This window comes from Trinickia acidisoli (genome assembly GCF_017315725.1).
Taxonomy (GTDB): domain Bacteria; phylum Pseudomonadota; class Gammaproteobacteria; order Burkholderiales; family Burkholderiaceae; genus Trinickia; species Trinickia acidisoli.
The window spans coordinates 1,774,383-1,889,725 of the sequence record NZ_JAFLRG010000001.1 but is presented as its reverse complement, the minus strand read 5'-3'; the positions used below and the strand labels follow the sequence as shown (position 1 = coordinate 1,889,725).

The window sequence follows — 115,343 nt, the reverse complement described above, 5'->3', positions numbered from 1 at the left end:
TCCAATCGATCGAGAGAAAACGTGAAGGCGAAAGATCTCTGCCCACGATCACCGCGCCACTTGGCAACGCATCCGAGGCGCTTTCGCCAAACAGACAGGCCAGAACCCGATCCCGTAGATCTTTCAGATCCGAAGCGCGAGCACGAAAATAGTCGTTCTGCGAGGTCTCATACGTTTCGATCTCATCGTCCATGGCCCCGCGCCATGCTTCGTCGGCGCAGACACCTTGCCGGATCGCCGCGAAGATCGGTTCGCAAAGTTCCTCGTCCTCCGCCAAGGCAATCTGAAATCCAATAATCTCGGCACCATGGGTATCGACACGTTCGATCAACGCTTGCAGTTGACCGGTGGCAGACTTGATCGCCGCACGCAAATCCGCCAGTTCGATAGCGGTATCAGCGCGAGGAGCGCGGCGTCCGGATACGTCATCCACCGCCAGTCTCGTCTGCGGACCAGCGGCAAACCCCACCGACGCAGGGCGCCCCTTCAGGACCAGCCTAGCCATGATCTCGGTCTCCGTCAGTCCGGCAAATATCGTTCTCGTCGAAGTTTCGCTCGACGAGCGCCACCATCGCTGCGACAGCATCCCCAGCGCCATCCCCTGTCGCCCGAAAATAGAGCGACATGCCCATTTCGGCTTGAAACGCCATCACCTTCACCGGACTTTTTGCGTTGATCCAGGGGCCATCTGGAGAAGTCGCCAACTCGAGCTGCCCAGCAAAGGATTTCGCTAGCTGCGTGAGCTTCACGCTTGGTCGGGCATGCAGCCCTGTCTCATTGATCAAGCGGGCACTTCCGATAGCAACCGCATGCGACATTGATGTTTCTCCTCTTTCACTGCCGGTGAATTTCTTCGGCCATGCTCTTGACCTGCTCGATAGACGCGCCACCCGATGCCTCTGCCGCGGCAATGACCGCGCCCTCAACCAGTGGCGCATCACAAAGGACGACCTTGTGCTGCCTGTTGGCCTCGAGCATCTCGATCGCCATTTCACTATTGGTTTCGGCTCCCCCGAGATCGACGAGAACGACAACCCCTGCGTCGGACCATGCGCGGTCAATCGCCTGAATGATCGCGCCGACGTCGGTGCCGAGTCCGCCATCCGCGTTGCCGCCCGTATAGGCAACCGGCACGCTGTTGCCGACCATCTGATGCACCATATCCGCAGTTCCCTCGGCAATCTTCGCCGAGTGCGACACGATGACAATTCCTACGTTAGGCACGATATCCATCTCCAAGAAAGTCGCATAAAGCAGTGATAACCAGTGCGGACGAACGCGCACCCGGGTCCATATGACCAATCGATCGATCGCCGAGGAACGACGCCCGCCCCCGCACCGCGAGCATCGGGATGGTCGCATCGGCCGCCGCCGCCGCCCTGCGCTTGACACGATCGAGAACGTGCGCGGTGCCGACGTGGAGCTCTTCGTGTACAGGCACGAGCACATCAAGCAAGGTCTTTTGTCCCGCGGACGATTTGCCGCGCCGCTCCACCGCGGCAATCGCCGCATCGACCGCGTTGCGCACGTCGTCGATGTTGGGCTCTGCGGGTAGCTCCTTTCCAAGTGTCATGAAGAAAGTGCCATAGAGCGGCCCCGATGCACCGCCGACCGTCATGACCAGCGTCTTGCCGACTTCCATCAGCGCCTGCGGGAGCGGCTGCTGCGAAATGTCGCCCGCTAGTTCCGCCACGCGCTCAAAGCCACGCTTCATGTTGAGTCCGTGATCACCGTCGCCGATGGCCTGATCGAGTGCGGTCAGCTCCTCGACGTGCGCAATCACCGTCCGCGCCACAGCCTGAAGCAACGCCTTTAGTGTCTCTTGCTCCACTGCCTGTCTCCGTTGTTTTTGCAGGACCATGGATGCGTTCATCCCTAGCCTGCCGCACGACCATGCGGGTATCGTCTGGACGATACTTGTGTTTAGCTACAAAACAAAATCACTAAACTTTGATCGGAGTCTAGCAGGACAATCAGGCACTGTTAGTAGGGAAAACCCGCCAATTTATAGAGGTCCACAGAGGATGCATCGATGAGCCAACTTTAATTTACTGAACAAAAGTTGAGTTCTCGGTTGAGCGCTGTCTCTGCTGCGGCAACGCCCTGAGACGTGGTTAGGTGGGTTCGCCGGCGTCGGGCCCTCCAAACATCCGGCACCCTAGGGGGATTGAACGATCGTTCCTTGGTGGTAGACGATCTTCCAACCCGCAGGCGAGCGTCGCCAAAGCGTTGCGCGACGGGTGACGCTGGATTCCTGGAACAGCGTATAGGTCAACAGATAGGTATCAGGCGCAATTTCCTGGCAGAAGAAGTCTCCCGTCTTCCAGACTTCGTCCATTGGGTTGGCATACCGATCCTCAAGAATGTCGAGGACGTATGCTCTGCTGTAGCGATGTCCAGACGCGCCGACCTCCCAGAACTCGGTGGCCGTCATCGACTCGAGGGCGGCGCGGCTCGCACCGAACTCAGGCCGATGAAAGATCGGCTCTCGAGCCGACAATTCGTCTTGGATAGCGATGAGCCGATCTTCTGTTATTCGAGTGGGTTCCATACGCGGTCGCGATCGTCCTATGAAATCTGTTGATCGCGCCAATCGTCGCCGAGCAACAGGGGCCGTGAACGGGTTCTGCCAAGAATATAGCGTGTCCGATCGCCTGTTCGAACGTGCCGCTTTGAAGATGATCCTTCGCAACGGACGGCTACCGTCCCGTGCAATCGACCAAAGGCTATGCGCTAGGTCGGCCCGTTCAGCGCCCATTGCTGAACTCCATTCAGCACACTAAGAAAGATTGCCTGCTTTATCACTTTCTATGCTGTATCCCAGAATAGAAACCGACTTCCTCAACCCGAATTTAATCGGATACAAAGGCTTGGACGTTGTCCCGGTCATCACGTATTCCAAGCCTCACTTTTAGACAGAGAATCGGACATGAAAAGAAGAGCATTCGTCTCCATCTTGGGCCGGCTCGGCCTTCTCTCTCCGCTGACATGGCTTCCGAACGTCGCTAGCGCCGATGTCGATAACGATACGGCGCTGCGTGCCAGGTTGGACCTGGTGATGGATCAAGCGATAGCTGAACAGCAAATCGTCGGTGCGGTGGCATTCGTTGCGCGCGGCGGCAGGCTGATATACCAACGGGCAGTGGGTTTTGCCGATCGCGAGGCCGGTATTCCTGTGCGGGAGGATACGCAGTTCCGGCTCGCATCGATGACCAAGCTCATCGTATCCGTCGCTGCGTTGGCGCTCGTGGAGGCCGGCCGTTTGTCGCTGGACGATCCGGTCACTCGCTGGCTACCGTATTTTCGGCCCAAATTGGCGGACGGCGTTTCGCCGGCCATCACCGTGCGTGAATTGATGACACACACCTCGGGGCTCAACTATGGCTTTTTGGAATCCGCCAATGGCCCCTACCACCGACTGCATATCTCAGACGGGCTCGACAGTTCAGGCATATCGCTCGACGCCAACCTACGCCGCCTCGCTCAAGCCCCCTTGCTGTCTGCACCCGGCACACATTGGCAGTACTCGCTGTCCATGGACGTGCTCGGCGCGATCATAGCCAAGGCGGGAGGTGCAAACCTGCCCGAGGTTGTCGATCGCACGGTTACGGGGCCATTGAAAATGCGCGACACCGCGTTCGTAGTCGATGACGCTTCCCGTGTCGCTACCCCGTATGCCGACGGCAATCCGCCTATCCGGATGACCAAACGCTATGCATTGCCATTCGGTAACAGCGCTATCGTGTACTCACCCGAACGTGCATTCGACAAGCACGCATTCCCATCCGGCGGCGCCGGCATGACAGGCACTGCAAGCGACTACCTGGTCCTGCTCGAAGCGATTCGCAACGGCGGCGACCCGGTGTTGCGACGGGAGACGGCACGTGCACTGACGAGCAACGCGATCGGCGACCTTGCCGTACCGCTGGCCGGTCCGGGAGTTGGCTGGGGCCTGGGCGTCGCAGTGCTGCGGGATCCCAACGCAGCGCACTCGCCGTCCAATGCGGGTACATGGCAATGGGGAGGCGTGTACGGCACCCACTTCTGGGTCGATCCGCTAGCGAAACTGTCGGTTGTCGTACTGACGAATACCGCCGTGGCAGGAACTGTCGGAGACTTCCCAGATAGCGTGCGAAAGGCTGTCTACGGTGTGCAATAGCCTCTGGGGCACGGCGGTAGGACAACCTTTCCAAGGGTTTCGCGCGCCCCGATCGCACGGTGCGCCGCCGAAACCTCGCCGAGAGAATACCGCCCACCGATCAGCGCATTACCAGTTGAACGAGAAAAGAACCGACGCCCCCCGCGGCGGCAAGCACCAGCGCAGTCTTACCCGCCGGATCGGTCCGCCTCACGGCGTGAAGAGCCGTCAACCCCTGTACCATCAACGCCACCGCATTATCGAATATCCCCACGCGTCGACTATTCCGCCACTGCGCTCGGTGTGAGTCTGGAGCCCATCATGTTGGCACTGTGCGACTGGGGCACTCGGCATGCTCGCGCGTTGGACGAACTCGATGAGATCGCTGATTGTATCGTTCGGCCCGTCAATGTCGCGGGCGAAACGGAGCATCGTAAAAGCTAAGCTTCGCTGACGGAGGGGGCGCAACGCGGCCATTCACCCAGATATGCAGCCTGCGCCTTCGGATCGTCGAGACTGCCGATCCCACGCAGCACCTGAAAGTCTGCTGAATGAGAATGTCCATATCACTTGCCTCCCCGATACCAGAACTCGAGGTCGCGCAACCCGATACAGAAATCTAGTGGCGAGCCCTCCTCATGCTTTGCCACGCGCTCGAGATGAAGCGCGGCTCCGCTATCTTCGCCCAGCAACGTTGCGACATCTCCCGGCGAAACGTCCGGATGGCCTGTCAGATCAATGACGGTATATTCCAAGCTGACCGAGATAATGCGTGCGAAGCGGCCAGCAACGAGAACGTGGGCGACTTCGTCCCGGATTGGGCGCCGGATGCCATTGGCTCGCCCAATCTGAAGGACGCCGGTTCGCCCGACGCCCTGATAATTGCCCCCATACGGATTGCCATCGCGCCGTGTTTCGTCACTTGCCGTCGACCGCACTTGGATAAGGCGAGCTCTTATCGCGCGCAGGACGGATTCCGCGGGGAAATCGATCGTCTCGTGGGACGAGAAAGGCCGCAAGCCGTATAGGAAGTGGCCCGCGCACACCGCGGTCAGACTGTCGCCGATGTTCGCCACCACGTGAGAGCTCGCTCGTGCCTGCGTGACATGCAATTTCAGGCCACGTCGCAGGAGCCTTTGAACCAGCGCTTCAAACGCACGGACGCGAGATTCCGCCCAGACCGCGTGGCCCATGTCGGAAAAAGGCACGTGCGTGTAGAGACCCTCGATTGTCACGTTGGGCAGCGCACTCATTTTCATGATGATGTCTTCGGCTAGATCGAGCGGCAAACCTAGCCGCCCTAGCCCCGCGTCGACCTTCACATGTATTGCAGTCGATCGCAGCGCCGCCCTCGATACGATCTGTGCACCGAGCAGATCCACCACCGTGGGTGTGATGTCGTTCCGCAGGAGGGTGCGCACGTCGGCTGCGAGGTTTCCCGGATAGGCGACGATTCTCACGGGATTTCCCGATTCGCGGATTGCCAGCGCCTCGGTCAGCGACGCCGTCTCAACGGCATAGGCGCCGCGTCCTGCCAAACATTGCGCGACAGCGGTCGCACCGTGACCGTATCCGTTCGCCTTGACCGGCACGATGATTTGTCGGTCGGCTCCGACCAACCCTTTCAAGCGGTCGTAGTTGCGGGCTAGCGCATCGAGGTCGATCTCCGCCCATGCCGGGCAAGTGCGCTCCGGTGCAGCCGTGGAGTGCGAGTATTCAATCGATATTTCAGCGGCGCGTGGTGCGGCGGCCATGCGGATCTCCTCGCAGTTTCGCTTCAGGGGCGGGTTAGGTCGGGACGTTGCGACTCAGGTACCGTGCATCCACACGCCCCAAGCAACGCGATTGCCTTAAAGCTTGACGACATCCAATAGGGTTTTCTTGCTGTGTTCGAAATCGAAGATGGAGATGGTCGGTTCTTTGATATCCCCCTTCGCATCGAACACGACGTGCCCCGTCACACCGACATAGTCCGTGTTGTGAATGGCGGCGAGTATCTTCGCCGGGTCCAGCGAATTCGCGTGCTTCATGGCCTCCACGATGATATGCACGGCGTCGTACGTGAATGGCGCATAGAGGACCACGGGCTGACCGAAGCGCGCTTGATACTTCGCGTTGAAGGCTGCGCCCTGACTCATTTTTGAGAGCGGCATACCGGCTTCCGAGCACGTTACGTTCCGCGCAGCTTCTCCCGCGAGTTCGGCTAACTGTTCGGTACAGATCCCGTCGGGTCCGAGAATTTTGGCGGTAAGGCCCAATTCCGAGGCCTGCTTCGCAAACGGACCGGCGCCCTGGTCCATGCCGCCGAAGTAAATGGCGTCAGGCCGCGAAGCCTTGATCTTGGTGAGAATGGCTTTGAAATCGGTGGACGTGGCAGCCGTGGCCTCCCGTGCCACGATGGCTACGCCATCGGCCCTTGCCGTCTTCTCGAATTCGTCTGCCTGCCCCTTGCCGGCCTGCGTAGCATCGTCCACGACAGCCACGCGTTTGATGCCCATACGCTTGACCGCATAGGCGGCAAGCGCGGGACTCTGCGCGGCATCGGTTGCCACGAGGCGGAAGGTTGTTTTGAATCCCTGCAACGTATAGTCGGGATTGGTCGACGACGGCGAAATCTGAGCAACGCCGGCTTCACTGTAGATTCGCGAGGCAGGAATGGAGACGCCGGAATTGAAGTGTCCCACCACGGCGACTACACCGTCATCGACGAGCCGCTGGGCCACCTCGGTGCCGGTTTTCGGATCACCCGCATCGTCCTGGGAATCCAACACTAGCGTGATGCGCTGACCGCCTATGGTCAATCCAGTCTTGTTGATCTCCTCGATGGCCAGAAGCGCGCCGTTTTCGTCGTCCTTGCCAAAATGCGCCAGTCCGCCCGTCAACGGTCCGGCGTTACCTATCGTCACCGTTCTTGCTCCCCTCACAGCGGGGCTCGCCGGCGGTGTTTGCGCATGACTTCCGACGATGACGCTGCACAACAGCGCGCCTATGAGTCCCGCGAAAAGAGGGTGTTTGCGAGTGGCATATTTCACTTGTCGTCTCCTTGATTAGATTGCCGGGCATAGCCCGGTTGAATCGTTCTGATTCACTCAACGTTCATGCTGCACACCTCGCGATCCATGTCGTACGACACGGTGCCTTGCGGGTCTCCGTGGGCTCCGGGCAGCGGCGAAATGTGTGATCTCACCTATGAACTATAAGATCACATCAACAAAAAAGTAGATATCTGACCGTGTCGAACTCATCATTCGACGATGGTGATAGTTCGCATGCATTGGCCAAATTTCCTTGTAATTTCGCAGAGCATCTCAAAATTCTGTAAGATCTTATAACTCAATATATAAGATATTACTAGAGTATACCATGATCGACCTTAGCGTTTTTTGGAACCTATACTTTTTGCTGTGAGGGAGAGCCTGCTTCCAAGCGAAATCAATCAAGGAGAACGAAATGAAGGGTAAGAACGTTGCACAAATCGGAGTCGGAGCAATCGGCTCGATCTATGCCCAGCACCTAGCTGCCGCGGGTGTGGTGCTGACCGTATTCGATCGGGACCCCGCCCGCCTCGCTTTTGTCGCGCAGTTGGGTGCCCGCCCGGCTCACTCGATCGACGAAGCGGTGCGCAACGCCGACTACATCCTCGTCTCGTTGCCCGAGCCGACTGCGGCTCGGGAAGCGCACCTGGGCGCAGGCGGCATCGTGGCCAGTGCCCGGGAAGGTTCGGTCATTCTCGATCTGAGTACGATCGATCCCGAGACCGCACAGGAAATCGAGCGCAGCACCCAGGCAAAGGGCTTGCTGTACCTGGAGGCGCCCGTGAGTGGCGGGGAACCGCTAAGCGCAGGCACGGACGGCGCACGTAACGGCAACGTGACGTTCATGGCGGGCGGCGAGCAAGAGGCGTTCGAGGCTGCGCTTCCCTTGATGCGACTGCTGGGCCAGCATCCCCTGCATCTGGGGCCGGCAGGTACGGGCGCTATCGTGAAGCTGATCAGCAATTACATCTCCGGGCTTCACAATCTGGTGGCAGCCGAGGCGTTCGCGCTCGGTACGGCAGCCGGAATCAGCACCGAGACGTTGCTCGAGACGTTCCGCCATACCGACGCGAACAGCTACTGGCTGTTCAACTACTTCGCCCCGCGCATCCAGCGCGGCGACTTCGAGCCGGGATTCTCCGTCGATCTGCAATACAAGGACCTCCGGCTCTGCGAAGACCTCGCGCGCAAACACAAGGTCTCGATGCCCCTGAACGGCCTCGCGTTGCAGATCTATCAGATGCTGCGCGGTATGGGTCGAGGCGGACGGGATTTGGCGGATGCCGCCAATCTCTCGCTCGAGTTCGCCGGTTTGCGGTCACATGAAGTCAACGCGTAAGAGGCAGTGAGATGCGATTCGAAGGACGTCATGTGATCGTGGTGGGCGGCACGTCGGGGGTCGGACAGGCCTCGGCACAGGCATTCGCGCGCGAAGGCGCGCGTGTGAGTGTGCTGGGTCGGTCCGCCGCATTGGGCGAGCAAGTTGCCCAAACCATCAACGACGACGGCGGCGAGGCGCGCTTCTTTGCCGTGAACGCAACCGATGGCGCCGACACGGTGCGCGCCATCGAATCCGCCGCGCACTGGGGCGGTGAGCCCGACGTACTCTATAACAACGCCGGGAAGGTGGTGGTGAAGCCCTTTGTCTCGACGGGCGACGAGGATTGGCAGGAATTGTGGTTCGTCAACGTGATGACGATGGTCCATACGATGCGCGCGGTCATCCCCCGCATGGTCGCGCGCGGCAAGGGCTCCATCGTCAACATGGCGTCCGTCTCCAGTCTGACGGCATCTCCGCTTGAATCCGCGTACTGCACGACCAAGGGCGCGTGCGTTCAACTCACGCGCGCTATCGCAGTTGAATATCGCAGTCACGGCTTACGGTGCAATGCCGTGTGCCCCGGATTCATCCGGACGGCCCACGGACTCACGGAGATCGAGGCGTTCGGGCGCCTGGGCTTCCCCTTCACGATCGACGATGTCTATGCGTCGCAAGGCAGGCTGGCTGAACCGGACGAGGTGGCAGCGGCCGTCCTGTTCCTGGCAAGCGATGAGGCGTCTTTCATAAACGGCGAGACCCTCACGCTCGATAACGGATCGCTCGCGCTCACCTAGGTCACCTAAAGGCGATCACCGTGCCTTTAGACCGACAGATTGACAGACGCGACAATGGGGCTGCGCATGAATGCGTTCATGACGAACCGACGCCCGTCGTCAATCTGCTCGCGCATGATTTTTTCCGCCGCAACGCCGTCGCCGCACCGGATGGCTTCGATCAGGTCGTGGTGCTGATGCTGCCATACCGTCGTTTGGTCGCTGAGCCGAAGGCACACGTGAAACATACGCAGCGCTTCGTCGTGCAGGTCGCGCATGATGCGCGACAGCCGCTTGTTTGCCGCGGCATCCACGAGCGCGAGGTGCAGGTCGCGATTCGCACGCAGAAAGCGCTTTTCGCTCTTGTGGTTGCCCGGTGCGTATGCCTGGCGACACAGCCGCTCCATGGCCTCGAGCTGCTTGGTGTCGATGCGGCCGGCGACCCACCGCACGCAGGCCGGCTCCAGCTCCAAGCGCAGCCGAAACACTTCATCGACGTCCTGCAACGTGATTGGGGCAATGATCCAGCCTTTCTTCGGTAGCACGCTCACCCATTCCTCTTGGGCCAGCCGGGTCAACCCATACCGCACCGCGGCCGCGCGCAGGTCGAATCGCTCCATCAGATCGGGCTGAGAAACGGATTCGCCAGGTTTCAGATCGCAGTCGAGAATCGCCTCGCGCAATTTTTCATAGGCAGACTGCCCCTGCAAACCTTCCGGTTTCGGGCTCTCCGATTTAACGACACGCGTACTTCGACCGGAAACCTTCGTTGCCTTCGTCACGGTATGATCTCACCCAACTACGTCAATGATCTCTCAGAGTACACCAACTGCGTGGGGTTGGGGTCATCGGCCGCAGCCACAGCCTCAGCCACAATGCGGCGCAATGATCCTCGCGCTCGTCAATCGGACGACTGCGGCGGCAGTTGATCTGGAAGATCATGGGCGAAATATTTGACGCCGTTGGGCCATGCGCCAGGATGGAAGCTAAACCCACGCTTGACCGTAGTCTCCAAATAATTGTGGCCGCCCGCCTGCGTGATTTCCGGCCCGCTTTCCCGAATCTGCTTCAGCGTGCGCTTGTCGTCGGGACGCACCACTGCAATGTGTCCGGGGCGGTGCGGGTCGGGAGACGGATAAGCAACGACTACGAGCCTGCCGGAATTGGCAAGCGCCTGAGCCTGTTCGGGGCCATCGACCGGCCACCAGCCGACATTGCGTCCCGCACCGCTGGCGAACCACTCAGTTTGCGCCGTCGCCAGAAACGAGGCCTTGTGGCGCGGCGGGCGCAGCATGTACACGCCGAGCCGCTTCCCCATCGCGGCAGCGAACGCAGCGCAATGCGTGTCACGGCGATCTATCCTGGCGAATACTGCCTCGTCGCTCGGCGACATATCCGGCTCGCCGGTATCCCAAGCAACGTGCGTACTTTTCTGCCACAGCCGCTCCACGTTCGAGCTATCCAGCACATCCAGAACGTGCTGGGCTTCAGGCGTAATCGGCCCGCAGCATGGTCCGTCCTCGGCGATGGAAAGCGGAGCGGAAATGTTCGCTTGCGGACGCGGTACGGCGGAGGGGGCCACGCAGGCACTCACTCCGAAAAGCACGGCAATGCTCGTGAAAGCGGCGGCGATCTGTCTGATACCGTTCATGACTCGCTTGAGAGGCTCCGGCGTACCTCGTTCGTCGTCGCCGTTGTTGCAATCGTTGTCCACTTCCTTGTTTCCATCAGCGGCAATCTGCTGCGACCGCTTTGTGCTCCAGGCTCAAGGGTCGCTGACAGATATTAAACCGGTGCGAACCAATCCTTACGCAGCGTAGTTCTGATCAATGTCCGGCCAGCGCCATCAATCGCGGAACAAAGCCGTGAGTCTCTCCCGCGCCATGAACCGAGCGCGGCAGTCGCACAGTCGTTGCGCGTATGCCACGACCGGCCAGGGTCAGGGCTATCCGCTCCGATTCGCGCGGAATTTCCCGGACGGAATACAGGCCGCGCTCTGATGATGAGCTACCTCGCGCCCATCATTCTCTTGCAGACGTTACACGTTACGCATCTATCTTACGTCGACAAAGAACGATGGGAATTGGCTCGTTGCCTTGTCCTATCCGCAGCTATCGAAAGCGATGGAGGCCATGCACGTCGATTACGGCAAGAGCTGGTCCCTCGATGCGTTGGCCAAGATCGCAGGAATGTCTCGAGCCGGCACTTAACTTTAAGAAGTGGGAGGCGGTCACCGGCTAGGGCTCGCGAGCACCCGTCCGCCCGCTTCGCTAAGCCGATAAACGCGGCGAGCGGTTTCGGCGAAAAGCGCCGCCTTTTCGTCACACGACCCGGAGGCTGCCAAACGCTTGAAAGCGTTCCACAACACCTTGTAGCTGAACATCCCTTTATCAACGGGAAAGTTGCTTTCGAACATGCAACGCCTCGCTCCAAAGAGTTCGAGGCAGGTATCGAAATAGGGACGCCACGCGTCAGCCAGTTCGTGCGAGCTAGGAGGCACAGCTTCGTCCGCGAAGCGAAAGCCGAAAACGGGCATACCTGCGCCGCCGAGCTTGACATACGTGTTCGGCAACTCGGCAAGACGCGTCATTGCCTGACACCAGTCCCGATGCACGCCAAGCCGGCGTCCCGCATACGGACCCACACCGACCGGACCGCCGAAATGGTCGATCACGATCGCGACGTCAGGAGCGGAAATCGCAAGGTCAACGAGTTCATCGAGTTGAGGTTGGGCCGCAGGGGTTTCGACCCGCGGCAAACACGGGGAAGTCTCCCGCGGCGAGTTCGTGAGAGTCTCTGACGGCCCCATCGATCACCCACCCCGCTACACCGATCGCCTTTGCTTGCGTCGACATAATCTCTGCGACCAGCGCGCAGGTCAGGTCTCCTTTGCCGTCGACGACGATGACATCGCCGGGCTGCGCAATCGCCAGCGCGGCATGAATAGCGAGATTGTCGCCCGGCCGAACTTCGACCGTAATGGCAGGCCCGGCTACCTTCATGGCCAACGACAATCCTGCAATGCGGCCGCTCAAGGTACCGCGGCGACCCGCGACATCCGCGAGGATGGCAGCCTGAAAGGTCGAAGCCTTTCGCACCAACTCAGCAGAGACCCTTTCGATGTTGCGCTTGATCAAGCCGGATGCGGTTGACGTATTACTCATCCCAAACTCCTGTACGTTTTCAAAGCGTCGTCGCGCGAACCTATGCACGAGACTCGTGAGCGCAAAGGCCCAAGGATTCGTCGGCGCAAGCAGATACAGGTGCTAGGCCGACCTGATGTCCGATATGAACGGTGACAGGGCCCGAAACGCGCACCCAACCTCATTGCGGTAGGATAATGGCCTTTCGTGCCTCACCCGGCGATCGCCCAAGGGTGCCACGCCCGTCAGCTCGTACCGATGTCTCTCGACTACACCACCCTCGACGCGCTGCGCGCGCGTCACCCCGCTTGGCGCCTATTGCGTTCCGACCACGCACCGCTCGCCGTCAGCTTCCTACATCGCGTGTTCGTCGCGCCAAATGTCCGCGTGATGGCAGCTCCGCTTCTTGCCGAAGCGCTCGAGGACGAGCTTTACGCGTTGCGCGAGCAGCTCGGCGATGGCGTGTTCCCGAAGCGCGCGCTCGAATATCTGAACGATTGGGCCAGCCCGGAAAAGGGATGGCTACGCAAGTTCTATAGCCAAGGTTCCGACGAACCGCAGTTCGACCTGACGCCCGCTGCCGAGAAAGCCATTGCGTGGCTCGGTACGCTCATGGAGCGCAGCTTCGTAGGCACCGAGTCGCGGCTGCTGACGCTTTTCGAACTGCTGCGGCAGATGAGCGAAGGCAGCGAGGCGGACCCGGAAAAGCGCCTTGCCGAGTTACGCACGCGGCGCACGCAACTCGACGAAGAGATCGCCCGCGTCGAGGCGGGCGACGTTCGGCTACTCGATGACGCTGGGCTCAAGGACCGCTTTCAGCAATTCATGCAGATGGCGCGCGATCTCCTAACGGACTTCCGTGAAGTGGAGCAGAATTTCAGACTGCTGGACCGGCGCGTGCGCGAGCGAATTGCACTCTGGGAGGGTTCGAAGGGCGCGCTCATCGAAGAAATCATGGGCGAGCGCGATGCAATCGCCGATTCCGATCAAGGCAGCAGCTTCCGGGCGTTCTGGGACTTTCTGATGTCGAGTCGGCGTCAAGAAGAACTTTCGGAGCGGCTCGCGCGCGTGCTCGCCCTCCCCGCCGTTGCGACTATGACTCCGGACGCACGCACGCAACGCATCCACTACGATTGGCTCGAGGCCGGCGAACACACGCAGCGCACGGTCGCGCAGCTCTCGCAACAGTTGCGGCGGTTCCTCGACGATCAAGCCTGGCTCGAAAATCGCCGGATCATGGATATTCTGCGCGGGATAGAGGCCAAGGCGCTCGCGCTGCGAGACATGCGTCCGGCCGGGACGATAACGGAGATCGAAACCGCGTCGGCCGATATCGAGTTGCCGATGGAGCGTCCGCTCCATGTCCCGGTGCTGCGCCCCGTCATCGCCAACGTCGCCCTCGAAGCCGGCGATGCGGATCTCGACCCCTCGGCGCTCTACGTGCAGATCGTCGTCGATCGCGCGCGCCTAGCGGGGCACATTCGTCGCTGCCTGCAGGATCGGCAGCAAGTGACGCTCGCCGAGCTGGCGGCGTTGCAGCCGCTCGAGCACGGGCTGGCCGAACTGGTTGCCTATCTACAGCTAAGCGCCGAGGCAGAGTCGTTTCGCGCAGCTATCGACGAAACCGTATCGGATACGATCGAATGGCAGATGAGCGATGCGGACGGGACAGCAACGACCAAGCGCGCGCGGATGCCGCGCGTGATTTTTACGAGGTAAGGATGGCAGAAGAAGAACAAGCGCCGTCGCTCGATCGACCGGACTTGTCGACATTGGCGATCACGCTGCTCAAGGGCGTCGTGTATCGCGAGGGAAACGAGCACCTATGGGGCTCGCTGCTCGAACTGCAGGCCCATGTGCGCGACTATGTCGCCGTGCTCGGCCTGGAGCTAGTGCTCGACGAAGCGGAAGGCTATGCTTTCCTCAAAAGCCGCCCCGAGCGCAACGGCGACGACGAAGACGATACGCCCAAGCGGCCGCGTCTCGTCGTTCGGCGCCAACTCTCGTTCGCAGTGAGCCTGCTGCTTGCTCTGCTGCGAAAAAAGCTCGCCGAATCGGACGCCGGCGGCGGTGACACTCGGCTAGTCCTCACCTGCGAAGAAATCGTCGAACTCGTCCGCGTGTTCCTTCCTGAAAGCAGCAACGAAGCGCGACTCGTCGACCAGATCGAGGCGCAGATCAACAAAATCGTCGAGCTTGGCTTCCTGCGACGGATGAAGACGACGAGCGGCCCACCCACGTTCGAAGTGCGGCGCATCCTCAAGGCTTTCGTCGACGCGCAATGGCTCCTGGACTTCGACGCGCGGCTTGCCGATTACCGGGCGCAGATCGATGGCGCAGCGGCTTCGGGGCAACAGGGACATCGCGATGAATGAACCACGTACACTCGGCCTCGACTTCACTGCCGACGACACCCTGACGGGTTTTCGCCTCGAGCGGCTCGAAGTGTTCAACTGGGGCACTTTCGACGAACGCGTCTGGACGCTGCGTACAGACGGGCACAACGGTCTACTGACAGGAGACATCGGCTCCGGCAAGTCGACGCTCGTCGATGCGATCACGACGCTCATCGTGCCCACGCAACGCATCGCCTACAACAAGGCGGCCGGTGCCGATAGCAAGGAGCGCACGCTGCGTTCGTACGTACTCGGCCACTACAAGTCAGAACGTAACGAAGTGACGGGAACCGCCAAACCTGTCAGCTTGCGCGACCACAACAGCTATTCAGTGATCCTCGGCGTCTTTCGCAACGCCGGATACGACGCGACCGTTACGCTCGCGCAAGTGTTCTGGATGAAAGACACACAGAGCCAGCCCGCGCGCTTTTTCGTATGCGCAGAACGCGACCTGTCGATCGCCGCTGATTTTTCACGTTTCGGCACGGACATCGCCCAACTGCGCAAGAAGCTGCGCGCGCTCGGCGCTGAGATCGAAGATAGTTTTCCAAAGTACAGCGCCTGGTTTCGACGGCGCTTCGGGATCGATAACGAACAAGCGCTCGAACTATTTCATCAGACAGTGTCAATGAAATCGGTCGGCAATCTGACCGACTTCGTACGCAGCCACATGCTCGAACCATTCGATGTGGCACCGCGGATCGGCGCACTGATCACCCATTTCGATGATCTGAGCCGCGCGCATGAAGCGGTGCTCAAGGCCAAGCGCCAAGTGGAGCTGCTGACGCCGCTTGTGGCCGACTGCGACCGTCATGTCGAGCAAGGGCAAGTGCTCGAAGGCTGGCGTGCCTGCCGCGAAGCGTTGAAACCGTACTTCGCCGGGCTCAAGCTCGGCCTCATCGACCGGCGCTTTCAACTGCTGAGCGAAGAGCACGCGCGCGCCATGGCGCGTAAGGCTCGGCACGAAGAGGCGCGCGACCACGCTCGCCAGCAAGTCGACAACCTACGGCGTGCGATAGCGGAGCAAGGCGGTGACCGGATCGAGCGGCTCGAGGCCGAGATCCGCGAGCTCGAACGCGAACGTACACGCCGCCGCGAGCGCGCCGATCGGTATTCTGCGCTTGTCTCGAGGGTCGACGAGACGCCAGCCACCGACGAAGCAGCATTCGCTTCGCAGCGTCAGCGACTCGCCGAGCGACGCAGCTTGCTCGCCGATGAGGAGGCGTGCAAGCAAAATGCGATCACCGAATGGAGCGTGGCGTTTCGCGATAGCAAAGCCCAACGTGACGCGCTCGAGGATGAAATCGCGAGCCTGAAACTTCGGCGCAACAACATCCCGAAGGAACAGGTGATGATGCGCGCAAGCCTATGCGCTGCGCTCGGCCTCGAGGAAGACGCACTGCCGTTCGCGGGCGAGCTCATTCAGGTGCGCGAGGACGCGCGTGATTGGGAGGGCGCCGCCGAACGCGTGCTGCGAAATTTTGGCCTGTCGCTGCTCGTGCGCGACGAGCACTATGCAGAGGTCGCCGCGTGGGTCGATCGCACACATTTGCGAGGGCGACTCGTCTACTTCCGCGTACGCTCTCAGCGGCTGCCGGGGGCGACCGAAGCGCTCGAGATGCACCGCGAGTCACTGACGCACAAGCTCGCGGTCAAGCCTGACTCGCCGTTCTATGCATGGCTTGAGCGTGAAATCAGCCGACGCTTCGACTACGCCTGCTGCGCGACGCAAGAACAATTCCGCCGCGAAACGCGTGCGATCACGCAGGCGGGGCAAACCAAGGCCCCCGGCGAGCGACACGAAAAGGACGACCGCCATGCACTCGACGACCGTAGCCGCTATGTGCTCGGCTGGAGCAACACAGCCAAGATCGTGGCGCTCGAGGCGCAACAGCGAGCGCTCGAAGTTCGTCTCGGCGAGATCGGGCAGAAGCTCGGAGTGGCCCAGCGTGAGCACGCTCAGTTACGCGAGCAACTCGAAGCGCTCGCGCGCCTTGGCGAGTTCGTCGACTTCCGCGATATCGACTGGCCAACCTGCGCCAGGGCCGTCGCGCGTCTGGCAGACGAAAAGGCCCGTCTCGAAGCGGCCAGCGACGCTCTAGCGGAGCTGACAGCGCAATTGGAAGCCGCTCAAGCAGCGTTGAAAGCGAACGAAGCGGCGATCTCGGAAACCGACTCCGAGCTCGGCGGCATATGCGCCAAGCGCGAGGCGGCGGAGACGTTGCACGATGAAACGTGCGCAGTGGCCGTGCAAGTAGACGTCGAGCTTGCCGTGCGCATCGAAGCGTTACGTGATGAAATCCTCGGCGAGCACCAGCTTTCCGTGGAATCGTGCGATAACCGAGAGCGCGACGTACGCGAGGCGCTGACCACGCGCATCGACAATGAAACGAAGACGCACGGCCGCCTTGCCGAGAAAATCGTCAAGGCCATGGCGGCCTTCAAGGACGCCTACAAACTCGAGACCGCCGATTTCGACGCGAGTCTCGAAGCCGCGTCCGAATATCGCGAGATACTCGCTCGGCTCCAAGCCGACGACTTGCCGCGCTTCGAAGCACGCTTCAAGGAGTTGCTCAACGTCAACACCATCAACGAAATCGCGAATTTTCACGCCCAACTCGCGCGCGAGCGCGAAACGATCAAGGAGCGAATCGCCCGCATCAACGAATCGCTGAGGCAGATCGATTACAGCGCGGGCCGCTACATCGTCCTCGAGACTCAGCCGAGCCTCGACACCGAGATCCGCGATTTCCAGGGCGATTTGCGAGCCTGCACCGAAGGGGAACTGACGGGCTCGGACGATAGCCAATACTCAGAGGCAAAGTTTCTGCAAGTGAAGCGCATCATCGACCGCTTCCGAGGGCGCGAAGGATTGACGGAGCAAGACCGACGCTGGAGCGCGAAGGTGTCCGACGTGCGCAACTGGTTCCTTTTCGCAGCGAGCGAGCGCTGGCGCGAGGATGACAGCGAATTCGAGCACTACTCCGACTCGGGAGGCAAATCGGGCGGGCAAAAGGAGAAGCTCGCCTACACGATCCTCGCGGCGAGCCTGGCCTATCAGTTCGGCCTCGAATGGGGCGCCGTGCGTTCGCGATCGTTCCGGTTCGTCGTCATCGACGAAGCCTTTGGCCGCGGCTCGGACGAGTCGGCGCAGTACGGGCTGAGATTGTTTCAGAAGCTCAACCTACAACTGCTGATCGTCACGCCGCTTCAGAAGATTCATATCATCGAGCCATTCGTTTCAAATGTCGGATTCGTTCATAACGAAGGCGGACGCGCCTCGAAGTTGCGCAATCTGTCGATCGAGGAGTACCGCACGCGCAAGGCGGAGTTGGAACGATGAGTTGGACGACGCCGGCCGATCTGCGTAACCGCCTTCAGATCCTTTGGGAGCGCGGTGAGTGGCTGCGCGGTCTCGCCTGCGGTCATGACGATACCTTTCCGCTGCGGCTCACGTTGAAGGGACCGAGTTCGGCGGAACTGGCTGAGCATTTCGAAGCTACGCGCGGCTGGATCGCAGCGCTCACCACCGCACCGCGCGTGCGCATTGAATGGCGTGAGATCAATCATCGCATTCTCGGAATACAGCGCGTGCCACAGGCCGCTTGGGTAGACAGCCTGGACGACGCGCTCGCGCTTACGGGCAAACGCCGCGAGACCGCTCGCTTCGAGCAGTTGCTGGAGGTCACTCGCGCGCGTCAGCCGCGGCTCGTCGCATGGCTCGCGCAACGCCCGTTGCAAGCGCTCGAACTCGCTGACGACTGGGAACGGTTGCTTGCCGTCGTCGATTGGATGCAGGTGCACCCGCGGCCTGGGCTCTATCTGCGACAGGCGGAAATCCCGTTGGTGGACACGAAGTTCATCGAAGCGCGGCGTGGCGTGCTCGCGCAGTGGCTCGATCTCGTGCTACCGCCGGAAGCGATCGACGGCAACCGGACCGGCACCGCACAATTCGCCGCCCGCTACGGCTTTCGAGAAAAGCCGTCCCGTATCCGATTTCGCATTCTCGACGAGCAGCTCGTTGTACTGCCTGGTGTGGTGCGCCCGGACATTGCGCTCGACGCGGACAGCTTCGCGCGCCTCGCCCTGCCATGCCGGCATGTCTTCATTACCGAAAACGAGACAAATTTCCTGGCATTCCCGGATGTCCCGCAATCAATAGTGCTCTTCGGGGCGGGCTACGGTTGGGAATCACTGCAGGCGGCGCAATGGCTCACGGATTGCGCGCTTCATTACTGGGGCGACATCGACACACATGGCTTCGCCATTCTCGACCAATTGCGCGGGCGCTTCCCGCACGTCGGGTCGTTCCTGATGGATTGTGCGACGCTGATAGCGCACGAAGCGTTCTGGGGAGAAGAAGGCAATCAGGTCACGCGCGATTTGCCGCGGCTCACGGCAAAAGAGCGAGGCCTCTTCGACGACCTGCGCGACAACCGAATCCGCCACGGGCTGCGACTCGAGCAGGAGCGTGTGGGATTCGGTTGGGTCAGAGCGGCACTCGAGGAGCACTCTTGCGCCTTGCCTGCCGCGAAGCCGTTCTGAAAAACCCACTCAATTTCACCCATCGACATGCTGAACGACGCGCTCGAACGCCTCACCATCAACCAGTTGAAATCGCTGATGCACTGGCTGCCCGACACCTCTCTCACCGGCAAAAAAGACGTCCTGATCGGACAGATTTTGAAAAGGCTCGACGATGACGGGCTGCGCACGCTGTGGGATCGTCTGGATGATATCCAACGTATGGCTGTAGCGGAGACCGCATATGCCTCGGACAGCCTCTTTGATGGAAAGCGGTTTCGAGCAAAATACGGGCGATTGCCCGATTTCACCGTTAGCGAGGGCGGCCGACGGCATTCCTACTCTGGGCGGCCGACGGCATTAGGCCTATTTTTGTATTACGAGGCCGGACGTTACCGCTTGCCGTTCGATCTGCGCGAGCGACTCCGAGGCTTCGTGCGAGAGCCGCTACCCGTCAGGTTGAGTCCCCTCGCAACGCTTCCAGAGAAGGCCGGCGAACGACGGCTGACGGTGAGGTGTAACGAGCACGATGCGATGATCGATCTGCCCGTTCTGCTGCGTTTGATAGAACAGGGCAAGATTCAAGTGAGCGATAAGACATCGCTGCCTAACACCGCTACACTGCGCTTGCTGACTGATCATCTCACCGATGGCGATTTCGATGTTCCACCAAGCGAACAAGGTCAGCGCGCGTCGGAGATCGGCCCGATCAAGGCGTTCTCGTGGCCGCTGCTGCTCAAGGCAGCCGGCTTGGTACAACAAAACGGCAACAAGCTCGCTTTGAGCGATGCGGGCCGAAAAGCGCTGGCATCCGTCCCAGCCAATGTATTGAGGGCAATCTGGAGCAAGTGGCTGAGGTTCACTCTCTTCGATGAGTTCAGCCGCATCGACGCCATCAAAGGGCAGAAATCTAAGGGGCGCGTAATGACGGCGGTCGCGCCGCGTCGCTCCGTAGTCAATGAAATGCTGCGGATCTGCCCAATCGGATCGTGGATAAACGTCGACGACCTTTCCCGATTCATGGAGGCGGCCGGCCATACGTTCGAGGTTACACACGATCCGTGGAGCCTCTATATCTGTGAGGCGAACTACGGCAATTTGGGCCATAGCGGCTATCACGATTGGTCGATTCTGCAGTTTCGATATCTGCTCTGTCTTCTCTTCGAGTACGCGGCCGTTCTCGGCATCATCGACGTCGCGTACATCGAACCGTCCGGGGCGCGTCACGACTACCGCCAAATGTGGGGAACTGATGAACTGGAATTTCTGAGCCGCTACGATGGCTTGACTTACTTCCGCGTCACCCCGCTGGGTGCATATTGCCTCGGATTGAATGACGAGTATGTGCCTGCCCGAGTCCCGCCGAGCGTCAAGCTTTCGGTTTTGCCCAGCCTACAGGTGAAAATCGTAGACGGAAGATTGTCGATAGACGAATCGCTGACACTGGCGACGTGGGCTGAGGAACTGACAGACAAAAGTTGGCGACTGGATCGTCAAAAGGCCGTGGAAGCCATTGAGAAAGGCCGCGACATCGCCGAACTCCGAGTGTATCTTCAAACACGATTAGATCAGCCGTTGCCAGAAACAGTGGAATCCTTTATCAGGACCACCGAGAAGCGAGGTAAAGCGCTGAAAGTCTTGGGAACCGCGCTACTGATTGATTGCGAGAATGAGGAAATCGCGTCGATGATTGTTGAGGAGAAGGCAACCGCCGGTCTCTGTCTGCGGGCTGGCAAGCGACAACTTGTCGTCAAGCTCGAGCATGAAGAAAAATTCCGGAATGTTGTTCGCAAGCTGGGGCTCGGCGTGACAGTTTGAGGCCTTGTCGGCACGGCGCTGGCCGTCAACCGTTTTCGGAGAGCGCCATTGATACCACCGGCCTCTTTCGAACGCCATCTGGCAAATCCGATCGGTGCCGCGCTTGCGACGTCAGATAGCGCGCGGCGCCACAACGTTCATCCAAGCCGTGATTTCGATCGGCGGACTGTCGGCGATCCTGATGTCGTAGAGTACATCTTGGCCGGCACTCACGTAACATGGCGTGAACGCCCGACCTGGGTCACGGCTGTTGTCGATCAGCACGACTGCGTCTGCTACGGATAGCGCGTGCCGAATCGCATGCTGAGTGCGCGGAAACCGCGCTTGAAGTTTCCGGTAGGCGACATCATGGCCACCTTGCGCTTTACGCGTGAGGACCCGCCCAACAGAAAGAGCCGAATTGGTCAGCCCTACAAAGAGCAGCAAAACAAAGTAACCCTCGCCTTGCAGGTTTTGGATTAGATCGATCTTGCTGGCAAAGGTCCCGTCGTCACGAGGCTCCCAGTACGAAAATACCGTTTCCATTGCAAATGGGACTTTCTTGGCCATTGCCTGTGCGACAAAGCTCTGGACGCCCTTTTGCGCGACGGCCATCCACATCTCGTCAGTATCCCGGAGCTTCTGAGCCCACGGCCGTAGACGGTCATCGCTCCCGGGCTCGGGAAGGATAGAGAGCATCATCCGGTCAGCATTAACGAGGGGAATTCTGATGTCATCAACCAGATGGTCATACCACATGGTCGACTTCCCTGAGCCGTTGTGCCCGGCGACGATGATCGCCAGAGGTTTTCCTGATTTTCTTGCGCGAGCGGTGATGTCAGCGACGGACTGATTGATCGTTCTTGTTTTTGCCATCTGTCGCTTATGCGGCTACTGCATCTGCCCTGAACTCGCCGCGCACGAAGTGTCCCACTTCCGACTTGCCATTCAGTCGCCGGATCACTCGATTGGGATTCTGCGGATCAGCTGTAAACACGGGAATGTTCTTAGCCTGCTTGATCTCAACGCCCGGCGTCAGCAAACGCTTGCCGAGATCCCTGATGACCTTCACGCTAGCTTTGACGCCCTTCTGGACCGCCTCTTCTGTAGGTTGCGTAACCAACACCGATACTTCGCCAAACGTCACCGTCAGCTTCGCTTCCGCCTTCGCCGGACGCCGCGCCACCGATTGTTTGCCCTTTGCCGGTACGGCCTTGATAGCAAAACTATTGGCTGCCGGCTTCTTGCCGCCCCGTCTCACGACAGAAGTTCTCGTTTGGCTGGACTTTGGCACAGCGATCTCCGACGCACGTTCCCGAACGCCTTATTGTACAGCGTCACCACGGAAACCGGGCCCCTCCGAACACGCCCCCGCAGCCCACGATCTAAACCCAGGGACGCATCGCAGGCCGAAAAGTGAGCATTCGACTGCATCGCAATGTGAGCCATCCAACAAATGAGCCAGCCCCGCTCGCCGCCCGCGGCTTTTAAACGACCCCGAGCCCTACTGCGCAAATCGGCGCTTTTTGCGAGCACTTCCTATACTTCTTCTGGCCGCCGCGCATAAAGTCCCCATCCACGAGTCCGCAGGCGGCTTTGAAATCGCTCCCAAAAAAGAAACGAGACCGTGCGCCCGGCGGCCGGTGCAGTCAGCCGTATCGCCGCAGCGCACCAAAATCAGGAGACAGACATGGGTCATTCCGCATCCGCCGCGCCCGAAACCGATCGGATCGGCATGCCCGACCCGCAACGGCCTGACCTCCGGGCACTCGCGCTCGCTGCGCTCGGCGTCGTGTACGGCGACATCGGCACAAGCCCGCTCTACACGCTATCGACCGTATTCAGCACGGACAACGGACTGCCGCTGAACGCATTCAATATCGTCGGCATCGTGTCGCTGATCTTCTGGTCGTTGATGGTGGTCGTCTCGCTCAAATACGTGGGACTGATCCTGCGCGCGAACAACCATGGCGAAGGAGGCATCATGGCGCTGCTCGCGCTCGCGGCTTCGTCAGTGGCGACACGGCCGCGCTTGCGCCGTACGCTGCTCATCGCCGGCGTGATGGGTGCCGCACTCTTTTTCGGCGATAGCGTGATCACGCCGGCGATCTCGGTGCTGAGCGCCGTCGAAGGCCTCGAGGTCGCGGCGCCGGTGCTGAAGACGTTCGTGATCCCGGTAACGCTGGTGGCGCTCGTCACCCTGTTTGTCATGCAGAAGCACGGCACGAGCGGTATCGGCGCGGTGTTCGGACCGGTGATGGTGTTGTGGTTCGTCGTGATCGGCCTCGCAGGGCTCGCCAAAATTGCCGCGACGCCCGCCATCCTGTTTGCGCTCGATCCGCTGCAAGGGCTCGAGTTTTGTCTGCACCACCGGTGGATTGCGTTCGTCGCGCTCGGCGCCGTCGTGCTGTCACTGACAGGGGCCGAGGCGCTGTATGCGGACATGGGCCATTTCGGCAAACGGCCGATTCGCGTCACATGGTTCGGCATGGTGTTCCCCGCACTCGCGCTCAACTACCTTGGCCAGGGCGCGCTCTTGCTCTCGCATCCCGGTGCCTTGCAGAACCCCTTCTATTTGCTGTTTCCGCAATGGGCCATCTTCCCGATGATCGGGCTTGCAACGATCGCAACCGTCATCGCATCGCAGGCCGTGATCTCCGGCACCTATTCGATGACGAAGCAGGCGATGCAACTTGCCTTCCTGCCGCGTATCAACGTCGTCCATACATCCGAGCATGAAATCGGCCAGATCTACGTGCCGGGCATCAACTGGACATTGCTCGCTGCCGTGGTCGCGGCAGTACTGGGCTTCGGCTCGTCGACCGCGCTCGGCTCGGCGTACGGCATCGCGGTCACCGGCACGATGCTCATCACGACCTTCCTGACGTTCTTCGTGGTCCGGTACGCATGGCATTACAACTGGCTGCTGTGCGTACTCTCGACCGCATTCTTCTTCGTGATCGACGCGATGTTCTTCTCCGCGAACTTGCTGAAGATCGTCGAGGGCGGCTGGTTCCCGCTCGTGATCGGCGCCGTCATGTTCACGATCATGGCGACCTGGGGCCGCGGCTGGGAAATGATGTTGGCCGAAGCACGCGCGCGCGCCGGCACGATGCCGCTCCAACCGTATCTGACCTCGCTGCTCGAGCGTGCGCCGGTGCGTGTGGGCGGCACGGCGATTTTCCTGACGCCGAACCCTGATGCCGTGCCGCATGCGCTCATCAACAACCTGCGCCACAACCGCGTGCTGCATCAACGCGTGGTATTCCTCACGGTGGTCACAAAGGAAGTGCCACGGGTACCCGAGAGCGACCGTGTCATGGTGCAGCCGTTATGTCCCGGCTGTTTTCGAGCGACGATCACCTACGGGTTCACGGACGAAGTCGATCTGCCTCGGACGCTCGAAGCATGCAAAGTGGAGGGATTCAGGTTCGAGCCGTCGGAGACCTCATGGTTCCTGAGCCGAGCGGCGGTCGTACCGAAATCGGGTCATGGGATGGCGCTCTGGCGCGAGCGCCTATTCGCCGTGATGCTGCACAACGTCGGTAACATCGCCGCGTTCTTCAAGCTGCCGGCCAACCGTGTGATCGAAGTCGGCACTCAGGTCGAGATCTAGATCCGGACGCCCGGGACATGCGCCGCCCGCGCGATGCCCCGCCTGAACTCGTCACGATTGACGCAACTGCTCCTCGATCGTCCTTGTCAGCGGCGACTCGACGTCGCCGGTGTGCTTGGTCTGCACGGGCTCGATCAGCACGATCCAGCATTCGTCGTCGGCGACCGGGTTGTGCAGCGTGCCGCTCGGCACCACATGCATCGAACCCGCGGGCAGATCGACGATGCGCCCGCCTTCGTATTCGATCTTGAGGTGCCCACGCACGACGAAGAACAGTTCGTCCTCGTGCGCATGGTCGTGCCAGACGAGTTGGCCGCGTACTTTCGCGACCTTCACGTATTGATCGTTCACCTGCGCAACGACTTTTGGCGACCAGTATTGCGACACATCGCTGAACGCGGCTTCGAGATCGAACGAGTCGGCAAACGGATGGACAGGCATGGTTATCTCCATGTGGGGATGACGGATAAGACGAGCAGCGCGCCCATCGCAAGATTGAGAATGCGCCAGTGATGCGGCGTTCGAAACAGCCGTGCAAGCAGTGTACCGAGCGCGCACCACAGCGCTAGCGACCCGCACGCGGCCAAGCCGAACGCCGCGCCGAGCAGTATCGCGAGCCGGTTGGGACTGTTCGCAAGCAGCGCGAAGGAAGCCGCCGCACCGACCGTTATCGCCCAGCTTTTCGGATTGAGCCATAACAACAGGATGCCGTCGACCAGCCTAATCGGCCGCTCGGGGCCATTGCCCGCGCTCGGCGGTTCGCTCCGCGCGATACGCCACGCGAGCCACAGTAGATACGCGGAACCGATCGCCTTCACGACGGTTTGCAGCGCAGGCATCGCCAGCAACAGACTGCCAAGCCCGAGCGCGGCAACGGCAGCGAGCAACGCGAGACCCGTCGCGATACCGAGCATCAGCGGAATCGAGCGCGCAAAGCCGAAACGGGCGCCCGACGCGGTGGCGAGCGTGGTTGCGCCACCGGGCGTCACGGTCGCCACCGCGACGAACAGAAAAAGCGGAAGGGTGGAGGAAGTCATCGACGCGCATCCGGGTGATCGAGCCTTGCACTGTACTGACAGCCGACGCATCATCAAAGCCAATATTATTGATGCCATTCATTACGTAGCATAATGTGTCGATGACCCGAAATCTCGATCTCGATCTGATTCGTACCTTCGTCGCCGTCGCCGATAGCGGCAGCATGACGGTCGCCGCGAATCTGCTGCATATGACGCAAGGTGCCGTCAGCCAGCAGGTGAAACGCCTCGAAGCGTTGCTGGGCTGCCCGCTGTTCGTGCGTAAAACGCGCAAGCTCGAACTGTCGCGCCGGGGCGAGCAGTTTCTCGTCAAGGCGCGCCAACTGTTGGGACTGAACGACGAAATCTGGGCCGACATGACCACCCACTCCCTGGGCGGCAGCCTGCGTGTCGGCGTGCCCTACGATCTCGTGACACCGCTCGCGCCCGCGATGAAGGCTTTCGCCGAAGCGCACCCACACGTGGAAATCTCGCTGGTGTGCGCAGCGTCGCCTGATCTGAGCGAAGCGGTGAATAACGGCCGCGCGGACGTGTCGGTGGTCGAATGCGTCGCGAGCGCAGCCGAAGGCGAAGTAGTTCGTATCGAGCCGCTGGTATGGGTAAAGGGCCGCGGTAGCGACGCGTGGCAGAAGCGACCATTGCCGCTGTCGATGGTGGACGAACACTGCGCGTTTCGTCCGGTGGTGCTGGGCGCGCTCGCGAAGGAGGATATTCCGTGGCGCACCGTGTTCGAGAGCGGCAACATCGAGGCTACTGCGGCAACCGTTCGCGCGGGCCTCGCGATCACCGCCTGGCTCGTCTCGACAGTGCCCGCAGATATGGAAACGCTCGCCCCCCATGCGAGCGGCTTGCCCGCGTTGCCGCCATTTGCCATCTGCTTGCGACTGCCCGCTGCGGTGCAACCGGCGGCGCTGGAATTCGCGCACTACGTGCGCGAATCGATGTCGAACGCCGCCGCTCCCCTTGGGCAGTTCGCGAAGCCAGGTCTCGTCGTATTTACCAACTGAACCGGTAGCCCGCCTGTCCGAATACGGTACGTCGGTAGTCGCCGCCGATGTCATGGGCGTACTTCACGTTCGCGTACAGCTCCGAGCTTTTGCCGAAGCTACCCGTGAGGCCAATACCGAGTTCGTACCAGGTCTTGCCCAGTTCGCTCTCTAGAGGTGTGCCAGTTCAATACCGTCGCCGACAGTTAATGCGCCTGTACCCGACTGGTTGATTTTGATGGCCGTAGTGCCGCTGGCGTTACCGCCCACGACAAGCTGGTCAGACTGCGACGCGGCCCCGCTCGCGTTGAGCAGCGTATTGAGCACGAGTTGTCCGTTCGAGCCGGTGTAGTTGCCCCCGACGTTCAACACATTGCCGATCTGGCCTGACGCTGCAGCCAGATTGACAATGCCGGCGTTGTTCAGATTGCCGGCGATGCGCAGCGTTCCGGTACTGCCCGACGCGAACGACGCCAGCGCATTCGCTGCCGTCACCGTGCCGCTGTTGTTGACGGAACTCAGCACCGACCCATAGCCGCCAAGCGAGGCGCCTGCCGCGACGGTCGTCAGTCCCGAACCGATCGTCGCGCTCGTATCCGCCGCATCGCCGACCGCGAGCGTGCCCGCCATCACGTTCGTACCGCCCGTATAGGTATTCGCGGCGATAAGGACCGTGGTGCGACATCGCAAGTATCGGCGACTAAAGTGCAATCTTTATCGGATTAAAAACATATCTATTGTCAAGTTTGCCTTGGTGAATATTTCGGGATATTTCAGGATCGGGCACGTGGCCGCTGTGGCTTTGTCGTGACGCGCCGCTATTTGAACTTGACGAGGTCCTTGAAGATCAGTTCAGCCCAGGTATTCCCCTTGGCCTGGACAAGCGAGCCGCCATCCTTGAGCGCGCCTAGCGCAATCGGTGCGAAACCGAGTTGTTCGGCCAGAACCGCGACCGGCGCCACCGCATCGTTGTCATCGCTCGACAAGAACACGACGCGGCTGCCGCCATTCACGCTCGGATCAGCGGCCAGGACGGCAGCGGGCAGATGGTTGAAGCCCTTTACGAACCTGGCGCCGGAAAATGCTTTGGCGACAACTGCGGACGACGGCTGACCTTCCAGATCTTCAACGGGAACACCGAAAGCATTCGTCGTGTCGATGATCGTCTTGCCCTGCCAGGTTGTGATCTGCTTCGCGACTTCGCGATGTTCCCAAAATGGAACCGCCAGGAAGATCGTGTCGGACGCGATTGCATCCTGCAGCGTCCTGGGGACAATGGTGGGGCCGATCGCTTGTGCCTGCTGCATCAACGTCTCGGGAGGGCGCCTGCTGGCGACGGTCACATCGATTTTCTTTCTTGCAAACGCTCGGGCGAGTGCCTGGCCTACTGCACCGAAGCCAATAATCGAATAGCTCATACGAACTCTCCAGCGTGATTTCAGATGGCCGAGGTGCCACCGTCGACATACAACTCCGCCCCATTCACGAAGCTCGAATCGTCTGAAGCCAGAAACAGCGCGACCGTCGCAATTTCCTCAGGACGCCCCATCTTTCCCCTCGGGACCAGGGATTCGAACTGCCGCTTCGTCTCCTCGTCGAAAAGTTGCTCCTGAATCGGTGTGGCGATCTGCCCCGGGCTCAGCACATTCACCCGGATATTCCTGCCCTTCAGTTCGTTGAGCCACCCGCGTGCGAATGCGTGCAACGCCGCCTTGCTCGCCGCATACACGCTGAAACCAGGAAAACCTTTCACCGAAGCAATGGACCCGGTCATGAAGATCGATCCGCCATCGTTGAACAGCGGCAATGCCTTCTGAACCGTAAACAGCGTGCCGCGCGCATTCAGGCCGAACGCCGTATCGAAGTGCTGCTCGGTAATCTCGCCCAGTGGGACGGCTTCGCCCGTGCCAGCGCTCGCGAACAGGATGTCGATCTTGCCCTTTTCCCGCTTGACCGTATCGAACAGGCGGTCGAGGTCGTCGAGATTGGCCGCGTCGCCGCGCACACCGGTCACGTTGCGCCCAATCAGCTTGACGGCCTCGTCGAGCGCCTCCTGCCTCCGGCCCGTGATGAACACATAGGCGCCCTCTTCAACGAACCGCTTGGCGCTCGCCAGCGCCATGCCGCTCGATCCGCCCGTGATGACTGCAACCTTACCCTCAAGCTTTCCCATGACATCTCCTTTCGTGGTGTCGGACAGCGTCTCTGTTCCCATTTGCACCAATGTGCGGTATCTTGTGGATCACCGATCCAGATACAGGTTCATTATATACGGATCACCGATCCGATTGTCAAGGCAACTTATGCGAGCCGACGCCAGAAAGAATTACAACCATCTCCTTGCGGTCGCGCGCGACGTCGTCACCGAGCATGGTGCCGAAGCGTCCATGCGAGATATCGCCCGCCGGGCCGAGGTTGGGCTGGCCACACTGTTTCGTCATTTCCCGACGCGAGAAGCCTTGTTCGAAGCGTTGCTGCGGACGAATCTGGACGCACTGACGCAGAAGGCAAACGAGCTCGAATCGTCGAATCCTCCTGACGAAGCGCTCGTGTCCTGGTTTCGCGAAGGGGTGGCATTCGTTCATAGCTATAGCGGCGTTGTCGCCTTAATGGCGAGCGCCCACGCGGACCCGGAGTCCGCGCTTTACGCTTCATGCTCAGCGGTGCATTCAGCGGGCGCGCGGCTACTGCTCCGTGCTCAGGCCGAGGGAACGGCGCGCGCCGATATGGATGGGGTCGACCTGTTTGCTCTGATGTCGGCGCTCGGTTGGCTCGTTGACCAACCCTCGTTCGCGCCACGCGCCGATCATCTCTTTCACGTTATCGCGAGCGCCATCCTGACAAATCGGCCTAGCAACGATGTCGAGAAGGCAACGTAACAGCGTGCATCGAATTGTCGTCTGCGTTGCGTCGGATGGCGTCCGCTATGATCGGCGCCGATGAGCGCTATGCACCAAAGTCTTGGCAAAGGTGACGAATGCAGCCAATCGTGTCGAGAGTTTTGAGGCAACTCTTCCTCACTGCGTGTGAAGCATGCGCCGCGCGTCAACACCGATTCGGCATGCGAGCACGAAGCCACTGGAAGCCGGCGCGGCCATACATTTGGCGTTTTAGAAACTTGAGCCAACGCACGTGGCCCGACACGAACTGCAAAAAAGGCCATGCAGTAGCATGGCCTTGGGCGATTATTGCCGCAGGTACTGAAAAATCTTTATTAGGTGTCTTAGGCAAAAACGGCATTCAGCGCTGCAATGATTGCGGTCTGACTGCCCCCTGCCAGCGGAACCGTCACCGTAGATCCACTAAAGCCAACCACGCTTTGTCCGGCTGGAGCTGGCTGCACAAAACGATTCTGAGTGGCTGAGCCGGCCATACTGCCGAAAGGGCCGTAAGTGGCCCCGCTTTTCCCGGTCAATGTGAGTTGCAAAACACATTGCCAGCCATACCACACACCCGTGTAGCCTGAAATGGACACGATCGGATCATTCAGCGGAATATTGACGATTTGCGCGCCTCCGCTGTTTCCACCATGTTGCAACAAGGTAAATATTCCAGTTTCGGTTCCCTGGGTACCGGTGTTATATGGACCTGTCCCGGTGTTGATGGCCTGAATCGCGTTGAGTACGTCGCCTGATCGGATCGTCATTTGGGTAAGATTGGGATTTCCCGCCGCGCTGATAATCGACGTGTCGTCGAAAGTATTGCTTGTGGGTGGATTGCCGAGCTGATCAAGAATCATGACCTGCGCTTGCTCGAACTGGAAGTTCCCCGAGTTGAAGCGCCAAACAAAAATATCTTGATAATTATACTGCGCGCCCTGAGAGGAAAAACCTTCCGAAACCATGCTCCACACCTGTTGCGCACTTGCATTGGGAGCTGCATTTCCTGGCTCAAACTGAGCCCCATAGCCAATCTTCGATGGTGATATTCCGGCATCGAGGAATGTCGATAGCGACGTTCCGTCATAGAATTGAGGAGAGACAAAATCGAATTTACTATTGACCGTAGAATAATCGATCGTATCGGTGGGCCATGCGGGCGTGAACGATAGATAGTATTTCACGGGCTGTTGATCAAACGCAGCGCGAATCGCAGAAAATAAGATCTGAAACTGTGCCCGCGTCATTTGATTGGATACATCACCTTCCCAATCGACATCCAGGCCATTCATCCCATTATCTTTAAGATATGTCACCAAATTATTCGCAAAGCGGCTTGCCTGTGTTTGAGGATCACCCCCTCCCGAAAAAATTGCCGCCAAAGTATTGGCGCCAGAGTACACCATTGTTGCTAGAAATTTAATGCCATGATTGACCTGGCGTGCATCACGAAGTACAAAATTCAAATAATCCTGGTTAGTCAAGCCGCCCGAATGAGATGCATTGCCGATTTTGATCGTGGAACCCTGCTCAGCGGGGATTACTTCAAAAAATGCAATACCAAGAAAGGTTGCACTGTCGTAAACTTTGCAATCGATGAGCGATTGATAGCAACTGTCGGGGCTGTTGTAGTTGGTTTGTGGTGGTTCGTCTTCGTTCAAAAAAATCCACGCATTGATACCGTTTTGTAGGTCTGTCATTTTTTCTTTCCTGTGAGGTTGCGTTTTCGGGCGGTGGCGTGCGACGCTGCAACTATAGTTGAAGGCCACCAAATACCACAGCCAATTGACCGTGGTGCATCAGCAATGCAGTCACGCCCAGAGACGACACGGCTATGCAATGAACTATGGCGTTCCACGTTGCCGAAGATCATTATAGGAAACGGCGGAAGAAGAAGCCTTCCGAAATCCTTCTGGACCGCGCGCACGATTCTATGGAGAAACATCAGTGAGCATCGTTTCTCGTACTCGTGGCTGGTACAACTTTTACCGTCACCGGCCACGAACCCTCGATGCGCCCGCAAACCCGCACCACGCCTAGCTTTTTGGAAAGAATTTTACCGTCACAACCGAATCACGCAGTCGGTAGATTATCGCCTCGCAATCGTGCACTCGGCGCATACCGTCCGCTATACCGTCATTTGCGACGCACAATGGGGTGGCCGCCTTCGGAATCGTCAAAAAGCATGCGCTAACCGCTGGAGGGAATAGCCCGTCCAGCCGAACGGCGAATGAGTCTTTGTCGACCCGAAGCCGACCTTGACTGTTCTGCACCCAATGTCCGCTTCCGATCCAACCGCTGCCCATGTTGCCTGCCTGGAGCGAGAAGAAGGCTAATTTCCTTAGGCATCCTGAGTATTGCCTATGCCGTCGAGGAAGAGGTCGACGAGGTGGGCGACGCGCGATTTCGTTGCACCGCCTTGCTCGACGGCGAGAGCGATCGCCGTGACCACACACACCAGATCGTCGATAGAAACGTCCCTGCGAACCACCCCTGCTGCTTGCGCGCGCTGGAGTAGCCGGCGTCCTTCTTCACGTCCGGCATGGCAGCCGGGCGTCCCTTCCTGCAGTACCGTCCCCAGCAACGCAGCCAGCCCGCGATAGTGGCTCGCATGGTTCACGAGTTCCTTGACGAAGGCGCGTATCGAAGCACCCGGCTCCAGCTTTTCATCGCGTGCGCGGCTTGCTTCGGCAAGCGCCAGGAGGCGCGCGTCACTTGTCGCGGCAAGCAGCGCGTCGCGCGTCGGGAAGCGACGATAGAGCGTGCCGACACCGACGTTGGCACGCTTCGCGATATCGTCGAGCGCGGCGTCGGCACCGCGTTCGATAAATAGCGCCTCCGCCGCTTCGAGAATGCGTTCCCGGTTGCGAGCCGCGTCGGCACGGAGCGGCGCTTCGTCGATCGTCGAATTCTTGCTCTTCATCCTTGCTTTGATTTCACTTGATAAGTGGATGATGCCTCCATATACTAAGTGGAGCAATACTCCACTTATGCAGGGACGCATATGGCAAAGCGATTCGAGAACAAGGTTGTGGCAATCACCGGCGGCAGCGAGGGCATTGGCCTTGCCACCGCCAAGCTTTTCGCAGGCGAAGGCGCGCGGGTCTATATCACGGGCCGTAGGCAAAATCGACTGGACGAGGCGATAGAAGAAATCGGGAACGGTGCCGTCGGCGTTCAGGGGGACGCGAGCAATCTCGCCGACCTTGATCGACTCTATGAGCGTATCCAACGCGACTACGGTAGGCTTGACGTGGTGTTCGCGAATGCGGGCGTTGCCGAAGTGGAGCCGCGCCCGCTGGGCACCATCGACGAGGCGGGTTTCGACCGACTGTTCGGCCTCAATGTGCGTGGCCTGCTCTTTACTGTGCAAAAAGCTTTGCCGCTACTTTCGTCGGGTAGCGCTGTCGTTTTGAATGGCTCGGTGGCTGGCAGTAAAGGCTTTCCTGGCCAATCGCTCTACAACGCAAGCAAGGCGGCTGTGCGGTCGTTCGCGCGAAGCTGGACGACCGACCTGAAAGAGCGCGGCATTCGCGTGAACGTGGTCTCGCCGAGCGGGACCGAGACACGCCCGATGCGCAGCTACCTCGATGCGCGGCCGGGAGTCGAAGATATGCTCAATCAACTCGTGCCGCTGGGGCGTCTAGGCCGACCGGATGAGATTGCGCGTGCCGTGCTCTTCCTGGCATCGAGCGAGAGCAGCTATATCGCAGGCGTCGAGCTCTATGTTGACGGTGGCTCACTCGCCGTTTGAGCCCTCGGTTTCATTGTTGCGTCGCTCTCGTCGGCCGAACTCCGATTTTCGTGGCGACTCTTCGATGGTGTAGCAATCCTGTCCGGTCGCTGTTGCGTCGGGGCTTGTGTATTTTCAAGAGACTTCCTGAGCGACCGATTGCCATGTCCGGGTCACGTTGGCCACCTCCCGAATCGTGGCCCGAGCCTGTTTCAGCGACAATCCAAAGAACTCCGCGGCATCTGTCGGCCAGCCAGGTCTCGTCATATTCGAACGTGACCGTTTCTTCCCGACGCGACGCATGGCGCCTGAGCAGCCCTACCAGGCCGGGCGTGCCGTCGAGATCGATATATACCTCGACATCAACCATGGTCACCCTTCCCTCCGCCGCCACGGGGCATCCGGACACGCTGAGGCAATGCGGCGGTCGCCAGCGACTGCCCCACTGTATCCCGGGCGGCGTCGGCAACCTCCAGCAATCCATCCAGAAGCCCAAGCGCCTGTAGCACGGCCGCGTAGATGCCGATGCTCACGCCCGGATCGCCCGCCTCGACCCGCTGCAAAGTCGCTCTCGATGTGAAAGCACGCTCGGCAATCACCGCCATGGTCAGCCGGCGGCGCCTCCGCGCGTCGTGGATATCGACGCCCAGTTTACGCAGTGCCCGCCGGACGCCGGCTGAAGGAGCGTGGGGAGTTGGCATTTGGCATCTTTGTAAGTCACTATAAGGTTTAATGTATCACGAAGATAGCATTCTGACCAACTCACATAAGCTGACTGAACAACTTGACGTGGCGTGGACATGGATAGTGATCACCACGAGCGAGTTTTTGATGAGCACTATCTGCGTGCAACGGGACGCCGGGCCAAGTGACAGATCTGACGCGAACCCGCTGGCGAGGTGACCGACATCAAGCCGCCTAGTCGAGGACGAGCCTGGATGACTCATATAGGCGCTACGACAATGGCAATATGCTTATACGATCGGCATAGCTCGACCTCAAGCGGCCCCTCGAACAGCTCCCTTTCGTTTATTGCGTTTTTCGATTATTTCGAATAAACTCCACCTAGGAGATCGCTTCACAACCTAGGAATTCGCCATGACCACCGCCGCACAAACCAAGATGACGCTGCCCGCCGAACGGGAAGTTCAGGCAGCCGTGCAGGGTCAACGCGCGTTGGCAGCCTACCTGGCAACGCGCCTCGAAACGCAACGCATCCAGATCTTCGATGACCGGAACCAAGCCCACCAAGTGGAGTTGCCCACCTCTGCGCTGCGTCTGCTCGTCGATATCCTGGCCGAGTTGGCCGACGGCAATGCCGTGAAAGTCGTACCTGTGCATGCAGAACTGACAACCCAAGAGGCCGCGGACATGCTCAACGTCTCCCGCCCTCACCTGGTCAAGCTATTGGAGGATGGTGTACTGCCGTTTCATCGAACGGGAAAGCATCGTCGGGTGAGGTTCGCAGATCTGATGCAGTACAAGGATGCACGCGACCATGCTAGCGAAGAGGCCATGGCCGAACTCGCCCGTCAGGCTCAGGAATCAGATATGGGCTACGAATGAGGCATTCCCCGTTCACTGCCATCTTTGATGCCTGCGTTCTCTATCCTGCACCGTTGCGCGACTTTCTGATGTGGCTAGGACTGTCGGGACGGTTTCGTGCCCGCTGGAGTCGCGATATTCATGAGGAGTGGAAACGCAATCTACTGCTCAACAGGCCAGATCTGACACGCGCGCAGGTGGATCGCACTTCAGACCTGATGGATCGCGCAATCCCCGATGGTTTGGTGGATGGGTATGAAGATCTCACCGCGGGACTGACTTTGCCCGACCCCGACGACCGCCACGTTCTGGCTGCGGCCATCCGCTGCGGTGCCAGCGTGATCGTAACCTTCAATCAGCGGGATTTTCCAGCAGACATCCTCGCTTTCTACGGAGTGGAGTCTCAACATCCCGACGAGTTTGTGGAGAATCTCTTCGACCTTGATGCAGCAGCGGTCGTAGCCGCAGCGCAGCGCCAGCGGGCACAACTCAAGAACCCACCCATTGACGTCGATCGCTATCTGGAAATCTTATTTCGGCAAGGTCTGGTTCAAACGATCAAAGCCTTAGGGACCTATCGTTCCATTCTCTAACATCGCAACCCAACACCGGCCGATTAAATTTCTCGATACCCTGTTGGGATTGTGCGCCCAAACATGGCATCGGCGTTTTTCCCATGGCACGCCCTCCGCGTGCCATAAGAAATACCATCGATGATGTGGAATTATAGTTATTGGGTATGATTTTTTATCATAAAATCAACAACTTATAAATCACCCTCACTCCCACTCGATTGTCGCCGGTGGCTTCCCCGAAATGTCATAAACGACGCGATTAATCCCCCGCACTTCATTAATGATCCGATTCGACACCCGGCCGAGTAGTTCATGCGGGAGATGGGCCCAATGCGCGGTCATGAAATCGAGCGTCTGCACGGCGCGCAGTGCAACGACGTACTCATACGTGCGTCCGTCGCCCATCACTCCAACGCTCTTCACCGGCAGGAACACCGCGAATGCCTGGCTCGTCAGGTCGTACCACGACTTGCCCGTTTCCTTGTCGACCGTGTCGCGCAGCGTCTCGATGAAAATCGCGTCCGCACGGCGCAGCAAATCAGCGAAATCGCGACGCACTTCGCCGAGAATACGCACACCAAGCCCCGGACCGGGGAACGGATGGCGATAAACCATCTCGTGCGGCAAGCCAAGCTTCACGCCAAGCTCGCGCACTTCATCCTTGAACAGTTCGCGCAGCGGCTCGAGCAGCTTCAGATTCAACGTCTCGGGCAATCCACCGACATTGTGGTGGCTCTTGATCGTGTGCGTGCCCTTCTTACCCTTGCCGGCCGATTCGATGACGTCGGGATAGATCGTGCCCTGCGCCAGCCACTTCGCGTCGCTCAGCTTGCCGGCCTCCGCTTGGAACACTTCGACGAACTCGGCACCAATGATCTTGCGCTTCTGCTCAGGGTCCGTCACGCCGGCGAGCTTCGAGAGGAACGCTTCGCTTGCGTCGACGTGAATCACGCGCACGCCGAGGTGATCGGCGAACGTCGCCATCACCTGCTCAGCTTCGTTGAGCCGCAGCAAGCCGTGATCGACGAAAACACACGTCAATTGATCGCCGATCGCGCGGTGCAAAAGCGCTGCCGCCACCGACGAATCAACCCCGCCCGACAAGCCCAGGATGACGTGCTCGCCACCGACTTGCTCGCGAATCTTCTCGACGGCCTCGTCGATGTAGTGCCCCATCTCCCAATCGGCCTTCGCGCCGCAGATCTGCAGCACGAAGCGCTCGAGCATCGCGCGGCCTTTGACCGTATGCGTCACCTCGGGATGCCATTGCAGGCCGTAGAAATGGCGAGCTTCGTCCGCCATCGCGGCGATCGGACACGATTCCGTCGATGCCATCAGCGCGAAGCCTTCCGGCATCTGCGTGACTTTGTCGCCGTGGCTCATCCATACCTTCAGCATGCCGTGGCCTTCCGCCGTGCGGAAATCCTCGATGCCTTCGAGCAGGCTCGTATGGTTGCGGGCGCGCACCTCGGCATAGCCGAACTCGCGGACATGGCCAAGTTCGACCTTGCCGCCCAGTTGCTCGGCCATCGTCTGCATGCCGTAGCAAATGCCGAGAACCGGCACGCCGAGTTCGAACACCGCCTGCGGCGCGCGCGGCGCATCCGCCTCCGTGACCGAGCTCGGCCCGCCGGAAAGGATGATGCCCTTCGGGGCGAATTCGCGGATGAACGCGTCGTCGACGTCGTACGGATGAATTTCCGAATAGACGTGTGCTTCGCGAATACGGCGCGCAATCAATTGGGTGACTTGCGAACCCATGTCGAGGATTAGGATCTTGTCATGCATGGCTGGCACGGATCGATAGTGGACGAATACGAACGCAGCGCTCGCCGCGCTGCGAATAAATGATCAAACACGGAGCGCCGCGCAATCGCCGCGCGCACGCAAGATAAGGTCAGGGCAACAGCACGGACGTGGGCGCGGGCGCGCTCAACCATGGAACGGGGGCCTCGGCACCGACGTCTGCTGCGCCGCATGTACGTCGCCGCTGCCGCTCGCCGCGCCGGCACGCGCCGATGATGCTGCGGTGCCATCGGCAGCGCGAACACCGAGCTCTGACGACAATGCCGAGGGCCGCTCGGTACGTGCGCCATCCGGCGGCATGCCGGCTGCCGCTGCACTCGACTGCGCCGGCCGTAACACGGGCTCTGCGGGCGCGTTCGAGGCCGATGCGGGTGCAGCAGTGGCGCCGCGGCCCTTCGCGTTCGCCCCCGTGCCGGCCGCCTGACGTGCTTTGTCGATCTCGCGCCGACGCACCGCTTGAGCGAAGCGCGCCCCGCCCAGCCCGACAACGACGAGCAACCCGCCAATCAGCAGATTGGGCACGATGCCGAGCGCAGGCAACCACAACTTATGCGGCCCGATCGTCCATGCCAGCACGAGTGCGCCGGCGAGCCACGTCACATGCCCGACGATCTTGGCGACACCGATCGTCATGGCGCCGTCGACGGCACCGCGCAGCGACAGCCACGCCAGCCCGAGCAGCGCGAGCCCGAGCATCTGCCCGACCATGGCGGGCTCGATCGGGGTCAACTGCAACACGCGCTGCAGCCCGGACAGCGGCGTGAGCAGCAACGCGGCGCCGGAGCTCAGATAGAGCCCGGCATCGACGATCAGCACGGCGCGCAGCAACGGTTTCATCGGCGTTTAATGACGTTCGAGGTGTTCAATCGACGTGGTAGTTCGGAGCTTCCTTCGTGATCTGAACGTCGTGCACGTGCGATTCGCGCATGCCGGCCGACGTGATCTCGACGAATTGCGCCTTCTCGTGCAGCTCGTCGATCGTGCGGCAACCGCAGTAGCCCATGCTCGCCCGCACGCCGCCGATCAACTGGAAGATGATCGCGCCGACCGAGCCCTTGTAAGCCACTCGCCCTTCGATCCCTTCGGGCACGAGCTTGTCGATGTTCGCCGAATTGTCCTGGAAGTAGCGATCGGCCGCCCCATCCTTCATCGCACCGACCGAACCCATGCCGCGGTAAGACTTGTACTGGCGGCCTTGGTACAGGAAGACATCGCCCGGCGATTCTTCGGTGCCCGCGAACATGCTGCCCATCATGACCGCATTCGCGCCGGCCGCCAGCGCCTTGCTGACGTCGCCCGAGAAACGCACGCCGCCGTCGGCGATGACGGGCACGCCCGTGCCCTTCAGCGCTTGCGCAACGTTGGCGATTGCCGTGATCTGCGGCACGCCCACACCCGCGACGATCCGCGTCGTGCAGATGGAGCCGGGGCCGATCCCGACCTTGACGCCGTCGGCACCGTACTCGACGAGCGCCCGCGCGGCATCGGCCGTGGCAATGTTGCCGCCGATGACCTCGACCCGCGGGAAATTCTTCTTGACCCAGCGCACGCGCTCGAGCACGCCCTGGCTGTGGCCATGCGCCGTATCAACGACGATCACGTCGACGCCGGCCGCGGCCAGCGCCTCGACGCGCTCTTCGTTGTCCTCGCCCACGCCGACCGCCGCGCCGACGCGCAGCTTGCCCTGCTCGTCCTTGCAGGCATCGGGGTGCTCGGTTTGCTTCGTGATGTCTTTGACCGTCATCAGGCCGCGCAACTCGAACGCATCGTTGATGACGAGCACGCGCTCGAGGCGATGGCTATGCATGAGCGCTTTGGCTTCGGCAAGCGCCGTGCCTTCCTTGACCGTCACGAGCTTCTCGCGCGGCGTCATGATCGAGCGCACCGGTTCGTCGAGCCGCGTTTCGAAACGAAGATCGCGGTTCGTGACGATGCCCATGAGTTGAGCGCCTTCGACGACGGGGAAACCCGAAATGCCGTGCTGCTGCGACAGTGCGATCACGTCGCGCACTTTCATCTGCGGCGGAACGGTGATCGGATCGCGCACGACGCCCGATTCGAAGCGCTTGACCTTTGCAACCTCGCGCGCCTGCTCGGCCGCCGTCAAGTTCTTGTGGATGATGCCAACGCCGCCTTGCTGCGCCATCGCGATCGCGAGCCGGCCTTCGGTGACCGTGTCCATCGCGGCCGAAACGAGCGGCATGTTCACGGAAATGTTGCGGGTCAGCCGAGTTTTGAGGCTGGTGTCGCGCGGCAGAACGTCGGAGAACGCCGGGACGAGGAGCACGTCATCGAACGTGAGTGCTTTTTGGATCAGACGCATGGCAAATCCTATAGGCGCAAAAGCGAATTATACGCGATACCTCCCTGCTTTTTCACTGTGCGAACAGCAAGTTAGCGTTTTTTCTGTCCCGCTTGGGCCATGCGTTTCGATTTTCGGTTCGACCCGCGTTCGCGCCAGTTTCGTTTGCTCGCGACGCGCGTTCGCACGCCCGGCCCCGAATGCTCAGCGGAAAAAAGCCGACATCGTTGGTCGTCGCAAGCCGAGCATCGAACGATTGCAGAATCGAACAAGACGGCATGCGCGGGCGCGCTTAAGCTGCGCTCTCACTGATTCATTGCGACCGAGGACGAGCATGCGGCGTGGGGTGACGTACGGGGTGATGGCAGGCGCGATTTGGGGTACGGTCTTTCTCGTGCCGCGCCTGCTGCCCGATTTCGCGCCGATGTTGCTCGGCGCCGCGCGCTGCATGATGTACGGCCTGGTCTCCCTCGTCGCCGCGCTGCCGATGGCGCGCCGCCTCGCGGGTAAGCTCACGCGTGCCGATCTCGTGGCAGTGGGTAAGCTCGCGCTCGTCGGCAACCTCGTCTACTACGTCTTTCTGACCGCCGGCGTCCACCGCGTCGGCATCGGCCCGACCTCGCTGATCGTCGGCGTGCTGCCCGTCACCGTGACGCTCGCCGGCAGGCGCGATGCCGGCGCTGTTCCGATCGAACGCCTACTCTGGCCGCTTCTGCTCGTTGTGGCCGGCATCGTCTGCATCAACATCGATGTTTTCGCGGCCGGCCCGACTCAGAGTGGCGCAGGCTCTGTGTCGGACAAGTTGCTTGGCGTGCTCTGCGCCGTGGGCGCGCTCCTGAGCTGGACTTGGTTCGCCGTCGCAAACGCCCGCTATCTGCGCCGGAACCCCCATTTCGACGGCAATGAGTGGTCCGTCTTGCTGGGGCTCGCGACGGGCATTCTCGGCGCCGCGCTGTGGTTCATCTGCCCGCTCGTGCCTGGCTCCGCTTTGCCGGCACCGCACGCAGAGGCTCGTTGGCACGCGTTTTGGCTGCTCAATCTCGGGCTTGCGGTGGGCGCGTCGTGGCTCGGCACGGGCCTCTGGAACGCCGCCTCGAAACGCGTCCCGCTGACGCTTTCGGGGCAGTTGATCGTTTTCGAGACGTTGTTCGCGCTGCTCTATGGGTTCGTCTACGACGCACGGCTGCCCCGCCCGCTCGAAACCGCGGCGATCATGCTGCTGTTGGCGGGTGTGACGTGGTCGGTACGGCGTCATGACGACGGCATCGGGCGCCCGGCACCGATCGATGCCCGTATCGAAACGCGGGCGCCTTGATCAGCGCGAATCCTTGTGCAGCCACTTGCGCCCTTCGATCGACCCGGCCCGGCGTGTTTTTTCGACGCGCCGCTGGCGCGCCAGCTTAGGATCGACGATGAGCGGCCGGTAGATCTCGACGCGATCGTGGTCGGCGAGCGGTGCATCCAGAGCGGCAAGCTTGCCGAAGATGCCGAATTTCGCACTCGCCGGATCGATTTCGGGATGACTCCGTACGATCTCGCTGGCGGCGATTGCGTCGCGCACGGTCGAGCCGGCCGGCAGCGTCAACGCGATCAGCGTCTGCGCCTCGGGGCGGGCGTAGCACACCTCGATGGAAAGCGAGGCGCTCATGGTCGGCCGTAGCGCTCGTCGGCGCGTTTGACGAACGATTCGACGAACGTGTTCGCGATGTGGCTGAATACAGGACCGATGAGCTTTTCGAGGATCACGCTCGAGAACTCATAATGCAGCGCGAACTCGATTTTGCACGCGTCGGTTCGTAGCGGCGTGAAGCGCCAATAGCCCGTGAACTTGCGAAAGGGTCCGTCGGCGAACTCCATGTCGATGCGCGTGGGCCGCTCCTGCGTGTTGTGCGTGGCGAAGTGCTGCTTGATGCCCTTGAAGTTGATGTCGATGCGGGCCTCCATCTCATGCTCCTCCTGTCGACGTATCTCGACGCCTCCGCACCAAGGCAGGAAGCTGGGGTAGTCGGCCACGTCGGTGACGAGATCGAACATTCGCTCCGCCGAGTGGCGGATCAACACGGTTTTCTGAACATCTGCCATAAGGAACACTGCGCGCGGCGGAAGTGGAGCGAGCGTGGCGGGCTCGGTGGGCGCCGCTTTGCTAAAATCGTGATTTTAAACGAGTTGGGCACCGTCCATATTCATGAGCATCATAGACAACAGAAAGGCCTTCTTCGATTACTTCATCGAGGAACGCTACGAAGCGGGGCTCGTGCTCGAAGGATGGGAGGTGAAGGCGCTGCGCGCCGGACGCGGCCAGATCAAGGAAGGCTACGTCGTCATCCGCAACGGCGAGCTGTTTTTGATCGGCGCGCATATCAGCCCATTGCCCGAAGCCTCCACGCACATCACGCCCGATCCCGTGCGCACGCGCAAGCTGCTTTTGCACGGCGACGAAATCAAGAAGCTGATCGGCAAGGTCGAGCAGCGCGGCTACACGCTCGTGCCGCTGAACTTTCACTACAAGGGCGGCCGCGTCAAATGCGAGGTCGGCCTTGCCAAGGGGAAGAAACAGCACGACAAGCGCGAAACCGAAAAGAAACGCGATTGGGAAAGAGAGAAAGCGCGCATCATGCGCACCGCCAACTAACCCCGCGTCGATTTGCCGCGCTCGTCCGCTCGTCCTGTCAGCGTGCGTCGGGCGCCGTCACACTCTTGCCGCGATTGACGATCGCAAGCGCCGAAGCGACCATCGAACCCAATTCGGAGAGATTGCCGGGCACGATCAGCGTATTGCCGGCCTTTGCCAGGTTCCCGAACGCGCTCACGTACTGCTCGGCCACCTTCAAGTTGACGGCGTCCATCCCGCCCGTCGACTGAATCGCCTGCGCGATCTTCTGAATCGCCTGCGCGTTGGCTTCGGCAACGGCCAGAATCGCGGCGGCCTGCCCCTGCGCTTGATTGATGGCGGCCTGCCGTTCGCCTTCGGATTTTTGGATCGCCGCTTCACGCCCGCCCGAAGCGATGTTGATCTGCTCTTGCTTGCGCCCTTCCGAGGCGGCGATCAGCGCGCGCTTCTCCCGCTCGGCCGTGATCTGTGCCTGCATTGCGTGCAGGATCTCCTTGGGCGGCGTCAGGTCCTTGATCTCGTAGCGCAGAACCTTCACCCCCCAGTTCGAAGCCGCTTGATCGAGTGACGAAACGACGCTGTGGTTGATGAGATCGCGCTCCTCGAACGTCTTGTCGAGCTCGAGTTTGCCGATGACGGAGCGCAGCGTTGTTTGCGATAGCTGCGTGATCGCCTGCACGTAGTTGCTCGAGCCGTACGACGCCTTCATCGCGTCGGTCACTTGAAAATACAGCACACCGTCGACCTGCAATTGCGTGTTGTCGCGCGTAATGCAAATTTGCGCAGGCACGTCGAGCGGAATCTCCTTCAGCACGTGCCGATAGGCGACACGGTCGGCGAACGGCAAGACGATGTTCAAACCCGGCGCCAGCGTGGCGTGATAGCGGCCGAAGCGCTCCACGACCCACGCATGCTGCTGCGGCACGATCTTGACCGTCTGTGCGGCAATCACGATCACGATGATGAACAGCACCCCTGCGACGATAGTCATATCCATACTTGTTCACTCCTTCGTTGTTGACACCGGATGATGCGAATGCGTCGAGGCATGTCCTTTCTCGACCACGATGAGCCGATTGGCGCGTACAGCCGCAATCTCATAAAAGCGTGCGTCCTCACGCTCGCCGGGCGCGAGCTCGACGTCCCATTCGGCGCCACGATACGGCACGCGCGCGCGGCCGTCGCGCCAAGCTGCCACTTCAACCGGCGCGCCGATGTCCAAGACGACGTCGGGGTTCGTCGATGCATCGCGCCGCTGACGACGGCGACCGAAGTTCGAGCGGCGCAGCAGGATCACGGCCGTCAAAGCGACGAGCGCCGCGCAGAGGTACTGCGCGGCGAGACTCGCTCCCGCCATCTTCATCAGCGCCCCCGCGATGAACCCCAGCGCGATCATCAGCAAATAGAACGTGCCTGTCAGCAGTTCGGCCACGATCAGCGCTCCCGCGCCGATCCACCAGAAAAAGTCATGCGGCGTCATCGAATGGTCTCCTTGAAACAAAACGCCCCGGATTCACCGGGGCGTTATAGCACGAAGCGAGGCTCGTTTTCGTGAGCGGGCCGTTAAGCAGACATCTTTACTTAGCGGCCTTGGCCAGCGCTTGCCACGTATCGATGATCGAGTCGGGATTTAACGAAATCGACGCAATCCCCTCGTCGGTCAGCCATTGCGCGAAGTCGGGGTGATCCGACGGCCCTTGACCGCAGATGCCGACGTACTTGTTCAAGCGGCGGCACGTCTCGATCGCGCGCTTGAGCAGGAACTTGACGGCTTCGTCGCGTTCGTCGAAGTCGACCGCAAGCAACTCCATGCCTGAATCGCGATCGAGGCCCAGCGTAAGCTGCGTCAAGTCGTTCGAGCCGATCGAGAAGCCGTCGAAGTGCTGCAGGAACTGCTCCGCGAGAATCGCGTTCGACGGTATTTCGCACATCATGATGAGCCGCAACCCGTTCACGCCACGCTTGAGACCGAACTTCTCGAGCAGGCCTACCACGCGTTCGGCCTGTTTGACCGTGCGCACGAACGGCACCATGATTTCGACGTTCGTGAGGCCCATGTCCTCGCGCACGCGCTTGAGCGCCGTGCATTCCATCTCGAACGCCTGCGCGAAATCGTGCGCGATGTAGCGCGAAGCGCCACGGAAGCCGAGCATCGGATTTTCCTCGTCCGGCTCGTAACGCGAGCCGCCGATGAGCTTCTTGTATTCGTTCGATTTGAAATCGGACAGGCGCACGATCACGGGCCGCGGATAGAACGCCGCCGCGATCGTCGCGATGCCTTCGGTCAGCTTGTCGACGTAGAACGCACGTGGCGATGCATGCCCGCGCGCGACGCTTTCGACGGCCTTTTTCAAGTCCTGATCGACGTTCGGGTACTCGAGGATCGCCTTCGGATGCACACCGATGTTGTTGTTGATGATGAACTCTAGCCGTGCAAGGCCCACGCCGGCGTTCGGCAACTGCGAGAAATCGAACGCAAGTTGCGGATTGCCGACGTTCATCATGATCTTGACGGGGATCGGCGGCAATTCGCCGCGCGTGACTTCCGTCACTTCCGTTTCGAGCAGCCCGTCGTAGATCTTGCCTTCGTCGCCTTCGGCGCAGGAAACCGTCACGAGCGAGCCGTCCTTCAGCACGTCGGTCGCATCGCCGCAACCGACGACGGCCGGCACGCCCAGCTCGCGCGCAATGATGGCCGCGTGGCAGGTACGCCCACCGCGGTTCGTGACGATCGCCGCCGCGCGCTTCATCACGGGCTCCCAATTGGGGTCCGTCATGTCCGCAACGAGCACATCGCCCGGCTGCACCCGTTCCATCTCGGACGGATCGTGAATCACGCGCACGCGGCCCGCGCCGATCTTCTGACCGATCGCACGGCCCGTCGCGAGCACTTGCGACTGGCCGCGCAGCTTGAAGCGCTGCTCAGCCTTGTTGCCGCCTTGGCTCTTCACCGTTTCGGGACGCGCCTGCAGGATGAAGATCTTGCCGTCGCGGCCGTCCTTGCCCCACTCGATGTCCATCGGACGCTGGTAGTGCTTTTCGATGATGACGGCGTATTTCGCGAGCTCGATCACGTCTTCGTCGGTGATCGAGAAGCGGTTGCGCTGCTCGTGCGGCACGTCGATCGTTTTCACGCGGCCCGGCTCGCCCGGCTTCGTGAACTCCATCTTGACCAGCTTCGAGCCGATCGAGCGGCGGATGATCGGGTACTTGCCCTGCTCGAGCATCGTTTTGAAGACGTAGAACTCGTCCGGATTCACCGCGCCTTGCACGACGGTCTCGCCCAAGCCGTAGCTCGACGTGATGAAGACGGCATCTTTGAAACCTGATTCCGTGTCGAGCGTGAACATGACGCCTGCCGCGCCGACATCCGAGCGCACCATGCGTTGAACGCCGGCCGAGAGCGCGACTTCCGCGTGCGTGAAGCCCTTGTGAACGCGATAGGAGATCGCGCGGTCGTTATAGAGCGACGCGAACACGTGCTTCATGCGGTCGAGAACGTCCTCGATGCCGACGACGTTCAGATAGCTTTCCTGCTGCCCCGCAAACGATGCGTCGGGCAAGTCCTCGGCCGTCGCCGACGAGCGCACGGCGAACGAAAGCTCTTCGGGCGAGCTATTTTGAAGAATCTCGAATTGCTCGCGAATCTCGGCAGCGAGGCGCGGCTGCAACGGGGCCTCGACGATCCATTCGCGAATTTCCTTACCCGCGGCCGCAAGCGCCTTGACATCGTCGATGTCGAGCGTCTCGAGCCGAGCGGCAATCCGTTCGGTCAAATCGTTGTGTTGGAGGAAATCGCGAAACGCCAGCGCCGTGGTGGCGAAGCCGGTCGGCACGCGCACGCCTGCCTCGGCCAGTTGGCTGATCATCTCGCCGAGCGACGCGTTCTTGCCGCCCACGATCTCCACATCGGTCATCCGTAGCTGTTCAAACGGAATTACATACGCCTGGTCCTTCGTGACGTTTGCTGCGTTAGTCATACAAGCCCCTAAGTGTGAAGAAAATACTCGGCCGCGCGTGTGGGCTTGGTGCGCGCGGACTATTGGAGCCCAGCGCGCAGCACGCGCAACCTGTTGGAGAAGCAATCGCCGACAGTAGCCAATTGCAATTGCTTATCCAACAGGTTGCCGCTATTCTACCCTGCTTCTATCCCGCCGCTTTCGCTCTTGCGACGGTGCAATGACAATCCATCACAATCGCCGGCGCCCTGCTCGCGAAAACGCGCGAAAATCGCGTTTCCTGCCGCAGCGTCCGCTGCTTTCGAAGCGTTAGCCGATGCCGCCTACCGTATTCATCGTCTCGGACGGGACGGGGATCACCGCCGAAACGTTCGCGCACTCGATCCTGTCCCAATTCGACCAAAAGTTCCGCCTCGTGCGCGTTCCGTTCGTCGACTCGATCGATAAAGCCTACGCCACGATCGAAAAGATCAGCGAATCGGCAGCGCTCGACGGACGCCGCCCGATCGTCTTCACGACGCTCGTCGACAGCGCATCGAACGCGATCGTCAAGAATTCGAATGCGCTCGTGCTCGACATCTTCCAACAGTTCGTCGAGCCGCTGGAGCAAGAGCTCGAAATGAAGTCGACCCACGCGATCGGCCGCGGGCACCAGAACGCCGACACCGACGAGTACAAGACGCGGATCGAGGCCATCAACTTTTCGCTGGCGCACGACGATGGGCAGTCGAACCGCAATCTCGCCGATGCGGACGTCATCCTCGTCGGCGTCTCGCGCAGCGGCAAGACGCCGACGAGCCTCTATCTGGCGATGCAGTACGGCGTGAAAGCGGCCAACTATCCGTTGATTCCCGAGGACTTCGAGCGCGGCAAGCTGCCGACGCCGCTCATTGCCCATCGGGAAAAGCTGTTCGGGCTGTCGATCGATCCGCAACGGCTATCGGAAATCCGCAACGAGCGGCGTCCCGGCAGCAAATACGCCGCGCCGGAAAACTGCCGTTACGAGATCAACGAAGCCGAGGCGCTGATGCGGCGCGAAAGTATCAAATGGCTGTCGTCGACGCATAAGTCGATCGAAGAAATTGCGACCACCGTCCTGCAGGAAATCAAGCTCGACCGGCCGACTTATTGATACGGCGCGGGTGCGCCGACGCGGCCACGCCTACGTTCAGCGCAGCGGGCGCTGTTGTCGGCACTGTTCGAACAAGCAAATCGCGGCGGCGGCGGCCACGTTCAGCGACTCCATCCCACCGGGCTGCGGAATCGTCAATCGATGGACGACAGCGGCACGCCACGCCGCCGATACGCCGGCGCCTTCGTTGCCGAACACCCACGCAACCGGGCCCGACAGGTCGCAATCGTAGAGCGCCTGCGGGCCATGCGAATCGGTAATGGCCGCCGGTATCGCCAAGCGCCCGATCAACTCGGCCGCCTCGACGTCTTCGTGGACGTCGAGCAGAAAATGCGCGCCCATTCCCGAGCGCAGCACTTTCGATGACCACGCGTAGGCCGTGCCCGGCGCGCAAAATACCTGTTTCACGCCGGCCGCCGCAGCGCTGCGCAGGATCGATCCGACATTGCCCGCGTCTTGCACGCCGTCGAGCACGACACAGGTTGTCTCTACCCGCTCGGGCAGCGCCGCGCCGAGCTTGCACACGACCAAGAGCATGCCCACGCCGTGCACAACGTTCGACACCTGGCCGAACAGCGCGTCGGGCAACATGACGACGCGATCCGCGTCGATGCGCGCGACGATCGCCCGCGCCTCGTCATGCCGCAGCGCACCCTCCGTCACGACGCACGTTTCGGGTTGGCCCGCCACGTCGAGATAAGCAGCGGCAAGGTGAAAGCCCTCCAACAGCGCTTGGCCGCCCTTCTTCTGCTGGTGCGTCGAAGCGGCCAACGCCTTCAGGTGCTTGTAGAACGGGTTGTCGCGCGAAGTAATCGCTTTCACGAAAGTGAACCGGAGAGAGGCCCCAGCCGAGCGAATGCCACCCGCACCGGTGCGAACGAGCGCCGGTGATGCTCGCACGGCCCGTGCTGCGTGAGTGCCGCCAAATGCTGCGGCGTGCCATAGCCGAAGTGCGCGTTGAAACCGTACATCGGAAAGCACTCGTGCAGTTCGAGCAGCATGCGATCGCGCGTGACTTTCGCGAGAATCGACGCCGCCGAAATCGCCGGCACGAGCGCGTCGCCGCCGACGATCGCTTCGCTGCGGATGGAAAGCTGGGGGCAGCGGTTGCCGTCGATGCGGGCAAGCGTCGGCGCCAGCGAAAGCCCTTCGACGGCCCGCTTCATGGCCAGCATGGTCGCGTGCAATATGTTGAGGTGATCGATCTCCTCGACGCTCGCCGACGCTACGCAATACGCAAGCGATTTCTCGACGATCTTCTCGTAGAGCGCCTCGCGCTTTTTGGCCGTCAGCGCCTTGGAGTCGTCGAGCCCGCGGATGCGGCGCTTCGGATCAAGAATAACGGCGGCCGCGACGACGGGACCGGCGAGCGGCCCGCGTCCCGCCTCGTCGACACCGCACACGATATCGAGCGGCGAATTGAAATCGAGTGCGCCTTGCGGTGGCGCGCTCTGCTTGGCACCGGTCGACGCGGGGGCCGCCGGTTCGGCAGCGCCGGCCGCAGGTTTCGATCGTGCGGGTCGCGACATCGTCATGAGCGCGGCTTCCTCTCTGCAATGACGCGCGCAACCGCCTCGGCTGCGCGCTCCGCCGTGTTCCGGCGCAGCGTCAAATGCATCTGCGTGAACACCTCGGTCAGCGTGCGCCGATTCGCTACGTCGTGCAACTGCACGAGCGCCGCATCGGCAAGCGCCTGCGGCGTCGCGAAATTCTGTAAGAGCTCGGGGACGACGAAGCGCCCAGCGAGGATATTGGGCAGGCCGACGTACGGCAAATAGCCCTGCCGGCGCATGATCTCACCCGTCAGCCAAGGCACCTTGTACGAGATCACCATCGGTTTCTTGAGCAGGGCCGCCTCGAGCGTGACCGTCCCGCTTTTCACGAGCACGGCGTCGGCGGCCGTCATTGCACGCTGCGCGTCGCCGTCCGTCATCGTGAGCGCAAGCCCAGGGTGCGCGGCGACCAACGGCTCCAGCAGTTCGCGCAACGCGGGCGTGGCTGCCGGCATGATGAATCTCAAATCCGGTTCGCGGCGTTGCATGAGCGCCATCGCCGCAAAAAACGTCGAGCCGATCAAGCCGATCTCCGAGCGCCGGCTGCCTGGCAACACGGCGAGGACGGGCCCTGTCGCGGGCAAGCCCAGCGCCGCGCGGGCACCGGCGACATCGGGTTCGAGCGGAATCTCGTCCGCGAGCGGATGGCCGACGTACGTGGCCGGCACCCCCGCCTTTTCGAGCAGCGCTGTCTCGAACGGGAACACGCAGAGCATGTGATCGACGGCTTTCGCGATCGTCTTGATGCGGCCGCCGCGCCAGGCCCAGATCGACGGGCAGACGAAGTGAATCGTCGGAATGCCCGCGCCCCGTAATGCCTGCTCGAGCCCGAAATTGAAGTCGGGCGCATCGACGCCGATGAACGCATGCGGCGGCTCCGCCAGCAATTGACGCTTCAGTTCGCTGCGAATGCCGAGGATTTCGGGGATGTGGCGCAGCGCCTCGACATAGCCGCGCACGGCGAGCTTGTCCATCGGCCAGTGGGCTTCGAAGCCCTGCGCGGCCATGCGAGGGCCGCCGATGCCGTAATAGCGCGTGCCTCCGGGCAATGCGCGCGCGAGGCCGCCCAGCAGCGAGGCCGCCAGCAAGTCGCCCGACGGTTCGCCGGCAACCATCGCGACGCGCAGCCCATTCGATTGCGGCGTCATCGGCGCAGGCTAGCGAATGATGCCGCGCTGCGACGTTTCGATGAACGCGATGAGCTTGCGCACGGGCTCGTCGCCGTCGCCGCCCGCCAAAGCGAGTTCCGCGAGCTGTGCCTTGGCCTCTTCGAGCGACAGACCGTTCTTGTACAGCAGCCGGTACGCGCTACGCAGCGCGGAGATCGCGTCGGCCGAAAAGCCGCGCCGACGCAGCCCTTCGACGTTGATGCCGTGCGGTTCGGCCTTGTTGCCCGCGGCGATGACGAACGGTGGTATGTCCTGCACGAGCGCCGACGCGCCGCCGAGCATCGAATGCTCGCCGATTTTCACGAACTGATGCACGCCCGACATCCCGCCGATGATCGCCCAGTCGCCGATGATGACGTGCCCGGCCATCTGCGCGTTGCTCGACAAAATGACGTGGCTGCCGACATGGCAATCGTGGCCGATGTGAACGTACGCCATGATCCAGTTGTCGTCGCCCAGCGTCGTCACGCCGCCGTCTTGCACCGTACCCGTATGGATCGTGGTGAACTCGCGGATCGTGTTGCGATCTCCGACGACGAGACGCGTGGGCTCGCCCTGGTACTTCATGTCTTGCGGACGCCCGCCGACAGAGGCGTAGTGGCCGATCCGATTGTCGACGCCGATCGTCGTATAGCCTTCGATCACGCTATGCGAACCGACCTTCGTGCGCTCGCCGATCGTGACGTTCGCGCCGACGATCGCGTACGGTCCGATCTCGACGTCTGCGCCGAGCTGCGCGCCCGGCTCGATGATCGCGGTGGGATGAATGCTGCTCATACGCTTGTGGCCCTTCTCTTTGCTCAATTGCGACGTATCGGCCGACCCGGCTCGCCCTTCCTTGCTGCGAAGGGCCGACGGCGCACTGCGCGTCATGCGCGACAGGTTGCGCGCTCGCGCGAATCGATCACTCGTTCGTCTGCTTGACCGTGCACATCAGCTCGGCTTCGGCGGCGATGGCACCTTCGACCTCCGCACGCGCCTTGAATTTCCAGATGCCGCGCATATAGCGCTCGAACGTCACATTGAGAATCAATTGATCGCCCGGTTCGACCACACGCTTAAAACGCGCCCCGTCGATACCAACGAAGTAGTACAGCGTCGTTTCGGGATCGTGCGCCTCCTCGGCGAACGTCAGAAGTGCCGCTGTTTGCGCGAGCGCTTCGAGGATCAGCACGCCGGGCATCACCGGACGCTGCGGGAAGTGCCCCATGAAGTACGGCTCGTTGATCGACACGTTCTTCAACGCTTTGATGCTCTTGTGCGGCTCGAGCTCGAGCACCCGATCCACGAGCAGGATCGGATAGCGATGCGGCAGCAGCGTAAGAATCTTATGGATGTCGAGATTGATTTTTTCAGTGCTCATGGTGTGTCTGCTCCACGCAATGCTCTCGCGCGGGTAATTAACTGCGGATGCTGATCGCGGCGACGGATGCGCGCCTGTTCCAGTTCGGTTTCGCGGCGCGGTGTCCTCGCGCTAGCTCAAACGTTGCCACCTCGCTCGGCAAGCGCGGCTTCGAGGGCTTTGATGCGCATGCGCATCTTGTCCAGATTGCGCATCAACACTGCGCTCTTGTTCCATTCGGCCTGGCCGACGGCCGAGAGGGTGCTCGAGTACGTGCCCGGCTTGAGCAGCGACTTGGATACGCCCGATTTCGCCGTTACGACGACGTGATCGGCAAGCGTCAGGTGCCCTGCAATGCCGACCGCACCGCCGATCAGGCAGTGGCGGCCGATCGTCGTGCTGCCCGCGATGCCGGTGCAACCGGCGATGACGGTGTAGGCGCCGATCTTGCAGTTGTGACCGATCTGCACGAGGTTGTCGATCTTCACGCACGCTTCGATGATCGTATCGGCCATCGCGCCGCGATCGATCGCCGTGTTGGCGCCGATTTCGACGTCGGCACCGATCACGACCCCGCCGACTTGCGGAATCTTGACCCAGCTACCCGTGCGCGCATCGCCCTCGCCGACGAAGTCGGGCGCGAAGCCGAAGCCGTCCGAGCCGACGACTGCGCCCGCGTGCACGATCGCGCGCGGCCCGATCTGGCAGCCGTGATAGACCGTGACGTTGGGGTAGAGATGCGAGCCCTCGCCGATGCGCGTGCCGCGCCCGATCGTGACGTTCGCGTCGATGCGCACGCCCTCGCCGACGACCGCACCCGCTTCGATCACGACATGCGGCCCGACGACAGCGTCGGGCGCCACCTGCGCGCTCGGGTCGATGACGGCGCTCGGATGCACCCCCGCAGGCGCTTTGGGCGCCGCCAAATCGATGAACAATTGGGCGACCCGCGCAAAGTAAGCGTACGGGTTCGGCGTGACGATGAAATTACACCCCTCGCGCGAGGCAAGCTTGTCGAGATCGGCCGGCGCGATCAAGACAGCACCGGCTTGGGTCGTCTCGACTTGCGACAGGTATTTCGGATTGGCGAGAAACGCCAGTTGATGCGGCTGCGCTTGATCGAGCGGCGCCAAGCCCGCCACCTTCAGGCTCGCGTCGCCGACCACTTCGCCACCGAAGCGCTGCGCGATTTGCTCGAGCGTCAATGCCATTCGCGTGCTGCTCCGTCGGTCAGTTCGTCGCGCTTGGGCTCGAGGCGGCCAGCGCCTTGAGTACCTGATCGGTGATGTCGATGCGCGGGCTCACGTAGACGGCTTCCTGCACGATCAGATCGTAGTGCTGCTGTTCGGCGATCTGCTTGATGACCTTGTTCGCCTTGTCGAGCACCGCCGCGAGTTCTTCGTTGCGGCGCTGGTTCAAGTCTTCGCGAAACTCGCGTTGCTTGCGCTGGAACTCGCTATCGAGATTCGATAATTGGGTCTGCTTCGCCGCGCGGTCGGCCGGCGACAGCGACGCGGCGTTTTTGTCGAGTTGGTCGGACAACGTCTTCAGGTGGCTTGCCATGTCCTGCAGATCCTTGTCGCGCTTCGCGAATTCCGCCTCGAGCTTGAGCTGGGCGGCTTTGGCCGCCGCCGACTCGCGCAGGATGCGGTCCGAGTTGACTGCCGCGATGCGGGCCTCTTGCGCTTGCGCGACACCGGCCACGAGCATCCCCGTCAGCGCCACCGCACACATCACACGCTTGATAAACGTACCGGTTTGCAAAATTGTCCTCTCGATGCTGGACCGGGTATGGCGCGCCCTTAGAACGCCGTCCCGATCTGGAATTGGAATTTCTGGTATTGGTCGCCCGCGTGTTTCGTGACCGGGAAGCCCAAGCTCAGCTTGAGCGGGCCGATCGGCGAAATCCATGCGAGACCCAAGCCATAGCCGTAACGCAAACCGTCCGCGCCGACGCTCGCCCCTTCAGTGCCCCAAACGTTACCGCCGTCGAGGAACGTGAACACGCGCAGCGTGCGGTCGTACCCGGTACCTGGCAGCGGGAACGTCAATTCGATGTTGCCGACGACCATCTTCGAGCCGCCGATCGGGTCGTTCGTCGTGAGGTCGCGCGGGCCGAGCGAGCTCGGTTCATAGCCGCGCACCGAGCCGATACCACCAGCGAAGTAGTTCTTGAAGATCGGGAACGGCCGGCCGCCGAGACCGTTGCCGTAGCCGCCCTGGAAGTTCAGCCCGAGCACGAAGCCGCGCGCGAACGAGTAGTAGTACTGGGCCTGCATGTCGGCCTTGTAATACTGAGTCGCGCCGAGCGGCGTACCGTATTCGGCGCTTGCTTGCGTAAAGTAGCCGCGGCTCGGCACGAGCGCGCTGTCGCGCGCATCGCGCGACCATGAAGCCGTGACCGGTATGTTATTGGACACGCGGCCGAAATCCTGCACGTAGTCCTTATAGACCTGCGGCGTAGCGCTGTCGACGTCGAGGCGGTTCTGCTCGAGACCGGCGCCGAAATAGACCGTATCGACTTCCGAGAATGGAATCCCGAATTTCAAATCGCCGCCGGCCGTGATGATCCGGAAGCTCGAACTCGTCGAGTAATACAGCGGTTGGGTCGTGCGGTAGTAAACGTCGGTAATCCGCTTGATGCCGTCGACGGTGAAGTACGGATCGACCTGCGTCACCGTCAGCGTCCGATAGTACTGGGCCGTGTTGACGTTCACGGAAAGGCTCGTGCCCGAGCCGAAGACGTTGTCCTGTGAAATACCGGCCGACAGCACGACCTTGTCCGTCGACGAAAAGCCTGCGCCGAGCGTGATCGCGCCCGTCGGCTTTTCCTTGACGGCAACGTCGACGTCGACCTGGTCGGGCGTGCCCGGCACGGGCACCGTCGTCACCTCGACGTCGGTGAAGTAGCCGAGGCGGTTGATCCGGTCTTTCGAGAGCGAGAGACGGCTCGAATCGAACCAGGAGCTCTCGAGCTGACGCATTTCGCGGCGGATGACTTCGTCGCGCGTACGCGTATTGCCCGTGATGTTGATATGGCGAACATACACGCGGCGGCTGGGATCGACCTGCAGCGTCAGCGCCACCTTGTGGTGCACTTGATCGATATCGGGCTGCGCATTCACGGTCGCGAACGCATAGCCGTACTCGCCGAGCTTGTCGACGATCGCCTTCGTCGTCGCTTTCAGCTTATCGGCCGAGAAGCGCTGCCCGGCCTTGACCGTGATGAGCTTTTGCAACTCGGGACCGCGATCGAGCAGATTGCCCGCCAGCTTGACGCTGGACACCGTGTACGGCTCGCCCTCGTGCACCGTCAGCGTCAGGTACATGTCCTTCTTGTCGGGCGAAATCGACACCTGGGTCGACTCGATGTTGAACTCGAGATAGCCGCGGTTCAGGTAGAACGTGCGGACGTTCTCGAGGTCGTTCGTCAGCTTGTCCTTCGAATAGAGGTCGTTCTTCGTGTACCACGAGAACCAGTTCGGCGTGGACAATTGCATCTCGTCGCGCAACGTGCTCGTGCTGAACACCTTGTTGCCGATGAAGTTGACTTGGCGAATCTTCGCACTCGGGCCCTCGTTCACCGAGAACAGGATCGACACGCGGCTCGTATCCAGCGGCGTGACCGTCGTCGTGACCTCGGCGTCATAGAAGCCGCGCGTCAGATATTGCCGCTTGAGCTCCTGCTCCGCGCGATCGACGATCGCCTTGTCGTAGTAGCGGCCCGGCGAGAGGCCGACGCCCTTGAGCGCTTTCGTCAACGCGTCTTTGTCGAATTCGTGCAAGCCCGCGAAATCGATCTCCCCGATGGCCGGCCGCTCGACGACGTTCACGATCACGACGCCGCCTTCGGTCGCGATGCGCACGTCGCTGAAGAAACCCGTCGCGTACAGCGCGCGGATCGCACTGGACGCCTTGTCGTCCGTGAACGTATCGCCTCGTTTGATCGGCAGATAGGAGAACACCGTGCCGGGCTCCACCCGTTGCAAGCCCTCGATGCGGATGTCTTGCACCACGAAAGGCGCCGTCGCCGCGTGAGCGATGAGCCCGTGAGCGGCAAGCGCCGCGACCGCAACCGTCTTAGGAACAAAGCGATGAGGTTTGAACAACGTGCTTCCCCAGTGTTTTAGCTGCATCTGTCCATCGAGGCCGCATGAACGCGGACCACCGGACACTTTAAAAATGGATTAAACGAGCCAGATCGTTGAAGAGCGCGATCGCCGACAAAACGACGATGCACACGAGGCCAGCCCTTTGCAAAACGAGTTGCCAGCGTTCCGACACGGCTTTGCCGGTTGCGGCTTCAACCAAATAATATAACAGATGCCCCCCGTCCAATACCGGAATCGGCAATAAGTTCAGCACACCGAGGCTGATACTGACGAGCGATAGGAAGGAAAGAAACGGCGCCCAGCCGAGCTGCGCACTCTTACCGGCGTAATCGGCGATCGTGACGGGGCCCGACAAGTTCTTCAGCGACGCCTGCCCCGTGAGCATGCGCCCGAACATCCGCAGCGAATAAATGGCGATGTCCCACGTGCGCTGCGCGCTGCGCGCGATGCTCTCGCCCAACCCATAGCGCACGCGCACGGTCTCCACCTGGGTCTCGAGCGCCGCGCCGATGCGTCCGGACGTCGCGCCCGTTTGCAGATCCTCATGCGCGTCAGGCACGACCATCAGTAGGCGCCGCTGGGCCGGCGTGCCGCGATCGATGCCGAGCGCGATCGGACGCCCCGCGCGCGCTTTGACGTAGGCGATGAACGCCTCGGCGCCATTGATCGGCGCACCGCCCGCCGTGCGCAGCGTATCGCCCGCTTCGAGGCCGGCCCGCTCGGCGGCGCTGCCAGGCTCCACGGCGGCTACCGTCAGCGTCCCGCCCTCGCCGAAACCGAGCTTACTGAGGAAATCGTCGTCCAGGTCGCGCCCCGGTACGTTGCGCAGGTCGACCTGGAAATCATAGATGCCGTGGCCGTCACGAGCCTTGAGCACGATGCGCCGATGATCGAAAGCGGCATCGAGCAGTTTCCAGCGCAAGTCCGACCAAGAGCGCACCGCCGAGACGTCCGCGCCTCGCTCGTCGCCAATCGCCACGACCGTCTCGCCGCCGTCGAAACCCGCGCGGGCGGCGATGGTTCCCGCCGCCGGCGTCGCGAGCGTCGCCACGGGCTCGGTCACCCCCGTCGCGAAGACGACCGAGAACAGCACCACGGCGAGCACGAAATTGGCGAGCGGCCCGGCCAATACGATCGCGATGCGCTTGGCCACGTGCTGCCGATTGAACGCGTACGGCAGATCAGCCGCCGCGATACCGGGCCCAGGATCGCGCTCGTCCAGCATCTTGACGTAGCCGCCTAGCGGCAGCGCCGAGATCGTCCATTCCGTCCCGGATTTGCGTCCGACCCAACTTGCGAGCGGCCGCCCGAAGCCGATCGAAAACCGCAGCACCTTCACGCCGCAAAGTCGCGCCACACTATAGTGGCCGTACTCGTGCACCACGACGAGCACGCCGATCGCAACGGCGAATGCGGCGACTTCGATCAGCAGGTTCATCGGGTTCTCACCGCACCGCGCGATCGACGGGGCCCGTGCGATTGGCTGCCCGCGCCACGAGCGCACGGCTCGCAATGAACTCGCGCGCCGCGCGCCGTGCATCGGCATCGGCATCGAGCACGTCGTCCAAGCCACTTGGCGCACGGTTGGACAGGCCGTCGAGCACGGCCTCGACCGTCCGCGCGACTTCCATGAAACCGATGCGTCGCTCGAGGAACGCCTCGACGGCCACTTCGTTCGCCGCATTGAGCGCCGCGCTCGCGATACCCCCCGCTGCCAGCGCTTGCATCGCCAGTGCAAGGCACGGGAAGCGCTCGTAGTCGGGTTTCTCGAACTGCAGCGAGGCAATTTGCGCGAGATCGAGCTGCGCCACGCCGGAGTCGACACGCTCGGGAAATGCCAACGCGTGAGCAATCGGCGTGCGCATATCGGGATTGCCGAGTTGCGCCAGGACCGAGCCGTCGGCGTAGGAGACTAGCGAGTGGATGACGCTTTGCGGATGAATGAGGACGTCGATGCGATCGCCCGCCAGGCCGAACAGCCAATGTGCCTCGATGACTTCGAGGCCCTTGTTCATCATCGTGGCAGAATCGACCGAGATCTTGCGGCCCATGACCCAATTCGGATGCTTGCAGGCCTCATCGGGCGTCACATCGACGAGCGTGGCAGGCTCGCGCGTGCGGAACGGCCCGCCCGAAGCGGTCAAGATGATTTTGGTGACGCCGCCGTGTTCGGCGACGTCGCGCGGCAAGCATTGGAAAATCGCGTTGTGCTCGCTGTCCACGGGCAATAGCGTCGCGCCATGATCGCGCACCGCGTCCATGAAGATCGCGCCCGACATGACGAGCGCTTCTTTGTTCGCCAGCAAAATGCGCTTGCCGGCGCGCGCGGCGGCAAGCGTCGGCGCGAGCCCAGCCGCTCCCACGATCGCGGCAACGACGGTATCGCATTGCGCGCTTTGTGTCGCTTGCACGAGCGCATCCTGGCCGTAGGCGACCTGCGTCTTGCAGCCGGCGGCCTTGAGCTGCGCCTCGACGCGCGCTGCCGTCTCGGCATCGCCGACGACGGCGACGTCGGGCGAAAAACGCAAGCATTGGGCGACGAGCTTGTCGCCGTTGCGATGCGCGGTAAGCGCGTGCACCGTGAAGCGCTCGGGGTGGCGGGCAACGACGTCGAGCGTGCTGTCGCCGATCGAGCCCGTGGAGCCGAGCAGTGTCAGACGTTTTTTCATATCTCTATCCCAGGTGCCCTACCCGATGAGTAGCATCGCGAGCGGCAGCACCGGCAGCAGTGCGTCGATGCGGTCGAGCACGCCGCCGTGTCCCGGCAGCAGTGCGCTCGAATCCTTCACGCCCGCTTGACGCTTGAGCATCGATTCGAACAGGTCGCCGACGATGCTGAATGCGACGAGCACCGTCAGCACGAGCAGCGAGCGCACGGGGCCCATACGCTCGCCGAGCGCCGACACGAGCGTCGGCGCGAATGCATGCGACGCCATGACGGCGACGGCCACGACCATGACGGCAAGCCAACCGCCGATCGCGCCTTCCCAGGTCTTGCCTGGGCTGATCGCGGGTGCGAGCTTGTGCTTGCCGAACGCCTTGCCGGCAAAGTATGCGCCGATATCGGCCAGCCAAACCACGAGCAGTACCGACAATACGAACGATACGCCCAGCATGCGTGCCGCGACGAGCGCGTGCCAACAAGCCACCAGGACGACGAGCCCCGCGACGATGAGGAACACTCGCCAGGCGCCGTGCGCGAGCGTCGGCCTGCGCACGAGCACGTACGGCCCGGCGAGAATCCAGAAGACGGCTGCGGCTTCGAGCAGCGGCCGAGCCGCATGGGCGCCTAGACCGAGACGGGTGCTCGCAGCCAGCGCGAGCGCCGCGACGACTGCGTAGGCGATCGGGGCGAGCCCCGGCAGTTTGAGCAAGCGCGCCCACTCCCAGGCGCCCAACACGAGCGCGACGGCAATGAGTGCGCCGAAAGCCGCCACCGGTGCGAACAGCGTGACCGGCAGCAGCACCGCCAGCAATACGATGGCGGTGATGACCCGCGTTTTCAGCATGGAAGGGAATCGGCGTTTTGCGACGGTTCGTCTTGCGATTGCGGCTCGAGCTGCGCGCTCGTGCGCCCAAACCGGCGCTCACGGCGTGCGTACGACGCGATGGCATCGGACAACGTCTTGGCATCGAAATCGGGCCAGTACGTGTCGGTGAAATAAAATTCGCTATAAGCGAGTTGCCAGAGCAGGAAATTGCTTATGCGGGTTTCACCGCCGGTGCGGATAAAGAGATCGGGTTCCGGCGCATAGGCGAGCGCGAGGTGCTGCGCGAATGCCCCTTCGTCGATGGGCACGGCCCGTCCCTCGCTCGCCGATTGCTCCGCAAGCTTGCGGGCCGCCTGCATGATGTCCCATCGGCCGCCGTAGTTTGCCGCGATCGTCAGCGTCAACCGTGTATTGCGAGCCGTTTTGGTTTCCGCCCGGCGGATCAGATCCTGCACACGCGTATCGAAGAGGGACAAATCGCCGACGACGCGCAACCGAATGCCGTTGGCGTGCAGCTTGCCCACTTCGCGCTCGAGCGCGGTCACGAACAGCCGCATCAGAAACGACACTTCGTCGACGGGCCTGCGCCAATTCTCCGAACTGAATGCAAATAGCGTCAGGTATTCGACACCCGCGCGAGCGCACGCTTCGACGGCCATGCGCACGGCTTCGACGCCGCGCGTATGGCCGGCCACGCGCGGCAAGCGACGCTGCGTTGCCCAACGGCCATTGCCGTCCATGATGATCGCGATATGCCGCGGCACGGCCGCAATATCAGGCACGCGAACGGTAGAGCTGGTATAGGTCATGGCCGCCGGGACTCAGACTGCTGAAAAAAGAAGGACGCGTCGAGACGAACGAGCCTCAGACGGTCATGATCTCGGCTTCTTTCGTTTGAACGAGCTTGTCGATCTCGGCGACGGATTTGTCGGTAAGCTTTTGCACTTCATCGCTTGCGCGGCGCTCGTCGTCTTCCGAAATCTCTTTCTCTTTGACGAGCTTCTTCAATTGTTCGTTCGCATCGCGACGCAGATTGCGCACGGCGACCTTCGCCGTCTCGCCTTCACTCTTGACAACCTTGGTCAGTTCGCGGCGGCGCTCTTCCGTCAACGCGGGCATCGGCACGCGAATCAAATCGCCTTGCGTGGCGGGATTCAAACCCAGATCGGATTCGCGAATTGCCTTTTCGACAACCTGAACCATCTTCTTTTCCCAAGGCTGAACGCCAATCGTGCGCGCGTCGATGAGCGTCAGGTTGGCCACTTGAGAGATGGGCACGTTCGAGCCGTAATAATCGACCTGGATATGGTCGAGCAAACCCGTATGCGCGCGCCCCGTGCGGATTTTCGCCAAATCGTTCTTGAACGCTTCGATCGAACGCTGCATTTTTTGATCGGCGCCCTTTTTGACCTCTGCCACACTCATTTAGACCTCCAAAGCTTCATCATTGTGCGGATTAGCCCGTGCGCAGCGCATCTCGCACCGCAAGTGCAGCGGGCCCCGCTCACTTCCGGGAGTTTACACGTGGACGAGGGTACCCTCGCCCTCACCTTGCACGATCCGCTTGAGCGCGCCGGGCTTGACGATCGAGAACACGCGAATCGGCAGCTTCTGGTCGCGGCACAGTGCGAACGCCGTCGCATCCATGACCTGGAGATTGCGGCCGATCGCCTCGTCGAAGCTGATCGTCGCATAGCGGGTCGCAGCCGGATCCTTGTTCGGATCCGCGGAGTATACGCCGTCGACCTTCGTCGCCTTCAATACGACTTCGGCCCCGATTTCCGACCCGCGCAGCGCAGCGGCCGTGTCGGTCGTGAAGAACGGGTTGCCCGTGCCCGCAGCGAAAATCACGACTTTGCCCTCTTCGAGCTGACGGATCGCGCGCGGCCGAATGTAGGGCTCGACGACCTGATCCATCCGCAGGGCCGACTGCACGCGTGCCTCGATGCCAGCGTGGCGCATGGCGTCCTGCAGCGCGAGCGCGTTCATCATCGTCGCGAGCATGCCCATGTAGTCGGCCGTTGCTCGGTCCATGCCCGCCGCACCGCCGGCCACGCCGCGGAAGATGTTACCGCCGCCGATTACGACGGCCAACTGCGTGCCGAGCCGAACGACTTCGGCAATATCGGCCACCATGCGTTCGATCGTCGCGCGATTGATGCCGAACGCATCGTCGCCCATCAAAGCTTCACCGGAGAGTTTGAGAAGAACGCGTTTATAGGCTGTGGGCATAGCGGTATCCGATCGCGCCGAAGAGATCACGACAATGTGGAACTGTAGGGGTGAAACATATGCCGGGGCAAGCTCGGCCGGCGCCAGAAACAAATCGCGGCGGCTGGCCGGGTTAACCCCGACTGGTTCGTGAAGCGAACCCGCCGCGGCGAGCCTGGCGCCCGCCGCGGGTACGGCACACTACTCGGCTTACTGCTGCTTCGCGGCGGCAACTTGCGCAGCCACTTCGGCGGCGAAATCGTCTTGACGCTTTTCGATGCCTTCGCCGACCACGAACAGTGCGAATTTTTGCACCGACGAGCCCGCGGCCTTCAGCATCTGCTCGATCGTCTGCTTGTCGTTCTTCACGAACGGCTGGTTCAGCAGCGACACTTCCTTCAGATACTTCTGCACGCTGCCTTCGACCATCTTTGCAACGATTTCGGCCGGCTTGCCCGATTCGGCCGCCTTTTGCTCGGCGATGCTGCGCTCCTTGGCGATCAACTCGGCCGGCACGTCGTCCGACGACAGCGAAACCGGCTTCATGGCCGCAACGTGCATCGCGACGTCCTTACCGACTTGCTCTTCGGCGCCCGTGTACTCAACGAGCACGCCGATGCGCGTGCCGTGCAGGTACGCAGCAAGCTTGTTCGGCGTATCGAAACGGACGAAGCGGCGGATCGACAGGTTTTCACCGATCTTGCCGACGAGCGCAAGGCGCACGGCGTCGACCGTCGAGCCGTTCAACGGCAACGCCGACAAGGCAGCGACGTCGGCCGGGTTGTGGGAAACGACGAGTTCGGCCACTTGCTTGGTGAACGCGTTGAAATCGTCATTCTTCGCGACGAAGTCGGTTTCGCAGTTCAGCTCGACGAGCGCGCCCGCGTTGCCGGCAATGTGCGAGGCGATCACGCCTTCGGCCGTGACGCGCGATGCCGCTTTGCTGGCCTTGTTGCCGAGCTTCACGCGAAGCAGCTCTTCGGCGCGAGCCATGTCGCCGTCGGCTTCCGTCAGCGCCTTCTTGCATTCCATCATCGGCGCGTCGGTTTTCGCGCGCAGTTCTGCCACCATGCTTGCGGTAATTGCCGCCATCATTCGCTCCTTGAGTCTGTCTTTCATACGCCGCTCGCTTTCGATGCGAACGGCAGGCATTCGTTCGCGACGCATCGATCGCGTCGCACGTTCCGCCGACACTTAAAAAAAGGGGGCCTATCGAAAGCCCCCTTTTTTGCCGGCGACGGGGTTGCTTTACGCTTCTCCGCCCACCTCGACGAACTCGTCGCCGTCGGTGCCGCGCACGGCTTGCACGACTTCGTTGACCGCGTTCGCGCGACCCTCGAGGATCGCATCGGCCACGCCTTGCGCGTACAGAGCGACGGCCTTGCTCGCGTCGTCGTTGCCCGGGATCACGTAATCGATGCCTTCGGGCGAGTGGTTCGTATCGACCACGGCGATGACCGGCACGCCGAGCTTGTTCGCTTCGGTCACGGCGATCTTGTGGTAGCCGACGTCGACGACGAAGATCGCGTCGGGAATGCCGCCCATGTCCTTCACGCCGCCGATCGACTTTTGCAGCTTGGCGATTTCGCGTTCGAACAACAGCGCTTCCTTCTTGCTCATCTTCTCGAGCTCACCGGCCTCGACCGCCGCTTCCATGTCCTTCAGGCGCTTGATCGACACTTTCAGCGTCTTGAAGTTCGTCAACATGCCGCCGAGCCAGCGGGCATTGACGAACGGCATGCCGGCGCGCTGCGCCTCTTCGGCGATCGTATCGCGCGACTGGCGCTTCGTGCCGACGAACAAGATCGTGCCGCGATTGGCCGCCAATTGACGCACGTACTTCAGCGCGTCGTTGTACATCGGCAGCGTCTTTTCGAGGTTGATGATGTGAATCTTGTTGCGATGACCGAAGATGAACGGGGCCATCTTGGGGTTCCAGAAGCGCGTTTGGTGACCGAAGTGGACACCGGCTTCCAGCATTTGACGCATGGTGACTGCCATGAAATTCTCCGCGAGGGTTGGGTCTTAAGCCGGCTGCCGTACCTGGCCGCGCACGCGAACTCGCGCATTTGCGGCCCGGCACCCTGGGTGCGCCGGCTTGCGAATGGATGCGTTGACGTTAGCCCGACCAGGCCCAATCGCCACGCACCCCATATCAGCCGCTTCCCTTCCGGTCCGCCTGCATACCTGCCGCACCTGCAAACACCACCTGCAAACACACCTGCAAGCGCATGTGGAAGATATGAAAGAGATACAAGGCCGATTCGGGAAAACGACTAGCCGAAGAGTATACCACCTGCGGGCACCCCCTTTCAAGCAGCCTCCATATCCGACTCGCGCACCGCGCGAAGGGGTGGCGTTCACGCCCAGCCGCTACCCGGCAGGGGTAGGCGACGGCGCAGCAGTCTCTACCAAGGGACGCATATGATGCGATAATCGCGACATTCACGTACCTATCGTTTCCAGGCTCGCATCCATGGCTATTTCGATCAAAAACGAAGACGACATCGCGAAAATGCGCGTCGCGTGCCGTCTGGCGAGCGAAGTGCTCGATTACATCACCCCGTTCGTCAAGCCGGGCGTGACGACGGCCGAGCTCGACCGGCTCTGCCACAACTACATGCTCGACGTGCAGGGCACGATCCCCGCGCCGCTCAATTATCAGCCCCCCGGCTATCCGCCCTACCCGAAGGCGACTTGCATTTCGGTCAACGACGTCATCTGTCACGGAATCCCGGGCGACAAGGTCGTCAAAAGCGGCGACGCCCTGAATATCGACATCACCGTCATCAAGGAAGGCTATTTCGGCGATACGAGCCGCATGTTCATCGCCGGTGAAGGCTCGATCCTCGCCAAACGCCTCGCGCAAACCACCTACGAATGCATGTGGCTCGGCATCGAGCAGGTGCGCCCCGGTGCGCGGCTCGGCGACATCGGCCACGCGATCCAGCGTCACGCCGAGGCGAGCGGCTACAGCGTCGTGCGCGAGTACTGCGGCCACGGCATCGGCACGGTGTTTCACGAAGATCCGCAGATCTTGCACTACGGTCGTCCCGGCACGGGGCTCGAGTTGCAAAAGGGCATGATTTTCACGATCGAGCCGATGATCAACGCCGGACGCCGCGAAATCCGCACGATGCCCGATCAATGGACGGTCAAGACGAAGGACCGCAGCCTATCGGCGCAATGGGAACATACGGTGCTCGTGACCGACACGGGCTACGATGTGCTGACCGTCTCGGCGGGGACGCCGGCCAAGCCGTCGATCGCCGTCGCGGCTTGAGCGACGGCGCGGCGAGCCCGCATGCGGCTCGCCGCTCCCCGTCGGCCCTGCGCGCGGGGCGCCCTCGCATACGTGGTTGCCTCGCTTGTTATCTTGGTTTCGCGCCAGATGGCCCATCGGGCATGGGCGTCGCAGCGGCACCCGCGCCGGCGCGCCGCCATACAGGGCCGGCCCGAGCTGAATCCCGCGATGCCCGTTCGTCCCCGACGCCGTGTGCTCGCCCACCCGAGTCCTAACCCGCTTCTCGCCGTTCACGCCAGCCTATGAGCGCCCCCGCCGTCATCACCGATCCCGCGTCGGTCAAAGCCGACTACCGCGCCGCGAAAGCAGAGATCCTCGCGCGCTTCAAGACGGCAAGCCGAGTCGACGCGCTCATGCAAACGCTCTCACGCACGACCGACGACGCGCTGCGGCGCGCCTGGCAGGTCTGCGAGCTGCCCGCGTCAAGCGCGCTCGTGGCCGTCGGCGGCTACGGGCGGGGCGAGCTCGCGCCCTACTCCGACATCGACATCCTCGTGCTGCTGCCCGATCAGCCGCCGCCCGAATTCGAGGCGCGCATCGAGCGCTTCATCGGCATGGCTTGGGATCTCGGGCTCGAACTCGGCAGCAGCGTGCGGACGGTTGCGCAATGCGTCGAGGAAGCCGGCAACGACATCACCGTGCGCACGTCGCTGCTCGAGGCACGGCGCATCACGGGCAGCACCGCGCTATTTCAGCGCGTCGTCGTGCGCCTGAACGATGCGCTCGACGCCCGCGCCTTCTTTCAGGCCAAGGTGCTCGAAATGCGCCAGCGGCACGCGAAGTTCCAAGATACGCCCTACAGCCTGGAGCCGAACGTCAAGGAAAGCCCCGGCGGCCTGCGCGATCTGCAGTTGATCCTCTGGATCGCCCGTGCGGCGGGATTCGGGCGCAGTTGGCGAGAGCTCGACGAGCGCGGCCTCATCACGGCCCGCGAGGCGCGCGAGCTGCGTCGCAACGAAGCGTTCCTCAAGATGCTGCGCGCGCGGCTGCACGTGATCGCGGGGCGGCGCCAGGACGTGCTCGTCTTCGATCTGCAGACCGCGACGGCCGAAAGCTTCGGCTACCATGCCACCCAAGCGCGCCGCGCGAGCGAGCAGCTCATGCGCCGCTATTACTGGGCGGCCAAGGCGGTCACGCAACTCGCCACGATTCTCATTCAAAACATCGAGGCGCAGTTGTTCCCGCGCACGAGCGGGGTCACACGTGTGCTGTCCGAGCTTTTCGTCGAAAAGCAAGGCATGATCGAGATTGCAAGCGACGACGTGTTCGAGCGCACGCCAACGGCGATTCTCGAGGCGTTCCTGCTCTACGAAACGACGCCAGGCACGAAAGGGCTCTCGGCCCGCACGCTGCGGGCGCTCTACAACGCCCGCGAAATCATGGACTCGCGCTGGCGGCGCGACCCCGAAAACCGACGGCAATTCATCGAGATCCTGAAGCAGCCACTGGGCATCACGCACGCGCTGCGCCTCATGAATCAAACGAGCGTGCTCGGTCGCTATCTGCTGAACTTCCGGCGCATCGTCGGGCAGATGCAGCACGACCTTTATCACGTCTATACCGTCGATCAGCATATTTTGATGGTGCTGCGCAATCTGCGCCGCTTCGCGCTCGCCGAACATGCGCACGAGTACCCGTTCTGCAGTCAGTTGATGGCCAACTTCGAGCGGCAATGGGTGCTCTATGTCGCGGCGCTGTTCCACGACATCGCCAAAGGCCGCGGCGGCGATCACTCGACGCTCGGCATGGCCGATGCACGCCGCTTTTGTCGAGATCACGGTATCGACGCCGACGATGCCGCACTCGTGGTCTGGCTCGTGCGCCATCACCTGACGATGAGCCAGGTCGCGCAAAAGCAGGATACGAGCGACCCCCAAGTCATCCAGCAGTTCGCCGAACTCGTCGGTAACGAGCGTCAGCTCACGGCGCTCTATTTGCTGACCGTCGCCGACATTCGCGGCACGAGCCCGAAGGTCTGGAATACCTGGAAAGGCAAGCTGCTCGAGGATCTCTATCGGATGACGCTCGCCGTGCTCGGCGGCGCCCGGCCCGACGAGCACTCCGAACTCAAGACGCGCAAGGAAGAAGCGCTCGCACTGCTACGGCTCGAGACGGTGCCCGAAAATGCGCATCGCGCGCTCTGGGATGAGCTCGACGTCGGCTACTTCTTGCGTCACGACACCGCCGATATCGCCTGGCAAACGCGCGTGCTCTACCGGCACGTGCGGACCGAGGCGCCGATCGTACGGGCGCGGCCATCGCCGATCGGCGAGGCGCTGCAGGTGCTTGTCTATGTGCGAGACCGCTCCGATCTGTTCGCCGGCATCTGTGCCTATTTCGACCGCAACGGCCTGTCGGTGCTCGATGCCCGCGTCAACACGACGCGCCACGGCTACGCCCTCGATAACTTCATCGTTGCGCACACCGAGGACGACGTGCAGTATCGCGATATCGCGAATCTCGTCGAGCAGCAGCTCGCCGCCCGGCTCTCGTCCGACGCGCCGCTGCCCGAGCCGTCCAAAGGCCGCCTGTCGCGGCTGTCGCGGACGTTTCCCATTACCCCGCGCGTCGACTTGCGAGCCGACGAGCGGGGGCAGTACTACATCCTGTCCGTGTCGGCCAACGACCGGCCAGGGCTTCTTTATTCGATCGCGCGCGTGCTGGCGGAGCATCGGATCGGCGTCCATGCGGCGCGGATCAATACGCTCGGCGAGCGCGTGGAGGACGTGTTCCTGCTCGACGGGCGCGGCCTTTCCGACAGCCGCTTGCAGATTCAGCTCGAGACAGAGTTGCTCCGCGCGATCGCCGTGTGAGACTTTATGCGCGTCAAACTGACAGCTAAGCATCCGCGTCCGGCATCGCCCGGCCGCGCCCCCGTTCGCACCGGCAGCCCGTCGGCGCGTAAGACTCCGCGAGCAGCCGACGCGCCACGTTCGGCGCCGGCGGCGAAGACGGTCACCGTACGTGCCGCAGATAACCGCGGGCGGCCGCAGGACAAGCCGCGCGGCAGCGTGACTGGCGAGAAAACACCGCGTGCGGCTGGCGGCCGAGGCGAGACGGCTTCCGATCGCACCCGCGACGTCCGTAGCGAACGCCCCGCGCGTGCTGACCGCCCGGGCCGAAGCGCGGACGAGCGCTCGGCGCGGGGCGACCGCCCTGCCCGACGTACGGACGAACGCCCTGCACGCGCCGATCGTCCCGCCCGAAGCACGGACGAGCGCCCTGCGCGAGGGGCTACGCCATCTCCTGCGGGTGCCCGCAAGATCGCTCGACCCGTGAAGCACGGCACCTCGCCGTCGAACACCTCAGGCACCCGTCGCGAAGCACCGCTTGCCCGCTCCGGCACGGGCGCCAAAGCGGGCACTCGCGATCGTCGCACTTACTCCGAAGCGCATGAACACCCCGCAGCGAGCGGTAAACGAGTGAACACGGCAAAAGCGGCACCATCGCGCAAAGCCGCGCCGGTCAAAGCAGCCGCAGCCGCGCCCGCCCAAAGCGCCGACCATGAGCCGGGAACGATGCGCTTGTCCAAGCGCATGTCCGAACTCGGCCTGTGCTCGCGCCGGGAAGCCGACGAATGGATCGAGAACGGCTGGGTGCGCGTTGACGGAAAGCGTATCGATACGCTCGGCACACGCATACGCCCCGAGCAACACATCGAGGTCACCCGCGACGCACACGCCGCGCAGTCGCGCCAAGTGACGATCTTGCTGCATAAACCGATCGGCTATGTCTCGGGCCAGGCCGAGGACGGCTACGAACCCGCGATCACCTTGATCACCGCGGACAACCGCTGGGAAGGCGACCGCGCAACAACGCGCTTCTTGCCGAGCCATCTGCGCGCGCTGGCCCCCGCGGGCCGGCTCGATATCGACTCGACAGGCATGCTCGTGCTGACGCAAGACGGCCGCATCGCCAAACAGTTGATCGGCGAGCATTCGAACATCGAAAAGGAATATCTCGTGCGCGTCGAGTACGGCGACCTCGCCACAGACATCGACCGCCACTTCCCCGCCGAGAAACTCGCCTTGCTGCGCTTCGGGCTCTCGCTCGATGACGCGCCGCTCAAGCCCGCGAAGGTCAGTTGGCAAAACGGCGAGCAGTTGCGCTTCGTCCTGCGCGAAGGCAAGAAGCGACAAATCCGCCGCATGTGCGAGCTCGTGGGCTTGCACGTCGTCGGGCTCAAGCGCGTGCGCATGGGCCGCGTGGTGCTCGGCGCCCTACCGCAAGGTCAATGGCGTTATCTGTTGCCCGACGAAGCGTTCTGACCTGCCGCAGGCGGTCTTACTTGCCGCCGGGCAAGCCTTTCGTTGCTAAGCTGGAGACGACGACGCCCGCTTCTGGCGGGCGTCTCGACGTTGCCTAAACGAGAAGCTTAATCGTCGGCATTGGGATCGAGATCGGGGAACAGGACCTCGGTGAAGCCCAATTTCGAGAAGTCGGTAATGCGCATCGGATAGAGCTTGCCGATCAGATGATCGCACTCATGCTGAACGACGCGCGCATGAAACCCCTGGGCAACGCGGTCGATCGGCTGCCCGTATTGGTCGAAGCCGTGATACCGGATCATCGAGAAGCGGTTGACGACGCCGCGCATGCCCGGCACCGAGAGGCATCCCTCCCAACCTTCGTCCATGTCTTGCGAAACGGGCGTGACCGTCGGATTGATGAGCACCGTTTCCGGCACGGGCGGTGCCTCCGGATAGCGTTCGTTGTGGCCAAAGCCGAAGATGACGACTTGCAAATCGACGCCGATCTGCGGCGCCGCAAGCCCCGCGCCGTTTGCATGGTGCATCGTCTCGAACATGTCGGCGATGAGCGCGTGCAACTCGGGCGTGTCGAAATGCTCGACGCTCTGAGCGATGCGCAGCAAGCGCGGATCGCCCATCTTGAGAATGTCACGGATCATGGATTGTCGCCCTCCAAGAGCTTGCGCATACCGTCTTCGTCGAGAATGGGGATGCCGAGTTCCTCGGCCTTCGCCAGCTTACTGCCGGCGTCAGAACCCGCCACCACATAGTCGGTCTTCTTCGACACCGAGCCGGCCACCTTCGCGCCGGCCGCTTCCAGCATTTCCTTCGCCTGCTCGCGCGCGAGCGTCGGCAATGTTCCGGTGAGCACGATCGTCTTGCCCGCCAGCACGCCCTGCGGCGCGCGCGGCGCAGGCGGCCCTTCGGGCCAGGTGACCTTGCCCGGCGCGCGCAATTGCTCGATGACGTGCCGGTTGTGCTCCTCCGCAAAGAACTGATGAATCGACTCGGCCACGATCGGCCCGACGCCTTCCACTTCCATCAATGCCTCGGCCGACGCTTCCATCACCGGATCGAGCGAGCCGAAGTAGCGTGCAAGATCTTTCGCCGTCGATTCGCCGACATCGGGAATACCGAGCGCGAAAATGAAGCGCGCGAGCGTCGTAAGCTTGGCCTTTTCGAGCGAGTCAATCAGATTTTGCGCCGATTTGTCGGCAAAGCGATCGAGCGCGGCCAACGTCGAAAAACCGAGATTGAACAGGTCGGCCGGCGTACGCACGAGATTTTGCTCGACGAGTTGATCGATGATCTTTTCACCGAGTCCGTCGATATCGAGCGCGCGGCGTTGCGCGAAATGCTCGAGCGCGCGCTTGCGCTGCGCCGGACACACGAGCCCGCCCGTGCAACGCGCCACGGCCTCGCCCGGTAGCCGCTCGATGGCCGAACCGCAAACCGGACACGCGGTCGGCATGACGAACGGCTGAGCACCTGGCGGGCGGCGTTCGAGCACGGGACCGACGACTTCCGGAATGACGTCGCCCGCACGGCGCACGATGACCGTATCGCCCGCATGCAGATCCTTGCGACGGACTTCGTCTTCGTTATGCAGCGTGGCGTTCGTCACCGTGACGCCGCCGACGAAAACGGGCGCTAGCCGCGCCACGGGCGTGATCGCCCCCGTGCGGCCGACGTTCACGCCGATCTCGAGCAGCTCGGTCAGCGCTTCTTCGGGTGGGAACTTGTGGGCGAGCGCGAAGCGCGGCGCGCGCGAGACGAAGCCAAGCACGTCTTGCTCGGCTTTGCGATTGACCTTGTAGACGACGCCATCGATGTCGTACGGCAACTTCTCGCGCTTCTCTCCGATGCGCCGATAGAAATCCAGCAGCCCTTGCGCGCCATGAACGACGTCGCGCTCGCCGCAAACGGGCATGCCAAGTTCGCTGTACCACTCGAGCAGCGCATCGTGCGTGCCGGGCATCTCCATGCCTTCGAGCGCCCCGATGCCGTAAGCGAAAAACGACAGCGGCCGCTGCGCCGTAATGCTCGAATCGAGTTGGCGCAGGCTGCCCGCCGCCGCATTGCGCGGATTCGCGAACTCGCGGTGACCGGCTTCACGCTGGCGGTCGTTGAGGCGGTCGAAATCGCGTCGGAACATCAGCACCTCGCCGCGCACTTCGAGCACGCGCGGGATGCGCTCGCCCTTCAAGCGCAGCGGGATCGAACGCACGGTGCGCACGTTTTGCGTCACGTCTTCGCCGGTCGAGCCGTCGCCGCGCGTGGCCGCTTGCACGAACCGGCCGTCTTCATAGCGCAGCGCGATCGCGAGCCCGTCGAACTTGAGCTCGCACGAGTATTCGACGGGAACGCGGTCGAGCTGATCGCTTACGCGCTTGTCGAAGGCCACGACGTCCTCGTCGGCAAAACCGTTGTTCAGCGACAGCATCGGCAGCGCGTGGACAACGGATGCAAAGCCGCTCGCTACCTGACCACCGACGCGCTGCGTCGGCGACTCTGGCGTGATGAGGTCGGCATGCTCGGACTCGATCGACTGCAATTCCGAGAACAAACGGTCGTACTCGGCGTCCGGGATCTCGGGCCGATCGAGCACGTAATATTGGTAGTTCGCCCGCTCGAGTTCGGTGCGCAGCCAGGCGGCACGTTCGGCCGCTTGGTCGACGGGCGGTGGCGATTCGGCGTGCTTGTTGCTAGCCATGTCGTTGGTTTTGTGGTCGATGCGTGCGACGGCGAACGCGCGTTACTGGCTGAATAGACGCCGCGTCGCCGGCGAGCCGGCCGGAATGCCGGCTTCTTCGAGCCGCGCGTAGAGCGTCATGAGCTGCTTTTCGATCGCGAGTAGCGCCTGCTCGGGCAGCGGCCGCCGCTGATCGTCGACGACCCGCCCACCGATCCGCTCCGCCAACGATTTAGCGTAATCGCACATGAGCCTGAACGGCAGGATGTCTTCGTCAGCGACAGGTACGTCGAGAATCAGCGTGATCATCTGGCCGCCCTTGTAGGTCAGATCGTCACGCAGGAAATTCGTGTCGCCGAACTGCAGCATGAAAACAGGGCTCTGCTTGGCGTCGAGCTTGACGAAGCGCGTGCCGTCGCGCGACAGCAGCAGACCATCTTGCGAGGCCACGGCCTGCACGTAATTGGCCGACCACGGCGCACCGTCGGAGAGCACGTTGATCGAGAGCTGCGCGTCGCACTGCGCCGCGAACGCGTCGAGCTCGCGCCCCATCGACACCGTTTCGAGCATATCGGGAAACTCGGGGGCGCCGTCGATCGCGTCGGCGAATTGCTGCACGCCCGACACGAACTCCGAAAATTCGAGCTCATTGAGCGCGCCGCTGCGATTGGCGAGCTGGACAGCCGCGCGCAGCTCTTCGTAGCGCTGCGCGTTCTGCAGCAGCTCCCACGCGCCGCCGCCTTCCGGCTTGCCCTCGATATAGACGGGCTTGCTGCCCGCACGGCGCAGCCGCTGCGCGAGCGGCAACGCCTTCTCACCGGCGATCGGGCCGGACAAGCGAATCGGCACGACGCAATCGATGCGTCGATCGACGATATGGGGCGGCGCGGCCGAAATCGTCGTTGCGGCCGGCGTCACGCTTTCCGGCTCGCTCGACGCTTTCTGATGCGTCGGCTCCGCGGCTTGCGGCTCCGGCGTGAAGCCGTTCGGCGTCGTTGCTTCGGCCTGAATGTCGGCGGGGATGTCGAGCGGCGACGCCATGCCGAAACTCGGCTCGATGCGGGCGTCGTCCGGGTCGTGCGCACCGGCCGGCACCGCGCTCTCGCGCCGCGCACCCGTGCGCGCCGGCTCGATGAACGGCCGCTCTTCCTCGTGATCGTGGCGCGCGGGCCCCTGCTCGGCATCGGTCGGCATTGGCCGCGGCATTCTACGGCGCACCTTGGCGCCTTGCCACGCGTTGTACACGACCACTCCTCCCACCACCACGGCGCCTGCGCCGATCAATCCGAGTGTCAACTCGTCCATGCACGCTCCATGAAGCATTCCTGTGTCGCGGTTCCGCGCCGGGCGCGCCCGCGCGAATCCGCTCGTTTTAGACCGTATTCTGGGCGAAACCGGCTGCCGTTTCCATGTCCACGGCCACGATGCGCGAGACGCCTTGCTCTTGCATCGTCACGCCGATCAGTTGCTGCGCCATTTCCATCGCGATCTTGTTGTGCGAGATGAACAGGAACTGCGTTTTGTCCGACATCGCGCGCACGAGGTTCGCGAAGCGTTCGGTATTGGCGTCGTCGAGCGGCGCATCGACTTCGTCGAGCAAACAGAACGGCGCGGGATTGAGCTGGAACATCGCGAACACGAGCGCGGTGGCCGTCAGCGCCTTCTCGCCGCCCGAGAGTAGGTGAATCGTCGAATTCTTCTTGCCCGGCGGCTGCGCCATCACCTGCACGCCGGCGTCGAGAATTTCGTCGCCCGTCATGATCAGCTTGGCCTGCCCGCCGCCGAACAGACGCGGGAACAGTTCGCCGAAATGCCGGTTGACCTCGTCGAACGTGCCTTGCAGCAGCGTGCGCGTTTCCTGGTCGATCTTGCGAATCGCGTCCTCCAGCGTCTCGATCGCGCGCGTCAAATCCTCCGACTGGGCGTCGAGGAACGCCTTGCGCTCCTTGGCCGCCGCGAGTTCGTCGAGCGCGGCCATGTTGACGGGCCCAAGCGCCGTGATTGCATTGTTGATGCGGGTAACTTCGCCCTGCAGGTACGACGGCTTCATATCGGGCGTCAGCTTCTCCTGCAACTGCGCCTCGTCGACACCCGCGGCCTGAAGCTGCTCGATGAATTGCTCGCCGGCGATGCGCGCGGCCTGCTCTTTCAACTGCAGTTCGGTGATCCGATCGCGCAGCGGCTGCAGCGAGCGTTCCGCCGTCAGGCGCATTTCGTCGGCTTGACGCAGCTTCGCCGTCAAATCGTCGAGTTCGTGGCGCGCCGCCGACAGCGCCGCCTCCTTCTGCGCCCGCACTTCGAGCGCCTCTTGCAGCCCCGTATGCGTCGTCTGCTCGTTGATCGTTTCGAGTTCGGCGCGCGCATCTTCAAGCGAGCCCGCGACGCGCTCGCTCTGTTCGTGCGCGATCTGGATGCTGCGCTTGAGCTCGTCGATGCGCGTCGCCATGTTGCGGGCGGCAAAGCGCGCATCGCCGGCCGCGCGCTCGAGATCGCGCGCTTGCGTGCGCCCCGCCGACAGCGTCTCGTCCAGCGCTTCGAATGCGAGCTGGTTCTCTTCGAAGCGCGCCTGCAATTGCGCGAGCTCGCCGTCGTGGCGCTCGAAGTTCGCCTCGGACTCGGCGCGCTGCGCGCGCTGCTCCTCGATCTGAGCGATGATTTCTTCGAGTTCTTCGCGAATCTGCGTGCTGCGCTGCGTGTAGCGCTCATGCGCCTGCGTGAGCTTGAGCACGTCGAGTTGCAGCGCATGCACGCGCTGCGTCGCGCGCTCGACTTGCGCACGCGCATCGGCTAGCGCTTGCGACGCCTGCGTGTGCGCCGCCTCGGTGCGGATCGCGGCCGTCTTCGCTTCGTCGGCGAGCAGCGTCTGCGCGCGCAGTTGGCGCGTGAGATTCTCGATTTCCTGCTGACGCGCGAGCATGCCGGCCTGTTCCGAGTCGGCGGCATACAACTGCACGCCGACGCGCGTCACGACATGCCCCGCCTTGACGACGAGCATTGCTCCGTCGGGCAACTGCGCGCGCGTCGCGAGCGCTTGCGTCAGATCGTCGGCCACATAGGCGTGGCCCAACCATTCGTTCAATACGGCGCGCAAGCCGGCGTCGTCGATGCGCACGAGCGAGAGCAGCGGCGAGAGGCCCGTCGACGTTTCGCGCGGCACACCGGCCGACGGCGGTGAGTAGAAGGCGAGTTTGGCCGGCGGCGCATCGGTCGCGAAAGCGCGCACCCAATCGAGATTCGAAATCTCGAGCGCGGCGAGCCGCTCGCGCAGGATCGATTCGAGCGCCGTTTCCCAGCCCGCTTCGACATGCAGCTTCTTCCACAGGCGCGGCAATGTCGCGAGTTCGTGCTTGTCCAGCCAAGGCTGAATCTTGCCCTCGGTTTGCACGCTTTCCTGGAGTTGCTTGAGCGCGACCAGCCGCGCTTCGAGCTGATGAATCTGCGCGCCCTCGCGCTGCACGCGCTCTTGCGCCTCGCGCCGTTCTGCCTCGGCCCGCGGCAGCGCCTCCTGCGCCTGCCCGAGGCGCGCCTGCGCATCGCTTAGGATTTCTTCCTGCTCGGCGAGCTGCATGCGCTGCTCCTCGAGCTGGGCCTCGTCCGGGACGTCGAGCCCGCCGGCCTCCAATTTGAGCCGTTCGTGCCGCTGCTGCAACTGCTGGAGCTGTTGATCGGCATTGCGTTGATGCGCGGCTTCGAGCTTCAGCGCCTGCTCCGTCTGCGCGATGCCCCCGCGCTCGTCGTTCAATTGCGCTTGCGCGTCGCGCCAGCGCGCTTCGAGCGCCGGCAGTTCGTCGTGCTTCGCGGCGGCTTCGTCTTCGGCAAGCGCGGCCTTCTCCTCGGCGACGGCAAGCTGCTCCTCGGCTTCCTCGAGATCGCCGCGCGCCTTCTCGGCTTGCGCTTGCCACTGCTCGCGCTGCGCCGTCAGCGCGGCGATCTGCGCTTGCACGCGGTTGCGCGATTCGATCACGAACTTGATCTCGGCCTCGAGCCGGCTCACTTCGGCGTTGGCCTCGTAGAGCGAGCCCTGTGCGCCTTGCATCGCGTCGCTGGCCGCGTAGTGCGCCACACGCAGCGTTTCGAGATCGGCTTCGACTTCGCGCAGCTTCGCCGTCTGAGCTTCGAGATCGATCTGCGCTTCGGAGATCGCGCGCTGCTGCCGGCCCTGCTCGGCAGCCGCTTCGTTCTTGCGCAGCAGCCACAGCAAACGCTGCTTCTCTTCGCCGTCGGACTGCAACGCCTTGAATTTGGTCGCGACGATGGCCTGCGCCTCGAGTTTTTCGAGGTTCGTGCCGAGTTCGCGCACAATGTCTTCGACGCGCGTCAAATTCTCACGCGTATCGTGCAGGCGATTCTCAGTTTCGCGACGGCGCTCCTTGTACTTCGAGACGCCCGCGGCCTCTTCGAGAAACACGCGCAGCTCTTCCGGCTTCGCTTCGATGATGCGCGCGATCATGCCTTGCCCGATGATCGCGTAGGCGCGCGGCCCGAGCCCCGTGCCGAGGAAGATGTCTTGAATATCGCGCCGGCGCGCGGGCAGATTGTTGATGTAGTAGCTCGACGTGCCGTCGCGCGTGAGCACGCGCTTCACCGCGATCTCGCCGTACTGCCCCCACTGGCCGGCAGCGCGCCCGTCGGCGTTGTCGAACACGAGCTCGACGCTCGCGCGGCTGCCCGGCTTGCGCGCGGTCGAGCCGTTGAAGATGACGTCCTGCATCGATTCGCCGCGCAGCTCTGACGCGCGCGATTCGCCTAGCACCCAGCGCACGGCGTCGATGATGTTGGACTTGCCGCATCCGTTCGGGCCGACCACACCGACGAGCTGACCCGGTACCTGGAAATGCGTGGGATCGACGAATGACTTGAAGCCAGCGAGTTTGATCGAGGTCAGACGCACGGCGATAGGGCTGTTTTGATGGAGGATCGAACAAAAACGCGGCTGGCCTTGCCCGCGCACGACACCGCAACCGACGAGCGCAAGCGCGAGCCGTGGCGGCGCATGCGCGGCCAACCGTCGCCGCGATGCGTTTGGGATCGCGAAAGGCATGTGCCGTCGACAACGAGCGCATGCCCCGCGAGCAAGTGGCAATCATACCATCGCGCGCCCGCCGCGCCGCCGCCGGCGCGGCCTCGCCGCGTGTCGAACCGCACATCGAACGCCCCGCCGGCCGGCGAGCGTCGGGCTATAATGACGCCCTTTTCCCGCACGAGGGCTGCGCACAGCGAAACCCTGGCAACGTGCCTGCCGAATTCGACCGAACCCGCCGACGTGAACCCGCTACTCGACCGCCTCCAGCCCTATCCGTTCGAAAAGCTGCGCGTATTGCTGAAAGACGCGACGCCGCCTGCCGATTTGCCGCATATCAGCTTCGGCCTGGGCGAACCGAAACACGCAACGCCGGCGCTGATCCGCGAGGCCGTCGTCGCGGCGCTCGACACGCTGGCCAACTATCCGGCCACGATCGGCACGAGCGCGCTGCGCGAAGCGATCGCGCGCTGGGCGATGCAGCGCTACGGCCTGCCCGCACTCGATCCGGCCACCGAGATCCTGCCCGTCTCGGGCTCGCGCGAAGCGTTGTTCTCGCTCGCGCAAAGCGTCGTCGACGGCACGCGTCCCGGCGCGGTCGTGCTGTGCCCGAACCCGTTCTATCAGATCTATGAGGGCGCGGCCCTGCTCGCAGGCGCCGAGCCCTATTTCGTCAACAGCGATCCGGCGCGCAACTTCGCATGCGACTACGCCGCGGTGCCCGACGACGTCTGGGCGCGCACGCAGTTGCTCTACGTGTGCTCGCCGGGCAATCCGACGGGCGCCGTCCTGACGCTCGACGACTGGCGCGAGTTGTTCGCGCTGTCGGACAAGCACGGATTCGTCATCGCATCGGACGAATGCTATTCGGAAATCTACTTCGACGAAGCGACGCCACCGCTCGGCGGGCTCGAAGCCGCGCACCGGCTCGGCCGCGGGTTCGAGCGGCTCGTCATGCTCTCGAGCTTGTCCAAGCGCTCGAACGTGCCCGGCATGCGCTCGGGCTTCGTCGCTGGCGATGCGGCGCTCTTGAAGCGCTTCCTGCTTTACCGCACCTATCACGGTGCGGCCTTGTCGCCCGTTTTTCAGGCCGCGAGCGTTGCCGCCTGGAACGACGAGGCGCACGTGCGCGAGAATCGCGCCAAGTACGTGGCCAAGTTTTCGACGGTCACGCCGATGCTCGCCGACGTTCTCGACACCCGCCTGCCCGACGCCGCGTTCTACCTATGGGCGAACGTCGCGCGCACGGGCTTGACCGACACCGAGTTCGCCCGGCGCCTGTACGCCGACTATAATGTCACGGTTCTGCCCGGTTCATATCTGGCACGCACCGCGCGCAGCGCGAACCCAGGTCGCGATTTCGTCCGCCTGGCGCTCGTCGCCGACGTGGACGAATGCGTCGATGGAGCCAAACGCATCGTCGATTTTTGCCGCGGCCTCGCGCGCTGACCCGCGCATCGACGCGCCGCAGGCGGTAGCCCGCGGCGCCATCGTCGGCCCGGGCCATGCCTAGCATCACTCATCGGCCGCACCCGTCATCCTCCGATTTTACTTAGCGAAACTACCGACTATGTCGCAACACATTCAGAGCATCATCGACAACGCCTGGGAAAACCGCGCCGAGCTCTCGCCGAAGGCGGCGCCCGCCGAAGTGCGCGAAGCCGTCGCACATGCGATCGAGCAGCTCGACCAGGGCCTCTTGCGCGTCGCCGAAAAGAAAGACGGCCAGTGGGTCGTCAATCAATGGCTGAAGAAGGCCGTGCTGCTTTCGTTCCGCCTCGAAGACAACGCGCCGATGCCGGCCGGCGGCTACTCGCAGTTCTACGACAAGGTGCCGTCGAAGTTTGCGAACTACACGGCCGAAGACTTCGCGGCCGGCGGTTTCCGCGTCGTGCCGCCCGCCATCGCGCGCCGCGGCTCGTTCATCGCCAAGAACGTCGTGTTGATGCCGTCGTACACGAACATCGGCGCCTATGTCGACGAAGGCACGATGGTCGATACCTGGGCCACGGTCGGCTCCTGCGCGCAGATCGGCAAGAACGTGCACCTATCGGGCGGCGTCGGCATCGGCGGCGTGCTCGAGCCGCTGCAAGCGAACCCCGTCATCATCGAGGACAACTGCTTCATCGGCGCGCGCTCGGAAGTCGTCGAGGGCGTGATCGTCGGCGAGAACTCGGTCATCTCGATGGGCGTCTATCTCGGTCAAAGCACGAAGATCTACGATCGCGAGACCGGCGAGGTCAGCTACGGCTACGTGCCGCCGGGCTCGGTCGTCGTGGCGGGCAATCTGCCTTCGAAGGACGGCTCGCACAGCCTCTACTGCGCCGTCATCGTCAAGAAGGTCGATGCGAAAACGCGCGCGAAGGTCGGCCTGAACGAGTTGCTGCGAGGCGACTGATGGGCTCGGCGCGCACCGTCGTCTACGGCATTCCGAACTGCGACACCGTCAAGAAGGCCCGCACGTGGCTCGAATCGCACGGCGTCGCGTTCGAGTTTCACGACTTCAAGAAGGCCGGGCTCACAGCCGCGCTCGTGGACGCATGGCTTGCCGACGTGCCGCTCGAGACGCTGCTGAACCGCCGCGGCACGACTTGGCGCGGCTTGCCCGACGAGGCGAAAGCCGCCGCGCAGACGTCGCAAGGCGCGATCGCGCTGATGATCGAAAAACCCTCGGTCGTGAAGCGACCCGTCGTCGTGGTAGACGGGCGCGTGAAATCGGTCGGTTTTTCGGCCGACGAATACGCGACGCTATTCGCTTAGCGCCGTGCGGTGCGGTGCGGCGTGATAGTGGTGTGGTCGGTGCGCGGTCAACGTTAGCCGTTCGCTAGACTGGAACTCGCACGCCGCGTCGCGAGACAATACGAGCATCGTCTGCCGGCCCCCGACCGCCGGCATTTTTTTATCAAGCACGAAACGGCCTTTGAACCCATGTCCGGCACCCTTGCCCTTACCGAAGAACTGATCGCCCGCGCCTCGGTCACCCCCGACGACCAGCACTGCCAAAAGCTGCTGATCGAACGGCTGCAAGCGGCCGGCTTCGTTTGCGAGACGATCGAATCGCACGGCGTCACGAATTTGTGGGCCGTCAAGCGCGGCACGGACGGCGCGCGCGGCAAGCTGCTCGCGTTCGCGGGCCATACGGACGTCGTGCCGACCGGCCCGCTCGAGCAATGGACGTCGCCGCCGTTCGTGCCGACCCATCGCGACGGCAAGCTCTACGGCCGCGGCGCCGCCGACATGAAAACGTCGATCGCCGGCTTCATCGTCGCGAGCGAGGAATTCACGGCCGCGCACCCGAACCATCGCGGCTCGCTTGCGCTGCTCATCACGAGCGACGAGGAAGGCCCCGCGACCGACGGCACCGTCAAGGTCGTCGAGGCGCTGCAGGCGCGGGGCGAAACGCTCGACTACTGCATCGTCGGCGAGCCCACGTCGACGGACACGCTCGGCGACGTCGTCAAGAACGGCCGGCGCGGTTCGATGTCGGGCAAGCTCATCGTCAAGGGCGTACAAGGCCATATCGCCTACCCGCACCTCGCGCGCAACCCGATTCACCTGATGGCGCCCGCGCTGGCCGAGCTCGTCGCCGAGCACTGGGACGAAGGCAACGAATATTTTCCGCCTACCACTTGGCAGGTGTCGAATCTGCACAGCGGCACGGGCGCGAGCAACGTGATTCCGGGCCGCGCGGAACTCCTGTTCAACTTCCGGTTCTCCACGGCGAGCACCGTCGAAAGCTTGCAGCAGCGCGTGCACGCGATTCTCAATAGGCACGGGCTCGACTACGATCTCGATTGGACCGTCAGCGGGCTCCCGTTCCTCACGCCGCGCGGCGAGCTCTCGAACGCGCTCGAGCGCGCGATCAAGGACGAAACGGGTGTCACGACGGCACTATCGACCACGGGCGGCACCTCCGACGGCCGCTTCATCGCGCGCATCTGCAAGCAAGTCGTCGAGTTCGGGCCGCCGAACGGCAGCATCCACAAGATCGACGAACACATCGAGCTCGCGTTCGTCGATCCGCTGAAGAACATCTACCGGCGCGTGCTCGAAGCGCTAGTCGCATGATATGCCCCGCACAGTACGAGGAGATGCCGCGATGACCACGCCGTTTTGCACCGTTCGCGACTTACTGCGCTATGCGGTGTCGCGCTTCAATCAAGCGCAACTCGCCTTCGGACACGGGAGCGCGAACGCCTATGACGAAGCCGCCTATCTGATTCTGCATACGCTGCACTTGCCGCTCGACACGCTCGATCCGTTCCTCGATGCGCGTTTGCTCGATCAGGAAGTCGACACCGTGCTCAAAGTCATCGAGCGCCGCGCGACCGACCACGTGCCGGCCGCCTACATCACGCAGGAAGCTTGGATGCATGGCCTGCGCTTTTACGTCGACGAGCGCGTCATCGTGCCGCGTTCGTTCATCGGCGAGTTGCTCGCGGACGGCTTGCAGCCCTACGTCGCCGATCCCGACGAAGTCGGCGCCGTGCTCGAGCTCTGCGCGGGCTCGGGGTGCCTGGCCATTATCGCCGCGCATGCGTTTCCGAACGCCGACGTCGACGCCGTCGATATTTCGACCGATGCGCTCGAAGTCGCTCGCATCAACGTGGCCGACTACGCGCTCGAGGACCGCATCGCGCTGTTCGAGGGCGACCTGTTCGCCCCCCTGCCCGAGCGCCGTTACGAAGTCATCATCGCGAATCCGCCCTATGTCAACAGCGACTCCATGCAAGCGTTGCCGGCCGAATACCGGCACGAGCCGCAACTGGCGCTGGCCGGTGGCGAGGATGGCATGGACATCGTGCGCCGCATCGTCAAGGACGCACGCAATTGGCTGACCGACGACGGCGTGCTCGTCGTCGAAATCGGCAACGAGCGCGCGAACGTCGAGGCGGCGTTCGGCGGACTCGACCTCGTTTGGATGTCGACGAGCGGCGGGGACGACACCGTGTTCCTGATCCAGGCCAGCGATCTACCGGCTGTTTGATCCCGCATCGACTTCGCGAGCCCGTCCTGACCCGATGCCTGCGCCCGAACCAACGCCCACGAGCGGGCACGACGATCACGACGACCGAGACGATGACGCCGGCTCGCTCGAAAGCGCCGCGTCCCAAGCCCGACGGCTGTGTCTGATCGCCGGCGCGGCCGCTTTGGCTTATGGCTTGTCGCTGCGGGACGCGCCCTACCCCGATCAAGCCGCCGCGAAGGTGCTCATGTGCGCGCTGCTGTTCTTGGCCGCCGCGCGCCATGAACCACTGAGCGAGCGGCTGCGGCTCATGGCCGCGCTGGCGGCGTCGGCCGTGGGCGATGCGTTGCTCGCGCTGCCGCAGCTCGCGTTCTCGTTCGTCGGCGGGCTCGGTGCGTTTTTGATCGCGCACTTGGCCTACTGCACGCTGCTCGCCGCGCGCTCCGCTGGCGCGGGGCTTTGGCGCGGCTCCCGGAGCTGGCGCCGCGCCGCCGTACCCCTGCTGTGGGCGGCTGCGGTCGCGATGTACTTCGTGCTCTTTCCACATTTGGGGACACTGGCCGTCCCCGTTGCCGTCTACGTGCTCGCGCTATGCGCCATGGCCAGCTTCGCCCTCGTCGCGCAGCCACACGGCCTCGCGCTACCGCTGGGCGGTCTCGCGTTCGTCGCCTCCGATGCGATGATCGGCATCGACCGGTTCCTCGGCACTTTTACGGGCAGCGACTACGCGATTTGGTTCACCTATGCCGTCGCGCAGGTCTCGATCGCGGCCGGCATCCTACTTGATGGCGGCCGTCGATGACGAAAGCGTCTGTTCGTGCGGATGACCCGCCCGCATTCCCGGATAACCCTGCCCCAAATCCGGCGCTTCGGTAAGATGCTCGTGGATCGCGTGCTCGATGAGCGCGCCGCACATCGGAAAGACGTCTGACACGGCCCATGCATTTCGACTGGCTCTCACTCGGTGGCCTGATCTTCGCCGCACACGTGCTCGGCGTGATCGCGGCTACCCACGCCATCCTCAACACCCGCACGTCGCAAGGCGCGATCGCATGGGCCGTCTCGCTCGTGGCCGTGCCTTATGTCACGCTGATTCCCTATCTCTTTTTGGGACGCAGCAAGTTCTCGGGCTACGTCGACAAGCGTCGCATCGAAAGCGAGTTGCTGCGCACGCGCGCCCATCCGAACGCGTGGGACACGCGCGCTTCGTCGATGGGGCGCCCCGCCGAAGCGCTCGGCCACGCCGTCGTGCGGGCTCTCACGCATCTATCGGGCATGCCGTTTCTAGCCGGCAACAGCGTGCGCACGCTCGTGAACGGCGATGCGACGTTCGCCGCGATTCTCGATGCGATCGAGCACGCACGCCATTACGTGCTGATCCAATTTTTCATCGTGCGCGACGACGCGCTCGGCGAAATGCTCAAGCAGTTGCTGCTCGTCAAGGCTGCCCAGGGCGTGCGCGTGTGTTTTCTGTACGACAGCATCGGCAGCTTCGATTTACCGCAGCGTTACGTGTCGGCATTGGTCGAAGGCGGCGTCGAGATGCACCCGTTCGCGACGAACAAGCGCTTCGTCAACCGCTTTCAGCTCAATTTCCGCAATCACCGCAAGATCGTCGTCGTCGACGGGGAGCGTGCCTTCGTGGGCGGCCACAACGTTGGCGTCGAGTATCTCGGCGCCAACCCGCGCCTTTCGCCGTGGCGCGACACCCATATCGAACTGCGCGGGCCCGTGGTCGCCAGCGTGCAGTTCGTGTTCATCGAGGATTGGCATTGGGCGACGCAGCGCCTGCCGCAACTCGAGCCGTCGCAAGCGGAACAGCCCGAGAACGCCGGCGATGCCGACATGCATTGCCTCGTCATCGCGCCGGGGCCGGCCGACAAACAGGAAACCGGCTCGCTCTTTTTCGTCGAGGCGATCAACGCGGCACAGACACGGATCTGGATCACGACGCCGTACCTCGTGCCCGACGAAGCCGTGTTCTCGGCCTTGCGGCTCGCCGTCATGCGCGGGGTCGACGTGCGCATCCTCATTCCGAGCCGACGCGATCACTACGTCGTGTTCGAAGCGTCGAGGCTATATGCCTACGACCTCATTTGCGCCGGCGTGCGCATCTTCCGCTACCGGCCCGGGTTCTTGCATCAGAAGGTCGTGCTGATCGACGACGTCGCCGCGGCGATCGGCAGCGCCAATCTCGACAACCGTTCGTTCCGGCTCAACTTCGAGATCATGGTGCTGACGATCGATCATGCGTTTGCCGAGGAGGTCGAAGCCATGCTCATTCGGGATTTCGGCGAAGCTTGGGAAGTCGATCGCAGCGAATACCGCCGCGCGTCGGCGCTGCGGCGCGTCGTCATGCACGTGGCGCGATTGTTTTCGCCGATCTTGTAAGCCCGTCAAAGGAGCGCCTCGATATCTCCAACGATCGCCTCCGGCTTCGTTTTCGGCGCATACCGCTTCACGACGCTGCCCTGGCGATCAACGAGGAACTTCGTAAAGTTCCACTTGATGACCTTCGTGCCGAGCAGCCCGCGCGCTTCGCCTGTCAGATAGCGAAACAACGGGTGCGCATCGGGGCCCTTCACGTCGATCTTCTCGAACATCGGGAACGTCACGCCGAAGCGTTGCGCGCAAAAGCTGCCGATCTGCGTCGCATCGCCGGGCTCCTGCTTGCCGAACTGGTTGCACGGGAAACCGAGCACCTCGAATCCGCGTTCGGCGTATCGCTCGTGAAGTTGCTGCAACCCCGTATACTGCGGCGTGAACCCGCATTCGCTCGCCGTATTGACGATGAGCAAAACCTTATCGCGATAACGATCCAGGCCGACGGTCTCGCCGCCGAGCGTGCTCGCGGAAAACGTATAGAGCGTACTCACCGAGTCGCCTCCGAAGGAAAAGCGCAAGTCTATGCGAAAGACAAAAGCCGCGTCCGGCACAGACGATGCGCGCATGCGTCTAAAATAGCGCTTTTCGAGCCGCCGGCCCCGTCGTGATCCGTTTCAGTCAATTCAGCCTCGCCCGCGGTGTCAAGCCGCTTTTCGACGCCACCACTTTCACGCTGAACCCGGGCGAAAAGGCCGGGCTCGTCGGTGCCAACGGCGCCGGCAAATCCACGCTGTTCTCGGTCCTGCGCGGCGAGCTCCATGCCGACGCCGGCGACGTTTTCTTCCCGCCGTCGTGGCGCATCGCCCACGTCGCGCAGGACACGCCCGCCGCCGAGAAAACCGCGCTCGAATATACGCTTGACGGCGATGCGGCCCTGCGCGAGATCGAGGCGAGCATCGGGCAAGCCGAAGCCGACCATGACGGCGAAGCGCTCGCGCACGCGCACGCCGCATTCGCCGATGCGGACGGCTACACGGCCCCGGCACGCGCCGAGGCGCTGCTCCTCGGCCTCGGCTTCACGCTCGCGCAAACGCGCGAGCGCGTCGCGAGCTTCTCGGGCGGCTGGCGCATGCGGCTCAATCTGGCGCAGGCGCTCATGTGCCGCTCCGACCTGCTGCTGCTCGACGAACCCACGAACCACCTCGACCTCGACGCCATCGTTTGGCTCGAAGATTGGCTGGGCCGCTATGCCGGCACGCTCGTCGTCATCTCGCACGATCGCGAATTCCTCGATTCGATCTGCAACGTCACGCTGCATCTCGAAAATCGCCAGATCAAGCGCTACGGCGGCAACTATTCGCAGTTCGAGATCCTGCGCGCGCAGCAACTCGCGCTGCAACAAAACGCTTACGAAAAGCAGCAAAAAACCATCGCGCATCTGCAAAGCTTCATCGACCGCTTCAAGGCGAAGGCCACGAAGGCACGCCAAGCGCAGAGCCGGATGAAAGCGCTCGAAAAAATGGAGCGAATCGCGCCCGCACACGCGGCCTCTTCGTTCACGTTCGAGTTCCGCACGCCCGACGCCGCGCCGAACCCGATGCTCGTAATGGAAGACGTCCGCTGCGGCTATCGCACCGACGGCGGCATCGAGATTCCGATTCTCGACGGCGTCACGCTGTCGGTGCAGAACGGCCAGCGCATCGGCCTGCTCGGCGCCAACGGCCAAGGCAAATCGACGCTCGTCAAGACGCTCGCAGGCACGCTCGAGCCGCTCACCGGCACGATGCGCGCGGGGCGCGGCCTCGCGATCGGCTACTTCGCGCAGCATCAGCTCGAAACGTTGCGTCCCGACGATTCGCCGCTCGCGCACTTGGCCCGCATCGCGCCCGAGGCACGCGAGCAAGAACTGCGCGACTTCCTCGGCGGCTTCAACTTCTCGGGCGACATGGCCAGTTCGCCGATCGGCCCGTTCTCTGGGGGCGAGAAAGCCCGGCTTGCGCTGGCGCTGATCATCTGGCAAAAGCCGAATCTGCTTCTGCTCGACGAACCGACGAACCACCTCGATCTCGAAACACGCTACGCGTTGACGATGGCGCTCGCGCAATTCGAGGGCACGCTGATCCTCGTCTCCCATGATCGCCATTTGCTGCGCGCGAGCACCGATCAGTTCATGCTGGTCGCCAAACACCGGCTGCAACCGTTCGACGGCGATCTCGACGATTACCGCGATTGGCTGCTGCAACACGCCGCCGAGACGCGCGCCGCGGCCAAGGCCGCGAGCCAAGCGGGGGCGTCGGGCGACGCCGACGCCTCGGCGGCCAACCGCAAGGATCAGCGGCGCCAGGAAGCCGAGACGCGTCAGAAGCTCGCGCACCTGAAAAAGCCGCTGCAAACACGCATCAAGAAACTCGAGAAAGAGATGGACACCGTGAACGCGGAAAAAGCGACGCTCGACGCCTTCGTCGCCGACACCGCGAGCTACGAGCCGGCCATGAAAGCCAAGCTTACCGACGCGCTCAAGCGCCAAGCCGAAGTCCAAGCGCGCCTCGAAGCGCTCGAAGCCGAATGGCTCGATGCGCAGGAGGAACTCGAACAAATCGGCTAGCGCGCCCAAGCCGGCGGCGCGCGCGGCCCTTTCGCGCCCGGGCCGAGCCGGGACGGATCGACAGGAGGTGTACGTTGACGACCGATGCTCCGTTGCGAGGCCTGCGTGTGCTCGACCTCACGCGCTTGCTGCCCGGCCCGCTCGCGACGTTGCGGCTCGCGGAGCTCGGCGCCGACGTACTGAAGATCGAAGAGCCCGGAGGCGGCGATCCGGCGCGCGCGATGATGCAAACGCCGGCCGACCGCGCGCTAGGCGTGCCCAGCAGCTTCTATCGCCTCGTCAATCGCGGCAAGCGCGAAACGCGTCTCGATTTGAAGACCGAGACGGGGCGCACGGTCTTGCGCGCGCTCGTGCGCGAATCGCACGTGCTCGTCGAAAGCTTTCGCCCCGGCGTCATGGCGCGGCTTGGGCTCGACTACCCCAACCTCGCCAAGATCAACCCCAAGCTCGTCTACTGCGCGATCACGGGCTACGGCGCGACGGGCGTGTTCTCGCAGCGGCCCGGCCACGACATCAACTACCTCGCCTACGCGGGGGTGCTCGATCAGATCGCAACGCACGACGGCACGCCCGTCGTCCCGAACATCCAGATCGCCGATCTGCTCGGCGGCGCGCTACCGGCCGTCACGCGTATCCTCGCGGCGCTCTGGCAAGTCTCACGCGGCGGCAACGGCGCATTCGTCGACATTTCGATGACGCATTCGATCCATGCCTGCAACGTCGTGGCACGCACGGCACTCGAAAACGTCGAGCAGATCAACGATCGCGACAAGCCTATGGATATCGACGCATTGCGAGCGGGGCAAGGGCTGCTCAACGGCGGCGTGCCCTGCTACAACGTCTACCGGACGGCCGACGGGCGCTGGCTCGCCGTCGGCGCGCTCGAATTGAAGTTTTGGGAACGCTTGTGCCGCGCGCTGGGCCGGCCCGATTGGGCGTCGCGCCATTGGAGCCTGGGCCAGGTCATCGGCGGCCCCGACGCCGTTGCGCTCACGCGCGAACTCGCCGAGCACATCGCGACGCATCGGCTCGATACGTGGATCGAACTGCTCGAGCCGCGCGACTGCTGTATCTCGCCCGTGCTGACGGTCGAGGAAGCGCGCGAGCATGTCCTGTTCCAGCCCGAACCGGAACGCTAAGTCTAAGCGCAAGCCTAAGCGCTCAAGCGGGCCGGGCGAGGACACTAAACGATACGGCCCGCGCGATTACTCCAGTTCCTTGACCCGGTCGATGGCTTGCTCGATGCGCTCGACGGCGAGCACTTGCAACCCGTCGATCGGCTGCTTGGGCGCGTTGGCTTTCGGAATCAACGCCGCCGTGAAGCCGAGCTTGGCCGCCTCTTTCAAGCGCTCTTGTCCGCGCGGCGACGGCCGGATCTCGCCGGCGAGACCCACTTCGCCGAAGACGATCAACCCCTTGGGCAGCGGCTTGTTGCGCATCGACGAATGAATCGCGAGCAGCACCGCCAGGTCGGCCGCCGGCTCGGCGATCTTCACGCCACCAACGGCGTTGAGAAACACGTCCTGATCGAAGCACGCGATGCCCGCATGCCGATGCAACACGGCCAGCAGCATCGCGAGGCGGTTCTGCTCGAGCCCGACCGCCAGCCGGCGCGGGTTCGGCACATTCGCCGTATCGACGAGCGCCTGGATCTCGACGAGCAGCGGACGCGAGCCTTCCTGGGTCACGAGCACGCAGGAGCCCGGCACGATCTGCTCGTGCTGCGACAAAAAGAGCGCCGACGGATTGGCGACGCCGCGCAGCCCCCGCTCGGTCATCGCGAACACGCCGAGCTCGTTGACGGCGCCGAATCGATTCTTGAACGCGCGCACGAGCCGGAAGGACGAATGCGTGTCGCCTTCGAAGTACAGCACGGTATCGACGATATGCTCGAGCACGCGCGGGCCGGCCAAATTCCCCTCTTTCGTCACGTGTCCGACCATGACGATCGTGGTGCCCGACTGCTTCGCGATTCGCGTGAGTTGCGCGGCGCATTCGCGTACCTGCGCGACCGAGCCCGGCGCCGATGTCAGCGCATCGGAATAGATGGTCTGGATCGAATCGATGACGGCCACGTCCGGCCGCTCGGCTTCGATCGCCGCCTGGATTTTTTCGAGCTGGATTTCGGCCAGCAGCATCAAGTCGGCCGCCCGCGAACCCGGCTCGAGCAATGCCAGGCGCTGCGCGCGCAGCCCGATTTGCGCCGCCGACTCCTCGCCGCTGATGTACAACGCACGGCGCTCCTCGGACAGCGAAGCGAGCGACTGCAGCAGCAGCGTCGACTTGCCGATGCCCGGATCCCCGCCGATCAGCACGACGCCGCCCGCGACGAAGCCACCGCCGAGCACTCGGTCGAATTCGCCGATACCCGTCGAAAAGCGCGGTACGTCGGCCGCCTCGATGTCGGACAGCCGCTGCACGGGCGCGCCCTTCGCAAGCGATTGGAAACGATGAGTGCCGGCGCTCGGCGCCACGGTCTCGACGAGGGTGTTCCAGACGCCGCACGAGGGACATTGCCCTTGCCACTTCGGCGATTGACCGCCGCATTCGGTACAGGTGTAAGCCGTCTTCTGTTTCGCCACGCGCGGTCCTTAGCCGTTCATTCTTATCGATCGTAACAACGGGAGGTCAAGCGAGACGCGGGCCGCTTATTCGGCCAACACCGGTACCCGCTGCGCAACCGCGCACATGAGTTCGTAGCCGATCGTGCCGCAGGCGCGCGCAACATCGTCGATAGGCAACTGCGCGCCCCAAAGTTCGACACGCGAGCCGACGTTCGCCGCCGGGCACGGTGTCAGATCGACGTTCAGCATGTCCATCGAGACGCGTCCCACGAGGCGCGTACGCACGCCGTCGACGATGACCGGCGTGCCCTCCGGCGCGCACCGCATGTAGCCGTCCGCGTAGCCGCAGGCGACGACGCCGACGCGCATCGGCGCCGGCGCCGTGAACGTCGAGCCATAGCCAACGGTCTGTCCCTTTGCGAGCGTTTGGACGCCGATGAGCTCCGAGGCGAGCGTCATGGCCGGCTGCAGCCCCACGCCGTCGACCGCGGCCGTCACCCCCGACGGCGACGCGCCGTAAAGGATGATGCCGGGCCGCACCCAGTCGAAATGCGCGCGCGGATGCCAGAGCGTGGCCGCCGAGTTCGACAGGCTGCGAGCGCCGGCAATGCCTTCCGCGCCGCGCTCGAACGCGTCGATCTGGTGCTCGATGCCGCGCTCGCCGTCCGCATCCGAAAAATGGGTCATGAGGACGATTTGGCCGATGCCGGGGCACGCACGGGCGCGCTCCCATGCGGCGCGAAACTTGTCGGGCGCGTAGCCGAGCCGGTTCATGCCGCTGTTCATCTTGAGCTGAATATTGACCGGCTTGGACAAACGCGCCATCTCGAGCATTCGAAGCTGCTCGTCGCTGTGCACCGTCGTGGTCAAGCTGTAGCGGTCGATGACGTCGATGTCCGTCGGCCGGAAAAAACCTTCGAGCAGAAGAATGGGCCCGGCCCAGCCGAGCTCGCGCAGCTTGACGGCCTCTTCGAGGTCGAGCAGACCGAAGCCGTCGGTGGCCCGCAGCCCCGGGAAGGCGCGGGCGAGCCCGTGCCCATACGCATTGGCCTTGACGACGGCCCACACCTTCGAATTGGGTGCGTGGCGGCGGGCACAAGCCAGATTGTTGGCCAAAGCGGCAGTGTGGATGGTAGCGAGAAGCGGGCGCGGCATGACGTTTTCGTAAAAACCAGAAGCGTATCGGGATGGGATGGCGCATGTTCGGACGCGCAACGGGTAGTCGCGCGCGCTTCGGGCGGCGCGCCGGCAGTCCGAAGCCACCTATTTTCGTGATATAAAGCCGTGCGCACAACCCATTTCGAACGGCCTAAGTCCTAACGCGTCACTCGCGCCCGGGGAGGACGCGCCGCAAAGGACCGCACCGCATCAGATGAAAAAAGGTTTTTACTCCATCATGGCCGCGCAGTTTTTTTCGTCGCTGGCCGATAGCGCCCTTCTGATTGCCGCCATTGCACTACTCAAAGACCTCCATGCTCCGAACTGGATGACGCCGCTGCTCAAGCTGTTCTTCGTCCTGTCTTATGTCGTGCTCGCCGCATTCGTCGGCGCTTTCGCCGATTCGCGGCCCAAGGGGCGCGTGATGTTCGCGACCAACACGATCAAGATCGTCGGCTGCGTCGTCATGCTCGTTGGCGCTCACCCGCTCGCCGCGTACGGCATCGTCGGCTTCGGCGCCGCCGCCTATTCGCCGGCCAAGTACGGCATCTTGACCGAGCTCCTGCCTCCCGAGCGCCTCGTGGCGGCCAACGGCTGGATCGAAGGCACCACCGTTGCCTCGATCATCCTCGGCACCGTGCTCGGCGGCGCGCTGATCAGCCCTCACATCGCCGCGCATGTGCTCAAGCACCATATGCCCTTCGTCCGCACCCCGGCCGAAGCCGCGATGGTCGTCATCATGGGCATCTACGTCACCGCAGCCCTCTTCAACCTGAGTATTCCCGATACCGGCGCGCGCTACCCGAAGCAGCAGCACGGGCCGATCAGGCTCATCACCGATTTCGCCGATTGCTTCCTGACGCTGTGGCACGACAAGCTCGGCCAGATCTCGCTGGCCGTCACGACGCTGTTCTGGGGCGCCGGCGCCACGCTGCAGTTCATCGTGTTGAAATGGGCCGAGGTATCGCTCGGCATGTCGCTGTCCGAAGGCGCCATCCTGCAGGCGATCGTCGCCGTGGGCGTGGCCGCCGGAGCGATGTATGCCGCGGCGCGGGTGCCGCTGAAAAAGTCGCTGACGGTCCTGCCGGTCGGCATCATGATGGGCGTCGCCGTGATGTCGATGGCGTTCTACACGCGCCACACCGTGCCGGCCAACTGGGGCTTCTATTTCGGCCGCCTGCACGTGCCGGGCTATCTCGTCATCGCATACCTGTTCTTGATGATCGTCGGCGCCCTCTCCGGCTTTTTCGTCGTCCCGATGAACGCGCTGCTGCAGCATCGCGGACACGTCCTGCTGTCGGCCGGCCATTCGATCGCCGTGCAGAACTTCAACGAGAACCTGTCGGTGCTCATCATGCTGTGCTTGTATGCGGTGCTGATCTGGCTCAACGTGCCAGTATCGGTCGTGATCGTCTTGTTCGGCACCTTCGTCTGCCTCATGATGTGGCTCGTCATGCGCCGCCATCAAGCCAATCAGCGCGCATTCGATTCGGTCGCGCTGATCGGCGAAGCCAAACACTGAAAACTATCCGGCCGCACCGCGGCCGACCGCCATGTCCCGCACCATCCCCAACGTCCTGACGATCGCCGGCTCCGACTCTAGCGGCGGCGCCGGTATTCAGGCCGACTTGAAGACGTTCTCCGCGCTCGGCGTCTACGGCGCCAGCGTCATCACGGCGTTGACGGCGCAAAACACGTATGGCGTGCGGGCCGTCCATGCGCCCGATTGCACGTTCGTCGCCGCCCAGCTCGACGCCGTGTTCGAGGACATCCGCATCGACGCCGTCAAGATCGGCATGCTCGCGAACGCCGACATCGTGCGTACCGTTGCGGCGGCCTTGCGCCGTTATCAGCCGGCGCATGTCGTGCTCGATACCGTCATGCTGTCGAAGAATGGGCATGCGCTGCTCGCCCCCGATGCCGTCGCCGCCCTACGCGAGGAACTGCTGCCGTTGGCGGGACTCGTGACACCCAACCTCGACGAAGCAGCCGCGCTCGTCGGCGCCGACGCGCCCGCGGCCGACGAAGCCGCCATGCGCGAACAAGGCGAAGCACTGCGCGCGCTCGGCGCGCGTGCCGTACTCATGAAGGGTGGGCATCTCGGCGGGGCAGAAAGCCCCGATTGGCTCGTCGACGAAAGAGGCGCTCATCGCCTCGGCGCCGCGCGCATCGCGGTCAAGCAGACGCACGGCACCGGCTGCACGCTGTCGGCGGCGATCGCGGCGCTGATTACCCAGCGGCCCGACTGGCTCGGCGCCGTCACCGATGCCAAGGCATATCTCGTCGATGCGTTGCGCGAAAGCGTCCGCCTTCAGGTAGGCAACGGCATCGGGCCGCTCCATCATTTTCATCGCTGGTGGTAAGGGCTACCACGCCAACACCACCACCGAGCGCGCCGCCGTCGCAGCAGCGAATCGAGCAAGCCTTTCTCCCTGCACTGCGGCCGCCAAGGCACGTTTGCAAGCCTGGAATCAGCGTGAACAGGCCCTTCCATAGTATCTAGCCTGCGCCGGCCATTCGTCGGACACGAGGAACCCTCGCGCCGTTTCGCGCCAATACCCGAGCGCGGACGGATCTCGCTCGAAGCGAGCGAGCATCGTCGGGCCGCTTTGCTGCGCGAGCCGCTCGGCCAGCGCGTCAGGCGCCGTCAACCCCGCTGCGCCCACGTCCCCGCCTTCGCGCTCGCTCGCGATCGCGGGCCGCGGCGCAAGCCATGCCAGGCGCGGCAACACAGCCCAACGGGCGGCGACGCGGCTCGCGCAAAACGACGGCCATTCGCTGCGAGTCACCCAGAAGCCGCGGTGATGCGAGGGATCGACAGCCGGCGCGATCGGCGGCGCTTCGCCCCATTGATAGAACAGCCAACCCTTGACGAACATCTGCGGCTGCCAGGGACCGGCGTGACCCAACGCCGCGAATTCGTCGCGCGCCGACAGCGGCAACTGATGCCCGAGCAAGTGCCCCAACTTCACATCGAAGCGGTCCTGCAGATTGGGACCGACGTAATCGGCCAGCTCGGCACGATTACCGCCGGCGTGCAAATAGCACTTAACGGCCAGCTCCCAGTGCAACCTGCGCCCGCTGGCCGTCTCGACGAGAAAATCGCACTCGCCGATCGTGCGTCCCGCCAGGCGCAACGCAACGTTCGCGGCGACGAGCCGGCAGGCCGGACCCTGTTGCAGAAAGTAGGCGAGCAAGCACTCGGCGTAGCGGCCGAGCCGCACGATTCGCATGGCGGCGAGCGCTTGCCGCAGCGGACCTGGCTCCCGGTCCAGTTCGAGCAGCCAGCGAATCGTGGCGGCGCGCTCTTGCCCAGTCTCGAACACGCTCGCGAGTTCGCCCGCAGGCGGCTGCCCGCGCAGCAAGGGTGCGCTGAAGAGGAGCCAGGCCAAGTCGCGGACGACGGGATCGGACAGCGCGTCCTGCAACGCATCGAGCGCGGCGGCGGGAGCAGCGGCCGGCTCGAGCGCGCTCATTGCCGCGCCTGTTCTTCGGCAATGGCTTGCCGATACGTGTCGTGGGCGAGGCACAGATCGACCCACGCCTTCGCCTTGTCGGGCAAGCTGCGCAGCAAGTACGCGGGATGGTACGTCACGATGACGGGCACCTCCTCGTAGCGATGCACACGGCCTCGCAGCGACGAAATGCTCGCATCGGTCTTCAGCAGGTTTTGCGCGGCAACGCGCCCGAGCGCGATGATGAGTTTGGGCTTGAGAAGCGCGACTTGGCGCTGCAGATACGGCTCGCAGCGCGCGACTTCGTCGGGCTCGGGATTGCGGTTGCCAGGCGGCCTGCACTTGACGACGTTGGCGATATAGACGTTCTCATCGCGCGCGAGCGAGAGCGCGCGCAGCATGCTGTCGAGCAGCTTGCCGGCTTGGCCCACGAACGGCTCGCCCTGCTTGTCTTCGTTTTCGCCGGGCGCCTCGCCGATGAGCATCCAATCGGCAGCGCGATCGCCGACGCCGAACACCGTCTTCGTCCGTTTTTCGCAAAGCCGGCAACGCTCGCATGCCGATACGCGCGCTTCGAGCGCATCCCAGTCGAGCGTCGCGACGCCGCCCGCCTCCCATGTCGAGGCCGGATGAGCGCCATCGGGCATAGCCGAAGGCGCGCGATCGAAATCGCCGACAGCCGGCTCCCGGCCGTGCCGCTCGGCAGGCCCGACACCCGTTGCTCGCACCGGCTCGAACCCCGCCGCACGCGCCGGCACCGCGTCGGCCGGCACGGCCTCGCGGGGAGCCCGCTGCTGGGGTTCGTCCACGGTGGTCGCGCTTTGGTCGACCGACGCACCGCGTCGCACCCACATCGTCCCGAGACCGAGCGTCTCGAGCGCGGCTTCATCGAGCGCCATCGTCGCCCTCCTTCAAAAACGTATAGCGCATGACAAGCGCATCCTCGCGGCCGTGACGCCGTGCCGGGTAGTAATTCTTGCGCCGTCCGATCGTAGTGAACCCGAAACGCTCGTAAAGCCGCACCGCACGCGTGTTGGAGGGCCGCACCTCGAGCAGGACGCCGCTCAACTGCTTGCCGCGTGTCATTCGAACGGCTTCGCGCAGCAGAGCCAGACCGGCGCCGGTGCCCTGAGCGCACGGAGCCACGCATAAATTGAGCAAATGCATCTCGTCGACGACGGGCATCAACACGCAATAGCCGATGAGCGAGCCCGTGACGTGCCGCATGCATAGGCCGAAGTAGCCGTTGCGCAGCGAATCTTCGAAATTGCCGCGCGACCAAGGGAAATCGTATGCCTCGCGCTCGACGGCGGCCACCTCGTCGAGGTCGGCTTCCGTCATCGGAGACAGATAGCGGTCGGCCAACAACACCCCGCTCATCGCGCCTCCTGCCCGCCACTGCGCGCCGCGCGCTCGGCAAGCCGCTCGGCCGTCGTCTGCGCGACTTTGTCGCGCACGTACTCGGGCGCCGCGTGCTCGGCGGCAACCGTGCGCCCGGCTCGGTATGCCCGCAACGCCGCCAACGCCAGCGGCCCTGCGTGCGGCAGCGCATCGTGATCGACGACGGCGGCCCGCTCGGCCGCGGCCAGGCGCGCGCCGAAGGCGCCGGCGGCATTGCCGGCAAGCGCAAACGGCTGCTCGGGCGCGACGAGCGTATCGGGCGCGCCCAGCGACGGCGGCGTCAGCGCGCGCCATTCGCCGGGCTCGGCGTCCCATGCGTAGTCGGCCCAATACACTTCGTCCATGCGAGCATCGAGCGCGACGAGCACGCGCGTAATCGACGGGTCGCGCTGGCGCGCGCTTTCGGCACAGATCAGCAAGGTGCTGATCGGTACGACGGGGACGCCAAGCCCGAACGCGAGCCCTTGCGCGACGCCCGTGGCGGTGCGCAAACCCGTGAACGAGCCGGGGCCCGCGCCGAACGCGACGGCATCGCACGCGTCGAGCGCGAGCCCCGCCTCGTCGAACAATTCACGCACGGCCGGCAGCACGCGCGTGCTGGAGACCGCGCCGGTCAACTCGTGGCGCGTCCAAATACGCGGAGAAACCGATTCGGAGATGGCCGATCGCGCCTCCGAGCGAAGCAGCGCGACCGAGCAATATTCGGTCGAGGTATCGAGAGCAAGCAGCACGGTGGATGTCATGGGCGCTATTGTAATGCGGGCGGTGCCGCGCCCCGCCGTTCGAACGAGGCGCGCCGCGTTTGGAAGCATCGCTCCAGTTTTCGGGCGGGAACGCTTGCTATGATCGGCGGCCTTATCGTTTTTGCACGGGAGAGAGGGTCATGAGCAACGTCGATGCGCAGTTCGAGCAAGCCCAGGTGGATGTCAAAGCCCTGCCCGAAAAGCCAGGCAACATGACGCTGCTGCGTCTTTACGCGTTATTCAAGCAAGCCACCGACGGCGACGTGCACGGCGACAAGCCCGGTTTCGCCGACATCGTAGGCAAGTACAAATACGACGCCTGGGCCTCGCTCAAGGGCACCGGGCAAGACGTGGCGAAACAGCAATACGTAGAACTCGTCGAATCGCTGAAGAACGGCACGGCTAGCTGAACGAGCCGCGGGAGCACTTCAACGAACGAATTCTCAACATGCTGGTGGCGCACCGCAGCAAAAACCCTTACAATGTCGGCTGCGCGTTACTCGCCGGCCAGCTTTACAGCCAACTTCACGGCCAAAGTCTGCGGGTGCAGCGCACTGTAGCGTTTTGCTCCAATCTAGTTTAGAACCTGTCCCCTTCCGCCTAGGCCCCAACGGGCCGTCTCATACCAGGCTGACGGCGATGCCATTGCCGGCGTCCCGTACCCGATACAGCTTCTAACGAAAAGCTCGCATTGATTCGCGAGCTGCCCCCGTTTTTCGATTTGCTCGCGTGCGCTCTTGCATGCTGAATCCGACGACTTGGGTAATGCCGATTGGCGCCGACGCCTTTGTTTGCCGTCTTCTTAGGATTCTCATGACTTCGAGCTTCGATTCCAGTCCGTTGAACGCCATCGCCGATCTCGCGCTCAGCCTCAACGCCGATGCTGCACCGGCTGCCGACGCAACACCGGCAGCCGAGGCGGCCGCCGCCGCGCCGGCGGGCCCCACCTTCGCCTCGCTTGGCCTGTCGCCCGAAATCATCTCGGCGCTGACGGCCGCGGGCTACGTTGCGCCCACGCCCGTGCAGCAACGCGCGATTCCGGCCGCCATCGCTGGCCGCGACCTGCTCGTCTCGAGCCCCACGGGCTCGGGTAAGACGGCGGCCTTCATGCTGCCGGCCATCGAGCGTTTCGCGCAAATGCAAAAGACGCAAGCCGCGCAGCCGCGCGAAGCCGGCGGCGAGCGCCGCCCGCGCCGCGGCCCGCCGGTCGCGCAACCAGGCCTGCTCGTCCTCACGCCAACGCGTGAACTCGCCATGCAAGTGACGACGGCCGCATCGAACTACGGCAAACATCTGCGCCGGCTGCGCACGGTCAGCATTCTCGGTGGCGTCGCTTACGGCCAGCAACTGATGCTGCTCGCGAAGAACCCCGAGATCCTTGTCGCGACGCCGGGCCGTCTGCTCGATCACCTCGAGCGCGGCCGCATCGACCTCTCGCAGTTGCAAATGCTCGTGCTCGACGAAGCCGATCGCATGCTCGACATGGGCTTCATCGATGACATCGAGACGATCGTGGCGGCCACGCCTGCCTCGCGCCAAACGATGCTGTTCTCGGCCACTCTCGACGGCAAGATCAGCTCGCTGACGAACCGTCTGCTGAAAGATCCCGAGCGCATCGAGATCGCTCATCGGGCGGAATCGCGTGCGAACATCGCACAGACGGTCCACTACGTCGACGACCGCGACCATAAGGATCGTTTGCTCGATCATCTGCTGCGCGACACGGCGCTCGATCAGGCCATCGTGTTTACGGCGACCAAGAACGAAGCCGATCAACTGGCCGGCCGCCTTGCCGACGCCGGTTTCTCCTCGGCGGCGCTGCACGGCGACCTGCCGCAAGGCGCGCGCAACCGCACGATCCGCGCACTGCGCGAGCGGCGCGTGCGCGTGCTCGTGGCAACCGACGTCGCCGCGCGCGGCATCGACATTCCTGGCATCACGCACGTTTTCAACTACGATCTGCCGAAGTTCGCCGAAGACTACGTCCACCGTATCGGCCGCACGGGCCGCGCGGGCCGCTCGGGCATCGCCGTGAGCCTCGTGCATCACGCCGAACAAGGTGCGCTCAAGCGGATCGAGCGCTTCGTGCATACCCCTCTGGCCGTCAACGTGATCGAAGGCTTCGAGCCGCGCAAGGCACCGCCGCGTAGCGGCAACGGTAACGGCCGCGGCCGTCCGGGCGGAAACAGCGGCCGGCGTTTCGGTTCGAGTTCGAACGGCGCTTCGCGCGGCAACGGCGAAGCGCGTGGCAGCAACAGCTTCGGCGGGCGCGGTTCGAGCAACTCGAGCGGTTCGAATAGCTCGAACGGTTCGAATGGTTCGAACGGCTCACGCGGCGGCTACGGCTCCCGCGACGGGTACGGCTCCCGCGAAGGCTATCAGGGCCGCCGCACGGACGGCCAACGCGGCGCGCGCCGCAACGGCTAACGCAGCAACTAACGCATAACGACGCACGATTGACTGCGTCGAACGAAAAGACCGGTGCCGAGCGCACCGGTTTTTTTTTCGCCCGACTATCGCGGATTTCACCATTCCGCCCCAATTTCACGATACGAAAAACTCTTTTGTGTCGTAAAAATCTGTGCTGCGTGGCACAACACGTCACGTTGCGACATGAAAAACGTCATTTCATATATTGAAATAAATTTATCAAGCCGTTGTTTATTAACGAATAAATAGAACAAAAAAACGTTCGCATCCGCCTATTCCGTGAGCTCCCGATTGCCTAGACTCTTATATAAGAGTTCGCGACCCAACCGGTCGCTGCCAGCAAGATCACGTTCATCACTCTTTCAAGCAACAAGGAGCCCACCATGTCACGCCAACAGCAAGCACAGCAACTGCAACAGCAATGGGAAACCGATCCGCGCTGGAAAGGGATCAAGCGCGGCTACACGGCCGAAGACGTCGTTCGCCTGCGCGGCTCGCTGCAACCGGAGCACACGCTCGCCAAGCGCGGCGCCGAGAAACTGTGGGACCTCGTCAATAGCGAGCCGTTCGTCAATGCCCTCGGCGCGCTGACGGGCAACCAGGCCATGCAACAAGTGAAGGCCGGCCTCAAGGCGATTTACCTGTCGGGCTGGCAAGTGGCGGGCGACGCGAACGTAGCCGGCGAAATGTACCCGGACCAATCGCTGTACCCGGCCAACTCGGTGCCGCTCGTCGTCAAGCGGATCAACAATACGCTCACGCGCGCCGATCAGATTCAATGGTCCGAAGGCAAGAATCCCGGCGACGAAGGCTACGTCGATTTCTTCGCCCCGATCGTGGCGGATGCCGAAGCCGGCTTCGGCGGCGTGCTCAACGCCTTCGAATTGATGAAGGCGATGATCGAGGCCGGCGCCTCGGGCGTGCACTTCGAAGATCAACTCGCATCGGTCAAGAAGTGCGGCCACATGGGCGGCAAGGTCCTCGTGCCGACGCGCGAAAACGTCGCGAAGCTGACGGCGGCACGTCTCGCGGCCGACGTCTGCGGCACGCCGACCGTCCTGGTGGCGCGCACGGACGCGGAAGCGGCCGATCTCATCACCTCGGACGTCGACGACAACGACCGCCCGTTCCTTACCGGCGAGCGCACGATCGAAGGCTTCTTCCGCACGAAGCCGGGCCTGGAGCAAGCGATCTCGCGCGGACTCGCCTACGCGCCGTATGCCGATTTGATCTGGTGCGAAACGGGCAAGCCCGATCTCGAATACGCGAAGAAGTTCGCCGAAGCCATTCACAAACAGTTCCCCGGCAAGCTGCTCTCGTACAACTGCTCGCCGTCGTTCAACTGGAAGAAGAATCTCGATGATGCGACGATCGCGAAGTTCCAGAAGGAATTGGGCGCGATGGGCTACAAGTTCCAGTTCATTACGTTGGCGGGCTTTCATGCGCTCAACTACTCGATGTTCAACCTCGCGCACGGCTATGCGCGCTCGCAGATGAGCGCGTTCGTGGAACTGCAGCAAGCCGAGTTCGCCGCTGCCGAGAAGGGCTTCACCGCCGTCAAGCATCAGCGCGAAGTAGGTACCGGCTACTTCGATGCGGTCACGCAGACCGTCGAGCGTGAAGCGTCGACGACGGCGCTGCACGGCTCGACCGAAGACGAGCAATTCTTCGATGCGAAAAAGGTAGCGTAAGCGACAGGACTCGTGCAGGAGACCAGGGAGGACGCGAGCCCCGCATGCGATAGGCATGCGGGGCTTGACGTTTCGACATTCGCCCGCTCACAAGCGGGACGGCCAAACGCTGTGCGACCGATCAGCGATAGACGATCACGGGAATCTTCGTATGCGTGAGAACGCGCTGCGTCTCGCTGCCGATCAGCAGACTGCCGAGCCCCTTGCGCCCATGCGAGGCCATGAAGATGACGTCGCATCCCCCGCTCTCCGCCGCTTCGATGATGCCGAGATACGGCGACGGATGCACGCTCGTTTGACTCGTACACGCGACGCCGACGCGGCGAGCGGCCGCTTCCACCTCGTCCAAGTGTTCGCGGGCTTCGCGTTCGCTGCGCTGCTGAAAATCGTCGGGCTGCTCGACGATGACTTCCGAAAACGGCGAGTACGGATACTGCGGCAAACACGCATAAGCGGTGATGCGGGCGCCGACCGAGCGCGCGAGATCGATCGCGCCGTCGATCGCCTTTTGCGACAAATCGGAACCATCGGTCGGGACCAGGATGTGCTTGAACATGACGCCTCCCTCGTCGATTAGCGCACGCCGTGCGCGGCGGGTCGGCGGCATCGCGCACCGCGGCGCGAGCACGCTCAAGTCGATTGTAGTGCGACGCCGGCTACCCGGCGGGCGTGCTTCGGGTGACTCCGTATATCGGAAACCCGCGCGCCGCCAAGGCCCGCGGTCCGCGCCCGGCTTATTGTCGGGCGTTATTGCCAGTAGCCGGGACGCTCATAGGTATGTTTGAGGAAATCGAGAAAAAGCCGCACCCGCAACGGCAAATGTCTGCGTTGCGGGAACACGGCATGGATGCCGATCGGCGGTGCGGCGAACGCATCGAGCACGGTCACGAGCCGGCCCGCGGCGATGTCCTCTTCCGCCTCCCAAGACGAGCGCCATGCGAGGCCATGGCCCGCGAGGCACCATTCGTGCAGGACGGCGCCGTCCGAGCATTCGAGCGTACCCGATACTTTGATGGAGACCGTCTTGCCGTCTTGCTGAAACGTCCAGCCGCGCTGCTGATTGACGCCCGCGGCCAGCGCGAGACAGTTGTGATGCGCGAGATCGGCCAATGTCTGCGGCGTGCCCTGCCGCGTGAGATAGGCCGGCGCGGCCACGCAGACGCGGCGGTTCTCGGCAAGCCGCAGCAAAACGAGCGACGAATCGGGCAATTCCCCAAAACGCACGGCGCAATCGAAGCCTTCGTTGACGAGGTCGACCATGCGGTCGGACAAATCGAGGGCGATCGACACTTCGGGATGGGCCGACGCAAACGCGGGAATCAGCGGCGCAACGTGTTTGCGCCCAAAACCGGCCGGCGCCGAGATGCGCACGTGGCCGCTCGCCTTCACCCCGCCCGCCGACACGCTGGCCTCGGCGTTCTGCATGTCGTTCACGATCCGCTGGCAGTCCTCGAGAAATGCGGAGCCCTCGAACGTCAAAGTGAGCTTGCGCGTCGTGCGCACGAGCAGCTTCACGCCGAGCCGCTCCTCGAGCGCGTCCAGCCTGCGGCCGATCACGGCCGGCGCGATCCCTTCCGCCTGGGCCGCCGCCGACAGGCTGCCCTTGGCCGCGACGGCCACGAACGTCTCGATTTGCTTGAAGCGCGACATGCAACAGCCCTTTGAAAAACGATCGATCGGTAGATTATGTATCAAAAAGTCAAAGATAAAATGACGACTAGGGTCTTTTTTGACCAGCCAAGTCACAAATAGAATGTGTTCCGGACCTTTAGAGCAGGAGTCCTTGGCCATGACCTCGTCACGACGTTTTCCTAAAGCGGTGCTGTTCGATGCATACGGCACGCTGTTCGACGTTCATTCGGTGGTTGCCGCGGCTGAGCAACTGTTCCCTGGGCAAGGCGACGCGCTCTCGCAGCTTTGGCGCCTGAAGCAGATCGAATACTCGCAATTGCGTACACTGGCCGATCCGAACGGCTCGCACTACAAGCCGTTCTGGGACGTCACGCTCGATGCGTTGCGCCACGCGGCGCGTCGTTTGCGCCTACCGCTCGACGCCGCCGGCGAGAAGCGCCTCATGGATCAGTACGCCTGCCTTTCCGCATTTCCCGACACGGCACCGGCACTGCGCGCGCTGCGCGAATACGGCGCGGCGTCCGGCACTCACACGCTGGGCCTCGGCATCCTGTCGAACGGCAATCCGGGCATGCTCGATGTTGCCGTCAAGAGCGCCGGCATCGCCGACCTGTTCGATCACGTGCTGTCCGTGCACACGGTGCACGCCTACAAACCCGCTCCCGCCGCCTATGCACTGGGCACGCGCGCGTTCGACGCGAGCGCGCGCGAAATCGTCTTCGTCTCGTCGAACGGCTGGGACGTAGCGGGGGCAGGCTGGTTCGGCTACACAACGTTTTGGATCAATCGAGCGGGAGCGCCGCTCGAAGAGTTGGAATCGAAACCGCGCGGTATCGGCACCGGCATGGCCGACCTCGTCGAATTCGTCAAAACGCTCGCGCTGACCGAAAAGGATTGAAGCGTTCGGCCTCGCGCGCCACAGCCCGGCGTGCGAGGCCGTCGCAGTATTTTTGCCATTTGACCGACCAAAGGAGATCTTTCCATGGCGAACACGCTGTCGTTGCCCCAAGGTATGCAAATCACCGGCGCCATCGAGCCCGGCTTCGAAACGATTCTGACGCCTGACGCGCTCAAGCTCGTCGCCGATCTGCACCGCGCGTTCGAAGCGCGCCGCCGCGAACTGCTGCAAGCACGCGCCGAGCGTACGCAGCGGCTCGATGCCGGCGAGCGCCCCGATTTCCTCGCACAGACGAAGGCCGTGCGCGAAGGCGATTGGAAGATCGCGCCGCTGCCGAAAGACCTCGAATGCCGTCGCGTCGAGATCACGGGCCCTGTCGAGCGCAAGATGATCATCAACGCGCTGAACTCGGGCGCGGACGCCTACATGACCGACTTCGAGGATTCGAACACGCCCAACTGGCATAACCAGATCACGGGCCAGTTGAACCTGAAGGATGCCGTGCGCCGCACGATCTCGCTCGAGCAGAACGGCAAGACGTACCGGCTCAACGAGAAAATCGCCACGCTCGTGGTGCGACCGCGCGGCTGGCACCTCGACGAAAAACACGTGACGGTGGACGGTCAGCGCGTCTCGGGCGGCATTTTCGATTTCGCGCTGTTCTTGTTCCATAACGCGAAGGAACTTATCGCACGCGGTAGCGGCCCCTACTTCTACCTGCCGAAGATGGAGAGCCATCTCGAAGCGCGCCTGTGGAACGACATCTTCGTGGCCGCCCAAGAGGCCGTCGGCGTGCCGCGCGGGACGATTCGCGCGACGGTGTTGATCGAGACGATTCTCGCCGCGTTCGAGATGGACGAAATCCTGTACGAGCTGCGCGAACACAGCGCGGGCCTCAATGCGGGACGTTGGGACTACATTTTCTCCGCGATCAAGAAGTTCAAGAGCGACGAGGCGTTCTGCCTGGCCGACCGTTCGCAGATCACGATGACGGTGCCGTTCATGCGCGCTTACGCGCTGCAGTTGCTCAAGACCTGCCATAAGCGCAACGCGCCGGCGATCGGCGGCATGAGCGCCCTGATTCCGAGCAAGAGCGATGCGGCCGCCAATGAAAAAGCGATGGCCGGCGTGCGCGCGGACAAGAAGCGCGATGCGACCGACGGCTACGACGGCGGCTGGGTCGCCCATCCGGGCCTCGTGGCGGTCGCGATGGAAGAGTTCGTCGGCGTGCTCGGCGACAAGCGCAATCAAATCGCCAAACAGCGCGACGACGTGCAAGTCACGGCCAAGGACTTGCTCGACTTCCGTCCGGAAGCGCCGATCACCGAAGCGGGCCTGCGCAACAACATCAACGTCGGCGTCCACTACCTCGGCTCATGGCTCGCCGGCAACGGCTGCGTCCCGATTCACAATCTGATGGAAGATGCGGCGACAGCGGAGATTTCGCGCTCTCAAGTTTGGCAATGGATTCGCTCGCCGAAGGGCAAACTCGAGGACGGCCGCAAAGTGACAGCCGATCTCGTGCGCACGCTGATCGCCGAAGAATTGCCGAAGGTGAAGGATGCGGTGGGCGGCGATACGGCATCGTACGAACGCGCTGCCAAGATTTTCGAGAAGATGTCGACGTCGGAAACGTTTACCGACTTCCTGACGCTGCCGCTTTACGAGGAAGTGTAAGCCAGCCGTCTCGAGTGCCGCGGCCGGGCGCGATGCCTCGGCCGCAGCATGCTGCCGCGCCGATCGCGCGCGGCGCGTTCGATTACGCTCCGGCGCGGAATCAGCGGCCGTACTTCAACGTGGAGACCGCGTCGCGCGCAAGGCGATAGCTGACCCAGTCGCCTGCCTCGATACGGGGACGCCCCATGGCCGAGACATCGTCGATCGGATAGAAAAAGCATCGCAACGGACTGTCCCCCACAGCGGCGGTCACTTCGCGCGATTTGAACACGCTGTCGGTCCCTGTGTGCACGCCTTCGATGTCGTCGAGCACGGGCACGAGCGCTTCGTCGATCTCATAGACATCGCCGCGCACGAGTCCCGCCGTCTCGTCCTGCACGAGCCCCGGATAATCGCCCAAGTCGTATAGCCGCCCCGCGACGGCCGCTCTGCCGATCAGCCGCGGCGTGCCGATGCCATGGCGCGCCGCCGCCAGCCCGATGTCATTGATCTCGCCCGCTCTCAGGGTTCCGTAAATGAACACGTGTCGCATTTGCCCTCGTCCTTATTGTGTGGAATTGCACGTCGCCGGTTGTATGGCTCGGTTCAATACTTTGGACTTCGCCGGCGAACGCTCGGCGCCCAGCGCGATCCGGTACTTGACGTAGTACCGGCCATGCTCGGCTAACGCATTATGCATGGCGAATAAAGCAGGGGCGAGCTTAACCCTCCTCGTCGCGGGACACCTCGTTTCCCCCCCTTGCGGGCGTGCGAAGGCCGCAGGCCAGGCACGCCCGACACCGAACGCACGATGTGCCGCGCACATACAATAGCGATCACAGACTGCCTCCGATACGCATCACCTTTCATTTCGCCAACGCACCTTCGCCATGGACACGAACGAACCCGCCGAGCCTATGTCGACCGCGCGCGTGCGCCTCCTCGACATCCCGCCAAGGGTCGCGCCTACCTGCGCTCATCCGATTCGCGTGCGCGCCCGGCCGATGCCGGCTGGGGAGCGCATCGCGCTGCACATGCACGCGTGGGCGCAGCTCGCCTATGCGTCGCGCGGCGTGATGCGCGTCGCGGTCGAAAGCAGTACATGGATGGTGCCGCCGTCGCGGGCGATTTGGGTGCCGCCGCGCGTGCCGCATGAAATCTTCATCATAGAAGATGCGTATCTGCGCACGCTCTACATCGACGAGTCCGTCGTGCCGGGAGGGCTCGACGCATGTCGTGTCGTCGACGTCTCCGGATTGCTGCGTGAAGTCATAGCCGCACTCGACGCCGACGGCCTGGACACCGCGCGTGAGCGGCTCCTCGGCGCACTCGCACTCGACGAGATCACACGCTCCGAGCCGCTGCCGCTGTCGGTGCCCATGCCGAGCGAGAAGCGATTGCGTGCGCTCTGCGAAGCCCTGCTGGCCGATCCCGGCAACACCGACCCGCTCGAGTACTGGGCCGCGAGCGTGGGCGCGAGTACGCGTACGATCGCGCGCCTGTTTCGCCAAGAGCTCGGCATGAGCTTTTCGCAGTGGCGCCAGCAAGCGGTGCTGGCGCGCGCCATTCCATTGCTGAACCGCGGCCGTGCGCTGTCGCAAATCGCACACGAGCTCGGCTATCAGAGCCAAAGCGCATTTTCAGCGATGTTCCGGCGCGCGTTCGGCGAAAGCCCGCGTGCCTTCATGATGCGTGATGGTGGACAGGCGCCCGAACATGCCAGCGCCGACGACGACTTCGACGGCCTCCTCGAGTCCTCCGCGGGCATGTAATCCAAGCGCGGCCTCTTTACTTCGGGGGGACGCCGCATCAAACGCGCCGCGTCATATGGCGAATGGCACCCAATTGAGCGAGCCGAGGGCCGGCCAGCCGATACCCCATCCGCAAGTAGAGCCGTGCCGCGGGATTATCGACGAACACGCGCAACTGAAGCTCGTGCAGCCCCCGCTCGCGCGCCCAGCGGTGCGAAGTTTCGAGCAGGAACGTCCCCGCGCCTTGGCCGCGATGACGCTCGGCGATCTGCACGTCGCGAACGTGCAGCGAATCCCCCTCCTCGGTGAGGCGTAGCAAGCCGATCGGCTCTTGGTCGCTTTCGAGGATGAAGTTTTCCGATTCCTGCCAACTCGCAAGAAAGAGGTCGGCTCGCCAAGCCAATCGATGACGCTCGTAATAGCGGCCCATATTGGTACGCGTGAGCGCCTCACCAAAGGCGAAATCGCTCATCGACGCTTCGCGAAGGTGAAACGGCGATGGCGCACAATGCAACGGCGCGTCGGTCGGATCGAACATCGTAGGCGGAACGAAGGAACTCGCGATTACAGTAAGGCAGCATGGCGCGTCTTGCAATGGCGGATTGTCCGACCTCGCGCGAAAACGCGGCCACGCCGACGAACGAATCCACTCGCGTGGGGCGAGCCATCGGGCGAACATAAGAAAAAAGCCCGCTCGAACCTAGTTCGAACGGGCTTTTATTTGGCGGAGTGGACGGGACTCGAACCCGCGACCCCCGGCGTGACAGGCCGGTATTCTAACCAACTGAACTACCACTCCATAGCTTCCCATCGAACTCGCGAGCGCCGACCTCAACTTGCAAGCTAAAGCGCTTCATTCCGAAGCGCCACGATGTTTGGCGTCCCCTAGGGGATTCGAACCCCTGTACTCACCGTGAAAGGGTGATGTCCTAGGCCTCTAGACGAAGGGGACAAAATCTTTTCACTTCTTGCTTCTCGCTTTTAACTTTCGTCAACAGCGAAGAACGCCATTCTAACTCGCCAATCGGTGGTTGTGAAGTTTTTTCTTTCAAACACTGCGCTTCGAAAGCACTTCGCAATCACCCACCGGCCATGCCGCGCAATATAAAGCTACACGCGTTCGCTCGAACAGCGGAGCCTCGTATTATACGCACGCCTCACGCAGCTTCGCAAGCAATTTTGCTTAGCGACGATTGCGGCCGCGCCGCACCACCGAGCGCTCGAATACCACCGCTAGCCGTCATGTCGCTATCGCTTCTCTCACTTCGAACCGAACGCCACGGCGACGAAAACTGCGCAACGCGCGTATACGTTGGCGAAGCCGGAAAAAGAAAAAGCCCTGGAAAACCAGAGCTTTTCTTTAGGCTGTCTGCGATGTTTGGTGGAGGTAAGCGGGATCGAACCGCTGACCTCTTGCATGCCATGCAAGCGCTCTCCCAGCTGAGCTATACCCCCTTGCAGAACAGAAACGAGATTCTATAGGCCCCTTCACGGCTTGTAAATACCCTTCGTCGATCTTTCTGCATTTTCCGCGAGACGACGAATCGAGTCCGCTCGATTATCGAGCCAACCCGAGCCAACCCGAGCCAACCCGAACCGTCCAACGTCCAACGTCAAGCACTCAACGCCGCGCCGATCCGACTCACGACGCGCTCGCGACCGAACAATACGAGCACGGCGTCGATCGACGGCGTATGGGTTGTACCGGCAACGAGCAAACGCACGGGCATGGCGAGTTGCGGCATCTTGAGCTTATGCGCAGCGAGCGTTGCCTTCAGCGCGGCCGAGATGCCCTCCTTCGTCCACTCACAAGCGCGCAGCGCATCGACGAGTTCCGCGAGCGCGGGCCGCACCGCATCGGTCACATGCTGCTCGAGTGCCTCGGGCTCCGGCGCCGGCGTGCGGTAGAACATCGCCGCGTTCTCGGCAATCTCTTTGATCGTCGTGGCGCGGTCCTTCATCAGCGCGACGACCGACGCCGCATCGGGCCCCTGGGCGAGCGCCGCCTCGTCGATGCCGAGCGCCGCCAAGAACGGCTTGGCCAACTGCGCGAGCCGCGCACCGTCGGCTTCCTTGATGTAGTGGTTGTTCAGCCAGTTCAGCTTGTTGTGATCGTACTGAGCCGGCGACTTGCCCAGATGCTCCAGGTTGAACCACTCGATGAACTGTTCGCGCGAAAAGATCTCGGCATCGCCGTGCGACCAACCGAGGCGCGCGAGATAGTTGAGCACCGCTTCGGGCAAATAGCCGGCATCGCGATAACCCGTCACGCTCATCGCGCCGTGCCGCTTGCTCATCTTCTCGCCCGCTTCGTTGAGCACGGTCGGCAAATGCGCATAGACCGGCGTCTGCCCGCCGAGCGCGCGCAAGATGTTGATCTGGCGCGGCGTGTTGTTCACGTGATCGTCGCCGCGAATCACGTGCGTGATACGCATGTCGAGATCGTCGACGACGACGCAGAAGTTGTAGGTCGGCGTGCCGTCAGGGCGCGCGATGACGAGATCGTCGAGTTCGTCGTTCGAGATTTCGACAGGGCCCTTGACCGCGTCGTCCCAAGCGACCACGCCCGTCAGCGGATTCTTGAAGCGGATCACGGGCTCGATGCCGGCCGGCGGCGTCGGCAAGGTCTTGCCGGGCTCGGGGCGCCAAGTGCCGTCGTAGCGCGGCTTCTCGCCGGCCTCGCGTTGCCGCTCGCGCAACGCATCGAGCTCTTCGACCGACATATAGCAGCGATACGCGAGGCCTTGCTCGAGCATCTGCTCAACGACCTCGCGATAGCGGTCCATGCGCTGCATCTGATAGAACGGGCCTTCGTCGAAGTCGAGGCCGAGCCACGCCATGCCTTCGAGAATCGCGTCGACCGATTCGGACGTCGAGCGCTCCACGTCGGTATCCTCGATCCGCAGGATGAACGTGCCTTTCATCTTGCGCGCGAACGCCCACGGGTAGAGCGCGGAGCGGATGTTGCCGAGGTGGATGAAACCAGTGGGGCTCGGAGCGAAACGGGTACGAACGGTGGTCATAGGTAGCGTCGATGGTTCGAGGGCAGGCAGGCGCGTGGACGGCATGCCGTAGAGCGAACGGAAAATAGACGGCAATTATAACCGGCGCCTCGCGGCCCGCCCGGTGCCGAGCGCACCGCGCCGAGTAAGCCCCGCGCAAGCTGCGCCCAATCGCTTTGCCGTATGATGTGCGCGCGCCGCCTTGCGCGCGGCGTGCCGGGGCGGTGCCGATCCGAGCCCGGCGCATCGATGCGCGCCCCGCTCGGCGCGCGGCCGGAGATACCGTTGAAACCGTCTTCCCCTCGCCTCACTCGCCGCGGATTTTCCGTCGTTTGCGCCTCGGCCCTACTCGCGGCCTGCGCCTCGCCCACGACCCGCCCGGTCGCTTCGGTTGCACCGGCCCAGCCGCCGGCCGTGCCGCCAAGACCGCTTCGCATCGGGCTCGCGCTCGGCGGCGGCGCCGCGCGCGGCTTCGCCCATATCGGCGTCATCAAGGCGCTCGAAGCGCGCGGGCTGCAGATCGACCTCGTCTGCGGCACGAGCGCGGGCTCCGTCGTCGGCGCGCTTTACGCCTCGGGCATGACGGGCCTGCAAATCAATAAGTTGGCACTGACGATGGATCAAGCATCCATCAGCGATTGGGCCATGCCGTTTCGCACGCGCGGTTTCCTGCAAGGCGTCGCCTTGCAGCACTACGTCGATTCGACGCTGCACGATCGGCCGATCGAAAAAATGGTGAAGCCGCTCGGCATCGTCGCCACCGATCTGCGCAGCGGCCAGCCGATTCTCTTTCAGCGCGGCGATACCGGCATCGCGGTGCGGGCGTCGTGCAGCGTTCCGTCCATCTTCGAACCGGTCAAGATCGCCGGGCACGAGTACGTGGACGGCGGACTCGTGAGCCCTGTGCCGGCCTCGTTCGCGCGCAAGATGGGCGCCGACTTCGTCATTGCCGTCGACATCTCGGCCGATCCGGAAACCGCGCTGACGCAGAACTCATTCGACGTACTGCTGCAAACGTTCACGATCATGGGCCAAACGATCAAGACCTATGAGCTCGAGAAATACGCCGATTTCGTGATTCGCCCCAACCTCGCGGCGATGAGCGGTGCCGATTTCAGTCAACGCAACGAAGCGATTCTCGCCGGTGAATCGGCTGTTGCTCGGCTGTACGGCGAGTTGGAACGCAAACTCGCCGAGCGGCGCGCAGGAACGGCCGCCGCAGCTTGAACGGTTTGGCGCCGGCGCCGGCTACGACGAAAACGAAAAGCAGAAAGCCAAAGCCCGCTCGAAGCGGGCTTGATGAGACGATCGGCCTAATCGAAACGACCCGATCGACTTACGCTGATCGGGTCGTTGTTTTCAGCCGCGACCCGCTATGAAACGAGATCAACTGCGGAGATCAACTGCGGAGATCAACTGCGGAGATCAATCACGGGATCAAGCGCAAATCACGTCAATTGCTACCGATGCTGCTCGCTTCGCCGCGGGCGTTGCCGTCGACGCCGAGCGTTGCACTCACGCGCTTGCGCAAATCGTCAGCCTGGCCCGGAAACTGAGTTTCGATCCGGCGTGCGCCCGTAAAGTGCTTTTCCCAGTAGCTGTCGTCGAGATCGTCGACGCGGATCGTGCTGCCCGTGGACGGAGAATGCACGAACTTGTTGCCGCCGATGTAGATGCCAACGTGCGAGAACGTGCGGCGCATCGTATTGAAGAACACGAGATCGCCCGGCTTCAGGTCGGCCAATCTGACCTTCTCTCCGACGCGACTCATTTCCTCGGCGCGGCGCGGCAGCGCCAAACCGAGCGTGTCTTGGAATACGTAGCGCACGAAACCGCTGCAATCGAGCCCTGAGTCCGGCGAGCTGCCACCCCAGCGGTAGCGCACGCCGATCATGTTCAGTGCGCCCACGACGACATCACCGGCCTTACCCGCCATTCCCGACAGGAACGCCTTGGCACGGCCGCTCGGGGTCGTTTCGTTGGTCGACTGCGCAGGCAAAGCGGAAGCGAGGGAAGAGGACGAGACTTCCGACTCGATCTGAGCCGGAGTGGGAGAAGCGATTTGCTGCGAATTGTTCGTTTCGTCTGCAAACGCGCCGTTTGCTGCCGTCATCAACACGCCAATGAACATCCCGGCGACGACGCGCGTACAAGCCTGGGCAAAATATCGGTGCTGCATTGGTCGGTAGGTTTTGCTTAAGAATCAGGGAATTGTGAAAAGTTTGGACGATACTAGCCACGATGTTACCGAATGTCAAAACAAATTAAAAAAACAATCGGGGTACCGTGTTAATTGCCGTGATTTACTCTTGCAGACTCGCGTGCAGGAGTTTTCGCGTATACGGATGCGCCGGTTCGGAGAAGATTTTTTCGACATCGCCCGTTTCAACGATCGCTCCGTTTTGCATGACCACCACCCGGTGCGCCATCGCCCCTATTACCGCCAGGTCATGGCTGATGAATACGAAGCCCAGGTTGTATTTGTGCTGCAGCGTTGTTAATAGGGTTAGAACTTGCTGCTGGATCGAGACGTCGAGCGCGCTCGTCGGCTCGTCGAGCACGAGCAGGCGCGGCTCGAGCACGAGCGCGCGGGCGATCGCGATCCGCTGCCGTTGCCCGCCCGAAAATTCGTGCGGGTAGCGCGCCAGCGCCGTCCGATCGATCCCCACTTCGCGCAGCGCCGCGACCACCTTATCGTGCCGGGCGGCTGCATCGAGCTGCGGGCAGTGCAACGCGAGCCCCTCGCCGACGACGCGCTCGATCGTCTGCCGCGGCGAAAGCGAACTGAAGGGATCTTGAAAGACGACCTGCATATTCGAGCGCAGGAGCGTCTGCTCGCGGCCTCGATAGGCAGACAGCGGCCGGCCTTGGAACTCGATCGCCCCGCCCGCCGTGCGCTGCAGCCCGAGCAGCGCCATTGCCAGCGTCGACTTGCCCGAGCCCGACTCGCCGACGATGCCAAGCGTTTCGCCTTGCCTCACGCTCAACGAAGCGTTCGAGACCGCTTCGAAACGGCCGGGGCGGAACCATCCGCGCATACCGGACGCCTTCGTCGGGAACGCCACCGACACACCTTGCGCGTCGAGCAGCACCGGGGCGATCGGTAGCACCGGTGTCACCTGCCGCTGTGGACGGCTCGCGATCAATCGCTGCGTGTACGGATGCTGCGGCGCTTCGAAGATACGCTCGACCGAACCGCTTTCCACGAGCACGCCCTGCTCCATCACCACCACGCGCTGTGCGAATCTCCGCACCAGATTGAGGTCGTGCGTGATCAACAGCACGGCCATGCCGCGCTTTTGCGCCTCGTCGCGCTGGATGTCGAGCAGCAGGTCGACGATCTGCGCTCGAATCGTGACGTCGAGCGCGGTCGTGGGTTCGTCGGCCAGCAACAGACGCGGACGGCACGCGAGCGCCATCGCGATCATCGCGCGCTGACGCTGCCCCCCCGAAAGCTGATGCGGATAGCTGAGCACCCGCTTTCCAGGCTCGGTCACGCCTGTGCGCGCCAGCAGCTCGACGGCGCGCACACGACCTTGCTGCGCCGGCACGCCCTCATGCGCGACGATCGTCTCGGCAATCTGCTCGCCGATCGTATACAGCGGATTGAGCGCCGTCATCGGCTCTTGAAAGATCATCGCGATCTGCGAGCCGCGCAGGCCCTGCATGGCGCGCTCGCTCTTGCCGAGCAAATCCTCGCCCGCCAAGCGGATCGCGCCGCTCACTTGCGCATCGCGCAAGAGCCGCAAGATCGAGAGTGCCGTGACGGTCTTGCCCGAACCCGACTCGCCGACGAGCGCGACGCGCTCGCCCTGCCCGATCGCAAACGTCAGATCGTCGACGGCAACCGTATCGCCGAACGCAATACGCAGGTGCTCGAGCGCTAGGAGCGGCTCGGTCTGCGCGGCCGCGGCGTCATGCGTGCCTTGCGTGGCAAATGCGGCGCTCATTGATTCCCTCCTGCCCGCATCGCATCGGCAATGCGCGTATCGAGTGCGTTGCGCAGCGCATCGCCCATGAACGTCAACAGCAGCAGCGTGACGACCAGCACGCCGAACGTCGACAGCGAAATCCACCAAGCGTCGAGATTGGCCTTGCCCTCGGCAAGCAATTCACCCAAGCTCGGCGTGGGCGGCGGCACACCGAGGCCGAGGAAGTCGAGGCTCGTCAGCGCCAGAATCGATCCGCTCATGCGAAACGGCAAGAACGTGATGACGGGCGTCATGCTGTTGGGCAGCACGTGGCGCCAGATGATTTGCCAATTCGAAAGCCCGATCGCGCGCGCGGCACGCACGTAGTCCTGCGTCCGATGGCGCAGGCACTCGGCGCGCACGTAATCGGACAAGCCGATCCAGCCGAACAGCGACAGCAAGACGATGAGCAGCACGAAACTCGGCTCGAAGATCGACGCGAAGATGATCAGCAAATACAGCTCGGGCAAGGCGCTCCAGATTTCGATCAAGCGTTGCCCGACGATGTCGATGCGACCACCGAAATACCCCTGCACCGCGCCCGCGGCAATGCCGAGCACGCTGCCGATCAACGTCAGCACCAAAGCGAACTCGACCGACACGCGAAAGCCGTACAAGAGCCGCGCGAATACGTCACGCCCCTGGGCATCGGTGCCGAGCCAGTTTTCGTGCGAAGGCGGCGCGGGATTGGGCTCGCGCGAGAAGTAATTGAGCGTGTCGTAGTAGTAATGATTCGGCGGATAGACGGCGAAATTGCCCGGCAACGCGAAGCGACGCCGCACGAACGGGTCGAGGTAATCGGCCGGCGTGGGAAAGTCGCCGCCGAAGGTGGTCTCGGCGTACGTCTTCACGATCGGAAAATACAGATGGCCGTCGTAGCGCACGACGAGCGGTTTGTCGTTCGACCATAGCGGCCCGGCCAAGCTCAAGGCGAAGGCGATGACGAACAGCACGAGGCTCCAATAACCGAGGCGCTGCGCCTTGAAGCGCTGCCATACGCGCCGCATCGGCGAGGGCGAGGCGAGCACGCTCGGCAGCGCGCTGCGCGCAACGGCATCGGCGCCCGTACGGGGGCGAGCTTGACTCAACGTTAGCGCTCCAGTCGTTCGAATTGAATGCGCGGATCGACCCAGATGTAGCACAGATCCGAGAGCAGCTTCGTCGCGAGCCCGATCAGCGTGAAGAGATACAGCGTGCCGAGCACGACGGGATAGTCCCGGCGCACGACCGATTCATACGAGAGCAGCCCGAGCCCATCGAGCGAAAACAGCGTTTCGATCAGCAAGCTGCCCGTAAAGAACGCGCCGATGAAGGCGGCCGGAAATCCGACCACGAGCGGCAGCATCGCATTGCGCAATACGTGCTTCCAGAGCACGCGCTTTTCGCTCAAACCCTTCGCGCGCGCCGTCAGCACGTACTGCTTTTTGATCTCGTCGAGAAATGCGTTCTTCGTCAGCATCGTGATGACGGCGAAGCTGCCGACGACCGACGCCGTCACGGGCAGCGCGATGTGCCAAAGGTAATCGACGATCTTGCCGAGCAGACTCAACTGCGAGAAGTTGTCCGACACCAAGCCGCGCAGCGGGAAGATTTGCAGAAACGAGCCGCCGCCGAACAGCACGAGCAGCAGCACGCCGAGCACGAAACCTGGAATCGCGTAGCCGACGAGCACGACGAGGCTCGTCGCCACGTCGAACGGCGAGCCGTTGCGTATGGCCTTGGCAATACCGAGCGGCACCGATATCAGATACGAGAGGAAAAACGTCCATAGCCCGATGCTGATCGACACGGGCAGCTTCGACACGACGAGCGACCACACGCTCTGATGGTGGAAGTAGCTTTGCCCGAGGTCGAAGCGCGCGAAGCGCGACAGCATGAGCCAATAGCGCGCGAGCGGCGGCTTGTCGAAGCCATACAGCGCTTTGAGCTGCGCGAGTTGCTGCGCGTCGATGCCCGAGTGCACGCGCAGGCCGAACGGCCGCGCCTGCCCCTCTTGCGCCGTTCCCTTGCGCAGCTCGTAGGCCGCTTGCTCGACGGGGCCTCCCGGCACGAACTGAATGACGGCGAACGTCACCGTCAGCACGCCGAGCAGCGTCGGAATCATCAGCAGCAATCGTTTGAGGATGTAGCTCCACATAATCGGGCACCAGTGGACGAGCGAAGCAAAATCGAAGGAAGGCCGCCGCGCGATGCGGTTCGTTTTCAGCGCGCCACGGCCTGAGTCCCGCCATGCGACGACGGCGCGACCCACCATGTCGACACGATCCAATCGTTCGCCGAATAGTACAGCGGCAGCGTCGCCGGATAACGCAGCGTGCGCTTATAGGCGATGCGATGCGTGGTGCTGTACCACTGCGGCACGACATAGTAGCCGTGCATGAGCACCCGATCGAGCGCGCGCGCCGCATCGACGAGCTGCTCCTTCGTCTGCGCATGCACGAGCGCGCGCAAGATCGCATCGACGGCCGGCGACTTGAGGCCCATCAGATTGTCCGAGCCCTGCTCGTCGGCGGACTCGCTGCCGAAGCGCGAGACCTGCTCGGTTCCCGGCACTTGCACTTCCGGGTAGCGCAGCGACGTCATGTCGAAATCGAACGTGTCGTAGCGCTTTTGGATCAATGCGAAATCGACCGTACGGAAAAT

Annotated in this window: 103 protein-coding genes, 3 tRNA genes and 3 pseudogenes (2 of these 109 cut by a window edge); 39 read left to right on the top strand and 70 right to left on the bottom strand. The window is 62.8% G+C overall.

Features of this window, described 5'->3' with window-relative positions:
- The 5 genes from ptsP to J3485_RS08665 all read right to left on the bottom strand — a co-directional run.
- On the bottom strand, positions 1 to 505 hold the beginning of the coding sequence (gene ptsP, locus J3485_RS08685) for a phosphoenolpyruvate--protein phosphotransferase (protein ID WP_242538716.1). 1,142 nt of this gene lie to the left of the window's left edge; only the first 505 of its 1,647 coding nucleotides appear in the window; its start codon is at positions 503 to 505; the stop codon falls past the left edge of the window.
- Positions 498 to 785, bottom strand: coding sequence for an HPr family phosphocarrier protein (locus J3485_RS08680; RefSeq protein ID WP_206952084.1), 288 nt, complete (start codon positions 783 to 785; stop codon positions 498 to 500). Before J3485_RS08680 ends, ptsP begins: the two co-directional genes overlap by 8 nt.
- Positions 786 to 834: 49 nt before the next feature.
- Positions 835 to 1,233 (bottom strand): dihydroxyacetone kinase phosphoryl donor subunit DhaM, encoded by a 399-nt coding sequence (dhaM, locus tag J3485_RS08675; protein ID WP_206952083.1) that lies wholly within the window; start codon positions 1,231 to 1,233, stop codon positions 835 to 837.
- A complete protein-coding gene (dhaL, locus tag J3485_RS08670) occupies positions 1,217 to 1,873 on the bottom strand; it encodes a dihydroxyacetone kinase subunit DhaL (RefSeq protein ID WP_206952082.1) in 657 nt (218 codons plus the stop codon). Before dhaL ends, dhaM begins: the two co-directional genes overlap by 17 nt.
- Before the next feature lie 285 nt (positions 1,874 to 2,158).
- Positions 2,159 to 2,551, bottom strand: a complete 393-nt coding sequence (locus tag J3485_RS08665; protein WP_206952081.1) for a nuclear transport factor 2 family protein — start codon at positions 2,549 to 2,551, stop codon at positions 2,159 to 2,161.
- Between the two features lie 405 nt (positions 2,552 to 2,956).
- Between J3485_RS08665 and J3485_RS08660 the strand changes: the two genes are divergently transcribed.
- Together J3485_RS08660 and J3485_RS29540 are read left to right on the top strand one after the other, a co-directional pair.
- Positions 2,957 to 4,159: a serine hydrolase domain-containing protein gene (locus tag J3485_RS08660; protein WP_242538525.1), complete on the top strand. Its 1,203-nt coding sequence runs from the start codon at positions 2,957 to 2,959 to the stop codon at positions 4,157 to 4,159.
- 3 nt (positions 4,160 to 4,162) lie between these two features.
- A complete protein-coding gene (locus J3485_RS29540; protein WP_374192438.1) occupies positions 4,163 to 4,582 on the top strand; it encodes a winged helix-turn-helix transcriptional regulator in 420 nt (139 codons plus the stop codon).
- A gap of 122 nt (positions 4,583 to 4,704) precedes the next feature.
- On the opposite strand, the gene alr (J3485_RS08650) is transcribed toward J3485_RS29540, so the two are convergent.
- Positions 4,705 to 5,892, bottom strand: coding sequence for an alanine racemase (gene alr / locus J3485_RS08650; RefSeq protein ID WP_206952078.1), 1,188 nt, complete (start codon positions 5,890 to 5,892; stop codon positions 4,705 to 4,707).
- Between the two features lie 96 nt (positions 5,893 to 5,988).
- Positions 5,989 to 7,128, bottom strand: a complete 1,140-nt coding sequence (locus J3485_RS08645; protein WP_374192437.1) for a branched-chain amino acid ABC transporter substrate-binding protein — start codon at positions 7,126 to 7,128, stop codon at positions 5,989 to 5,991.
- 445 nt (positions 7,129 to 7,573) lie between these two features.
- Between J3485_RS08645 and J3485_RS29410 the strand changes: the two genes are divergently transcribed.
- Positions 7,574 to 8,512 (top strand): NAD(P)-dependent oxidoreductase, encoded by a 939-nt coding sequence (locus tag J3485_RS29410; RefSeq protein ID WP_309477038.1) that lies wholly within the window; start codon positions 7,574 to 7,576, stop codon positions 8,510 to 8,512.
- A gap of 11 nt (positions 8,513 to 8,523) precedes the next feature.
- A complete protein-coding gene (locus J3485_RS08635; protein ID WP_206952075.1) occupies positions 8,524 to 9,288 on the top strand; it encodes an SDR family NAD(P)-dependent oxidoreductase in 765 nt (254 codons plus the stop codon).
- Positions 9,289 to 9,314: 26 nt separating this feature from the next.
- Here the strand turns inward: J3485_RS08635 and J3485_RS08630 are convergent, their stop codons facing one another.
- The 4 genes and pseudogenes from J3485_RS08630 to J3485_RS08615 all read right to left on the bottom strand — a co-directional run.
- A complete protein-coding gene (locus tag J3485_RS08630) occupies positions 9,315 to 10,049 on the bottom strand; it encodes a GntR family transcriptional regulator (RefSeq protein WP_206952074.1) in 735 nt (244 codons plus the stop codon).
- Positions 10,050 to 10,168: 119 nt separating this feature from the next.
- Entirely contained in the window at positions 10,169 to 10,981 is an 813-nt protein-coding gene (locus tag J3485_RS08625) for a hypothetical protein (RefSeq protein WP_309476993.1), read from the bottom strand.
- 516 nt (positions 10,982 to 11,497) lie between these two features.
- A pseudogene (locus J3485_RS08620) lies at positions 11,498 to 11,992 on the bottom strand (amidohydrolase family protein); the annotation flags it as partial.
- Positions 11,988 to 12,431, bottom strand: a pseudogene (locus J3485_RS08615) (RraA family protein); the annotation flags it as partial. The pseudogenes J3485_RS08620 and J3485_RS08615, both read right to left, overlap by 5 nt.
- 237 nt (positions 12,432 to 12,668) lie before the next feature.
- Between J3485_RS08615 and J3485_RS08610 the strand changes: the two are divergent.
- From J3485_RS08610 to J3485_RS08590, 5 genes are read left to right on the top strand one after another with little or no spacing between them, the layout of a single operon-like run.
- Positions 12,669 to 14,129: a DUF3375 domain-containing protein gene (locus tag J3485_RS08610; protein WP_206955719.1), complete on the top strand. Its 1,461-nt coding sequence runs from the start codon at positions 12,669 to 12,671 to the stop codon at positions 14,127 to 14,129.
- A 2-nt stretch (positions 14,130 to 14,131) separates the two neighbouring features.
- Complete coding sequence (locus tag J3485_RS08605) at positions 14,132 to 14,785, top strand: DUF4194 domain-containing protein (RefSeq protein ID WP_206952072.1); 654 nt, start codon at positions 14,132 to 14,134, stop codon at positions 14,783 to 14,785.
- Positions 14,778 to 18,149: an ATP-binding protein gene (locus tag J3485_RS08600; RefSeq protein WP_206952071.1), complete on the top strand. Its 3,372-nt coding sequence runs from the start codon at positions 14,778 to 14,780 to the stop codon at positions 18,147 to 18,149. The genes J3485_RS08605 and J3485_RS08600 overlap by 8 nt, the downstream gene beginning before the upstream one ends.
- Positions 18,146 to 19,351: a Wadjet anti-phage system protein JetD domain-containing protein gene (locus J3485_RS08595; protein WP_206952070.1), complete on the top strand. Its 1,206-nt coding sequence runs from the start codon at positions 18,146 to 18,148 to the stop codon at positions 19,349 to 19,351. Before J3485_RS08600 ends, J3485_RS08595 begins: the two co-directional genes overlap by 4 nt.
- Positions 19,352 to 19,378: 27 nt before the next feature.
- Positions 19,379 to 21,148, top strand: coding sequence for a hypothetical protein (locus tag J3485_RS08590; protein ID WP_206952069.1), 1,770 nt, complete (start codon positions 19,379 to 19,381; stop codon positions 21,146 to 21,148).
- Between the two features lie 111 nt (positions 21,149 to 21,259).
- Here the strand turns inward: J3485_RS08590 and J3485_RS08585 are convergent, their stop codons facing one another.
- On the bottom strand, positions 21,260 to 22,003 hold the full coding sequence (locus J3485_RS08585) for a toxin (protein WP_206952068.1): 744 nt from the start codon (positions 22,001 to 22,003) through the stop codon (positions 21,260 to 21,262).
- A 7-nt stretch (positions 22,004 to 22,010) separates the two neighbouring features.
- On the bottom strand, positions 22,011 to 22,388 hold the full coding sequence (locus tag J3485_RS08580) for a hypothetical protein (protein WP_242538524.1): 378 nt from the start codon (positions 22,386 to 22,388) through the stop codon (positions 22,011 to 22,013).
- Between the two features lie 429 nt (positions 22,389 to 22,817).
- Between J3485_RS08580 and J3485_RS08575 the strand changes: the two genes are divergently transcribed.
- Positions 22,818 to 24,743, top strand: coding sequence for a potassium transporter Kup (locus J3485_RS08575; protein ID WP_206952067.1), 1,926 nt, complete (start codon positions 22,818 to 22,820; stop codon positions 24,741 to 24,743).
- Between the two features lie 51 nt (positions 24,744 to 24,794).
- Here J3485_RS08575 and J3485_RS08570 read toward each other — a convergent pair whose 3' ends face one another.
- Together J3485_RS08570 and J3485_RS08565 are read right to left on the bottom strand one after the other, a co-directional pair.
- The gene (locus J3485_RS08570) at positions 24,795 to 25,184 is read right to left on the bottom strand and encodes a cupin domain-containing protein (protein ID WP_206952066.1); all 390 of its coding nucleotides are present in this window, start codon (positions 25,182 to 25,184) and stop codon (positions 24,795 to 24,797) included.
- Positions 25,185 to 25,186: 2 nt separating this feature from the next.
- The gene (locus J3485_RS08565) at positions 25,187 to 25,780 is read right to left on the bottom strand and encodes a LysE family translocator (RefSeq protein ID WP_206952065.1); all 594 of its coding nucleotides are present in this window, start codon (positions 25,778 to 25,780) and stop codon (positions 25,187 to 25,189) included.
- Positions 25,781 to 25,881: 101 nt separating this feature from the next.
- Here J3485_RS08565 and J3485_RS08560 point away from each other — a divergent pair, with 101 nt between their 5' ends.
- Complete coding sequence (locus J3485_RS08560; protein WP_206952064.1) at positions 25,882 to 26,787, top strand: LysR family transcriptional regulator; 906 nt, start codon at positions 25,882 to 25,884, stop codon at positions 26,785 to 26,787.
- Here the strand turns inward: J3485_RS08560 and J3485_RS08555 are convergent.
- The 4 genes and pseudogenes from J3485_RS08555 to J3485_RS08540 all read right to left on the bottom strand — a co-directional run.
- Positions 26,777 to 26,929 (bottom strand): annotated as a pseudogene (locus J3485_RS08555) (autotransporter outer membrane beta-barrel domain-containing protein); the annotation flags it as partial. The gene J3485_RS08560 and the pseudogene J3485_RS08555 overlap by 11 nt on opposite strands.
- Positions 26,930 to 26,937: 8 nt before the next feature.
- Positions 26,938 to 27,456, bottom strand: a complete 519-nt coding sequence (locus tag J3485_RS08550; RefSeq protein WP_206952063.1) for an autotransporter outer membrane beta-barrel domain-containing protein — start codon at positions 27,454 to 27,456, stop codon at positions 26,938 to 26,940.
- A gap of 128 nt (positions 27,457 to 27,584) precedes the next feature.
- Complete coding sequence (locus J3485_RS08545) at positions 27,585 to 28,184, bottom strand: NADPH-dependent F420 reductase (protein ID WP_206952062.1); 600 nt, start codon at positions 28,182 to 28,184, stop codon at positions 27,585 to 27,587.
- A 20-nt stretch (positions 28,185 to 28,204) separates the two neighbouring features.
- A complete protein-coding gene (locus J3485_RS08540; RefSeq protein WP_206955716.1) occupies positions 28,205 to 28,939 on the bottom strand; it encodes an SDR family NAD(P)-dependent oxidoreductase in 735 nt (244 codons plus the stop codon).
- Between the two features lie 130 nt (positions 28,940 to 29,069).
- Between J3485_RS08540 and J3485_RS08535 the strand changes: the two genes are divergently transcribed.
- Positions 29,070 to 29,645, top strand: coding sequence for a TetR/AcrR family transcriptional regulator (locus tag J3485_RS08535; RefSeq protein ID WP_206955715.1), 576 nt, complete (start codon positions 29,070 to 29,072; stop codon positions 29,643 to 29,645).
- Positions 29,646 to 29,989: 344 nt separating this feature from the next.
- On the opposite strand, the gene J3485_RS08530 is transcribed toward J3485_RS08535, so the two are convergent.
- Both J3485_RS08530 and J3485_RS08525 read right to left on the bottom strand, forming a co-directional pair.
- Entirely contained in the window at positions 29,990 to 31,345 is a 1,356-nt protein-coding gene (locus J3485_RS08530) for a glycosyl hydrolase family 18 protein (protein ID WP_206952061.1), read from the bottom strand.
- Between the two features lie 641 nt (positions 31,346 to 31,986).
- Positions 31,987 to 32,568 carry a TetR/AcrR family transcriptional regulator gene (locus J3485_RS08525; protein WP_206952060.1) on the bottom strand — a complete coding sequence of 194 codons (582 nt, stop codon included), beginning with the start codon at positions 32,566 to 32,568 and terminating at the stop codon, positions 31,987 to 31,989.
- 81 nt (positions 32,569 to 32,649) lie between these two features.
- Between J3485_RS08525 and J3485_RS08520 the strand changes: the two genes are divergently transcribed.
- Positions 32,650 to 33,399 (top strand): SDR family oxidoreductase, encoded by a 750-nt coding sequence (locus J3485_RS08520; protein WP_206952059.1) that lies wholly within the window; start codon positions 32,650 to 32,652, stop codon positions 33,397 to 33,399.
- Between the two features lie 341 nt (positions 33,400 to 33,740).
- Here J3485_RS08520 and J3485_RS08515 read toward each other — a convergent pair whose 3' ends face one another.
- Entirely contained in the window at positions 33,741 to 34,079 is a 339-nt protein-coding gene (locus J3485_RS08515; RefSeq protein WP_206952058.1) for a helix-turn-helix domain-containing protein, read from the bottom strand.
- A gap of 397 nt (positions 34,080 to 34,476) precedes the next feature.
- Here J3485_RS08515 and J3485_RS08510 point away from each other — a divergent pair, with 397 nt between their 5' ends.
- Both J3485_RS08510 and J3485_RS08505 read left to right on the top strand, forming a co-directional pair.
- A complete protein-coding gene (locus J3485_RS08510) occupies positions 34,477 to 34,944 on the top strand; it encodes a helix-turn-helix domain-containing protein (RefSeq protein WP_206952057.1) in 468 nt (155 codons plus the stop codon).
- Complete coding sequence (locus tag J3485_RS08505; RefSeq protein WP_206952056.1) at positions 34,941 to 35,516, top strand: PIN domain-containing protein; 576 nt, start codon at positions 34,941 to 34,943, stop codon at positions 35,514 to 35,516. Before J3485_RS08510 ends, J3485_RS08505 begins: the two co-directional genes overlap by 4 nt.
- Positions 35,517 to 35,702: 186 nt before the next feature.
- Here the strand turns inward: J3485_RS08505 and guaA are convergent, their stop codons facing one another.
- The 3 genes from guaA to guaB all read right to left on the bottom strand — a co-directional run bounded on the left by guaA (position 35,703) and on the right by guaB (position 39,627).
- Positions 35,703 to 37,286: a glutamine-hydrolyzing GMP synthase gene (gene guaA, locus J3485_RS08500; protein WP_206952055.1), complete on the bottom strand. Its 1,584-nt coding sequence runs from the start codon at positions 37,284 to 37,286 to the stop codon at positions 35,703 to 35,705.
- A 144-nt stretch (positions 37,287 to 37,430) separates the two neighbouring features.
- Positions 37,431 to 38,141: a hypothetical protein gene (locus J3485_RS08495; RefSeq protein WP_206952054.1), complete on the bottom strand. Its 711-nt coding sequence runs from the start codon at positions 38,139 to 38,141 to the stop codon at positions 37,431 to 37,433.
- A gap of 25 nt (positions 38,142 to 38,166) precedes the next feature.
- Positions 38,167 to 39,627, bottom strand: coding sequence for an IMP dehydrogenase (guaB, locus tag J3485_RS08490; protein WP_206952053.1), 1,461 nt, complete (start codon positions 39,625 to 39,627; stop codon positions 38,167 to 38,169).
- A 313-nt stretch (positions 39,628 to 39,940) separates the two neighbouring features.
- Here guaB and J3485_RS08485 point away from each other — a divergent pair, with 313 nt between their 5' ends.
- Positions 39,941 to 40,921 (top strand): DMT family transporter, encoded by a 981-nt coding sequence (locus tag J3485_RS08485; RefSeq protein WP_206952052.1) that lies wholly within the window; start codon positions 39,941 to 39,943, stop codon positions 40,919 to 40,921.
- Here J3485_RS08485 and J3485_RS08480 read toward each other — a convergent pair whose 3' ends face one another.
- Together J3485_RS08480 and J3485_RS08475 are read right to left on the bottom strand one after the other, a co-directional pair.
- Positions 40,922 to 41,254, bottom strand: a complete 333-nt coding sequence (locus J3485_RS08480) for an RnfH family protein (protein ID WP_206952051.1) — start codon at positions 41,252 to 41,254, stop codon at positions 40,922 to 40,924.
- Positions 41,251 to 41,688, bottom strand: coding sequence for a type II toxin-antitoxin system RatA family toxin (locus J3485_RS08475; protein WP_206952050.1), 438 nt, complete (start codon positions 41,686 to 41,688; stop codon positions 41,251 to 41,253). Before J3485_RS08475 ends, J3485_RS08480 begins: the two co-directional genes overlap by 4 nt.
- A 103-nt stretch (positions 41,689 to 41,791) precedes the next feature.
- On the opposite strand from J3485_RS08475, the gene smpB reads away from it, so the two are divergent.
- Complete coding sequence (smpB, locus tag J3485_RS08470; RefSeq protein ID WP_206952049.1) at positions 41,792 to 42,238, top strand: SsrA-binding protein SmpB; 447 nt, start codon at positions 41,792 to 41,794, stop codon at positions 42,236 to 42,238.
- 37 nt (positions 42,239 to 42,275) lie between these two features.
- Here smpB and J3485_RS08465 read toward each other — a convergent pair whose 3' ends face one another.
- From J3485_RS08465 to ppsA, 3 genes are all read right to left on the bottom strand, one after another.
- Complete coding sequence (locus J3485_RS08465; protein WP_206952048.1) at positions 42,276 to 43,214, bottom strand: SPFH domain-containing protein; 939 nt, start codon at positions 43,212 to 43,214, stop codon at positions 42,276 to 42,278.
- A gap of 6 nt (positions 43,215 to 43,220) precedes the next feature.
- Entirely contained in the window at positions 43,221 to 43,697 is a 477-nt protein-coding gene (locus J3485_RS08460) for an NfeD family protein (RefSeq protein ID WP_206952047.1), read from the bottom strand.
- Between the two features lie 97 nt (positions 43,698 to 43,794).
- A complete protein-coding gene (ppsA, locus tag J3485_RS08455) occupies positions 43,795 to 46,197 on the bottom strand; it encodes a phosphoenolpyruvate synthase (protein ID WP_206952046.1) in 2,403 nt (800 codons plus the stop codon).
- Between the two features lie 295 nt (positions 46,198 to 46,492).
- On the opposite strand from ppsA, the gene ppsR reads away from it, so the two are divergent.
- Positions 46,493 to 47,308: a posphoenolpyruvate synthetase regulatory kinase/phosphorylase PpsR gene (gene ppsR / locus J3485_RS08450; RefSeq protein WP_206952045.1), complete on the top strand. Its 816-nt coding sequence runs from the start codon at positions 46,493 to 46,495 to the stop codon at positions 47,306 to 47,308.
- 36 nt (positions 47,309 to 47,344) lie between these two features.
- Here ppsR and J3485_RS08445 read toward each other — a convergent pair whose 3' ends face one another.
- The 16 genes from J3485_RS08445 to rpsB all read right to left on the bottom strand — a co-directional run bounded on the left by J3485_RS08445 (position 47,345) and on the right by rpsB (position 63,187).
- Positions 47,345 to 48,130 carry a TrmH family RNA methyltransferase gene (locus J3485_RS08445; RefSeq protein WP_206952044.1) on the bottom strand — a complete coding sequence of 262 codons (786 nt, stop codon included), beginning with the start codon at positions 48,128 to 48,130 and terminating at the stop codon, positions 47,345 to 47,347.
- Positions 48,127 to 48,843, bottom strand: a complete 717-nt coding sequence (rnhB, locus tag J3485_RS08440; RefSeq protein WP_206952043.1) for a ribonuclease HII — start codon at positions 48,841 to 48,843, stop codon at positions 48,127 to 48,129. The genes J3485_RS08445 and rnhB overlap by 4 nt, the downstream gene beginning before the upstream one ends.
- The gene (gene lpxB / locus J3485_RS08435; RefSeq protein WP_206952042.1) at positions 48,840 to 50,009 is read right to left on the bottom strand and encodes a lipid-A-disaccharide synthase; all 1,170 of its coding nucleotides are present in this window, start codon (positions 50,007 to 50,009) and stop codon (positions 48,840 to 48,842) included. The genes rnhB and lpxB overlap by 4 nt, the downstream gene beginning before the upstream one ends.
- A 9-nt stretch (positions 50,010 to 50,018) precedes the next feature.
- Positions 50,019 to 50,807 carry an acyl-ACP--UDP-N-acetylglucosamine O-acyltransferase gene (gene lpxA, locus J3485_RS08430; RefSeq protein ID WP_206955714.1) on the bottom strand — a complete coding sequence of 263 codons (789 nt, stop codon included), beginning with the start codon at positions 50,805 to 50,807 and terminating at the stop codon, positions 50,019 to 50,021.
- A 127-nt stretch (positions 50,808 to 50,934) separates the two neighbouring features.
- Positions 50,935 to 51,393 (bottom strand): 3-hydroxyacyl-ACP dehydratase FabZ, encoded by a 459-nt coding sequence (gene fabZ, locus J3485_RS08425; protein ID WP_206952041.1) that lies wholly within the window; start codon positions 51,391 to 51,393, stop codon positions 50,935 to 50,937.
- Positions 51,394 to 51,509: 116 nt separating this feature from the next.
- Complete coding sequence (gene lpxD / locus J3485_RS08420; RefSeq protein WP_206952040.1) at positions 51,510 to 52,583, bottom strand: UDP-3-O-(3-hydroxymyristoyl)glucosamine N-acyltransferase; 1,074 nt, start codon at positions 52,581 to 52,583, stop codon at positions 51,510 to 51,512.
- A 19-nt stretch (positions 52,584 to 52,602) separates the two neighbouring features.
- Positions 52,603 to 53,136 carry an OmpH/Skp family outer membrane protein gene (locus tag J3485_RS08415; RefSeq protein ID WP_206952039.1) on the bottom strand — a complete coding sequence of 178 codons (534 nt, stop codon included), beginning with the start codon at positions 53,134 to 53,136 and terminating at the stop codon, positions 52,603 to 52,605.
- Between the two features lie 38 nt (positions 53,137 to 53,174).
- On the bottom strand, positions 53,175 to 55,481 hold the full coding sequence (gene bamA, locus J3485_RS08410; protein ID WP_206955713.1) for an outer membrane protein assembly factor BamA: 2,307 nt from the start codon (positions 55,479 to 55,481) through the stop codon (positions 53,175 to 53,177).
- A 67-nt stretch (positions 55,482 to 55,548) separates the two neighbouring features.
- Complete coding sequence (gene rseP / locus J3485_RS08405) at positions 55,549 to 56,922, bottom strand: RIP metalloprotease RseP (protein WP_206952038.1); 1,374 nt, start codon at positions 56,920 to 56,922, stop codon at positions 55,549 to 55,551.
- 7 nt (positions 56,923 to 56,929) lie between these two features.
- Complete coding sequence (locus J3485_RS08400; RefSeq protein WP_206952037.1) at positions 56,930 to 58,153, bottom strand: 1-deoxy-D-xylulose-5-phosphate reductoisomerase; 1,224 nt, start codon at positions 58,151 to 58,153, stop codon at positions 56,930 to 56,932.
- An 18-nt stretch (positions 58,154 to 58,171) separates the two neighbouring features.
- Positions 58,172 to 58,993 carry a phosphatidate cytidylyltransferase gene (locus tag J3485_RS08395; RefSeq protein ID WP_206952036.1) on the bottom strand — a complete coding sequence of 274 codons (822 nt, stop codon included), beginning with the start codon at positions 58,991 to 58,993 and terminating at the stop codon, positions 58,172 to 58,174.
- Entirely contained in the window at positions 58,987 to 59,784 is a 798-nt protein-coding gene (gene uppS, locus J3485_RS08390) for a polyprenyl diphosphate synthase (protein ID WP_206952035.1), read from the bottom strand. Before uppS ends, J3485_RS08395 begins: the two co-directional genes overlap by 7 nt.
- A 55-nt stretch (positions 59,785 to 59,839) precedes the next feature.
- Positions 59,840 to 60,400, bottom strand: coding sequence for a ribosome recycling factor (gene frr / locus J3485_RS08385; RefSeq protein WP_206952034.1), 561 nt, complete (start codon positions 60,398 to 60,400; stop codon positions 59,840 to 59,842).
- A gap of 93 nt (positions 60,401 to 60,493) precedes the next feature.
- Positions 60,494 to 61,207, bottom strand: a complete 714-nt coding sequence (pyrH, locus tag J3485_RS08380; RefSeq protein ID WP_206952033.1) for a UMP kinase — start codon at positions 61,205 to 61,207, stop codon at positions 60,494 to 60,496.
- 189 nt (positions 61,208 to 61,396) lie between these two features.
- The gene (gene tsf / locus J3485_RS08375; protein ID WP_206955712.1) at positions 61,397 to 62,278 is read right to left on the bottom strand and encodes a translation elongation factor Ts; all 882 of its coding nucleotides are present in this window, start codon (positions 62,276 to 62,278) and stop codon (positions 61,397 to 61,399) included.
- Between the two features lie 156 nt (positions 62,279 to 62,434).
- Entirely contained in the window at positions 62,435 to 63,187 is a 753-nt protein-coding gene (gene rpsB, locus J3485_RS08370; RefSeq protein ID WP_206952032.1) for a 30S ribosomal protein S2, read from the bottom strand.
- A gap of 475 nt (positions 63,188 to 63,662) precedes the next feature.
- Between rpsB and map the strand changes: the two genes are divergently transcribed.
- The 3 genes from map to J3485_RS29405 all read left to right on the top strand — a co-directional run bounded on the left by map (position 63,663) and on the right by J3485_RS29405 (position 68,758).
- Positions 63,663 to 64,469, top strand: a complete 807-nt coding sequence (gene map / locus J3485_RS08365; RefSeq protein WP_206952031.1) for a type I methionyl aminopeptidase — start codon at positions 63,663 to 63,665, stop codon at positions 64,467 to 64,469.
- A 263-nt stretch (positions 64,470 to 64,732) separates the two neighbouring features.
- The gene (locus J3485_RS08360; protein WP_206952030.1) at positions 64,733 to 67,303 is read left to right on the top strand and encodes a [protein-PII] uridylyltransferase; all 2,571 of its coding nucleotides are present in this window, start codon (positions 64,733 to 64,735) and stop codon (positions 67,301 to 67,303) included.
- Between the two features lie 609 nt (positions 67,304 to 67,912).
- Positions 67,913 to 68,758, top strand: coding sequence for a pseudouridine synthase (locus J3485_RS29405; RefSeq protein ID WP_309476992.1), 846 nt, complete (start codon positions 67,913 to 67,915; stop codon positions 68,756 to 68,758).
- 107 nt (positions 68,759 to 68,865) lie between these two features.
- Here the strand turns inward: J3485_RS29405 and def are convergent, their stop codons facing one another.
- The 4 genes from def to smc all read right to left on the bottom strand — a co-directional run bounded on the left by def (position 68,866) and on the right by smc (position 76,323).
- The gene (gene def / locus J3485_RS08350; RefSeq protein ID WP_206952028.1) at positions 68,866 to 69,399 is read right to left on the bottom strand and encodes a peptide deformylase; all 534 of its coding nucleotides are present in this window, start codon (positions 69,397 to 69,399) and stop codon (positions 68,866 to 68,868) included.
- Positions 69,396 to 71,453 (bottom strand): NAD-dependent DNA ligase LigA, encoded by a 2,058-nt coding sequence (ligA, locus tag J3485_RS08345; RefSeq protein WP_206952027.1) that lies wholly within the window; start codon positions 71,451 to 71,453, stop codon positions 69,396 to 69,398. Before ligA ends, def begins: the two co-directional genes overlap by 4 nt.
- A 42-nt stretch (positions 71,454 to 71,495) precedes the next feature.
- A complete protein-coding gene (locus J3485_RS08340) occupies positions 71,496 to 72,737 on the bottom strand; it encodes a cell division protein ZipA C-terminal FtsZ-binding domain-containing protein (RefSeq protein ID WP_206952026.1) in 1,242 nt (413 codons plus the stop codon).
- A 67-nt stretch (positions 72,738 to 72,804) separates the two neighbouring features.
- Complete coding sequence (smc, locus tag J3485_RS08335) at positions 72,805 to 76,323, bottom strand: chromosome segregation protein SMC (protein ID WP_206955711.1); 3,519 nt, start codon at positions 76,321 to 76,323, stop codon at positions 72,805 to 72,807.
- A 372-nt stretch (positions 76,324 to 76,695) separates the two neighbouring features.
- Here smc and dapC point away from each other — a divergent pair, with 372 nt between their 5' ends.
- The 7 genes from dapC (at position 76,696) to cls (ending at position 83,809) form a co-directional block, all read left to right on the top strand.
- A complete protein-coding gene (gene dapC, locus J3485_RS08330) occupies positions 76,696 to 77,901 on the top strand; it encodes a succinyldiaminopimelate transaminase (protein WP_309476991.1) in 1,206 nt (401 codons plus the stop codon).
- 121 nt (positions 77,902 to 78,022) lie between these two features.
- Positions 78,023 to 78,850 (top strand): 2,3,4,5-tetrahydropyridine-2,6-dicarboxylate N-succinyltransferase, encoded by an 828-nt coding sequence (gene dapD / locus J3485_RS08325; protein WP_206952024.1) that lies wholly within the window; start codon positions 78,023 to 78,025, stop codon positions 78,848 to 78,850.
- Positions 78,850 to 79,212, top strand: coding sequence for an ArsC family reductase (locus tag J3485_RS08320; protein WP_206952023.1), 363 nt, complete (start codon positions 78,850 to 78,852; stop codon positions 79,210 to 79,212). The genes dapD and J3485_RS08320 overlap by 1 nt, the downstream gene beginning before the upstream one ends.
- 168 nt (positions 79,213 to 79,380) lie before the next feature.
- On the top strand, positions 79,381 to 80,520 hold the full coding sequence (gene dapE, locus J3485_RS08315; RefSeq protein ID WP_206952022.1) for a succinyl-diaminopimelate desuccinylase: 1,140 nt from the start codon (positions 79,381 to 79,383) through the stop codon (positions 80,518 to 80,520).
- Positions 80,521 to 80,551: 31 nt separating this feature from the next.
- Entirely contained in the window at positions 80,552 to 81,439 is an 888-nt protein-coding gene (prmB, locus tag J3485_RS08310) for a 50S ribosomal protein L3 N(5)-glutamine methyltransferase (RefSeq protein WP_206952021.1), read from the top strand.
- Positions 81,440 to 81,473: 34 nt separating this feature from the next.
- Positions 81,474 to 82,220: a lysoplasmalogenase gene (locus tag J3485_RS08305; protein ID WP_206952020.1), complete on the top strand. Its 747-nt coding sequence runs from the start codon at positions 81,474 to 81,476 to the stop codon at positions 82,218 to 82,220.
- 137 nt (positions 82,221 to 82,357) lie between these two features.
- A complete protein-coding gene (gene cls / locus J3485_RS08300; protein WP_206952019.1) occupies positions 82,358 to 83,809 on the top strand; it encodes a cardiolipin synthase in 1,452 nt (483 codons plus the stop codon).
- Between the two features lie 5 nt (positions 83,810 to 83,814).
- Here cls and J3485_RS08295 read toward each other — a convergent pair whose 3' ends face one another.
- Entirely contained in the window at positions 83,815 to 84,294 is a 480-nt protein-coding gene (locus J3485_RS08295; RefSeq protein ID WP_309476990.1) for a glutathione peroxidase, read from the bottom strand.
- A 113-nt stretch (positions 84,295 to 84,407) separates the two neighbouring features.
- Here J3485_RS08295 and J3485_RS08290 point away from each other — a divergent pair, with 113 nt between their 5' ends.
- Together J3485_RS08290 and J3485_RS08285 are read left to right on the top strand one after the other, a co-directional pair.
- Complete coding sequence (locus J3485_RS08290; RefSeq protein WP_206952017.1) at positions 84,408 to 86,348, top strand: ATP-binding cassette domain-containing protein; 1,941 nt, start codon at positions 84,408 to 84,410, stop codon at positions 86,346 to 86,348.
- Between the two features lie 74 nt (positions 86,349 to 86,422).
- The gene (locus tag J3485_RS08285; protein ID WP_242538522.1) at positions 86,423 to 87,487 is read left to right on the top strand and encodes a CaiB/BaiF CoA transferase family protein; all 1,065 of its coding nucleotides are present in this window, start codon (positions 86,423 to 86,425) and stop codon (positions 87,485 to 87,487) included.
- A gap of 66 nt (positions 87,488 to 87,553) precedes the next feature.
- On the opposite strand, the gene radA is transcribed toward J3485_RS08285, so the two are convergent.
- The gene (gene radA / locus J3485_RS08280; protein ID WP_206952015.1) at positions 87,554 to 88,930 is read right to left on the bottom strand and encodes a DNA repair protein RadA; all 1,377 of its coding nucleotides are present in this window, start codon (positions 88,928 to 88,930) and stop codon (positions 87,554 to 87,556) included.
- A gap of 66 nt (positions 88,931 to 88,996) precedes the next feature.
- A complete protein-coding gene (gene alr / locus J3485_RS08275; RefSeq protein WP_206952014.1) occupies positions 88,997 to 90,067 on the bottom strand; it encodes an alanine racemase in 1,071 nt (356 codons plus the stop codon).
- Positions 90,068 to 90,284: 217 nt separating this feature from the next.
- On the opposite strand from alr (J3485_RS08275), the gene lplT reads away from it, so the two are divergent.
- Entirely contained in the window at positions 90,285 to 91,592 is a 1,308-nt protein-coding gene (gene lplT / locus J3485_RS08270; protein ID WP_206952013.1) for a lysophospholipid transporter LplT, read from the top strand.
- Positions 91,593 to 91,623: 31 nt separating this feature from the next.
- The gene (thiD, locus tag J3485_RS08265) at positions 91,624 to 92,433 is read left to right on the top strand and encodes a bifunctional hydroxymethylpyrimidine kinase/phosphomethylpyrimidine kinase (RefSeq protein WP_206952012.1); all 810 of its coding nucleotides are present in this window, start codon (positions 91,624 to 91,626) and stop codon (positions 92,431 to 92,433) included.
- 108 nt (positions 92,434 to 92,541) lie between these two features.
- Here thiD and J3485_RS08260 read toward each other — a convergent pair whose 3' ends face one another.
- Genes J3485_RS08260 through tsaB form a run of 4 tightly spaced genes read right to left on the bottom strand, consistent with a single transcriptional unit; the run spans position 92,542 to position 95,669 of the window.
- On the bottom strand, positions 92,542 to 93,546 hold the full coding sequence (locus tag J3485_RS08260; protein ID WP_206952011.1) for a DUF1853 family protein: 1,005 nt from the start codon (positions 93,544 to 93,546) through the stop codon (positions 92,542 to 92,544).
- Entirely contained in the window at positions 93,543 to 94,424 is an 882-nt protein-coding gene (locus J3485_RS08255) for a uracil-DNA glycosylase (RefSeq protein WP_206952010.1), read from the bottom strand. Before J3485_RS08255 ends, J3485_RS08260 begins: the two co-directional genes overlap by 4 nt.
- On the bottom strand, positions 94,411 to 94,905 hold the full coding sequence (gene rimI, locus J3485_RS08250) for a ribosomal protein S18-alanine N-acetyltransferase (RefSeq protein ID WP_206952009.1): 495 nt from the start codon (positions 94,903 to 94,905) through the stop codon (positions 94,411 to 94,413). The genes J3485_RS08255 and rimI overlap by 14 nt, the downstream gene beginning before the upstream one ends.
- The gene (tsaB, locus tag J3485_RS08245; RefSeq protein ID WP_206952008.1) at positions 94,902 to 95,669 is read right to left on the bottom strand and encodes a tRNA (adenosine(37)-N6)-threonylcarbamoyltransferase complex dimerization subunit type 1 TsaB; all 768 of its coding nucleotides are present in this window, start codon (positions 95,667 to 95,669) and stop codon (positions 94,902 to 94,904) included. Before tsaB ends, rimI begins: the two co-directional genes overlap by 4 nt.
- 140 nt (positions 95,670 to 95,809) lie before the next feature.
- On the opposite strand from tsaB, the gene J3485_RS08240 reads away from it, so the two are divergent.
- The 3 genes from J3485_RS08240 to aceA all read left to right on the top strand — a co-directional run bounded on the left by J3485_RS08240 (position 95,810) and on the right by aceA (position 99,790).
- Complete coding sequence (locus J3485_RS08240; RefSeq protein ID WP_206952007.1) at positions 95,810 to 96,079, top strand: acyl-CoA-binding protein; 270 nt, start codon at positions 95,810 to 95,812, stop codon at positions 96,077 to 96,079.
- Positions 96,080 to 96,482: 403 nt separating this feature from the next.
- Positions 96,483 to 98,096 (top strand): DEAD/DEAH box helicase, encoded by a 1,614-nt coding sequence (locus J3485_RS08235; RefSeq protein WP_206952006.1) that lies wholly within the window; start codon positions 96,483 to 96,485, stop codon positions 98,094 to 98,096.
- Between the two features lie 386 nt (positions 98,097 to 98,482).
- Complete coding sequence (aceA, locus tag J3485_RS08230) at positions 98,483 to 99,790, top strand: isocitrate lyase (protein ID WP_206952005.1); 1,308 nt, start codon at positions 98,483 to 98,485, stop codon at positions 99,788 to 99,790.
- Positions 99,791 to 99,911: 121 nt separating this feature from the next.
- Here the strand turns inward: aceA and J3485_RS08225 are convergent, their stop codons facing one another.
- Positions 99,912 to 100,346 carry a universal stress protein gene (locus J3485_RS08225; RefSeq protein WP_206952004.1) on the bottom strand — a complete coding sequence of 145 codons (435 nt, stop codon included), beginning with the start codon at positions 100,344 to 100,346 and terminating at the stop codon, positions 99,912 to 99,914.
- Between the two features lie 191 nt (positions 100,347 to 100,537).
- A complete protein-coding gene (locus J3485_RS08220; protein WP_206952003.1) occupies positions 100,538 to 101,440 on the bottom strand; it encodes a LysR family transcriptional regulator in 903 nt (300 codons plus the stop codon).
- A 139-nt stretch (positions 101,441 to 101,579) separates the two neighbouring features.
- On the opposite strand from J3485_RS08220, the gene J3485_RS08215 reads away from it, so the two are divergent.
- Positions 101,580 to 102,320, top strand: a complete 741-nt coding sequence (locus tag J3485_RS08215) for a haloacid dehalogenase type II (protein WP_206952002.1) — start codon at positions 101,580 to 101,582, stop codon at positions 102,318 to 102,320.
- Positions 102,321 to 102,404: 84 nt separating this feature from the next.
- On the top strand, positions 102,405 to 103,997 hold the full coding sequence (aceB, locus tag J3485_RS08210; protein ID WP_206952001.1) for a malate synthase A: 1,593 nt from the start codon (positions 102,405 to 102,407) through the stop codon (positions 103,995 to 103,997).
- A gap of 100 nt (positions 103,998 to 104,097) precedes the next feature.
- Here the strand turns inward: aceB and J3485_RS08205 are convergent, their stop codons facing one another.
- Positions 104,098 to 104,529: a gamma-glutamylcyclotransferase family protein gene (locus tag J3485_RS08205; RefSeq protein WP_206952000.1), complete on the bottom strand. Its 432-nt coding sequence runs from the start codon at positions 104,527 to 104,529 to the stop codon at positions 104,098 to 104,100.
- A gap of 337 nt (positions 104,530 to 104,866) precedes the next feature.
- On the opposite strand from J3485_RS08205, the gene J3485_RS08200 reads away from it, so the two are divergent.
- Positions 104,867 to 105,748, top strand: coding sequence for an AraC family transcriptional regulator (locus J3485_RS08200; protein ID WP_374192414.1), 882 nt, complete (start codon positions 104,867 to 104,869; stop codon positions 105,746 to 105,748).
- Positions 105,749 to 105,785: 37 nt separating this feature from the next.
- Here the strand turns inward: J3485_RS08200 and J3485_RS08195 are convergent, their stop codons facing one another.
- From J3485_RS08195 to gltX, 5 genes are all read right to left on the bottom strand, one after another.
- On the bottom strand, positions 105,786 to 106,265 hold the full coding sequence (locus J3485_RS08195; RefSeq protein WP_206951999.1) for a GNAT family N-acetyltransferase: 480 nt from the start codon (positions 106,263 to 106,265) through the stop codon (positions 105,786 to 105,788).
- A 184-nt stretch (positions 106,266 to 106,449) separates the two neighbouring features.
- Positions 106,450 to 106,526: transfer RNA gene (locus J3485_RS08190), tRNA-Asp, on the bottom strand.
- 77 nt (positions 106,527 to 106,603) lie between these two features.
- A tRNA-Glu gene (locus tag J3485_RS08185) sits at positions 106,604 to 106,679 on the bottom strand.
- 427 nt (positions 106,680 to 107,106) lie between these two features.
- A tRNA-Ala gene (locus tag J3485_RS08180) sits at positions 107,107 to 107,182 on the bottom strand.
- A gap of 158 nt (positions 107,183 to 107,340) precedes the next feature.
- Positions 107,341 to 108,750: a glutamate--tRNA ligase gene (gene gltX / locus J3485_RS08175; protein ID WP_206951998.1), complete on the bottom strand. Its 1,410-nt coding sequence runs from the start codon at positions 108,748 to 108,750 to the stop codon at positions 107,341 to 107,343.
- A gap of 162 nt (positions 108,751 to 108,912) precedes the next feature.
- Between gltX and J3485_RS08170 the strand changes: the two genes are divergently transcribed.
- A complete protein-coding gene (locus J3485_RS08170; protein ID WP_374192413.1) occupies positions 108,913 to 109,956 on the top strand; it encodes a patatin-like phospholipase family protein in 1,044 nt (347 codons plus the stop codon).
- A gap of 226 nt (positions 109,957 to 110,182) precedes the next feature.
- On the opposite strand, the gene J3485_RS08165 is transcribed toward J3485_RS08170, so the two are convergent.
- From J3485_RS08165 to J3485_RS08145, 5 genes are all read right to left on the bottom strand, one after another.
- A complete protein-coding gene (locus tag J3485_RS08165) occupies positions 110,183 to 110,908 on the bottom strand; it encodes a C40 family peptidase (RefSeq protein WP_206951997.1) in 726 nt (241 codons plus the stop codon).
- Between the two features lie 124 nt (positions 110,909 to 111,032).
- Entirely contained in the window at positions 111,033 to 112,679 is a 1,647-nt protein-coding gene (locus J3485_RS08160; RefSeq protein ID WP_206951996.1) for an ABC transporter ATP-binding protein, read from the bottom strand.
- A complete protein-coding gene (locus J3485_RS08155; protein ID WP_206955708.1) occupies positions 112,676 to 113,707 on the bottom strand; it encodes an ABC transporter permease in 1,032 nt (343 codons plus the stop codon). The genes J3485_RS08160 and J3485_RS08155 overlap by 4 nt, the downstream gene beginning before the upstream one ends.
- An 83-nt stretch (positions 113,708 to 113,790) precedes the next feature.
- On the bottom strand, positions 113,791 to 114,837 hold the full coding sequence (locus tag J3485_RS08150) for a microcin C ABC transporter permease YejB (protein ID WP_206951995.1): 1,047 nt from the start codon (positions 114,835 to 114,837) through the stop codon (positions 113,791 to 113,793).
- Positions 114,838 to 114,902: 65 nt separating this feature from the next.
- On the bottom strand, positions 114,903 to 115,343 hold the 3' portion of the coding sequence (locus tag J3485_RS08145; RefSeq protein ID WP_206951994.1) for an extracellular solute-binding protein. It continues 1,470 nt past the right edge of the window; 441 of the gene's 1,911 nt are visible here — the last part of the coding sequence; the start codon falls outside the window, past its right edge — the gene reads right to left on this strand; the stop codon is at positions 114,903 to 114,905.

Coding starts and splice junctions, on each gene's coding strand:
- dhaM (WP_206952083.1), bottom strand. CDS start 1,233: ATGGATATCGTGCCTAACGTAGGAATTGTCATCGTGTCGCACTCGGCG.
- dhaL (WP_206952082.1), bottom strand. CDS start 1,873: ATGAACGCATCCATGGTCCTGCAAAAACAACGGAGACAGGCAGTGGAG.
- J3485_RS08665 (WP_206952081.1), bottom strand. CDS start 2,551: ATGGAACCCACTCGAATAACAGAAGATCGGCTCATCGCTATCCAAGAC.
- alr (WP_206952078.1), bottom strand. CDS start 5,892: ATGGCCGCCGCACCACGCGCCGCTGAAATATCGATTGAATACTCGCAC.
- J3485_RS08635 (WP_206952075.1), top strand. CDS start 8,524: ATGCGATTCGAAGGACGTCATGTGATCGTGGTGGGCGGCACGTCGGGG.
- J3485_RS08610 (WP_206955719.1), top strand. CDS start 12,669: ATGTCTCTCGACTACACCACCCTCGACGCGCTGCGCGCGCGTCACCCC.
- J3485_RS08605 (WP_206952072.1), top strand. CDS start 14,132: ATGGCAGAAGAAGAACAAGCGCCGTCGCTCGATCGACCGGACTTGTCG.
- J3485_RS08600 (WP_206952071.1), top strand. CDS start 14,778: ATGAATGAACCACGTACACTCGGCCTCGACTTCACTGCCGACGACACC.
- J3485_RS08595 (WP_206952070.1), top strand. CDS start 18,146: ATGAGTTGGACGACGCCGGCCGATCTGCGTAACCGCCTTCAGATCCTT.
- J3485_RS08590 (WP_206952069.1), top strand. CDS start 19,379: ATGCTGAACGACGCGCTCGAACGCCTCACCATCAACCAGTTGAAATCG.
- J3485_RS08585 (WP_206952068.1), bottom strand. CDS start 22,003: ATGGCAAAAACAAGAACGATCAATCAGTCCGTCGCTGACATCACCGCT.
- J3485_RS08575 (WP_206952067.1), top strand. CDS start 22,818: ATGGGTCATTCCGCATCCGCCGCGCCCGAAACCGATCGGATCGGCATG.
- J3485_RS08570 (WP_206952066.1), bottom strand. CDS start 25,184: ATGCCTGTCCATCCGTTTGCCGACTCGTTCGATCTCGAAGCCGCGTTC.
- J3485_RS08565 (WP_206952065.1), bottom strand. CDS start 25,780: ATGACTTCCTCCACCCTTCCGCTTTTTCTGTTCGTCGCGGTGGCGACC.
- J3485_RS08560 (WP_206952064.1), top strand. CDS start 25,882: ATGACCCGAAATCTCGATCTCGATCTGATTCGTACCTTCGTCGCCGTC.
- J3485_RS08545 (WP_206952062.1), bottom strand. CDS start 28,184: ATGAGCTATTCGATTATTGGCTTCGGTGCAGTAGGCCAGGCACTCGCC.
- J3485_RS08540 (WP_206955716.1), bottom strand. CDS start 28,939: ATGGGAAAGCTTGAGGGTAAGGTTGCAGTCATCACGGGCGGATCGAGC.
- J3485_RS08535 (WP_206955715.1), top strand. CDS start 29,070: ATGCGAGCCGACGCCAGAAAGAATTACAACCATCTCCTTGCGGTCGCG.
- J3485_RS08530 (WP_206952061.1), bottom strand. CDS start 31,345: ATGACAGACCTACAAAACGGTATCAATGCGTGGATTTTTTTGAACGAA.
- J3485_RS08525 (WP_206952060.1), bottom strand. CDS start 32,568: ATGAAGAGCAAGAATTCGACGATCGACGAAGCGCCGCTCCGTGCCGAC.
- J3485_RS08520 (WP_206952059.1), top strand. CDS start 32,650: ATGGCAAAGCGATTCGAGAACAAGGTTGTGGCAATCACCGGCGGCAGC.
- J3485_RS08515 (WP_206952058.1), bottom strand. CDS start 34,079: ATGCCAACTCCCCACGCTCCTTCAGCCGGCGTCCGGCGGGCACTGCGT.
- J3485_RS08510 (WP_206952057.1), top strand. CDS start 34,477: ATGACCACCGCCGCACAAACCAAGATGACGCTGCCCGCCGAACGGGAA.
- J3485_RS08505 (WP_206952056.1), top strand. CDS start 34,941: ATGAGGCATTCCCCGTTCACTGCCATCTTTGATGCCTGCGTTCTCTAT.
- guaA (WP_206952055.1), bottom strand. CDS start 37,286: ATGCATGACAAGATCCTAATCCTCGACATGGGTTCGCAAGTCACCCAA.
- J3485_RS08495 (WP_206952054.1), bottom strand. CDS start 38,141: ATGAAACCGTTGCTGCGCGCCGTGCTGATCGTCGATGCCGGGCTCTAT.
- guaB (WP_206952053.1), bottom strand. CDS start 39,627: ATGCGTCTGATCCAAAAAGCACTCACGTTCGATGACGTGCTCCTCGTC.
- J3485_RS08485 (WP_206952052.1), top strand. CDS start 39,941: ATGCGGCGTGGGGTGACGTACGGGGTGATGGCAGGCGCGATTTGGGGT.
- J3485_RS08480 (WP_206952051.1), bottom strand. CDS start 41,254: ATGAGCGCCTCGCTTTCCATCGAGGTGTGCTACGCCCGCCCCGAGGCG.
- J3485_RS08475 (WP_206952050.1), bottom strand. CDS start 41,688: ATGGCAGATGTTCAGAAAACCGTGTTGATCCGCCACTCGGCGGAGCGA.
- smpB (WP_206952049.1), top strand. CDS start 41,792: ATGAGCATCATAGACAACAGAAAGGCCTTCTTCGATTACTTCATCGAG.
- J3485_RS08465 (WP_206952048.1), bottom strand. CDS start 43,214: ATGGATATGACTATCGTCGCAGGGGTGCTGTTCATCATCGTGATCGTG.
- J3485_RS08460 (WP_206952047.1), bottom strand. CDS start 43,697: ATGACGCCGCATGACTTTTTCTGGTGGATCGGCGCGGGAGCGCTGATC.
- ppsA (WP_206952046.1), bottom strand. CDS start 46,197: ATGACTAACGCAGCAAACGTCACGAAGGACCAGGCGTATGTAATTCCG.
- ppsR (WP_206952045.1), top strand. CDS start 46,493: ATGCCGCCTACCGTATTCATCGTCTCGGACGGGACGGGGATCACCGCC.
- rnhB (WP_206952043.1), bottom strand. CDS start 48,843: ATGACGATGTCGCGACCCGCACGATCGAAACCTGCGGCCGGCGCTGCC.
- lpxB (WP_206952042.1), bottom strand. CDS start 50,009: ATGACGCCGCAATCGAATGGGCTGCGCGTCGCGATGGTTGCCGGCGAA.
- lpxA (WP_206955714.1), bottom strand. CDS start 50,807: ATGAGCAGCATTCATCCCACCGCGATCATCGAGCCGGGCGCGCAGCTC.
- fabZ (WP_206952041.1), bottom strand. CDS start 51,393: ATGAGCACTGAAAAAATCAATCTCGACATCCATAAGATTCTTACGCTG.
- lpxD (WP_206952040.1), bottom strand. CDS start 52,583: ATGGCATTGACGCTCGAGCAAATCGCGCAGCGCTTCGGTGGCGAAGTG.
- rseP (WP_206952038.1), bottom strand. CDS start 56,922: ATGAACCTGCTGATCGAAGTCGCCGCATTCGCCGTTGCGATCGGCGTG.
- J3485_RS08400 (WP_206952037.1), bottom strand. CDS start 58,153: ATGAAAAAACGTCTGACACTGCTCGGCTCCACGGGCTCGATCGGCGAC.
- J3485_RS08395 (WP_206952036.1), bottom strand. CDS start 58,993: ATGCTGAAAACGCGGGTCATCACCGCCATCGTATTGCTGGCGGTGCTG.
- uppS (WP_206952035.1), bottom strand. CDS start 59,784: ATGACCTATACCAGCTCTACCGTTCGCGTGCCTGATATTGCGGCCGTG.
- frr (WP_206952034.1), bottom strand. CDS start 60,400: ATGAGTGTGGCAGAGGTCAAAAAGGGCGCCGATCAAAAAATGCAGCGT.
- pyrH (WP_206952033.1), bottom strand. CDS start 61,207: ATGCCCACAGCCTATAAACGCGTTCTTCTCAAACTCTCCGGTGAAGCT.
- tsf (WP_206955712.1), bottom strand. CDS start 62,278: ATGGCGGCAATTACCGCAAGCATGGTGGCAGAACTGCGCGCGAAAACC.
- rpsB (WP_206952032.1), bottom strand. CDS start 63,187: ATGGCAGTCACCATGCGTCAAATGCTGGAAGCCGGTGTCCACTTCGGT.
- map (WP_206952031.1), top strand. CDS start 63,663: ATGGCTATTTCGATCAAAAACGAAGACGACATCGCGAAAATGCGCGTC.
- J3485_RS08360 (WP_206952030.1), top strand. CDS start 64,733: ATGAGCGCCCCCGCCGTCATCACCGATCCCGCGTCGGTCAAAGCCGAC.
- def (WP_206952028.1), bottom strand. CDS start 69,399: ATGATCCGTGACATTCTCAAGATGGGCGATCCGCGCTTGCTGCGCATC.
- ligA (WP_206952027.1), bottom strand. CDS start 71,453: ATGGCTAGCAACAAGCACGCCGAATCGCCACCGCCCGTCGACCAAGCG.
- J3485_RS08340 (WP_206952026.1), bottom strand. CDS start 72,737: ATGGACGAGTTGACACTCGGATTGATCGGCGCAGGCGCCGTGGTGGTG.
- dapD (WP_206952024.1), top strand. CDS start 78,023: ATGTCGCAACACATTCAGAGCATCATCGACAACGCCTGGGAAAACCGC.
- J3485_RS08320 (WP_206952023.1), top strand. CDS start 78,850: ATGGGCTCGGCGCGCACCGTCGTCTACGGCATTCCGAACTGCGACACC.
- dapE (WP_206952022.1), top strand. CDS start 79,381: ATGTCCGGCACCCTTGCCCTTACCGAAGAACTGATCGCCCGCGCCTCG.
- prmB (WP_206952021.1), top strand. CDS start 80,552: ATGACCACGCCGTTTTGCACCGTTCGCGACTTACTGCGCTATGCGGTG.
- J3485_RS08305 (WP_206952020.1), top strand. CDS start 81,474: ATGCCTGCGCCCGAACCAACGCCCACGAGCGGGCACGACGATCACGAC.
- cls (WP_206952019.1), top strand. CDS start 82,358: ATGCATTTCGACTGGCTCTCACTCGGTGGCCTGATCTTCGCCGCACAC.
- alr (WP_206952014.1), bottom strand. CDS start 90,067: ATGCCGCGCCCGCTTCTCGCTACCATCCACACTGCCGCTTTGGCCAAC.
- lplT (WP_206952013.1), top strand. CDS start 90,285: ATGAAAAAAGGTTTTTACTCCATCATGGCCGCGCAGTTTTTTTCGTCG.
- thiD (WP_206952012.1), top strand. CDS start 91,624: ATGTCCCGCACCATCCCCAACGTCCTGACGATCGCCGGCTCCGACTCT.
- J3485_RS08260 (WP_206952011.1), bottom strand. CDS start 93,546: ATGAGCGCGCTCGAGCCGGCCGCTGCTCCCGCCGCCGCGCTCGATGCG.
- J3485_RS08255 (WP_206952010.1), bottom strand. CDS start 94,424: ATGGCGCTCGATGAAGCCGCGCTCGAGACGCTCGGTCTCGGGACGATG.
- rimI (WP_206952009.1), bottom strand. CDS start 94,905: ATGAGCGGGGTGTTGTTGGCCGACCGCTATCTGTCTCCGATGACGGAA.
- tsaB (WP_206952008.1), bottom strand. CDS start 95,669: ATGACATCCACCGTGCTGCTTGCTCTCGATACCTCGACCGAATATTGC.
- J3485_RS08240 (WP_206952007.1), top strand. CDS start 95,810: ATGAGCAACGTCGATGCGCAGTTCGAGCAAGCCCAGGTGGATGTCAAA.
- J3485_RS08235 (WP_206952006.1), top strand. CDS start 96,483: ATGACTTCGAGCTTCGATTCCAGTCCGTTGAACGCCATCGCCGATCTC.
- aceA (WP_206952005.1), top strand. CDS start 98,483: ATGTCACGCCAACAGCAAGCACAGCAACTGCAACAGCAATGGGAAACC.
- J3485_RS08225 (WP_206952004.1), bottom strand. CDS start 100,346: ATGTTCAAGCACATCCTGGTCCCGACCGATGGTTCCGATTTGTCGCAA.
- J3485_RS08220 (WP_206952003.1), bottom strand. CDS start 101,440: ATGTCGCGCTTCAAGCAAATCGAGACGTTCGTGGCCGTCGCGGCCAAG.
- J3485_RS08215 (WP_206952002.1), top strand. CDS start 101,580: ATGACCTCGTCACGACGTTTTCCTAAAGCGGTGCTGTTCGATGCATAC.
- aceB (WP_206952001.1), top strand. CDS start 102,405: ATGGCGAACACGCTGTCGTTGCCCCAAGGTATGCAAATCACCGGCGCC.
- J3485_RS08205 (WP_206952000.1), bottom strand. CDS start 104,529: ATGCGACACGTGTTCATTTACGGAACCCTGAGAGCGGGCGAGATCAAT.
- J3485_RS08200 (WP_374192414.1), top strand. CDS start 104,867: ATGGACACGAACGAACCCGCCGAGCCTATGTCGACCGCGCGCGTGCGC.
- J3485_RS08195 (WP_206951999.1), bottom strand. CDS start 106,265: ATGTTCGATCCGACCGACGCGCCGTTGCATTGTGCGCCATCGCCGTTT.
- gltX (WP_206951998.1), bottom strand. CDS start 108,750: ATGACCACCGTTCGTACCCGTTTCGCTCCGAGCCCCACTGGTTTCATC.
- J3485_RS08170 (WP_374192413.1), top strand. CDS start 108,913: ATGATGTGCGCGCGCCGCCTTGCGCGCGGCGTGCCGGGGCGGTGCCGA.
- J3485_RS08165 (WP_206951997.1), bottom strand. CDS start 110,908: ATGCAGCACCGATATTTTGCCCAGGCTTGTACGCGCGTCGTCGCCGGG.
- J3485_RS08160 (WP_206951996.1), bottom strand. CDS start 112,679: ATGAGCGCCGCATTTGCCACGCAAGGCACGCATGACGCCGCGGCCGCG.
- J3485_RS08155 (WP_206955708.1), bottom strand. CDS start 113,707: ATGCGGCGCGTATGGCAGCGCTTCAAGGCGCAGCGCCTCGGTTATTGG.
- J3485_RS08150 (WP_206951995.1), bottom strand. CDS start 114,837: ATGTGGAGCTACATCCTCAAACGATTGCTGCTGATGATTCCGACGCTG.